Here is a 114,221-nt window from a genome sequence, read left to right as displayed (position 1 = left end):
GCGCCCCCGCCCTACGGCCCCCGCCCAGGCTACGGCCACCATAGCCGTGCCAGCCCGACCTGCTTCCGTGGCTACGCCTCCGGCCGCAACTCCCGACTCACTGCCCAACCTGGCTAATCTGGTGAAAGGCGAAGTGGTGGAATTGAAAAATCTGTACTTCGAGCAGGGGAAAGCCCGGCTTCTGCCCACCTCTCAGCCCGAGCTGAACCGCTTGGTGCGGGTACTTCGGGCCGAGGCCGCCGCCCGATTTGAAATTGCCGGTCACACCGACAACGTAGGGGATGCCCGGCTTAATCAGCAGCTTTCCGAGCAGCGCGCCCAGGTGGTGCGCCGCTACCTCGTGCAGCACGGCGTAGACTCCCTGCGGCTGACGGCCGTGGGCTACGGGGGGGCAAAACCCGTGGCCGACAACCGCGACCCGCGCCTGCGCCCCCGCAACCGCCGCGTAGAGCTGATTGCCCGCTAGGGCGTAACGAGGCCGCCGGCAAAAACCTGAGAAAGACGGGCGGGTTAAAGAAAAAATAAAGCGAAGAACGGGAGGTGGTGAAACATTCATGTAGCTACATGGGTTAAGGATGCTAGGTTTCACCAGCGAAGCAGCGCGGCTGTTTTCGCACACCTTTCTTCTCATGACTCAGACAACCAAAATCTTCTCCTCTTTTCAGCTAGGTGCCACTCAATTGCCCAACCGCATGGTGATGGCCCCCATGACGCGCAGCCGGGCGACCAATGCCGCTAACGTGCCAACTAATTCGGTAGTAACGTACTATGAGCAGCGGGCTTCGGCCGGCCTCATCATCACGGAAGGCTCCCAGGTTTCGGCCCAGGGCGTGGGCTACATCAACACGCCCGGCATCTATACCGAAGAGCAGGTAGCCGGCTGGAAGCGCGTGACGGATGCCGTGCACGCCGCCGGGGGCCGCATCTTCGTTCAGCTCTGGCACGTGGGCCGCGTTTCGCACCCAGCTTTCCACGGCGGCGAGCTGCCCGTGGCGCCTTCCGCCATTAAGCCCGAAGGCGTGAAAGCCTTTACCGGGCAGGGCTTCGAAGAAATTCCTACGCCCCGGGCTTTGGAGCTAAACGAAATTGCCGGCGTGGTTGACCAGTTCCGCCAGGCTGCCCGCAACGCCAAGCGCGCCGGGTTTGATGGGGCCGAAATTCACGGCGCCAACGGCTACCTGCTCGACCAGTTCCTGCAGGACGGCTCCAACCAGCGCACCGACGAATACGGTGGCAGCGTGGAAAACCGCGCCCGTTTCGTGCTCGAAGTAGTGCAGGCTGTGGTGGATGAGTTGGGCGCCGACCGGGTTGGTATCCGTTTTTCACCCCAGGGAAGCAGCAGCATCCAGGATAGTGACCCCGTGGCTACGTTCAGCTACGTAACCGAGCAGCTCAACCGCTTCGGGCTGGCTTATGTGCACGTTATCGAGGCGCTGCCAGGGCACCCTATGGCTACGCCGGGCGCACCCGCCGTGGCCGCGCACTTGCGTAAAATCTTCAACGGGGCCTTTATTCTGAACGGGGGCTACACCCAGCAGACGGCGGAAGAAGCCCTGGCTAACAACGAAGCCGACCTCATTGCCTTCGGTGTGCCCTTCATTGCCAACCCCGACCTGGTAGAGCGTTTCCAGCAAGGCGCCGCCCTGAATGCGCCCGATTTCAGTACTTTCTACGTACCCGGCGACAAAGGCTACATCGACTACCCCTCGTTAGAGGAAGCCGTAGCCGAGCCCGCCAACGACGTGTACCACGACTAGGCACCTGGCAACCTACGTAAGCAAAAGCCCTTTTCTGCCTGGCAGGAAAGGGCTTTTCTGTTCGTGTTTCTGCTGTTGAGCGGCTTCCCCGCAGAAATCTGCGTATGGAGGAGCTCTACCATCTTTCTGCGTATGTATGGCTGCCAAAAAAACCACTACTAAAACGCCGGCCGCTGCCGCCCCAGTTAAAACGGCCGCTACACCCGCCGCCAAAAAAGCCGCGCAGGCTGCGGCCGAAGCACCCAAGCCCGTAAAGCGCCCCACCGCCAAGGACATGAAGCAGCACGCCCAAAAGCTGCCTTACCCGGCCAAGCAAGCCGATATGAAGCTGCAACCGGGCATGAACTTCAGCACCTACCGGGCGGCCGGCAAGCTCCAGGATAAAATTGCCCTAATCACCGGGGCTGACTCCGGAATTGGGCGGGCCGTGGCCGTGGCCTTTGCCATGGAAGGAGCTCATGTAGCCGTACTCTTCAACGAAAACCAAGTGGACGCCGAAGAAACCAAGCGCCTGGTAGAAGCCCAGCAGCGCCGCTGCCTGCTGCTGCAGCTGGATGTGCGAGACCCGGAGCAGTGCCGACAGGCCGTGCGCCGCACTCGCGCCGAACTGGGCGGGTTGAACATCCTCGTCAACAACGCCGCGTTTCAGATGGCGCAGGAGAAGTTTGAAGACATTCCCGAGGAGCAGATCCGTCGCACCTTCGACACCAACATCCTGGGCTACATCTGGATGGCGCAGGCCGCCGTCCCGCACTTCACCAAAGACGACTGCATCATCAACACCGGCAGCATTGTGGGCCTCACCGGCAACCCGCTGCTCATTGATTACACGGCCACCAAGTCGGCCATTCATGCCTTCACCAAAAGCCTGGCCACGCACCTAGGCGAGCGGGGCATCCGGGTAAACTGTGTGGTGCCCGGCCCGGTCTGGACGCCCAACATTCCTGGCACCATGCCGCAGGAGGAAGTTGAAAAGTTCGGCTACGAGGTAGCCCTGGCCCGGCCGGGGCAGCCCGAGGAACTGGCCCCGGCCTACGTGCTGCTGGCTTCCCAGGATGGCTCGTTTATGACCGGCTCCCTGGTACACGTCACGGGCGGTAAGCTGAGCAGCGACCAGTAGCCCAAGCAGCGCCCTGCCGCAGAAAAGAAGTGCTTTCCCGGGTAGGGGAGGTACTTCTTTTTTACTTATCCAACAACCTTTAAACCAGGCCGGCGGTACTGCTATAAGCTCGTCCTTACCACTGCATGCTTTCCCATGTCCCAGTATCCCGCAGGCACCGTTCGCGCCCTACTTTCCACCGACCTTGTAACGCCGGCTACCCGCGCGGCGCTGGAAGCCCGGCTGGTTTCGGCCGCCGACCATGCGCCCCAGTTCTTCGACACGGCTACATATACCTTATTGGAAGCCGTGGCGGCCCGCATTTTTCCGCAGCCGGAGCGCGACGAGCCTATAGCGCTGGCGCCGGGCATTGACAAACGACTGGCCGCAGGCCTGGCTGACGGTTGGCGCTACGACGCTATGCCGCCCGACCGGGAAGCTTTCCGGCTGGGGCTGGGTGGCATCAATCAGGCCGCCCAGGCGCAGTTTCAGCAGCTGTTTGTGGCCCTGAATGACGCTGAGCAGGATGCAGTACTGGAGCAAGTGGCCGCCGGCACCGCGCCGGGCGAAAACTGGAAAGCAGTTCCGCAAAGCCGCTTTTTTGAGGATTTGCTGGCGGAGCTAACCGAAAACTACTACGCCCATCCGCTGGCCCAGGAAGAAATTGGGTACGTGGGCATGGCCGATGGGCCTGGCTGGCAGCGTATCGGTCTTAACGAACTCGAAGACCGGGAGCCGACAATGAGCGAATGAGTGATTGTGCGAATGAGTGAATCGGGCTGGCTGGACCTTTCTATCACTTCTTCCCGACAACTATAGCACTCATTTACTCATTCACCCAAATCACCCATTGAAAACATGCCCGACGAAGAAGTACTGGAAGAAGGCGTACTGAATCCCACCAAGCCGGAAATACAGGACCCGCTGCTGAAAAGCATTCTGGCCGAAAACGCCGCACCAGCCACAGCTCCAACTGAGCTGGAACAGCCGGCTCCGCTGCCCGAGCCCACAGAAATAGTCGACTGCGTGGTGATTGGCACGGGTGCGGGCGGGGCTCCGCTGCTGGCGCGCCTGGCCATGGCCGGCCTGAAGGTAGTGGCTCTGGAAGCCGGCCCGCGCCGCGACCCGGCCCGCGACTATGCCACCGACGAAAAAGCCCAGAGCTTCCTGTTCTGGAACGACGAGCGGCTGTCGGCGGGCCAGAACCCGGTGGCCTTCGGCAAAAACAACTCGGGTACCGGCGTGGGCGGCTCTACCCTGCACTACACCGCCTACACGCCCCGCGCCCACGCCGACGACCTCACCCTGCACCGCGACTTCGGCCAGGGCGTCGACTGGCCGTTTGGCATCGAGGAACTGGAGCCTTACTACGAGGAGCTGGAACACTTCCTGGGCATCAGCGGGCCCACGCCGTACCCCTGGAACCCGGGCCGCCGCAAAGGCTACCCACTGGCGCCGCTTCCCCTGAACGGCGCGGCCCAGCTCATGCAGCGGGCCTGTGCTCAACTGGGAATTCAGACTTCACCGGCGGCCAATGCGGCGCTGTCGGCGCGCTACTACCAAGAGGGCATTGGATGGCGCGAGGCCTGCACCAACCGGGGCTTTTGCCAGGCGGGCTGCAACCGTGGGGCCAAAGCCAGCATGGACGTCACCTTTCTGCCTCTGGCCGAAAGCTACGGGGCCGAAATCAGGGCCGATGCTTTCGTGACGGAAATTGAGCGAGATGCCGCCGGCCGGGTGACGGGCGTGGTCTACGAGCAACACGGCCAGACGGTGCGCCAGCTTTGCCGCCACCTGTTTTTGTGCGCCGGAGCCGTAGAAACGCCCCGCCTGCTACTGCTCAACGAGCTGGCCCTGAGCAGCGGCCACGTGGGCAAGAACTTCATGGCTCACCCGGGCATGCAGGTGTGGGGCACGTTCCCGGAAGACATCCGCCCCTACAAAGGCATTCCGGGCGGCTTGATTTCCGAAGACACCCACCGGCCCAAAAATGCCGACTTCGCGGGCGGCTACTTGCTGCAGAGCATCGGCGTAATGCCCGTCACGTTTGCTACCCAAATGGTACGTCAGCGCAAGCTCTGGGGGCAGGCCCTGCGTGACTACATGCGCAGCTACAACCACATTGCCGGTATTAACATCCTGGGGGACTGCCTCCCGCACGAAGCCAACTTCCTGGAGCTTAGCGAGGAGAAAGATGCGCGCGGCCTGCCCAAGCCACGTCTGCACTTCACGGCCCAGGAAAACGAGCAGCGCATGAACCGCCACGCCGAGCAGCTGATGCGCCAGATCTGGCAAGCCGCCGGCGCCACCGATATCTGGGCCTTTGAACGCTACGCCCACGTGATTGGCACGGCACGCATGGGCCTAAGCGGCGACGACGCGGTAGTTAACTCCTATGGCCGGGCCTTCGACGTGCCCAACCTCTACATCTGCGACAACTCCGTGTTTCCCAGCGCCCTCAGCGTCAACCCGGCCCTCACCATCATGGCCCTCAGCCTGCGCACCGCCGATAAGTTTCTGGCCAGCCTGCGGTAGCCAACAGCTCCAATATGAAATCCTTCCTCTCCCATATAAAGCAGCATTTCGGCCACGGTTCCTACGAGGGCGACGAGTACGGCGGCGCGGCCGGGCACGACGGCTCCGGCCTGCCCACCAACCTGCCCGGCAACTTCATGTTTGCCACGGGCATCGAATGCTCGTACCCTACTATTGCCAATGGTACCATCCGGCGCGACTTGCTGGCTGAAACCGACCACTACAACCGCTACCAGGAAGACCTCGCGCTGGTGCGGGAGCTGGGCCTGAAGGTGCTGCGCTACAACCTGCCGTACTACCTCATTCATAAGGCTCCCGGCCAATTCGACTGGGAGTTTGCCGATAAGGCCATGGCCGAAATCAAGCGCCTGGGTATCACGCCCATTCTGGATCTGATGCACTTTGGCGTGCCCGATTGGGTGGGTAATTTCCAGAACCCCGAGCTGCCGGTGCATTTTGCCGAGTACTGTGGGGCCGTAGCCCGGCGCTACCCCTGGGTGCGGTTCTATACGCCGGTCAACGAAATTTACGTGACGGCCCGGGCCTCCGCCAAGGATGGTATCTGGAACGAGCAGCTCAAGGACGACCGCGCCTTCATCACGGCCATGAAGCACATTGCGGCCGCCAGCATCATGGGCAACCAGCAGATTGCCAAGCACCGCCCAGACTGCGTGATTGTGCAAAGTGAGTCGGCGGAGTACATCCACGAGATGCGCGCCGTGCAAAGCCCCGAAATCCGGCTGCAAAACAAGCTGCGGTTTCTTTCCCTCGACCTGCTCTACGCCCACACTATCGACTCGGAAGTGCTGCTGTACTGCCTCGACAACGGCCTTACCCGCGACGAGCTGGAGTGGTTTATGGCCGGAGAGCCGCCCGGTTATCAGATCATGGGCAACGACTATTACGGCCGCAACGAACGGATTATCAAGCCCGACGGCAACTGGTGCGCGGCCGAGGACGTGCTGGGCTGGTACACCATGACCAAGCAGTACTACGAACGGTACCGCAAGCCCGTGATGCACACCGAAACCAACACCTTCAACGCCAAAGATGCCGAGTGCTGGCTCTGGAAGCAGTGGGTGAACGTGCAGCGCATCCGCCAGGACGGCGTGCCGGTGGTGGGCTTCACCTGGTACTCCTTGCTCGACCAGCTCGATTGGGACATCAGCCTGGCCGAGAAGCGCCTTTCCGTGAATGCCTGCGGCCTCTACGACCTCGACCGCAAAATCCGGCCGGTGGGAGAGAGCTATAAGATGATGATTCGGGAGTTTGGGCAGATAACCATGGTGCCCCACGGTGAAATGTTTGAGCTAACCGGCCGCCCTGCCACGCTCAAAGTGGAGAAGTAGACCTTAACAGGTAGGATACTACCGGTCGTTTGTAGAAGATTTTGTAGGTTGAGGACCAGTTTCCACGCATCGTTCACCCTAACCTCTCTTCTATGAAAACACGCATATCCGACCGTGGGTCGGTATGGGGCACGGCAGCCCTGCTGGCTGTGCTGGGCGCGTGCAGCCCTAAGGCTGCATCCGTTGTGAATACCCCGGCCTCAACGCCCGTGGCAACAGCTACTCCGGCAGCCCCCGCCGCTCCGGCGGCATCATCGTTCCAGATTCCGGTGGAGTACTACACTTTGCCCAACGGACTGAAGGTGGTACTCTCGCCCGACCACACCGCGCCCACAGCTACCGTGGCGGCCTACTACAACGTGGGCTTCCGCAACGAGCCCCGCGACCGGACGGGCTACGCCCACTTGTTTGAGCACCTCATGTTCCAGGGCTCCCAGAACCTGGGCAAGATGGAGTTCATTCAGCTGGTGCAGAAAAACGGCGGCACGCTCAACGGCTCCACCCGCTTCGACTTCACCAACTACTTCGAGATTGTGCCCGCCCACAAGCTCGAAACCATGCTCTGGGCTGAAGCCGACCGGATGCGCGGCCTCGCCATCAACCAGGCTAGCCTGACCAACCAGCAGGGTGTGGTGAAAAACGAGGTGCGCGTGAACGTGCTCAACCAGCCCTACGGCGGCTTCCCGTGGCTGGACATGCCCCAGTACGCCAACAAAAACTGGAACAACGCCCACAACTTCTACGGCGACCTGAAGGACCTGGACGCTGCCACGTTGCCCGACGCGCAGGCCTTCTTCAAAACCTACTACGCGCCCAACAACGCGGCCCTGGCCATTACGGGCGACTTTGAGCCCGCCGAGGCCAAAGCCTGGATTGAGAAGTACTTCGCCAACATTCCGGCCGCTACTCAGCCGCCCAAGCCCGACATTACGGAGCCGCGGCAGGAAAAGGAGCAGCGCTTCACCAAGGACGACAAGCTGGCAACCAAGCCCGCCCTGGCCTTCGCCTACCACATGCCCGACCGCAACACGCCGGAGTACTACGCCCTCATCCTGCTCGACCAGATTATGCTGCAGGGCAAAGACTCCCGCCTCTACCAGGCTATGGTGCAGAAGCGCGGCCTCACCGACAACGTGAGCGGCGGCATAAACTACCTTGGTAACGCCTTTAACTACTCCGGCCCCATGCTGTGGATGGGCGACTTGGTATATGACAACACGGTGAAATCCGACTCCGTGGTGAGTGTGCTCGACCAGGAAATCAACCGCCTGGCTAAAGATGGCATCGACCAGAATACATTGGACCTGGCGGTGGTGAAGCTGCGCTCCAACCTCTACGACCAGCTTTCCGGCTTCGGCCGGGCCGATATGCTGGCGTCGTTTGCCTTGTTCGACAACAACCCCGCTCGCATCAACGAGCTGGAGGCGGAGTTTCGCAAAGTAACGCCCGCCGTGATGCAGCGCGCCGTGCAGGAATACCTGCGGCCTACCAACCGCACCTTGCTCATCGTCAACCCGCTGGCCAAAAGCTAACCTAACCACGCCATGAAAATCCTAGTAAACGGGCTGCTCTGCGTGGCCCTGGCTTCGGCCGCCGCCCCGGCCGCCCTAGCCCAGACGAAAGTCAAGGTAAAAACCAAAACCACCGGTGCGGCGCCCGCCAAACCGGCTGTAGCCGCAACTCCCGCGGCTGCGCCTGCACCCACCACGCCCCGCGAAACCCCGCCCGCTGGCGGCACCCCGCGCGACTTCAAGCTGCCGGCCAAGGAAGAATTTACGCTTTCCAATGGCCTGAAGGCCAAGCTGGTGCCCTACGGGCAGGTGCCCAAAGTCACGATGATGGTGGCCATTCAGGCCGGCAACGTGCACGAGGAAGCCGGCCAGGTAGGCGTAGCCGATTTGCTGGGCAAGCTGTTGAGCGAAGGCACTGCCACGCTCTCGGCCCAGCAGCTGGCCGACAAGGTAGCCCGCATGGGCGGCGACCTGAGCGTGTCGGTGGGCATGGACCAGACCCAGATCTATGCTTCCTGCCTGAGCGAGTTTGCCCCCGAGCTGTCGGCGGTGCTGGCCGATGTGGTGCTGCACCCCACGCTGCCGGAAAGCGAGTTTGCCCGCGTGAAAGCCGACTTCAAGCGTCAGATGTCCTTGGCCCGCGCCCAGCCCGGCACCCAGGCCCGCCAGAAGTTCACAGCCGCCCTCTACGGCACGCACCCCTACGGCCGGCCCATTCCTTCCGACGCCGAAATTGATGCCCTCACGCTGGCCCAGGTGAAGAACTTCTACCAGACGCAGTTTGGTGCCCAGCGCACGGCTGTGTTCGTGGCCGGCAAGTTCGATAACGCCGCCGTGCGCGAGGCTATTACCAAGGCCTGGGTGAGCATGTCCAAGGGCCCGGCCCCCCACATCGAAATTGCCAAGTCCCAGACCCGCCCCGACATCACCACGCTGGACCGGCCCAATGCCCCGCAGTCGACTATCGTTATCGGTCTGCCCACCGTGGACCCCTCGCACCCCGACTTTATTCGGACGCGGGTAATGAACTCCCTGCTGGGCGGCTCCTTCGGCTCGCGCATCACGCGCAACATTCGGGAAGACAAAGGCTACACCTACTCGCCCTACAGCTACCTCGAAACCCACTACCGCACCGGCAACTGGAGCCAGAACGCCGACGTGACCACCCAGGAAACCGGCAACTCGCTCAAGGAAATTGTGTATGAGATTGAGCGCCTGCAGAAAACGCCCCCCACAGCCGAGGAGCTGAAAGGCATCCAGAACTACGAGTCGGGTATGTTTGTGCTGCGCAACTCCACGCCCGGCGGCATCATTGGCCAGCTCAACACCCTGGAGCTGCACGGCCTACCCGATTCTTACCTCACCGAGCAGGTAAAGAACATCAACGCCGTAACGCCCGAGCAAGTGAGCGAAACCGCCCGCAAGTACGTGCGCCCCGAGGCCATGACCATCGTGGTAGTCGGCGACAAGAAAATCATCGACCCGCAGATCAAGAAGTTCCAGGCCTCCCGCAAGAAGGCCCTGTAGCGCCAATTGATAGTTTGATTAGTAAAAAGCCACCCGGTATATCCTGGGTGGCTTTTTTTATGTCTTCAGCGTGGTGGCAGCAAGCAGTGGCAGCGCCAGTCATGCAACGCGCTGCTGCTCTTCATGCTCTTATAGGCAGATGCGGCTAGTGCATCGTTCCGTCCTTTCTACCAACTCAAACTTACCTGCCCGATGTACACCTTTTGGCGCACCGCCGCATTCGGCCTGCTTCTCACGCTCACTGCCAACTGCCAGAAAACCGACCTCGCCCCAGCCGTGGTGGTCGATGAAGACCCCGCCGCCCTGCGCACGCAGTGGGTGTGGGTAGCCGACGAAGGCGGACTAAGCGGCCAGGGTCAAACACCTGCCCCGGGCTACCAGCTTACCTTGCAGTTCAAAGCCGACGGTACCCTAGTGGAATACGTAAACGGCCAGGAAATCCGGCGCACCACCTACGCCCGCGCCATCGAAACTACGCTGCTGTACCACGACCAGCGCGACATCATTACCATCAACCCCAGCGCCGCGCGGCCGGATATGCGCTACATCATCGAGAAACTATCGGACGGTGAGCTGGTGCTCCGCGAAGACGTATTTGATGGATTTACGCGCACTTTTCGGGCTCAGCAAGCGGTAAATGCTCTGTAAGTGAAGTTTCAGGCGGCTTAGCAACGGACCTGCCGGTAAGGTAGGAGGCCAAGTAGAGGGCTTCTGCCGTACAAGGCAGCTATGTCGCACGCACTCTCCTTTATCGGCCTGCATTACTGGGCGGGCGCCGGTCATGCCTTTCAGCCGGTTGCTGATGCCCTTGGCTCCGAGTATGCCTTTTTTGCTCCTGACCTTGGAGGCTTTGGCACGGCCCCGGCTCCGCGCGCTGGTTACTCCGTAGATGCCTACGCCGACGAGGTAGCTCAATTTATTCAGCAGCAGCCGGTGGGGCGCTACGTGCTGGTGGGCCACAGCATGGGTGGGAAAATTGCTCTGGCTTTGGCCGCACGGCACCTGCCCGGCTTGGCAGGGGTGGTGCTGCTCAGCCCTTCGCCACCCACGCCCGAGCCCATGACCGACGAGGACAGGCAAGCCAGCCTGCGCGCCTGGGGCAAGCCGGCAGCCGCCGAAAAAACGCTGCGTAAGATTACCGCCCGCCCGTTGCCCCAGGCCTGGCAGAAGCAAATAATAGCCGACAACCTCCGCAGTAGTCAGGAGGCCTGGGAGGCGTGGCTGCTGCACGGGAGCCGCGAGAATATTGCCGACCGGCTGTGGTCTATCAACGTGCCCTGTACGATTGTGGCGGGTGATGTCGACGCAGTGATGTCGCCCTCGCTGCACGGGCTGGAAACACTGCCCTTGCTGCCAGCGGGCACTCATCTGGAGATTATCAGCGGGGCGGGGCATTTGCTGCCCTACGAGGCTCCCGAGGAAGTAGCCCGGTTGCTGCGCGCGTTTGCGCAGGGCTTGGAATAGCTACTGCCAACGTATGGAATAGCAGCTTGAAAAGCCGACCTTCGTTAGCCACGTTTTGTTTGCTATGAAGTTACGCTCGATCTGCCTCCTCCTGTTGTCTCTAGGCATGCTCACGACCTGCCGTACCGCCCGCCTCACCGATGCCTATTCGGCCTTGCCCACCTACGACGGACCCGACCTGGGGTTGACCTTCGTGCGCGGGCAGGCGAGGCTGCGGGTGTGGGCTCCTACGGCCGAGAAGCTGCAGCTCAAGCTCTACACCGAAGGCACGGGTGGCACCCCAGTAGCCGAGTACGCCATGCAGAAATCGACTGGTGGAACCTGGACATATACGCTGCCGGCCCAGCCGCCGGGGCGTTTCTATGTAGTGCAGGCCACCATTAAAGGCAAGCAGCTGGCTGAGGTGCCCGACCCATATGTGCACGCCGTGGGCGTGAACGGGGAGCGAGGTGCTTTGCTCGACCCGGCCATGGTAAGCCCCACGGAGTGGGACGACGACCGGCGCCCCCGCTTGCGGCAGGCTACCGACATTGTGATTGGCGAGCTACACGTGCGCGACCTATCCATGCAGCCGCAGTCGGGAATCCAGCAGAAAGGTAAGTTCCTGGGCTTGGCTGAGCTAGGCACGCGCGGCCCCAGTGGCGTGAAAACCGGCCTCGACCACCTCTCTGAGCTAGGCATCACCCACCTGCACCTGCTGCCCACCAACGACTTCGCCTCGGTGGATGAAAGCCGTCTGCAGGATAACCGCTACAACTGGGGCTACGACCCGCTGCATTATTCTGTGCCCGAGGGCTCTTATTCTTCCGACCCGACCGACCCGGCGGCCCGCATCCTGGAGATGAAGCAGCTAGTGCAGAAGCTGCACCGCCGCGGCCTCCGGCTGGTGCTGGACGTGGTGTACAACCACACCGCCAATGCCGCCCGCAGCTCCTTCGAGCAGCTGGTGCCCGGCTACTACTACCGCCACAACGCCGATGGTAGCCTTTCCGATGCCGCGGCCTGCGGCAACGAGGTAGCCTCCGAGCGGCCTATGGTGCGCAAGCTCATCACGGAATCGGTGGCGTACTGGGCGCGGGAGTACCACGTGGATGGGTTCCGGTTTGACTTGATGGGCATTCTGGATATCCGCACCATGCGGGCTGTGCGCGTGGCCCTCGACCAGATAGACCATTCCATTTTCGTGTATGGCGAAGGGTGGACGGCCGGTGCCAGCCCCCTGCCCGAGGCGGAGCGGGCCCTGAAAGCCAACGTGCTGAAGCTGGACCGTATTGCCGCGTTTGGCGACGAGCTGCGTGACGGGGTAAAAGGCCATTTTGCCCGGCAGGCCGAGCCCGGCTTTGCCAGCGGCCAGCCCGGTCTGGAGGAAAGCGTGAAGTTTGGTATTGTGGCGGCTACCCAGCACCCCCAGCTTGACTATGCCAAGGTGAATTACTCGAAAGCGCCCTGGGCCAACTCCCCCGCGCAGGCCATCAACTACGTGGCCTGCCACGACGACCGGGTGCTCTGGGACAAGCTAACGGTGGCCAACCCGGGCGCTTCGGAAGAAGAGCTTATCCGCATGGATTTGCTTAGTAATACCATTGTGTTCACCTCGCAGGGGGTGCCGTTCCTGCCCATCGGCGACGAGTTCTTGCGCACCAAAGGTGGCTCCCACAATTCCTACAATCTGCCCGACAACGTCAATCAGCTCGATTGGGCGCGCAAAGCGCAATACCCGCGCGTGTTTGAGTTCTACCGTCAGCTGATTGCCCTGCGCCGCGCCCACCCTGCCTTCCGACTGCCTACGCGGGAACTGGTGCAGCAGCACCTGGAGTTCTTGCCTGATCAGCCGGCTACGACCATTGGCTACCGCCTGCTCAACCACGCCGGCGGCGACGAGTGGGGAACCATTGTAGTGCTCTTCAATGGCAACCGGCAACCAGCTACCTTGACGGTGCCTGGCGGCCGCTACTCCGTGGTATTGGCCGGCGACCAGATAAACCCGCAGGGCATCAGGAAGCTGGAAGGAACCGGAGCCACGCTGAGCGTGGAAGTACCGGCCTCCTCGGCCATGCTGCTGGTGCAGCCCTAACCCACCTCGTGCCGTGCCTGGGAGCTGAACCATAGCAACCGAGCCGGGCGGAGGCCGTTTTATCAGGCAAGCGTTGTCCTGAACCTGTTGCCATGTCTTTTGCCGCTCTGCGCGCTGCTTTCCGTCGCCATTGGCCGCACTACCTGGCTGAAGCCGCGGGCCTGGCGTTTTTTGTGACATGTGCCGGCTTGCTCACCATGTTGCTGGAACATCCGGCCTCGCCGCTCACCCCGTGGCTACCGAGCGCGAAACTGGGCCGCCGTGTGCTTATGGGGCTGGGAATGGGCTTGGTCATCACGGCTATTGTGTACAGCCCCTGGGGGAAACGCTCCGGTGCCCACATCAACCCCGCCGTTACGCTGGCTTTCTGGCAACTGGGCAAGCTGCGTACCCCCGATGCCGTGTGGTACGTGCTGGCGCAGGTGCTTGGAGCTAGCACGGCGGCATTCCTGTTGCGCCTGGTGTTTGGCGACTGGTATGCGCACCCTGCCGTGAAGTTCACCGTTACGGAGCCCCGCCCAGTGCCATATGGCACTCTGGTGGCCTTCGGCGCGGAGTTCGGCATCTCGTTTCTGCTGATGCTGGTTCTGCTGCTGTTGCTGCACTCGCGTAAGCTTAAGCAGTACACGGGCTGCATACTGGGAGCATTATTAGCCTTGTACATCATCTTTGAGACGCCTCTCTCAGGCATGAGTCTGAACCCCGCCCGCTCCCTGGGCACCGCCTTAGCGGCCGGGCGCTACCACGGGCTGTGGCTTTACTGGGCAGCGCCTCCGCTGGCCATGTGGCTAGCCACGGTGCTGTTCCGGTACTTTTACCACGGCGAAGACTTGGAATGTGCGGTGCTGGCGGGCTGCGGACCTAGCCCCGCCTCCCCGCACGCCGTCGGCGAGGAGCCGCCCCTGTATCCCACGCAGTAAGGGAGTTTCTAGTTTCGGGTTGTTGATTCACTCGAATTCGACCAGAACCAGAAATTAGCAACTTAATCCAATGACCGGTCCCGGAACAGCACGTAGCCGATGTGGGCAAACACGCCAAAGCGGTGTTCCCGCTCGTCGTACGTGATGAATTGCAGGGAAGCCGGTCCCACGGGGGTTTCATAGGTGAAGCCCGTCATGGCCGTAAGGTAAGGGCGGCTGATAGATTGTTTGCGGTTGGCCAGCAGCGGGTTCGTAGCCTCTCTTTCCCAGGGGCGCACCAGTACGTGCGCGTACACTGAGGTGCGCCATTCCACGGGCCCGAACAGGGCCTGCACGTAATGCAGACCACCGGCCGCGTAGGCCGTGCCCCGGTACCGGTCGAGGAACAGGGTGCGGGAATCGGGGAGGGGCAGGAAGGCCGGGGAAGCTGTGAGAGAGGAGCGGTAGGTAGCAAATTTCCCCTGGGTAGTAGCCACCAGATCAGTGGTGAACCCCCACGATTTGGTGCGTACTCCTACGCTGTCGACCTTGTTCAGGGAGAAAAACTGCTCAATAAAGGCGCTGGCCCGTACCCATTGGTGGTTTTTCTTCCGGCCCGGAATATCCAAGGCAGTAGTACCGGGGTCGTAGTTTTCTACCGCCGACACTCCCCGGAAGCCAAACTCCACGCGACGGCCCAGGGTAGCGTACTGTCGCCGGTTCTGGGAGTTGCGTTCGAAGCGCAGCGCCGCCGTGAAGCCGCTCAGGCTGCTTTGGTCGAGGCTGGCATCGGAGCTGAGCTGGTCGGTATTGGCGAACCGGTCGCGGTTGGTAAATGCCCCGCCCGTAATAATATAGCGGCTGCGGTAGTTGGGGCTGATGCCAATCTGGATGTTGGTAACCAGGTCGCGCTGCTGAATCTGGGTGGTTTCGGTGTTGGTACCCAGCAGGCCGCCCGTGTCCTGGTAGTTGAAGTTGTTGAAAGTAATCTGAGGTTGGATGTACAGCGGGAACCGGCCCGGCACGCTGATGCGGAACGCGGCGTGGGCCCCGTTGTAGAAACGCCCCACTGTGGCGTTGGCCTGCACGGTGTAGAGGTAGCGGTTGAGGTAGCGGAAAGAGCCGCCCAAGTAAAAGTTGCTCATGGAGCGCGTGGAAAGCAACACGCCGAGGTCAGCGGTGAGGTTATTGGCTTGGCGGGCATCCACGCTCAGCACGTAGCCTTTCTTCTCCTTATCGTACATCACGCGCGGGTATACATTGGAGAAGAAGTCATTGTCTACCAGTGTGAAATACCCTTCCTCAATATCAGAAGGCGTGTAGCTGCTGCCGGTGCGCCGGAAAAAGCGCCGCACAAACTCCTGCTGCTCGGCCGGCAGGCCCTGCACGTTGATTTGCTTGAAATCGGGACGTGGGGCCTGCTCCTGAAAGGCGCGACGCCGCTGCTGCAGGGCAACGGTATCTTCCCGGCGCGGAATCCGGCGCAGCATCAGCGCCAACTTGGCCTCGGCGGCGGTTTCGCCCAAGTTCACCAGCTTCTTCGCGCGGTTAAAGTCGCCCGCGCCGTAGCCCTCCAGATCCGGCTGGATGAAAATGCCGTTGCGGCCCACCGACAGCGTATCGGCTACGTTGGAGCCCAGAAAAATGAGGGTGCCGGTCAGCAGCTGGTCGTCCTTGTCCTTGGGATACTGCTTGTAAGCCACGTCGCCCACGTTTACCCCAATCATGATATCGGGCTTGAACTCTTCATTCATCACACCCGTGGGAAAGTTGTCAACCACGGCCCCGTCGAAGAGGTAGCGCCCGTCGGTTTGCCGAATGGGGCGGAATGCCAGCGGAAAGGCCATGGAGTTGCGCACGGCATCGGCCAGGGAACCACTACGCTGCACTACCCGCTTGCGCGTGAATACCTCGGAGGCCACTGCCCGGTACGGCACCAGCAGCTGGTCGAAGTTATAGTCGGAAATGGCCCCGGCGGGCGCCAGCATGGTGGCTAGCTGGTAATTCAGCGTGGCGTCGTTGATGAGCCGGGGCGTGATACGCGTCTTGAATTTGCTGTCGATGGCCAGACCCAGGTGCAGGGCGGCCGGGTCGGCGTCGGTTTCAAAGTAGTTGTAGACCTTGCCCGTGAGCGGGCGGTTGGCCACCCAGTCCTGAAACGCCTGACTCAGCACAATCTTCTCAATTTCCTCGGGCGAGTAGCCTGCCGAGTACATAGCCCCCACAATGGCGCCCATGCTGGTGCCCACAATGTAGTCGATGGGGATGCGGTTTTTCTCCAGCACCTTCAGCACGCCCACGTGGGCCAGGCCTTTGGCGCCGCCGCCACTCAGTACCAGCCCCACTTTTTGGGCCTGGGAAGTAGAAATGCTAAGCAGCAGCAGCAAGCCGCTCAGCCAGGAGTAGAGTTTTCGTTGCATAGACAGGGAAGGAGCAGCCGGGATAAGGTGGCCCGCTTCCTACGCATACCAGAAGGCGAAGTTGTAGCCTACGGAGGAGCTTACCACTTCCGGAAAATAACATACACGGCGGCCACCAGCAACCCAAAGCCCAACACGTGATTCCAGCCCAGTTTATCGGTTTTGAAGACGTACACGGCGCACAGCGTAAACACGGTGAGGGAGATGACTTCCTGAATGACTTTGAGCTGAAATAAGCTGAAAGGGCCGCCATTCTCCTCGAAGCCGATGCGGTTAGCCGGCACCTGAAACACGTACTCGAAGAACGCCAGCCCCCAACTTACCAGCACGATGCCCACAATGCCCAGCTTGCTAAACCACGGGAGCTTCTTGAACTGCAGGTGCCCGTACCAGGCAAACGTCATAAACAGGTTGGATACCGTGAGCAGCGCTAACGTAAGCAAGCTTTTCATAAGGTGACATCGTAAGTTGAATGGTGTACTGGCGCTAACCCCGCCTGTTGGCGCAAATTGCGCATAGTGTACGTCAACTCACGATTGTGGCCGCTCAATCCGTGTGGCCGGGGGCATTAGTAACCGGGGCTTGCTGAAGCTGCTCGGTTTCGCGGGCCAGGCGCTGCTGCTCTTCGGCCGAAACAGCGCGGGGCAGGTTGCGCAGGTCGGGCTGGCCGGCATCTACCCAGGCCGTGTACCAGAAGGCCCCCACCAGCCGCACGGCCAGGCGCATCTGCCGCTCCACCTGCCCATTCAGGCGCTGGTGGTACTCCCGGCTGAACTCACGGGAGTAAGTGCGCACCGTGGCGTTGCCGCGCTGCTCGAAGGTGTACTTTTTGTCGTCGGGGAACTTGGCCGTCAGTTCTTTCTCAAACCGCAGCACTGAGTCGACGGCGTTGCTGGAGCGCGTGACGGTGGCCCAGATGGTAGCTGTTGGACGTTCGATGTACGGCGCGGGCCCGGTGAAAAAGTCGTAGCCCCCAGCCAGCAGCTCCGGCAGGCGGCTTTCCCAGAGGCCGTGTATACCGCGCTGCCCGGTAAGCTGCCCGTTGTAGTTGTGGGTGGTGTGCAGGGGCACGCAGGCGTCGGCCACGTAGTGCCCCAGGTCCGCCGATACGCTCAGAATCCGGTCGGCATTGCGGCTGCGGAACGCTTCGGTGAGGCGGTTCTTCATCACCACCACGTGCCAGGGCACAATGCCGTGGCGCTGGAGCGTATCGAGGCTGTAGCGGGCCACGGCATCGGCGTAGTTGCGCGGGAGCTTGTAGGCCGCGCTGTCTCCGTACACATCCAGGTCGATGTAGTGGCGCGGGGCTTCCTCGGGCACCACGGAGCGGCGCGAGTCGGGGCGGGTGGCGTTTTCGGTGAGGTAGTCGATGTTGCTCTTATAGAAGCTCAGCAGCTCGGGCGGCAGCGTGTATACGGCTAGCCGGTTGATGGTGCGGTGCCCGAAAAATCCCCACGCCTGCGGCCGTTGCGGCCATAGGGCTAATACAAGCGCAAGGAAAACGGCCGCTATACGAGTCATAGAGCAACTAGTCAGATACAGGTAGAAGAAAGATAACCAGGCTTTTCGGGACCACCAAATAGCCATTGTCCGGCCCGCGGACTAATGAGCCCCGCGCCGGTTCATTCAGTCAACCGCGGCCCAAAAAACAGCCCGGCCGCCTGCATCACAGGTAGCCGGGCTGGATAGCCATAGTGCGAGAAAGAAGCGCGTTACCGCCCGCTCTGGCCAGCAAACTTCATGCGGTAGTCGGCCTTCACGTCGCCTTTGCTGATGCGGGCCAGCTTGCCCTTGAGCAGCTGCTTTTTCAGGCCCGACACGTAGTCCGTAAACAGCACGCCTTCCAAGTGGTCGTACTCGTGCTGAATTACGCGGGCCGTCATGCCCGTGAAGGTCTCCTCGTGCTGCTGGCGGTTTTCGTCTTCGTAGCGCAGCACAATGGTGGGGTGGCGGTACACCATCTCGCGCACGCCCGGAATGCTCAGGCAGCCTTCCTCGAAGCCCCATTCCTCGCCGGTTTCGCTTACCATCTGTGGGTTGATGAAGGCCCGCTTAATACCCGTTTCGGCTCCGGGCTTTATCTCCCCGGTTTCTTCGTCCTCATCGTCCACCATGGGGGCCGAGTCGATAACGAACAGGCGCACGCTCCGGCCAATCTGGGGGGCAGCCAGGCCTACGCCGTGGGCGTAGTACATGGTGTCGTACATGTCGCCAATCAGCTTTTTCAGCTCTTCCGGTGAAAAGTCGGCGGGAATATCCTTGGCGCGGGCTTTGAGCACCGGGTCGCCAAAGGCTACAATGGGGTAAATCATCGGGAATTCAGAAAAGATTGCAAAATGAGCGTGGCCGACACCCGGTCGACGGTGGCTTTGTCGCGCCGGTCTTTCTTGGAGAGGCCCCCGGCCAGCATGGCGGCGTGGGCCATACGGGACGTAAACCGCTCGTCGATTTCGTGCACCGGCACTTCCGGCAGCTCGCGGCGGAGCGTGCGCACCAGGCCTACGGCGGCGCTGGTAGCATCGGTGGCCTCGTTGCTGAGGGTGCGGGGCATGCCTACCACCAGCGCCGCCAGCGGTTCGCGCTGGTGATACGCCTTCACGTAGGCTAGCAAATCCTGGCTGTGCACGGTTTCCAGGGGCGTGGCTATGATCTGCAGCGGGTCCGTCACGGCCAGACCTACCCGCTTGTGGCCGTAATCAATAGCAAGAATGCGGCCCATGGGCAACTGGCAAAGCACAGGGCAGCCAAGGCCGGCCCCGCAGGTGAGGTGCAAAGATACAACTCAGGCGTAAACTATTGGGGCGGCTACGCTACTGCGCAAGCGTGGCCGCGGGCCTGCCTGGGCCACCCGGGCTGCTGGGAATAGTGCTACTGCCGGGGCCGGATGACGCGGGCACGCATGCTGGTTGTTGACGGGCAACGCCCAGCTGCATAAGTGTATGTACAGTGATTTGCGCAGCCGGGGCGCAGGTAGAGCCCAAGCTCACTTAGCAATGGTGGAAAGAGTTGAGGAGCTGCATATTCCCGGAAAAGTTTCAGTAGTTTTGAGCAACACCGACTTCCTTTACCCCGCGTACATGGCAGGAATTCTTACCCGCTTAATTCAGACTGTGTTTCCCGCTCCGGGTGTGGCTGTGCGTCGGTGGCGCCAGCCGCTCCTGCTTGGCACGGCGCTGGTTGCCGGGGTGCTGCTGGGTGCCGGGCGGTTTCAGCCTTCCCGCCAAAACCCCGAAGGCACCCTGCGCGGCTACCTGCGCTTTCGGGAAGTGCTCAGCCGCGTCGACGAGGAGTACGTGGATTCGGTGGATGTGGAGGGGCTGTCGGACTTTGCCATTGCCCGCATGCTGGAGCGGCTGGACCCCCATTCCACGTTTATTCCGGCCCGGGAGCGGGAGCAAGCCTCGGCCTTCCTGCAGAGCGACTACGACGGCATCGGGGTCGAGTTCAACCTGTTTCGGGACACCGTCACCGTGATAGCGCCCCTGGGGGGCGGCCCTGCCGAGCAGGCCGGCCTGCAACCCGGCGACCGAATTCTGGCTGTAAATAACCAGCCGGTTTCGGGGCGTCACATCACCATGAACCAGATGTTTGCGAAGCTGCGCGGGCCGGCCGGCAGCGTAGTGCAGCTGCAACTGCTGCGCCGGCCCGGCACCAAGCCCCTGCAGCTGAGCATTCCGCGCAACCGCATTCCCAACACCTCCGTCGAGGCGGCATATCTGCTGGACGAGCGTACGGGCTACATCAAGATCAGCCGCTTTGCCAGCGGTACCTACGACGAGTTTAAGCAGGCACTCGGCGACCTTACCCGGGAGGGCATGACGCAGCTGGTGCTGGACTTGCGCGGTAACCCCGGCGGCTACCTCGACCGGGCCACCAAGCTCACGGATGAGTTTATTGCCGGCACCCGCAAGCTGGTGTACACCGATGGGAAAGGGGACCAGTTTGATACCCAAACGTATTCGCGGATAACCGGGGAGTTTGAGGAAGGAGCGTTGGTGCTGCTCATCGATGAAGGCAGCGCCTCGGCGGCCGAGGTGGTGGCCGGCGCCCTGCAGGACCACGACCGGGCGTTGCTGGTGGGGCGCCGCACATTTGGCAAGGGCCTGGTGCAGCAGCCCATTGTGCTCAATGATGGCTCCGAGCTGCGCCTGACCATAGCCCGCTACTATACGCCTTCGGGGCGTTGCATTCAGAAGTCGTACGCGGAAGGCGCCGCCGCTTATTCCCAGGAGCTGCGCAACCGGCAGCGGCAAGGAGAGTTTCAGCACGCCGACAGCATTCACGTAGACGACGCCCTTCGCTACCGCACCGACCACGGCCGCACGGTATACGGGGGGGGCGGCATCACGCCGGATGTGTTTGTAGCCCGCGACCAGGCCTCGCTTTCGCCATACTATGCGCGCCTGCAAAGTCAGAATCTGGTACGTGAATATGCCCTGCAGTTTTACCAGAACCACAAAGCCGAGCTGGAAGCCCTGCGCTTTGAACAGTTCCAGGCCTCCTTCCAGATAAGCGCGGCCCAACTGGCAGAGCTGGCCGACCGGGCCGAAGAGGCGGGCATAGCGCCCGATGCGGCCGCGCTGAGCCAGTGTGCCCCGCTGCTCAGCAACCAGCTGAAAGCCCATATTGCCCGGAGCGCCTACGGCAAACCCGCCTACTACATGGTGCTTAATACCCGGGACGCGGAATTGCAGGCCGCTCTGCAAGCCGTAGCCGATGGACGGGCCATGATTGCCCAGAACCTGTCAGACCACTAGCTGGCTGCCGGGTGCTTACCAAGGCCCTGCCCGGTTATTCCCGGCAGGGCCTTGGCTTTTCTACTAAGGCAGATTTCGGCGGCAGCACCAGCTTGCTACCGGCTTGCTATCAGCAGCAAGCCGCCGCACGTTGTATATTTAAGCCACTGATTCTGCACCCACCTACCCACCCGCTATGCCTTATTATCACCGCCTTGGCCAGATTCCCCGCAAGCGCCACACCCAGTTCCGCCAGCCCGATGGCACCCTTTACCACGAGCAGCTGGTTGGTACCCTGGGCTTTTCGGGCGTGTCGTCGCTTCTGTACCACCGGCACGCGCCCACCGAAATCCGGCGGGTGGGGGAGCCGGTAGCCTATGCGCCTAAGCTGCTGAAAGACCGCGCCCTGCAGCCCAGCCACCTGCGCACCCTGGCCCAGACCAGCACCGGCGGCGACTACCTGCAGGCCCGCCAGACCATGCTCGGCAACGCCGATGTGATGCTAAGCATTTGCAGCCCCACGGAGCGGCGCATGAACTACTACTACAAAAATGCCTTGGCCGATGAGGTTATCTTCGTCCATGAGGGTCGGGGCGAACTGTGGAGCCAGCTGGGCAAAGTAGCCTTCGAGCCCGGCGACTACGTGGTGATTCCGCGCACCATCATTCATCAGTTTCACTTTGAGGAAGGCCCGGTGCGGCTGCTCGTTATCGAGTCGTTCAGCCCCATCGAAACGTGCCGGCGCTACCGTAACCACTTCGGGCAGCTGCTGGAGCACTCCCCCTACTGTGAGCGGGACATCCGCCCACCCCACGAGCTGGTGCACGACGACGTGCGCGAATCGGGAGAATACGTGGTGAAAGTGAAGAAAGAAGGCTTTCTGCACGAGCTGGTGTATGCCCACTCGCCCTTTGACGTAGTGGGCTGGGATGGGTACTTTTTCCCCTACGCCACCAGTATCCACGATTTTGAGCCGATTACGGGCCGCATCCACCAGCCCCCACCCGTGCACCAGCATTTCGAGGCGCACAACTTCGTCATCTGCTCCTTTGTGCCCCGTTTGTTCGACTACCACCCACTAAGCATTCCGGCGCCCTACAACCATTCCAACGTCGACTCTGACGAGGTGCTTTATTACGTGGCCGGCAACTTTATGTCGCGCAAGGGCATTGATCTGGCTTCCTTCACGGTGCATCCCAGCGGGCTGCCGCACGGTCCGCACCCCGGCACGGTAGAGGCCAGCATTGGGAAAAAGGAAACCCACGAGTTGGCCGTGATGGTGGATACCTTCCGCCCGCTCTACCTCACGGAAACGGCCCTGCCTTACCTCGACGAGAAGTATCCGATGAGCTGGAACCCCGGCTTCGTGCACGAAGCCCCGCGCTCGGCCGATATGATGGATTAATATTCCCTACCTACGCTAGTCAGTGAGTTCACCTGAGTTTTCCACCTCCGCTGCGGCGGTAGCCCCCGCTGCGGCTGAGGTGGCCGAGCCGACTTTGGGGTGGCGGTACTACGCCGTAGTTCCGGTGTTGTATGCTTCCTTCATGGCCCTAGGGGCTGTCCTGGTCGCCCCTTATCAGGTGCCAGGCCTGGCGCTGAACTCAGCTAGTCTCAGCCAGTGGGACGTGGAGCATTACCTCGTCATCAAAAACCAGGGCTACGACTTACAGCGGACGGCTTTCTTCCCGGCTTTCCCCTACTTCTGGCGCTGGCTGCAGCTGTCGGCAGCGGGCATTTCCGGCGTGAACCTGGTGGTCTTCGTCGCCACGTTCATGGCCTTGGCCAAGGAATGGAAGCTGACACGGCCTCAGCAGCTGCTGGCTTTGTCGGTGCCCTCGTTCCTGTTTATGGCGGTTCCCTACAGTGAGGCGTTGTTCTTTCTGGGGGGTACCCTGGCTTTGCTGGGCTGGCGGCGCGAGCAGGAGGGGCTGGCGTGGCTGGGGATCTTGCTGTGCAGTGTCACGCGCTCGGCCGCTTTCGTGTTTGTGCCCGCGCTGCTGCTGGCCGGCTGGCTAACCCGGCGGGAGCTGACCGCGCCGTGGCGGCGGTTAGGCGGCAGCTGCCTGGCAGCATTAGGCGGGCTGGCGTTCAGCGTGTACGTGCATTACCGCGCTACCGGGGTGTGGCTGGCGTTTTCCCGGGCTCAGCAGCAATTTTGGGACAACCACCTGCAATGGCCCAAGTGGCCACTCGAGAATTGGGGCGGGCCAGCTGTTACCCGCTACGAGGCCGTAGCCATGGCCGCGGCCGTGGCTTGCCTGCTGTACCTATACAAGGCATGGCGGCAGGCGCCGCAGAAAGCACCTGCCTTCGGCGTGGCCTTCTCGGCGCTGTACCTGGTAGGCGTAACGGTTCTGACCTTGGCCACCAAAGGCGGCTGGCTGGCCAGCCTGAGCCGGTATACGTTTGCCACGCCCTTCTTTCTGGTGATGCTGGTTGAAGGCCGCAACCAGCGGCTCTCCACCAGGCAGCTACTGTGGCTGGTACTGGGTGCCGAGCTGGTGTGGCTGTTGCTTTTCCGCTCGTTTGGCCACATTCACACCTTGCTGATGTATGTTCTGCTGGGGGCGTATGGGGCCGTGTTGCTGGCCAACCTGCACATCAGTGCCAAGGTGCAGAAAGCCGCTTTGTGGCTCAGTGTGAGCGGTAATAGCGCCCTCATGATTTGGCTGCTGTTTCGATTTCTGACGGGCGAGTGGGCGGGTTAGCCGCCGTTCGGCTATCTTACTGCAGCAAGGAACTACTATCTAACGCGCAACGTATGTTGCGGATCAAAATTGACTTCTTATGAAAAAATCCCTCCTCTCTGCCGCTTTGCTGGTGTTGCTAGCCGTTGTCACGTTCAGCTGCGAGAAAATCAACGACCTGCTCACGTTTGAAATATCCGACACGCAGAACTTCACGATTCCGGCCACACCGCTGGTAGGTGGGCTGCCCGTTACCCTGACGTTGCCCGTGCCCGTGACCAATAAGGCCTCGGAAACGTTCAGTAAAAATAACACCAGCGCCGACCTGGTAAAGGACGTCTCGTTGAGCAAGCTCACGCTCACCATCACCGACCCCACCACCGAGAATTTCGACTTTCTGCAAAGCATCAAAATCTCCATCGGCACCGACCAGAACGACAAGGTGGTGATGGCGCAGCTTACTGAGGTGCCCCGGGGTGCTACCAGCATCGAACTGCAGTCCACCAACGCCAAGCTGGACAAGTACATCAAGGCCCCGAACTATACGCTCTACACCGAGGCCACCGTGCGCCAGGCTACCACCCGCGAAATCACGGTGAAAGAGGAAAGCCGCTTTAAAGTAACCGCCGACCCGCTGTAGCCTGATAGGTAATAGAAACGCAACAGCCCCGCTTCATACTTCCTGAAGCGGGGCTGTTGCGTTTAGGAGGATTACCGGTTGCGGCCGTACTGCTCGTGGGAGCTTACCCAGTCGGAGGAGCTGATGGCGGAGCCCAGGCTGAGCTCCCCGGCCAACACCACCCCGGCCACAATTTCGGCAAACTTATTCACGGTGCCCCGGCCCACGCAGCCCAGCATGCGCAGGCATTCGTTCTGGGTAGCCAGGCCCGTGCCGCCCCCGTGGGTAGCCACAATGAGGGAGGGAATAGTGATGCTCAGGTACAGGTCGCCCTCCGGCGTCACTTCGGAGTACAGCACGCCCGCGCTGGATTCCGATACGTTGGCGACGTCCTGGCCGGTAGCAATGAACATAGCGGTGATGCCGTTGGCGGAGTGGGCGCCGTTGTTGTTGGCTCCGGAGATGAACGCGCCCACGTTGCTTACCTGCCCGTGGTAAGCCAGCTGCTCGGGTGTCACGCGCATGCGCTGCTGCAGCACGTCGCGCTTCACCACGGCCTCCGCTACCACGCGCTTGCCCCGGGTACGCATCACGTTGATCTGCGAGGCCTTTTTGTCGGTGGCGAAGTTGCTCTCGAGGTAGAAGTGGCGGATGGGGGCGCCTTTGTAGTTTTCCAGAATCCAGGAGCAGGCGGCAAACGTGGCCCGGCCCACCATGTTCTGGCCGGCGGCGTCGCCGGTAGAGAAGTTGAAGCGCAGGTACGCAAACTTGTTGCTCAGGTAGGTATCGATGTACTGCAGCTTGGCTACCCGGGAGGTGCTTTCGGCCTCAGGCCGGATCCGGTCAATTTCCTTCTCAACCCACTGGCCGAAGTCGCGGGCCCCGCGAGCATCATCGAACACAAATACGGGGGCGCGCTGCATGGCGTCGCCGATAACGGTGCACTTCACGCCCCCGCACAGGTTGAGCACCTGAATGCCGCGGTTGTAGCTGGCCACCAGCGTGCCCTCGGTAGTGGCCATGGGAATGAGAAAGTCGCCTTGGGCGTGTTCGCCGTTTACGCGCAACGGGCCGGCCAGCCCCACCGGAATTTGAGCCACGCCCGTGAAATGCTCGCAGTTGCCCTGCAGGATGTGCGCGTCGAAGGAGTAGTGCTTGAGGTGCTTGAACTCCTGGCCCGAAAACTCCTCGGCGAAGCGCTGCCGGGCCTGAATGGCGGCCTCGGAATAGTCGTCCTGGTCCTGGCGCGGAATGCGGGTTTTGTTTTCGTGCTGCTGGGCAATGGCATCTTCTACCTCCACGCTCAGGTCGCCGAATGGGTCGGCCGCGAACTGCACCTGCACGGTATGGATGCCCTCCTTGAGGTGCTCCGTGGCCAGGTGAAAGGTGGCGGCCTGGCCCACCGGCAGCGTGTAGCCGGCGCTGTCGGCGTTGAAGGTGGTGGCGGGCCGCACGTCGCTCTCGCCCAGGTCCAGCGCAATCTGCTCCACCCCAATCTTCACGCCGTCAATCTGCACGTGGTCGATGCGGGTGATGCGCACCGTGTCGAGGCGGTTTTTGATGCTGAAGGCCACGCCTTCGGGCGTGTTGTGGAGGCTGCCGCGGGTGTAGAGCAGCTTGAGCAGCATGGGGCTGGGCGTGAAGATCATATGGCGGGAATAGTCAGGGAGTAGATTCGGGTGGGGTAAAATAGAAAGGATTTGGATAGCAGGCTACCGTTGTTTGCGTTTTGGCGGTTTCTTCCCGGGAAGGGCAGGGTTTTCTGGCGTTGAGTCGAAGGTGATAGGCAGCGTGAACTGTACCGGGACCGGCCGGCCGTTCTGGCTGCCTGCCGTCCACTCGCCATCCAGCAGCTGCACCAGTCGCAACGCTTCGGCATCCAGTTTCGGGTGCAGGCCTTTGGTTATTACAGGTTTGACTACGCGGCCTTGTTCGTTGATGGTAAAGGAGACGAATACCTTCCCTTTTATAGAATCTATGCCAACCGGATAATGGTTGTTTTGACGGATAATGTCTGGCAGCCGTTCCATTCCTCCTCTAAAAACAGGCATTTGCTCTATATACCCAAGGAACGTCTTCTCGGCGGGCTTATTAGCTGCCTGACTTAGCTCATCCGCCTGGATCAAGGGAGCTAACCATACCTTGTCCATCGTAGAACTCATAGCAGCATTATCCCGCAGGACCGGCTTCACCTGCGCCACCGCTTCCCGCGCCGAAAAACCCAACCCGCACACCAGCACCAGCGCCACCAGAAACCGCCGCAGCCGGGGCCGTAGCTTGGGCGTCTGTGCGGCCAGTTGCTCCGCCCGGAACCGGCCGCACAGACGCCCATCGGGTGAGGCGGTGCGGGCGGCATCTAGTGCGGCTTGGGTGGCGTTGGTGAAGTCGATAACCGTGCGCTGGCACACAGCGCAGTAGCGGCCTTGCTCCGTGGGCGTCATCTGCTGCCAGTCTTCGTGGCAGGCGCGTAGCTGTACGTTCAGGATAGGTAAGTCCAGCATAGTCGAATAAATAGAAAGCCCGGTTGCGGGAGGGTAACGCGTTCCGGCAACCGGGCAGTATATCAGTAGCAGGCAAGCCGGGGCTTACTCGAAAAACTCCTTGCCGCTGCTATCGATGTAGCCGGTGCGGCCGTCGGGGGTTTCCACGCGGGCCACGTCGCCGATGAAGGGCTCGGCCAGGCGGTATTTGGGCGCCACGAGCCAGCGGCCCTCGGCGTTGAGGTAGCCATAACGGCCCTGCTGCCGGGCAATGGGAAACCGGAAATCATTCTGCGGCGTGGCTACGATGGTGTCCAGTTGCAGCGGCAGGGTGAGCTTGCCTTTGCGGTTGAGGACGCCCCACTTATTGCCCTGCCGCACAAAGAGCAGCTGGCGGTAGTCTTCCCGGATTTCATCGTACTCGGCCGGCACCACCGCCGAGCCTACCGTGAAGCGAAACCCCACCTTGCCCTGCTGCCGCACCAGGTCGCCCAGGGAAAGGTAATCTTCCTCAGGAGCCGGCTCGGGGGGCGTCGTCAGGCGGCGGCCGGTAGCGTCGATGTCGAAGGTTTCGCCCTGTAGCTCTACGGTGGCCCGGCCTTTATAGAAAGTAGAAGCTTTGGTGAAATGCACGGGCGTAATGGGGTTGCCACCCCCATCGATGTAGCCGTAAAGGCCATTTTGCCGCACCCAGGCTACTTCTTCCACAAAGGGCCCGGCTTCCTCATACTGCAGCGGGAGCACCAGCCGCCGGCTGTGGTCGGCATAGCCCCACTTGGTGCCTTTGCGAAAAGGCACCAGCCGCCCACTCACCAGCTCCTGCGCCGCCGTGAGTAGCAGCGCCAGCAAGCTCAGTCCAACAAACTGCCACGACCATTTCATGCTAGCCATCAACATCCCGGAGGTCTTAGGTGTGCCTAAAGATACTCGTTGGGCGGAAATGGTCGGCGCTTCCGTCCCCAAGGTCGAACGAGGCGGCTTGTTGTTGAGGTGGCGTAAGAGGATGCTGACGTTTCGGGCAAGTTGTCTTTTCTTTGTTTTCCTTCCCTTTTCTTATGAAATCCGCAACGAAAATCTTCCTGTTGAGCTTGCTGCTGAGCAGCGCGCCGGCGGCGGCCCAGAAGGCTACTGCGCTTCAGGCCCGCATAACCCAGTTAGCCGACAAGGAGGAGGCGCAGGTAGTAGCGTGGCGCCGCGACCTGCACGAGCACCCGGAGCTGGGCAACCAGGAAACCCAAACGGCCGCGCTGATTGCGGCGGAGCTGCGGCGCCTGGGCCTGGAGGTACAAACCGGTGTGGCGCGTACCGGCGTAGTGGGCGTGCTGCGCGGGGGCAAGCCCGGCCGGGTAGTGGCCCTGCGCGCTGATATGGATGCCCTGCCCGTGACGGAAAGCACCAACCTGCCCTTTGCCTCGAAAGCCACCACTACCTATAACGGGCAAACGGTGGGCGTCATGCACGCCTGCGGCCACGACACCCACGTGGCCATGCTGCTGGGCGCGGCCCGCGTGCTTACGGCTATGCGCAAAGACCTGCCCGGCACCGTGAAGTTTATTTTCCAGCCGGCGGAGGAAGGCTCGTTGCCCGGGCAGGAGGGAGGAGCCCGCCTGATGGTGAAGGAAGGCGTGCTCGATAACCCGAAAGTCGACGCCATCTTCGGAGTGCACATCAACGCCCAAACGGAAGTCGGCACCATCAAGTACCGCCCGGAAGGTGAAATGGCAGCCTCCGATGTCTTCAAGATTGTGGTGAAGGGCAAATCGGCGCACGGGGCGTATCCCTGGCTGAGCGTGGACCCCGTGGTAACGGCGGCGCAGATTGTGACCGGGCTCCAAACCATCATCAGCCGCCAGACGCAGCTTACCGAAGATGCCGCGGTGCTCACGGTGGGCATGATTCACGGCGGGGTGCGCAACAACATCATTCCCGAGCAGGTAGAGCTGACAGGTACCATCCGTACCTTCAGCAAGGAAACGCAAAACAAAATCTGGGAAGCTGTCCGCCGCACGGCTACCAACATTGCCGAAAGTGCCGGCGCCTCCGCCGAGGTATCCATCGAAAACTACACGCCCGTTACTTATAACAACCCGCGCCTAACCGAGCAGATGCTGCCCAGCCTGCGGCGCGCTGCCGGCCCCGAGCAGGTACAGCTGCAGAAAGCCGTGACCGGGGCCGAGGACTTCGCTTATTACCAGGAAAAGATACCTGGCCTGTTCGTGTTCGTGGGCGGCATGCCCAAAGGGAAAAACCCGGCCGATACCGCGCCCCATCACACGGCCGGCTTTTTCATTGATGAGAGCGGGCTAGGGCTGGGAGTAAAAGCCCTGACCACCCTGGCCTTCGACTACCTGCTCCTTAAACCCTAACCACCGCTTCCAACCTCTCTGTTTTGAATATTGCCCTTGTTTCCTACGCTGGCCGCACCAGCTCCCAATATGCGGTTGCTACTGTTGAAGACGAAGACACTCTGCTGGAGCGTTATCTGCTGGGCCAGGGCCACCAGGTTACCATCGAAATCTGGTCGGATGCCGCGGTCAACTGGCAGCAGTACGAGGCCGTCGTGCTCAAGTCGCCCTGGGATTATTTCGACCGGATAGCGGAGTTCTACGCCTGGCTCGATAGTCTGGAAAAGCTGGGCGTTTCCCTGCTGAACCCCATCTCCGTGGTACGCTGGAACGCTGACAAGCGCTACTTGCTGGAAATGGCCGAGGCTGGCGTGTCGGTAGTGCCTACTCAATGGCTGGCCCGCGGCAGTTCCCTCAATACGGCGGACCTGTTTGCCGCGCTGAGAGCCCCCGAACGTATTATTATCAAGCCAGCTGTCAGCGGCGGCGCCAAAAACACGTTTGCCCTCACGGCCGCTGAGGCCGCAGCAAGGTCTTCTGAATTGGCTGCGCTCTTGGCGGAGGAGGACTTTCTGGCCCAACCCTTCCTGCCTCAGATTCAGACTCAGGGTGAGTGGTCTTTAGTGTATCTGGGCGGAGCCTTTAGTCATTCGGTACTAAAAACGCCCAAGTCCGGCGACTTCCGCGTGCAGCACTACCTGGGGGGCGGCATTGCCGCGTTGCCGGCCCCGGCTTCGGTACGCCAAGCCGCCGATGACACAGTGCGGCGCTTCGCCGCCGGGTGCCTGTATGCCCGCGTCGATGGGGTAGTGGTAGATGGGCAGTTTCTGCTTATGGAGCTGGAGCTGATTGAGCCCTTCCTGTACCTGGCCACCGAGCCCGCCTCCTGGGCGCGCTACGAGCAGGCGCTACGGACTCTAGCGCCGCTTAAGGGCACGCATTAGCGTCCGCAAAGCCTGCCGCAAGGAAGCTTCATAAGCGCCGCGTGGTCGGGCTAGAAGCCATTTACCACGAACCCACCATCAACGCTGATGCATTGGCCGGTGATGTAGCTGGCGGCGGGCAGACACAGAAAGGCCACGGCGGCGCTTACTTCCTCCGGCTCCCCTATGCGCTGCATGGGGGTGCGGGCCACCACCTGCGCCAGGTAGTCGGGGTTGCGCAAAACGGTTTCGGCCAGGGGCGTGCGAATGTACCAGGGTGCTACGGTGTTCACCCGGATGCCATCGGGGGCCCATTCCACGGCCAGGTTTCGCCCAAGCTGGGTCATGGCGGCCTTGGTCATGCCGTAGATGGCGCCCGTGCGCAGGTGGGTAAGGCCGGCTACCGAGCCCACGTTGACGATGCTGGCGCTACCGGCAGCTTTCAGCAGCGGGTGTGCCGCCTGGCACATACCAAACACCGATTCCAGGTTGGTCGCCATGAGCTGCTGGTATTCGGCCGGGGTGTAGTCTACCGTAGCCTTGCGAATGTTGGTGCCCACGTTATTGACCAGAATATGCAGCGGGGAGCCAAGCGCGGCTACGGCGGCCAGGGCCTGGGCGCGGCCATCGGGCCGGCTCACGTCGGCCTCTACGGCGTGTGCCGGAAACCCCAGCTGCTGCCACCGCTGTACCTGCTCCCGGAGGGGGGCTGGGTTACGGGCGGCCGCTACCACTACTGCGCCCAGCTGCAGGAGCTCTTCGGCCACGGCGGCCCCAATTCCTTTGGAAGCCCCAGTTACCAGGGCCACCTTGCCGCGCAAATGCCAGCGGTTTGTTTCGTTACGCATGCAAAAATCTTCCGGAGTCAAAAAAAGGTCATAGTTGCACTAAAGTACGGCTTACGTCCGTTTGTTTTAGGATTAAACAAATAAACAGCTCATTTTTAGTGTAATTGCAATCTTCGTAGTAGGTGCTTGGATAAATAAAATTTTAACAAAATTTTAACCTATTGATACAAGTTATTCCAATTATTGATAGTTTGGGTCGCCAATCTGTTAAAAGCGCCCTCTCTCGCTGCTGGCACTTGGCTGAAATTCTTTCACACCACCCCAACCAAACGCATTATGCAAAAGAATTACCCGGCAGTAGCCCTGCTGGTGCTTGGCAGCGCCATGTTCGCTCCCACACAAGCACAGAATGTTGGACGTGTAAAACAGCGCGTTGTAGCTGAAGACGGACAACTGGAAATGGTCAGCTTTGCTGAAGGCCGGTCCTACAAGGCGGCGGAAGCGCAGCAGATGTTCCGCGAGCAGCTGGGCCTGCTGAAAGACGAGTCGCTGGTGCGCAGCCAGAGCCAGCAGGATGAGCTGGGCTTTGTGAACGAGCGCTACCAGCAGTACTACAAAGGCTACAAAGTAGAGCACGGAGCTTACCTGCTGCACGCCCGTCAGGGAGCCGTCGAAGTAATCAATGGCCGCCTGCTGCGCGGCTTGGATAAGGTGAACACCACCCCGGCCATGAGCGAGAAGCAAGCCCTGAGCCGCGCTCTGAGCTTTGTGGGCGCCAAGCAGTACATGTGGGAAGAAGACAACAGCTTCCTGCCCAAAGGCGAGCTGGTGATTGTGCAGAACGATCTGGCCAAGGGCGCTGGCAAAGCCACGCTGGCCTACAAGTTCGATGTGTACGCCAAAGCGCCGGTAAGCCGTGCCTACATCTACGTAGATGCTCGCTCGGGCGAGGTAGTTTCGCGCAACAACATCATCAAGCACGCCGCCGCTACGGGTACTTTCGCTACGCGCTACAGCGGTACCAAGTCGTCGGCAACCGATAGCTACAACGGCACCTACCGCCTGCGGGAGTACACCCGGGGCAACGGTATTGAAACCTACAACTGCAAAAAAGGCAATAGCTACACCGCGGCAGTAGACTTCACCGATGCCGATAACAGCTGGACGGAGTACAACAACACCAACTTCGACAACGCGGCCCTCGACGCTCATTACGGCGCGCAGAGCACGTTCGACTATTTCAAAAATGTACACGGCCGCAACTCCTACAACAACGCCGGGGCTGCTATCAAAAGCTACGTACACTTCGACGACACCCCCGGTGACGGCAAAGGCTACGAAAACGCTTACTGGGATGGCACCCGCATGACCTACGGCGACGGCTATTCCCGCTTCGACCCGTTGACGTCGCTGGACGTTGCGGCCCACGAGATTGGTCACGCCGTGTGCTCCTATTCGGCTAACCTGACGTATTCCAACGAGTCGGGCGCCATGAACGAAGGCTTCTCCGATATCTGGGGCGCCGCCGTGGAGTACTACAAAGACCCCGCTAAGGCTACCTGGCTGATTGGCGAAGACATCGACAAAGTGCGGCCTTCGCTGCGCTCCATGAGCAACCCGAACGCCGAAAGCCAGCCCGACACTTATAAAGGCACTTATTGGTACACCGGCACCGGCGACAACGGCGGTGTGCATACCAACTCCGGCGTGCTCAACCACTGGTTCTACCGGCTGTCGGTAGGGGGCAGCGGCACCAACGATATCGGCAGCTCCTTCTCCGTAACGGGCATCGGCATCGACAAAGCCGCTAAAATTGCCTACCGCACCGAAACCGTTTACCTCACGGCTTCTTCCAACTACGCCGCGGCCCGCACGGGCTCCATTCAGGCCGCCAAAGACCTGTACGGCGCTGGCTCGGCAGAAGAGCAGGCGGTAACTAACGCCTGGTATGCCGTAGGGGTAGGCGCTGCTTACAGCGGCGGTGGCACCACGCCTCCTCCGACCACGGTTACGTACTGCGCTTCGAAAGGCACTAACGTTTCCTACGAGTGGATTGACTACGTGAAGCTGGGCACTATTGCCCGCACTTCCAGCAAAGATGCCGGCTACTACAACGGCACCGCTACCAGCACTTCCGTGGCCGCCGGTTCTTCGCAGACCATCAGCTTCAGCGCGGGCTTCGCTTCCACGGCTTACACCGAATACTGGAAGATCTACATCGACTACAACCAGAACGGCGTGTTTACGGACGCTGGCGAACTGGTAGTTTCGGGCTCGTCTTCGAGCAGCGGCACGCTGAGCAGCACGTTCACGGTACCGGCCACGGCTAAGTCGGGCGCTACTCGTTTGCGCGTTATCATGAGCGACGCTTCGGCCACCACCAGCTGCAACAGCTACAGCTACGGCGAAACCGAAGACTACACGGTTAACATCACGGGTGGTACGCTGGCAGCCGGCGTAAATGCTGGTATCGTGGGCGGCAAGACGGAACAACTGGGCAACGCGGTAGACCGTGGCCTGGAAGTATTCCCGAACCCTGCTTCGGACCGGATGCGCATTGCTCTGCCCGGCGGTGCTAAAGCCAGCAGCGTGAAAGTAGTAGACCTGCGCGGCGCGGCCGTAGCCGGGGCCCGCTACAACGGCGAAGGTGAGCTGAACATCAGCAGCCTAGCCAAAGGCATGTACATTGTAACGGTTAGCGACGGTCAAAAGACCTTCCACCAGCGCTTTGTAAAGCAATAGGGAGTAATCAACCCTGGTAATACCCGAAAGGCCCGGTGCTTAGCGCCGGGCCTTTTTGTATACAAAAGGTGCAATTATCAGGGCTGCTGTATGGGCAAAGTGCAAGCCTCGTGGTAAGTTTCAAATAAGGGCGAGGTTTTTAATGAAATCTGCAGAAAAAGCAGGCTTGAGGGAAAGAAATTTTAACAGAAAGGGTGTAACATTAAATTTACATTAAAATTTATAGCTATATTGTATGCCCGAACAATCGTTAGCTCTCTTACTGACAAAATTGGACGGGTTCATTTTTCTACATCACCCCAACCTCCTTTCAACATGCAAAAGAAGTACTCAGTAGCAGCCTTGCTCGCGCTTGGTGGATTGATTTCTGTGTCTGACGCTCAAGCCCAGGGCAACGAGCGGGTGAAGCAGCGGGTAACATCGGCTGACGGGCAGCCCGAGCTGATTTCCTTCGCACCCGGCCGGTCCTACAAGGCGGCGGAAGCGCAGCAAATGTTCCGCGAGCAGCTGGGCCTGCTGAAAGACGAGTCGCTGGTGCGCAGCCAGAGCCAGCAGGATGAGCTGGGCTTTGTGAACGAGCGCTACCAGCAGTACTACAAAGGCTACAAAGTAGAGCACGGGGCCTACCTGCTGCACGCCCGTCAGGGGGCCGTCGAAGTAATCAACGGCCGCCTGGAGCGGGGGCTGGAAAAAGTAAGCACGGCGCCCGCCCTGTCGGAAGCACAGGCCCTGGCCCGGGCTACGGCCTTCGTAGGCGCCGATAAGTTTATGTGGCAGGATGCCGAAGAAGAGGCCCATCTGCGGAAGGAAACCAGCAACCCCAAGGCCAGCTACAAGCCCAAAGGGGAGTTGGTGATTGTGCGCAACGAGCTGGGCCGAGGCGCTTCGGCCGGCAAGCCGACCCTGGCCTACAAGTTCGACGTATATGCCCAGGCGCCCGTGAGCCGCGCTCTTATCTACGTAGATGCCCGCTCGGGTGAAATCGTCCTGAAAAGCGACATCATCAAGCACGCTGGGGCTACTGCTACGTTTGCTACCGCCTACAGCGGTAGCCGCTCCCTGGCCGACGAAACGGCAACGGGTGGCTACCGCCTGCGGGAGCTGACGCGTGGCCTCGGCATCGAAACCTACAACATGAAGAAGGGCCAGCAGTACAGCCGGGCCGTAGACTTCATTGATGCCGACAACAACTGGACGGCCGCCGAATACAATAACGCCAGCTTCGACAATGTGGCCGGCGACGCGCACTTTGGGGCCCAGGCCACGTACGACTACTGGAAAAACGTGCATGGCCGCAACTCCTACGACAACGCCGGCGCCAAAATCAAGAGCTACGTGCACTACGGGCGCAGCTACGAAAATGCCTACTGGAACGGTTCGGTAATGACCTACGGCGACGGGGCCACGCGCTTCCGCCCCCTGACCTCGCTGGACGTTTGCGGCCACGAAATCGGCCACGCCGTGTGCGAAAATACCGCTAACCTGGTCTACTCCAACGAGTCGGGCGCTATGAACGAAGGCTTCTCCGACATCTGGGGGGCTGCCGTGGAGGCGTATGCCGTATCGAACCTGGGCGCTACCTCCGGTGGAGTGAAGGCTAAGAACACCTGGCTCATCGGCGAGGAAATCGACAAGCAGCAGGTAGCCCTGCGCTCCATGAGCGACCCGAACTCCTTGGGCCAGCCGGCTTACTACAAAGGACTGAAGTGGTACACGGGTACTTCCGACAACGGCGGCGTGCACACGAACTCGGGGGTACTCAACTACTGGTTCTACCTGATTGCCCAGGGCAAAACCGGCACCAACGAAAAAGGTCAGAGCTTCTCGGTAACGGGCCTGGGCATGGATGCCGCCGCTAAAATTGCCTTCCGCACAGAAAGCGTGTACCTCACTGCGTCGGCCACCTACGCCAACGCCCGCACGGCCAGCATTCAGGCCGCTACCGACCTGTACGGGGCCGGCTCTACGCAGGTAACCTCCGTGACCAACGCCTGGTACGCCGTAGGCGTAGGCTCAGCAGCTGCACTGGCCGCTTCCGGCACTACGTCGGCACCTGCCGTTAATACGGGTATCGTGGCTGCCGTTAAAGGGCTGGATGTATTCCCAGTGCCGGCTACCAATGAGCTGACGCTCTCGTTGCGTCACGCTGGTTCGCTGAGCAGCGTGCGCGTGGTTGACATGCGCGGCGCTACGGTAAGCGGTGCCCGCTACAACGGCAACGGCACGCTGGATATCAGCCGCCTGGCGCAGGGCCTGTACATCGTATCGGCCAGCGACGGAGAGCAAACCTTCCGTCAGCGTTTCGAGAAGAAATAACTAACGGCTTCTCTTAAGAAAAAAGGGCCTTCACCATTGGTGAAGGCCCTTTTTTCTGTTTAGTAGTAACTTCCTCAGCTGCTGCCTTACGGGCGTAAGGCGTATTCTGCTTTAAGTTCCAGAAGGCCATAGCCATCATTGCGGGCCGGATTGGCACGGGTGCTTACATCGTCAAGGTGGTCGGTGGTGGTGAAGAAGTAAGTACCCTCCAGGGCGACGCTTACCCGACGGGAAGCTCGCACCGACAGGCCCAGTCCCACCGGGGCAATCAGGGCGGTGGCGGGGTAGTCGTTGCGCTCGGGGGAGCCAAAGTTGGTGTTACTGGTGGGGCGCTCGGTGCCCTGGTAGGACTCCGGGCTATACAGCAGTGCTCCCACGCCAAAGCGCAGGTAGGGTTTGATTACCGCCGGTACGCCCGTGCCATCCGAAAAGTCGGCGGGGTCGCGCAGGAGACTCAGGCGGGCCTGCGCAATCAGGGAGGCATTCCGGCCCCGGAAAGCCAGTCCGCGGGAAGGTAACTGGTCTTTGGCGCCTAGCTGAAAATAAGTAAACTCGCCCCCCACCTGCAGGCCCGGATAAAGCTTGTAGAGCACCCCGGCGCTGATAGCGGGGCCGATAAAGTTTTCGGCAAGGGAGCCGGTCAGGTCGCCATTGTAATAGGTGATGCCGCCACCAAATGTGAACCGAACCGGGCCGCGGTAATAAGGTCGGGACTGGTGGTTATAGTGGCGTTTGCCGTGGTTTGGACTTTGCGCAACGGCCGCAGGAGCGGCAAAAGCAGCCAGCGTAGCAACAAGAAGAAAACGAAAATTCACGGGCAGGAAATGCTTGGTAATGGCCCGGCATACGCCAGCCGGGCCCCGGTCGTTGCCCAACGCATGGAACGCCGGTTTTATTTGAACGTGCCCTGGGGGTCGGGGAGCTTGCTCATCAGCTCACTTACCAGGTTGAAATCCACGAGGGCCATATTGGCTTTCTGGGTAGCGTGCACGGCCTGCCAGGCTTCGGCATACTTCTCCTGGCTGTAGTAGGCATGTGCCAGCTGGTTCCAGGCGGCTCCGTTGGTGGGTTGCAGCTGGGTGGCATGCTCCAGCGTGGCTACGGCCTCGGTGAGGTCGCGCTTCTTTTTGCTGATGCTATACTGCAACAACTGCAGCGTGCCCAGGTCGCCCAGCAGGGCCGCGTTGTTGGGCGCCAGCACGAGTCCTTGCTGCACCAGGGGCATGATTTCGGTAGGCGGGACGTTGCGCTGGCTCAGCACCACAGCCTGCCCGCGCAAGGCATCGGGGTTGCGCGGGTCGAGGGCCCAGGCCAGGTTAAAGCGGTACATGGCCGTATCGGGTTGGTTTTCGGCCAGGTATTCGAAGCCTTTCTCAGAGAAGAACCGGCTGGCCTCGGTGCGTGAGGCGAAGCTGCGCGTAGCATCGGCCATAATAGCAGGGCCGGCCAGACGCTCCGCTTCGGTGGCGGAAACGCCCCCGAAAAGTGCCAGTGTGCGGCGGGCAGCATCGGAGAGCGTGCTGGCCCCGGCTTTCTGCTTTATCTTAACTTTCTGGGCTGAGGCCGGCGTCAGGTTCAGCAAGCAGGCGAGCAGCAGAGTGCTGCTCAACAGGAGTTTTTTCATGAGGATATGGGTCAGGAAACCCGCCGGGAGGTTGCAAGCTCCCAACGCGTTCCGACAAATATACTACCCGGAGAAAAAGCAAATCGACTTGCCGGAGCCAACTAAAACAAGGTGGTCTGCCGGGGCGGCTGCTCGAAATCCAGCAGCCATTTTTTGCGCATCAGGCCCCCGGCGTAGCCCGTCAGGCGGCCATTGGCCCCAATCACGCGGTGGCAGGGCACCACAATGGCCAGGGGGTTCTGCCCATTGGCCGCGCCCACGGCCCGTACCGCCAGTGGGTTGCCCAGGCGGTGGGCCACGGTGAGGTAGGAAATGGTTTGCCCGTAGGGAATATACGTGAGCTGCTGCCACACCTGCCGCTGGAACTCCGTGCCCAGGGCCGGATCGTACGTAAGGTCAAAGTCGCGCAGCTCGCGCCCGAAGTAGGCCCGCAGCTGCTCGTAAGCCGGCTTGAGACAGGTGGCTACCTCGCGGGGTGGAGTGGAGGTAGCGGGCTCGGTGGGCAACCGCACAAACTCAACTGCCTGCAGACCAGCCTCGGAGCCCCGCAGCTCCAGCAAGCCTACCGGCGAAACCAACGAAGCACAGGCCAAAGATGCCATAGAAGAATGCGCAACGGACAAAGAATGGCCCGAAGGTCGCGCTTTTACGACTATTCTGCTTGGTCTTTGCCTACAGGCGGCGGCATGGGGGGAAGCTCAGCCCAGAGACGCTCAAACTCTTGCTGGTAGCTGCGAATAGCTTCCGGGTCGTCGGTGATGAGCAGGTTTTCGTGGTTGTAGAGCGAGGCGGAACGCGTCCAGTTATAGCTCCCGGTCAGTACGGAGCGGCCATCGGCTACGGCAAACTTGTGGTGCATGTGGTTGGCCGTGGCATCGAGGTGAATCGGAATGCCCGCCGCGTGCAGCTGCCGGATGTCGGAGCCTTTATCGTAGAGCTTCTCGTTGTCGGTAAGCAGCTGCACCCGCACCCCGCGGCGGTGCGCCGCCAGCAGGGCATCGGTAATCCGGTCGTCGGAAATGGTGAAAACGCACACCTGCAGGGAGTGCGCGGCCCGCTGAATAAAGCGCCGGATGGCATCGGCACAGTCATCCAGCGGGCTGAAGTACACTTCGGTATGCGTGGACGGCGCGGCGGCCAGTGGCATGAGCAGGGCGCCGGCCGCCTCCAGCCAGTCAATAGCCGCTTTGTCGGGGAGGGTGTTGAACCGCTCCCGCACGACGGCAAACAACTGGTGCCGCAATTCGTCCAGGGCATTGCCCTGCTGCCCATGCGCTGCCAGCTGGGCCCGCAGCTGGCGGGCTTCTTCGGCTGAGAGGGTATTGTCGGCAAAGGACTGCCGAAACAGCGCAAGCAGCTCGTGCGAGGAAGCAGACATAGCAGGCAACTAAAAAATCAGAGAGCGGAGAGGGTAGCAAGTTCGGTGGCAGCCGGGGCGGTGGTCAGCCAGGGCTCCACCAGCGCCTGGGCTTCCCGCAGGGCCTCGGCGTAGGGCTCGTGCAGTACCCGCACCGGCGGACCATCAGGGCGCAGTACGGCATCCCAGAGGCCAGAGCGGTGCCAGTCCCGGTCGAGGTGGTCCCAGTCGGGCCGGTCGAGGATGGGGTACAGGCACACGCCCCAGAGCGGAATACCCTGGCGAAGTACCTGCACGCACTCCTCGCCCACCATCTGCATCCAGGAGGGGCGGTCCATACCCGGATGGCTGGTTTCGCTGAGCACAATGGGCTTACGGTAACGCTTATAGGCCATGCGCAGCAGGGCACTCATGGGCTTCCAGCGCGGGTCATAGGGCTCATTTACCCAGTTGAGGCGGTGGTGGGTATGCAGCTCCCACTGGTTGTTGTAGTAGTAGTTGAAGCCCAGAATATCCAGGTACTCGGGCTTGCCGCCCAGCTCGGGGCACATGCGGCCGCAGAGCATGTCCACGGCCTGAAACTGGTGCTCGGTAAACTCCTTGGCCCGCTGCTTGTCGGCGCGGCTGGCGTTCAGGGGCGGCACAATATGAATCAGCGGCTCGGTGGTCATGATGCGCACGGTAGGGTCGGCCTCCCGCAGGGCCGCTACGCCTTCAATGTAGGCGCGCATGAGGCCATACTTTACTTCCCAGCCCTGGCCTACGCAGTAGGGCACGGTGCCGCGGGCATCGCCGCCCAGCCAGCTCATAAAGCTCACCTCGTTGATGGGCGTCACAATCAGTTCATCGGCAGGCCGCACGCTGCGGTAGAAAGCCACGAAGGCCCGGCATAAGGCTGCAAACCGCCGCGCAAACATCGGGTGCAGGGGCGTCAGGTCGTCGGGGTAGCCGAAGTGGCACAGGTCCCACACCTGCTGAATACCGTTGCGCTGCCCGGCCGCCAGCATCTCGGCTACGGTACTCCAGTCATACTGATACGGCGCTTTCTCCACCTGGCTCCAGCGGATGCCTTCGCGCACGGTGCCCAGATTAAACGACTGCAGGTCCTGGTAATCCTGCTCAATCAGCTGCAAGTGGCCCGTGAGCGGGAGGAAGTCTACCCGGTGGCCAAAGCAGTTTTGCTGGTCGGTACACTCGTAACCAGCCATCCAAAAAGACTGAAAAGGGTTGTGCGTGGGCGTAGGAACAGACATAGGCACGGCATAAAGGGAAAAGACAACCAGCCCCTGACTGGAGCCGAGTTAGCTGACGTTTACCGGGAAAGGGACCGGAAGGTTAGGGGCAACGGCTAAGACTACCCCTGTCGCTGGCGGGCCGACACGGCCTTGGCCTCTACGAAAATGCGCTGCACGTACGGGTATTTGGCCCGGATGGCATCCTGCAGCTGGTCGATGGCCTGCTCTACTTCTACGGCCGTCAGGTTGTCGCGGAACTCCACGTCGAGGGCCATCATCACGTCCTGGGGGCCGAGGTACATGGTGAGCGGGGGGCGGATGTGCTCCACGGCGGGCTGGCTGCGGGCAATTTCCTGCAAGCCCAGCAGCGTTTCCTCGTCCACGCCCTCACCCACCAGCAGGCCCTTGGTGCGGCTCACCAGAAACACGGCCACCAGCATCAGCAGCACGCCAATGGCAATGGAAGCGGCCCCATCGAGGAAGGGGTTGTTGAGCGCATGGCCGAAATACACGCCCAGCAGCGCAATGACCAGACCAAGCAGGGCCGCCAGGTTTTCGAGCACGGAAGCAAATACGGCCGGGTCCTTACTGCGGCGCAGGATCGACCAGAACCCCGCGTTGGCGTCGGTGTTTTGTTGCCTCAGAGCCTTGGCGGCCAGCCAAAAAGCCCAGCCCTCGAAGCCGATGGCAATGCCTAGTACTAAGTAGTTCCAGAGCGGGTCGGTGAGGGGCTCGGGGTGCTCAATGTGCTTGATGCCTTCGTAGAACGACATGCCGCCGCCGATGGCAAAAATCAGCACGGCCACAATCAGTCCCCAGAAATACAGCTCCTTGGAGCGCCCAAACGGGTGGCGGGCGTCGGCCGGCTTCTGGCTCTGGCTTACGCCGTAAAGCAGCAGAATCGCGTTGCCGCTGTCGACCAGGGAGTGAATACCCTCCGACAGCATAGCCGAGCTGCGCGTGAAGTACGCCGCCACAAACTTGCTGAGCGCAATGCCAATGTTGGCCACGAGGCCGCCGTAGAGCGCGGATTTTGAGGAGTTGGGGTTTGCCATAAAGGAACAAAAAACGAATGCCTGCTGATACGTACGGTTAGCCGAAAAGTAGCTGCGGGCCTGAAGGTAAAAGCGGCCGCAGGATGCTGTGCCGCCTGCGCCCCGGTCCGGTATCGGCAGTTTTAGCTGCCGCAATGGCTACATTGGCTCCTGGATGCCCGACTACCACTCAGTCGGCCAGAAAAGTACTGCCATAGCCAGTTGGTTGCCGGCCCCGGTGGTACGGGCCTTCCCGGCCGGGGTTTGTGCCCTGGCCCGAACATTCTGCTTTTGTCCGGCTTTTACTGCCCTATGACCAAAACTGCTACTCCGGCCTCAGCGCCCCTCCACCGCCGCCTCGGTTTGCTGCAAGCCACCGCCCTCAACATGATTGACATGGTGGGCATCGGACCGTTTGTAACGCTGCCGCTGGTGATGGGCTTTATGGGGCCGAATTTCCTGCTGGCCTGGCTGGTGGGCGCGGGCCTGAGTTTGGTAGACGGGCTGATCTGGAGCGAGCTGGGCGCGGCTTATCCCGAGGCCGGCGGGTCCTACCGCTTCCTCAAGCTGGCCTACGGCGAGCATACCTGGGGCCGGCTGCTGTCGTTCCTCTACGTGTGGCAGACGCTCATTCAGGCCCCGCTGGTGGTGGCTTCGGGCGCTATCGGCTTCGCGCAGTACTTCGGCTACCTCGTGCCACTCACCGAGTGGTGGCAGCCCAAGCTGGTGTCGGGGGTGGTGGTGCTGCTGCTCATTGCCCTGCTCTACCGCCGCATCGAGGCCATTGGCAAGCTGGGCGTGATGCTCTGGGTGGGCGTGCTGGGGCTCATGGGCTGGCTAATCTTCGGAGGTGTCACGCACGCCGAGCATGCGGTGGCCTGGCTGCCCGAAGGCGGGTTTTCAGCCTTGCCGGGTGTGCTGCTTTCGGCCGCCATGGGGCAGGCCGCCGTCAAGACCATCTACAGCTACCTGGGCTACTACAACGTGTGCCACCTGGGCGGCGAGGTGAAGGAGCCGCACAAGCTCATTCCGCGCAGCATCTTCCTGAGTATTCTCGGCATTATGGCCCTGTACCTGCTGCTCAACTGGAGCGTGGGCTCCGTCATTCCCTGGCAGGAAGCGCAGCACTCCGAGTTCATTGTGAGTACGTTCGTGGAGAAGCTCTACGGCACCGCCGCCGCCCAGGCGGCCACGGCCCTGGTGCTGTGGGTGGCGTTTGCCTCTTTGTTTGCCGTGCTGCTGGGCTACTCGCGCATTCCCTACGCCGCCGCCGCCGACGGGGAGTTTCTGCCGATTTTCGCCCGCACCCACCCCACCAAGCAGTTCCCGCACGTGTCGTTGCTGCTGCTGGGCGGGCTGGGGTTCGTGTTCAGCTTGCTCTTCAAGCTGGGCGAAGTCATCAGCGCCATTCTGGCCATGCGCATCCTGGTGCAGTTCGTGGGGCAGGCCGTGGGGCTGGTGCTGCTGCGCCGCCGCCGGGGCACCGCGGGCCTGCCGTTCCGGATGCCGCTCTACCCACTGCCGGTCATCGTAGCGGTGGCGGTGTGGCTCTGGATGTTCTACAGTATCCAGGATGGTATTCCGCTCGGCTGGGCCGGGCTGCCGGGCCGGGTGCTGCCCTTCCAGCTGGGCGCCGTGCTCATGATGGGCCTGGGCACCGTGGTGTTTCTACTCTGGAGCCGGAGGCTGGGAAGGTGGCCGTTTTTGCCCAAAATCCCCGGTTCCAGTTACCAAAATCCCCGGGTGTAGCGTCAGTCGTTCCGGCCCATGTTCCAGTCGTTCCGGCCTTTGTTCCAACCGTTCCGGGTGTAGCGCCGGTCGTTCCGTCCTTTGTTCCAGTCGTTCCGTGTGTAGCGCCAATCGTTCCGGCCTTAGATTCAGGTGTTCCGGGTTCGGTACCAACCGTTCCGTCCCTGGTTCCAACGGTTTCGGGTGTAACGCCGGTGGCTCCGGGTGCTGCTACCGGTTTCCCGACTGTAACATTAAAAGCAAACGCCCGACATCTGGTTTGATGTCGGGCGTTTTTCACTGGAATAATGCGGTGGCGACTATCCCCGGCGCAGCACGGCCGCAGCTTCCTTGGCGAAGTAGGTCAGGATGGCGTCGGCGCCGGCGCGCTTGATGCTGGTCAGCACTTCCATCATGGTCCGCTCTCCGTCGAGCCAGCCGTTCTGGGCAGCGGCCTTCACCATGGCGTACTCGCCCGACACGTTGTAGGCTGTCACAGGCAGGTTGGTGTGCGTTTTCACGTCCAGAATCACGTCGAGGTAGCTCAGAGCGGGCTTTACCATCACCATGTCGGCGCCTTCGGCTTCGTCGAGGGCCAGCTCGCGCAGGGCCTCGCGGCGGTTGGCCGGGTTCATCTGGTAGCTTTTCTTGTCACCCTTCTTGGGGGCCGAGTCCAGGGCGTCGCGGAAGGGGCCGTAGAAAGCTGAGGCGTACTTGGCCGTGTAGCTCATGATGCTCACGTGCGAGAAGGCGTTCTGATCGAGCACTTCCCGGATCCAGGCCACGCGGCCATCCATCATGTCGGAGGGCCCGATGATGTCGGCGCCGGCGCGGGCCTGGGCCAGGGCCATCTGCCCCAGCACTTCCAGGGTAGCGTCGTTCAGGATTTCGCCCGACTCCGCATCCACCACGCCATCGTGCCCGTCGGAGGAGTAGGGGTCCATGGCCACGTCGGTCATCAGAACCACGTCGGGGAACTGGCGCTTGATATCGGCCACGGTTTTCAGGTACAGCCCCTCGGGGTTGGCCGATTCGCGGGCCAGCCGGTCCTTTAGCGCGTCGTTGATGCTGGGAAACGGGGCAAAGGCCTTCACGCCCAGCTCCACGCACCGCCCGATTTCGTCGATGAGTAGGTCGGCGGAGAAGCGGCTGATGCCCGGCATGGAGGCCACGGGCACGTTCTGGTTCTGGCCTTCAATCAGGAAAACGGGGTAGATGAAATCGTGGGTGGTGAGGCGGGTTTCCTGCACCATATCCCGGATAACCTCGGACTTGCGGTTGCGGCGGGGCCGGTGCGTTGGCAGATTCGGCATGGACGTTACAATTGGTAAGACGGGAGAGAACAACCAGGGCAAAGGTAAGGTTGCGGGCGGGAGCGTCGCCGATATGTAGGGCGTAAGGAGCTTACGCGCTATAGAGGCATCATCAACGTGCTACATATTAAAGAACTCCTGGAAGACTTCCCGCCAGGCATGGCTGCCCCCGATGCCCATCACCAGGAAGTAGTAGCCCAGCACCACAATCAGCGCGCCTACGCCCAGGCCCAGCCAGCCACCCAGCAGCAAGCCCGCGAGAATCCCGCCAACAATGAGCAAGCCACCCAGCACCAGGTGCAGCGTATCGTGTTCCCGGTCTTGAGGCTTGGCGCTCCGGCGCAGCGCTTTTTGGGGCTGTTGCCGGGAAGAAACCGGGGCAGCGCTTCGGGTTTCGGCCTGATTGATGGCCGTTGTAGCCGAGTGGCTGGTAGAAACGCCCAAACGTGTGCGGACAGGCGCAGCGGGAGCCGGCTCAGTGGATGCCTGCAGCGGCGGTGGGCCGGGCACCGTGTCCGTTGCAGTGGGCAGCAGGGTGGCCGCTACGGGCGCTGGCCGAAAGGAGAAAGTCGCCTCCTGGCTATGGCAGCCGGTGAGTAGCAGCCCTACCAAGGCAAACAGGCCGGCGCAGCGCCAGGCCCAACGGGGACCAATACCAGGCATACACGAAAAGGGAATAGTTGCGGCCAAGGTACGTAAGCCCCTGCCACCCCGTTGGCCCCAAAAGCAACCGCGCCGCGCCGAACCAGGAATAGTTCAACGCGGCGAGTAGATCAGAAGAGCGGGAAATGCCTAGTTGTTTTTCCGGGGCGGCGTAGGCTCGGCGTCGGCCGAGAGCAGGACGGACGTAGGCTCGGGTCCCTGCGAGTCGTGCATGAGCACCACGGCCTGCTCATTGGTTCTGGGCTGGGTAGAGCGGTGCTGCAGAGCAGTTTTACTGCTCTGGCAGCTGGCCAGCGACACTGCCGAAACACACAAAAGGAGAAGGTAGCGAGTAGAGTTGGCCATGGGGGAGCAGTAAAACGATACAAAGCTACGGTGCTTTGCGGCTCCCCAACTACGCTATTCGCCCAAACTGTTCCTTTACCCGTTGAATTAGTGGTTATTCTTCTACAAGTTCAATTGCACGCTGAAAAACTGCCAAGGGTTTTGTCGGAGGGTGGAGTGAGCCGAGCGGCTGTGCGTGTTACCTGGGTTATCCGGGCCCTATTCTCTATCCTCTATCTTTACCTGCCCAATTTCTTTCCGTTATTCATGCAAAATGGCCGCCTTAAGTTCCTGCTTACCCCACGGGTCCAACTTATTCTGTATGCGCTGCTGACGGTGGTAGTCAGCTTCCAGCACTATTTCAAAGGCTCCTATAACAACTACCTGATCTTCGTCAAGCCTTTCTTTAACCTGCTGGAAGGCAAAAACCTTTACCTGGAGTACCCCGCGTACTACTACGATACCTACAAGTACAGCCCTACGTTTGCCCTGTTCATGGGTGCGTTTGCCTACCTGCCCACGTGGCTGGGGCTGCTCAGTTGGAACACGCTCAATAGCGTAGTGCTCTACACGGCCGGCCGGCGCCTGTTTGCCGACCAGCGGCGCCAGTCCTGGTTTCTGCTGCTGGTGCTGGTAGACATGATGACGGCCCTGCACAACAGCCAGGCCAACTGCCTGCTGGTGGGGCTCATGCTCTGGACCTACATTCACCTGGAGAAGAAGCACTATGCCTGGGCCGGGCTGTGCGTGGCCCTGGCCGCCCTCATCAAGATATACGGTGTTGGCATCGGCTTGCTGTTCCTGCTGTACCCGCAGCCTTTCCGCAATGGGTTATGGGCCGTTTTCTGGATTCTGGTGCTGGCCTTTGCCCCCCTGCTGGTGGTGTCCTGGGCTGATTTCCAGATGATTTACCAGGGCTGGTACAGCATCGTGCGCGCCTCGGCTACGGGCATCCAGCTGTCGTTGATGGGCATCCTGGAAACGTGGTTTGGAGTACCAGCTCAGGCCAAAGGGGTAGTCCAGGCCCTGGGGTTGCTGCTGCTGCTGCTGCCGCTGGCCTACTGGCGCAGCTGGCAAGAGGACAGCTACCGGCGCCTCTACGTGGCGTCTATTTTGATTTTTGTGGTGATTTTCAACCAGATGGCCGAGTCGCCCACCTTCGTTATTGCGGTGGCCGGCTTCATGCTCTGGTTTCTGAGCTACCGGCGCACCCTAGCCTGGGGCTGGGGGTTGTTTGCCTTCGTGGTAGTTTTCACCTGCTTGTCGGCTACCGATCTGGTGCCGCCCTTCATCCGCCGCAACTACTTCGATGTGTACAAGCTCAAGGCCGTGCCCATGGTGCTGGCTTGGCTGGTCATCCAGACGCAGCTGCTCCTGTACCCTCGCTGGCGTACCCGGCTGGAAGCGGCGGAGGCCAGCGCTGCCCAGTCCGAAGGGCTCTAAACGCTACCGCGCCTGCACGGACCGTACGGCAAGGATAGCCTTGCTGTGGCGGTCCGGGCAGGCGCGGCGGCTTGCAAGAAAGGAGCACGCACAGAAGAAGGCAGCTGCCTTCTTCTGTGCGTGCTCCTTATCTTTTGTTTAGAAAGCCAGAATCACATGTTCGATCAGGTCGCAGGCTTCGTGCATCTGCTCTTCGGTAATTACCAGCGGCGGCGCAAACCGGATGATGTCGCCGTGGGTGGGCTTGGCTAGCAGGCCGTGCTCCATCAGCGACACGCATACGTCCCAGGCCGTGCGTCCATCGGCGCTGGGCTTAATGACCACGGCATTCAGCAAGCCTTTGCCGCGCACCAGTTCTACTACCTCGGGGCGCTGGGCCTGCACGCGGCGCATTCTTTCGCGGAATACCTCGCCCAGGGCGCGGGCATTCTGAGTCAGCTTCTCATCCAGTAGCACATCCAGGGCCGCGCGCAGCACCACCGAGGCCAGCGGGTTGCCGCCGAACGTAGAGCCGTGTTGCCCGGGCTGAATGGTGAGCATCACCTCGTTGCGGGCCAGCACCGCCGATACTGGCAACACGCCCCCGCTAAGGGCTTTGCCCAGAATCAGAATATCGGCGTGCACGCCTTCGTGGCACACGGCCAGCAGTTCGCCGGTGCGGCCCAGGCCCGTCTGAATTTCATCGGCAATGAACAGTACGTGGTGGGCCTTACAGATAGCGGCGGCTTTAGACAGGTAGCCTTCGGACGGCACCATCACCCCGGCCTCGCCCTGAATGGGCTCCACCAGGAAGCCACACACATGCGGATCCTTCACGGCTTCTTCCAGGGCCGCCAGATCATCGTAGGGCACTACTTGGTAGCCAGGTGTATAGGGGCCGAAGCCGCCCGTGGAGTCGGGGTCGGTGCTGAAGGAGATGATGCCGGTGGTGCGGCCGTGGAAGTTGTGCTCGGCCACGATGATGCGGGCCTGGTTGGGGGCAATGCCTTTCTCCTGGTAGCCCCACTTGCGGGCCAGCTTCAGGGCAGTTTCAACGGCTTCAGCCCCGGAGTTCATCAGCAGGGCCTTGTCGTAGTTGAACAGCTCGCACAGCTGCTTTTCGGCCGCGCCCAGCTGGTCGTTGAAGAAGGCACGCGAAGTGAGCGTGAGCTTCTGGGCCTGCTCCGTGAGGGCCCCAATGATGCGCGGGTGGCAATGGCCCTGGTTGACGGCCGAGTAAGCCGAGAGGAAATCGTAGTAGTGCTTGCCGTCCACATCCCACAGGTGCACGCCTTCGCCCCGGCTAAGCACCACGGGCAGCGGATGATAGTTGTGGGCGCCGTAACGGTCTTCGAGGGCCATCAGCTCCTGGCTGCGGGCAGTGGTCGTGGAGGTAGCTTCCATGTGGGTAGGGGGGTTAAGGGCAGGATGCAATGGGCTCAAAACTACGCAAAAAGGCCCGTTCGGCGGAGGGTTCTATCTTTGCGAAAAGTGTTTCTGCTGCCTTGCCTTCTCCCGCACCCCAACCCCTGCAACCCGGCGACTACTACTTCACCCCCGAGGGGCTGATGGTTTTTACCGAACAATACCACCGCCGCCGCGGCTCCTGCTGCGGCAGCGGCTGCCGGCATTGCCCTTGGCGAAAGAAAACGAAGAATGAGGAGTGAAGAATGCGGAATTAGAGAAAGATTCATCGTATCAATTTCTCATTCTTCACTCCTCATTCTTTATTCTTTGCTTCTCCTAGAGAGCTAACCTGCTATTTTTCAGCCTGCCGGTTTGATAGTGTCAGACTTTTACCGATATTTGCGTCCCTTTTCCAGTATTGACACCTTCAAGTTCCTAGATATCATGGCCCGAGTTTGTGATCTGACCGGCAAGCGTACCCGCGTAGGCAACAACGTTTCGCACGCCAACAACAAAACCAAGCGCAAGTTCTACCCGAACCTGCAGAAGAAGCGTTTCTACATCCCCGAGCAGGACGCCTGGGTTACGCTGAAGGTTGCTACCAGCACCATCCGCACCATCAACAAGAACGGCATCATGTCGGTGCTGAAGAAGGCCAAAGAGCAGGGCTTCATCGTTTACTAGCTTTTTCCGCCTGCGGCGGCCAGAGCAAACGTAAAGAATAGTTGTGCGCAGCACCCGCGGCAAAATTTCCTGATACAGGGAGTTTTGCCGCGGGTGCTGCGCATTGTTGTTGTTGGCAGGAAGCGGGCTAAATATTGCTTTCTTGCGCCTGGCTTCTGCGCAACGCCGAAGTGGCTTGGTAGTCTTTGCTTTCAATGGCTCACTTTTTACGAAATACCCCGGCCCGGCTGCTGCTGGCCGCCGGCTTGCTCCTGGCCGTAGCGCCGGTAGGCTCCGCCCAACGCGCTGCCGGCCCCGACCGCCCCGCCGATTTTCTGGACCCCGCTTTTCATAAGCAGCGGCGCGAGCTGCTCCGGCAGGCCATGCCCGCGGGTTCCGTGGCGGTGCTGTTTGCCGCGCCCGTGCGCAACCGCGCCAACGACGTCGACTTCCGGTACCACCAAAGCCCCGACCTGTTTTACCTCACGGGCTACGATGAGCCCGAAGCCGTGCTGGTGCTGTTCAAGGAAGCCCAAACCGTAGGCGGGCAGGCTGGCGTTACCGAGGCCTTATTTGTGCAGCCCCGCGACCCGCAGCGCGAGCAGTGGACGGGCCGCCGCCTGGGCGCCGCTGGCGCCCGGGAGCAGCTAAAGCTGCAGTACACGGCCGATAATAAGGAATTTGCGGGGGCTGGTATCAACTGGACTGGCTTCAACACGGTGCTGTTCACGGACCTGCCCGCCGATGTGCGCGACGACTCCACCGACCCCGCCGACCTGTTCAGCTTAGTGGCCACCTTCCGGCAGCAGGCCGGTGTTCCCGCCGACTTCAACCCGAAGCAGGCGGAGCTGTACCGCACTATGCAGCGCTACGGCCTGATTAACGCGCCTAATATTAGAGGCTACCTCGAAAACCTGACCAAGCAAATTCCGGCCTTGGCTCAGGACACTTATGTACAGGCATACCTGAAGGCCACCACCGACGCCGAGCGGCAGAAGGCCCTGGCCGCCCGGCCCGCTAGCCGCTTCGATAATGCGGCCCTGAACGATGCGCTGGATGTGCTGCGCCAGGCCAAAACCCCGGAGGAGCTTCAGCACCTGCGCAAAGCTATTCGCATCAGCACCGTGGGCCAGCAGGAAGTGATGAAAGCTGTGCGCCCCGATATGGGCGAAATGGAGATTCAGGGCCTGCACGAGTACGTGTATAGAAAATACGGCGCCGAGTTCGAAGGCTACCCCAGCATTGTAGGGGCCGGGGCCAACGGCTGCGTGCTCCACTACATTGCCAACGACAAGCCCCAGGTGAAAAACGACCTGCTGCTGATGGACTGCGGGGCCGAGTACCACGGCTACACGGCCGACGTAACCCGCACGGTGCCGCCCTCGGGCAAGTTCAGCCCGGCCCAGCGCCAGATCTACGAGCTGGTGCTGGCGGCGCAGGAGGCGGGCTTTGCCGCCTGTAAGCCCGGCGCCGAGTTCCGCGACCCGCACAAAGCCGCCGAGAAAGTTATTGCCGACGGCCTGCTCAAACTTGGCCTGATTCAGAAGCCCGAAGAAGTACGCCGCTACTTTCCGCACGGTACCTCGCACTACCTGGGCCTGGATGTGCACGACCGGGGTACCTACGGGCCGCTGGCCGCCGGGCAGGTAATAACCGTGGAGCCTGGTATCTACATCCCCGAGGGCAGCCCCTGTGACCCAAAGTGGTGGAACATCGGGGTGCGCATCGAAGACGACATCCTGATTACGGACAAAGGGTGGGAAAACCTGTCGGCGGAGGCCCCCCGCACCGTGGCGGACATTGAAAAGCTGATGGCCAAAAAAAGCGTCCTCGAGAATTTCAGGCTGCCGGCGCTGAAGTAGCTGTTCCGTAGGGCTGCTGCCCGAATTATGTAGTGGAGTCCGGCGGGAATGTTGGATTTCGGGGAGAGTAAGGGCTACGGCTCACATCATTGTGTGGCGGCAGATAGAGGAGAGGCTATCTACTTTTGCTCTGCTGTCGGGCAGCGGGGAAACGCCCCGGCCCGGGAGTGTTTTTAGCCCCCTCACTTTCCCTTACTTCTATGAAAACGCCCCCTCTTTTCCCGAAAACCCGGTTGCGTCTGTCCCTGATGCTGGTGGTTGGTAGCCTGGCCTTTGGCGCCTGCACCGAGGACCAGGTAGATCCGCAGCCTACGACCAGCTACGGCGCTACCACGGCCATTGGCAACGGGCAGGCCCGCAGCTACATCACAATGGACGCCAGCGGCAAGCCTACCGAAATCGGAATGCGCGTGACGGAGGCCGGTTTTGCGGGCCTGCCCGCCACGCCCGGCATGAGCACCCTGGCCTTGCCCGCCGGTGACTTCAAACTGCCTTTCGACCACTTGTCCTTCGACTGGAACCCCAACGGTCACGAGCCCGAGCACGTGTACGACCTGCCCCACTTCGACGTTCACTTCTACATGGTATCCATGGCCGAGCGGATGAAGATTGAGTTGGATGACGCCAAAGGCGACGTGCTGCCTGCGGCCAATCTGCTTCCGACGGGCTACGCAACGGCCCCCAACGTGGCCCCGGGCCGTACAATTCCCATGATGGGCCGCCACTGGATAGACCCCACCAGCCACGAGTACCACGGCATGGACTTCACCCAAACCTTCATTTATGGCTCCTATAATGGTGCCGTTATCTTCGAAGAACCCATGATTACCAAGGCGTACTTTGAAGCGAAAAAAACCGAAACCTTCGCACTGCCCCAGCCCGCCGCCGTAGCCAGAACCGGCGTGTATTATCCTACCAAGTACACTATTGGCTACGATGCCGCCACCAAGGAATACTTGGTGAAACTGCACGACATGGTGTTGCGCTAAAAGCTGACTGCCTGACGAGTTACCAGTACGAAGGCTGAGAATTCTGCTTTTAAAGCGGGGTTTTCAGCCTTCTGGCATTGGCAGCGCGGCTGCGTGTATCGATGACTGTTGGCACGAAGCCGCCAGGCAAAGAATATTCGCTTGCGGATTATTCAGTTGAGTGTTTGACAATTCCAAAAAGCCGTGTACCTTTGCAGTCCTTAATCCAAAAACAAAGTCGAGATGGCTAAAAAAGGAAACCGGGTGCAGGTAATCCTCGAGTGCACCGAGCACAAGAACTCGGGTCAGCCGGGCACCTCGCGCTACATCACCACCAAGAACCGTAAGAACACGCCTGAGCGCATTGAGTTGAAGAAGTTCAACAACGTGCTCAAGAAGATGACCGTTCACAAGGAAATTAAGTAACCTGAGCAATGGCTAAGAAAGTAGTAGCAACCCTGAAAACGGCTACCGGCAAAGACTGGGCGAAGGTGATTCGTGCCGTGAAATCGGAGAAAACCGGTGCTTATACCTTCCGCGAGGAGATGGTGCCCGTTGATAAAGTTCAGGATTACCTCGCCACTGGCGTTAAGTAACCTGGTGCCCTCGTGGCCTGCCAACTGAAGTGAAGAAGTCCCGCCATCGTGGGACTTTTTTGCATGTTAGGGCTTAGTGATTAGGGCCTTGGTCTTAGTCGCGGGCTCCCTCAGCTTCTTCGTTGGCTTGGTGTCGCCGCGCTAATTCCTAAGACCTACCCCCTAAGACCTACGATATGGGCCTCTTCGATTTTTTTAAGAAGGATAAGGAAAGCAAAGAGCAGCAGCAGGCCCTCGACGAAGGCCTGCAGAAAACCAAATCCAGCTTCTTTGACCAGCTTAGCAAAGCGGTAGTAGGCAAGGCTACGGTGGATGAGGCCGTGCTCGACGACCTCGAAACCCTGCTCGTGCACGCCGACGTGGGCATCGATACCACCGTGAAGGTGATTGACCGCATCGAGAAGCGTGTGGCCCGCGACAAGTACGTGAGTACCTCGGAGCTGGACCGCATCCTGCGCGAAGAAATTGCCGACCTGCTGGACCGCAACAGCGGCGCTACCGGCTCCCGCGCCATTCTTGACCGCCCCGACAACACCGGCCAGCCTTTCGTGATTATGGTGGTGGGCGTGAACGGGGTGGGCAAAACCACGACCATTGGCAAGCTGGCCCACCGCTTCCACTCTGCCGGTAAAAAAGTAGTGCTGGGCGCCGCCGACACCTTCCGGGCCGCCGCCGTCGACCAGCTCATCATCTGGGGGCAGCGCGTGGGCGTACCGGTTATTTCGCACGGCATGAACACCGACCCGGCCTCCGTAGCTTATGATGCGGTGCAGAAAGGCGTAGAGATGGGGGCAGATGTCGTTATCATCGACACGGCCGGCCGCCTGCACAACAAGGTGAACCTGATGAACGAGCTAAGCAAGATCAAGCGCGTGATGCAGAAGGTGATTCCCGACGCGCCTCATGAGGTACTGCTGGTGCTCGATGGCAGCACCGGCCAGAATGCTTTCCTGCAGGCCAAGGAATTCACCAAGGCCACCGAGGTATCGGCCCTGGCCATCACCAAGCTCGACGGCACGGCCAAAGGTGGCGTCGTTATCGGCATCAGCGACCAGCTCCAGGTGCCGGTGCGCTACATTGGGGTAGGAGAGAAGATGACCGACCTGCAGCTATTTGACCGGCACACGTTCGTGAACTCGCTGTTCAAGAAATAGCACTTAGAATACGACATGGGGTTCAGGACTTCTACCTGACTGGTCGCTGCTTGCGACTAACGTTAGCTGCATAGGGTCAGTGCGCTGGGATACGGCGGCCAGGGGCTTACGTCTGCCTGGAAATAACTGCCCAAGGGGCTGATAATGCGATGAGAATAGTCTGGCTGACACTGCTGCTAGTAGGCCTTAGCAGCTTAAGCGTATCGGCTTGGGCCCAAGCCAAAGGGGATTGGTCACTCATTGCGTCGCCGGGTATTTCGTACCAGAAGCAGATTTTCGGGGAAATCAATGCCATGTACGCCAACGTGCAGTTCGGCCCCGGTGCGGTACTGGTACACGGCCCCCGCATTGGGTTGGAGGCTGGATACCGCGACCATTTGGTCTATGCGCCCAAAATCGGGTATGAGTTCGACTTCATACTAGTGGCGCTGCGGGCCAATTTGGTGGGTTACGTGGATCAGGGGCAAGTGGACTTGCGGCTGCTGCCTGAAGCAGGGCTAAGTTTCTTTGGCTTCGCCAACTTCACTTACGGCTACAACGCCCCTCTCGGAACCTACCGTACTCCGGCCACCAGCCTGCACCGCCTCACTCTCACGGCAAACTTGCTGCGCGATTAGCGCGGCCGACAGTCACCCGTCTTGCGGCAAAGTATTACGCTAGCAAGCACTGCCCTGCTGAACCGGCTGTGAACGGGATTAAGCCACGGGCGGCCTATACTGCTGCGCTACGCCTCACAAACTCAATTGCCGCATTGCTGGCGGGGCACTGCGCAGACATCTGCAATAATTCTCTGCGGGGGCAGCCAACCGTTGTGCTGCTTTCGGCGTCTGGCGGGGTATGAATGCCATTTCTCGTGCGCCAGTTCCGCCACCTACGCGGCCTGCCCGTCTGGACCCTTTTCTAAGCCAAAAGCTGCGGTTTTGGTCGTTGGTGGCCATGGTGCTGCTGGTGTACGTGCACGGCTACAACCTGCACTCCCGCTACCTGCAGCCCTGGACGCCCGTGGATGAGGCGCTTTCGCCGGGTACTTTCGTGCAGTACTTCCTGGCGAATGGACTGCTGCGCTTCCGCATTCCCATTCTGTTTGCCATTTCCGGCTACCTGTTTGCCCACCACGACGCCAGCGCCCCGCATGGGGTGCGCGTGAAGCGGCGCCTGCGTACCCTGCTACTACCGTATTTGCTGTGGAGCGCCATCGGGCTGGGCTTCACCTGGGCGCTGGAGCAGTATCCACCTACCCGGCAGCTGGTGGTGGAGGCGGCCCTGAGCATCTTTGGTCCACAGAACCCGTTGGTGAGCGGCTACAGCCCTGGTGAGCTGCTGCTGCGGTGGCTGCTGCTGCCAGTGCCCTTTCAACTGTGGTTTCTGCGAAGTCTGCTAGTGTACAACCTGGCCTACCCGTGGATTCGCAAGGCGGTGGAGCGCGGGCCGTGGGTGTATTTCTCTATTGCCGGCCTGCTGTGGTTTACGGAGTTCGGCATTCCGCCCCTCTTCGAAGGCACGGGGCTCGTGTTCTTTGCCCTGGGCGTATGGCTCCGCAACACGGAGTTCAACGTGCTGACGCCGCCTCGCTGGTTTCGGCTAGGGGTGTTTGCGGCGGTGTGGGTGCTGCTGCTGGCCGTGAAAACCTGGCTGGCCTTTTACTTCGAGCACCCGCCCTTCCTGCTGATGCTCTTTCTGCACAAAACAGCGGAGGCCCTGGGCGTGCTGGTCATGTGGTTCGGGGCTGATGGCTTGGTGCGGGCGGCCATGCGCCGGTCCTGGTTTGGTTGGCTCACGGGCTTTTCCTTCATGATTTATGTCCTGCACGTGCCGCTGGTGAATTACGCCACCGAGGCGGCCCTGCGAGCCTGGCCCGGCCAGAACCTGCTGGTGTTCCTGCTGCTGCCTTTGGCCATTGTGGCGCTGGCTGTGCTGCTGGGTGCCCTGCTGCGGCGGGTGGTGCCGGGTGTTTATGGCCTGCTCACGGGCGGGCGGGGACTATAAACTAGGTGGCATTGCGGGGGCTGCACGTAGCGAAAGGAACGTTCGGAGTAGGAAAAGGCGTTGCCGGGTTCGTACCTTTGCGGTCCTCAATTCGCCGCGGGCCGTAGCGGGCAAGTTTCTCACTTCTAAGAAATTGCCCGGCCGCCCGTCCATCATACGCCCATGAAAGTAAGAAGCCAGCAGGCCAATAAAGTCAACGTCATTACCCTAGGCTGCTCCAAAAACCTCGTCGACTCGGAGGTGATGATGGGCCAGCTCCGCGCCAACCAGTTCGACGTAACCCACGAAGCCGACAAGAGCGACGCCAACATCGTCATTATCAACACCTGCGGCTTCATTGATAACGCCAAGCAGGAAAGCATCGACACCATCCTGCGCTACGCCGACGAAAAGGAAGCGGGCAAGCTGGAGAAACTCTACGTAACGGGCTGCCTTTCCCAGCGCTATAAAGACGACCTGGAACAGGAAATCCCCCAGGTTGATGCCTACTTCGGCACTCTGGAGCTGCCCCAACTGCTCAAAACCCTGGAAGCCGACTACAAGCACGAGCTGGTAGGGGAGCGGCTGCTGACCACGCCCGCGCACTATGCCTACTTTAAGATTGCGGAGGGCTGCAACCGCCCTTGCTCGTTCTGCGCCATCCCGCTCATGCGCGGCAAGCACGTAGACCGCCCCATCGAAGACCTGGTGAAGGAAGCCAAGCGCCTAGCTAGCATGGGCACCAAGGAGCTGATTCTCATTGCCCAGGACCTGACCTACTACGGCCTGCAGCACTACGGGGAACGGAAGCTGGCCGACCTGATGCGCCACCTCTCCGACGTGGACGGCATCGACTGGATTCGCTTACAGTACGCCTACCCTTCGCAGTTCCCGCTGGATGCCCTGGACGTGATGAATGAGCGCGAGAACATCTGCAAGTACCTGGATATGCCCCTGCAGCATATTTCCGACAACATGCTGAAAACCATGCGCCGGGGCATCAGCAAGCGCCGCACCATTGAGCTGGTGGACACCATCCGCCAGCGCGTGCCCGACATTGCCCTGCGCACTACGCTTATTGCCGGCCACCCCGGCGAAACCCAGCAGGATTTTGAGGATCTGTACAACTTCGTGGAGGAAACCCGCTTCGACCGTTTGGGCATCTTCACCTACTCCCACGAGGATAATACCCACTCCTTCACCCTCCCCGACGACGTGCCCGCTGACGTGAAGCAGGACCGCGCCGACCAGATCATGGAGCTGCAGCAGGGCATTTCCATGGAGTTGAACGAGGAAAAGGTAGGCCAGACCTATAAAGTGCTGTTCGACCGCAAGGAGAGCGGCTACTTCGTGGGCCGCACCCAGTACGACTCGCCCGAGGTAGACAACGAAGTGCTGGTGCCCGTTACCAAAGACACTTATGTGCGCCTCGGCGACTTTGCCCAGGTGCAGATAACTGAAGCCTCCGACTTCGACCTTTACGGCAAGCTGATCTAGCTGGCCCGCGTCGGCGCATTCCATACAAAAGCCCGGTTCCAGTTGGTTAGAGCCGGGCTTTTGCACGTCTGCCCCATCTATAATAGGCCCAATGCCGCTCTAGGCTGTACCTTTCGGCTGCAAGCAGTGTCGACTATGAAAGCCCGGATTCAGCAGCAGCAGGTAGAGTACAACGTGGAAGGAGAAAGCCAGCCCGCCGAGGACCGCGTGCTCCTGGCCAGTGACGTCGACCTGACGGCCGGGCAGCCGTGGAGTGCAGCTGGTTATACGGTGGCACCTTTCCTCACGCCCGCCGAAACCGCCGCACTCCGGGCTGGGCTAGCCGAAAAAGTGCGCGAGGCCCTGCGCAAAGTAGGCCACCACGTACCCGTTGGCTGGCCCGTGGAGCAGTACCACACCCTCATCGGCGACAACCAGGAGCAGCACTTGGCGGTAGTCAACTTCACCAAGGAGTACAGCTTGGAGGAGTTGCCGGTGCCCGTGGCGCGGGTAGAGCAGCGCGTAAGTGCGCTCTGTGGTCGGGCCGTGCGCGCGCTCAACCCACACAACGGGCAGCGGGCTTTTCACCTCCGACTGGCGCGCCCCGGCCGCACCGATAATAACCCCTTGCACCGCGACGCGTGGCTGGACCGCCTGCGCGACGGCCTCAACCTGTACTTTCCGGTGGCTGGCAGCACCGAACATTCTTCCCTCACGCTGGTGCCCGGCAGCCACCGTTGGCCGGAAAGCCGCACCGAGCGCACGGCCGGCGGGGCCGTCTACAACGGGGCCCGCTACAGTGTCCCGGCCCTGAAGGCCTCGGCCGAGCCCCTGGAGCTGGTGCGCCCCAACCCCGCTGCCGAGGAAGTACTGCTCTTTTCACCTTACCTGCTGCACGGCGGCGCGCTGAATTTGAATGCTGATGCTACCCGCATTTCTCTGGAAATGCGCTTCTGGGCCGAATAGCCCACTTTCAGGAACTGCTGGCGGCTGCCCGGCCCGCGTAGTCGAAAAATAGCCAGTTACTTTGTGGCCGCTGGCCGGTTATTGCCGAATATCTTTTCTCCTGTATGTCTGTCACGACTCTGCGCTACGCCGATACCGGCGCGTTTTCCCCGCTGCTCATCGATTATCTGGCCCGCCACGAAGCCCTTGCGCCTTTCTATCACCGCTTTCCAGCCCTCGAAGAGTTTGCCGCGCAGCTGGAAGAAAAGCGCAGCTCCTACGCCGCCGAAGCCCGCCAGCGCCTGGTAACCGACCTGCGCCGGCAGTACGCTGCTCTCAACGAAGTACACCCGGCCGTGCAGGCCAACCTAGACCTGCTCGAAAAAGAAACGACGTTTACCATCACCACCGGGCACCAGCTCAACCTGTTCACGGGGCCGCTTTACTTTATCTATAAGATTGTGACGGCCGTGAAGCTGGCCCGCCAGCTCAAGGAAAAGTACCCGAAGTACGATTTTGTGCCGCTGTACTGGATGGCCACTGAAGACCACGACTTCGCCGAAATCAATCATTTCAGCTTGTTTGGGAAGAAGTACGAGTGGAATGCTGCCGACACGGGCGGCCCGGTGGGCCGCCTGCCGTTAGCCGGGCTCCAGGAGGAAGTGCTGGACCAGCTACCCGCCGACGTGCCGGCCGCGTTCCGGGAAGCGTATCAAGAATCCAAAACCCTGAGTGAAGCGACTCTGCGCCTGACCCACGCTCTATTTGGGGACCTGGGCTTGGTAAGCCTCGATGCGGATAGCCCCGCGCTCAAGCAGGCCCTGGTGCCGGTGCTGACGAAGGAAATCGGGGAGCAGGCCTCCAACCGGGCGGTGCAAGCCGCTAATGCCCAGCTGGAAGCCGCGGGCTACAAGCCCCAGGTATATTCGCGCCCCCTCAACCTGTTTTTCCTGACGGATACCGGCAAGCGGGAGCGGCTGGAGTATGATGCCGCCCAGGATTGCGTGCAGATTACCGTGCGCAACACCGGCCGCTGCCATACTCAGCAGGAGCTCCTAACGCTGGCCCAGGAGCACCCCGAGTTTTTCAGCCCCAACGTAGTGCTCCGGCCTTTGTACCAGGAGCTGCTGCTGCCCAACCTATGTTACATCGGCGGTGGGGCCGAGGTGGCGTATTGGTTTCAACTGAAAGGCGTGTTTGCCGAAAACGGTGTCCCGTTTCCCATTCTGCTGCCCCGCAACTCGGCCCAGTTCATTGGCAAAGCCAGCGTGGGCAAGCTGCGCAAGCTCGGGCTGACGGCCACTGACATCTTCCGGCCCCTGCCGGAGCTGAAAAAGCAGGTAGGCGCTACGCTGGGCCAGGAGGAAGTGAGCCTGGCTGCGCAGCAAACCGAGCTGGCCGCCGCCTTCCAGGCCATAGCCGACCTGGCCCAGCGCCTCGACCCCACGCTGGTGCGCACCGTGGCTGCTGAGCAGCAGAAAGTAACGGGCATTGTGGCCGGGCTGGAAAAGCGGCTAAGCAAGGCCGCCGAAGCCAAGCACGAAACCGCGTACTCTCAGCTCACGGCCCTCAAAGATAAACTCATGCCCGGCGGCCATTTGCAGGAGCGCACCGACAACGTGCTGAACATCCTCGTCAACAACCCGCAGTTCATTCAGCAGCTGCTGGCCGCCTTCGACCCCCTGGCCCTGGAGTTTACGGTGCTGGAAGAGGAGTAGAGCCGAGGAAAGGACCGTCGCCCCTGGGTCTACAGATTTTTCCCGAAAGTCAGGCAACGTCTCGGCGCGCCGCGGACTCTGAGGGAAAGTCGCTTCACCGTACGCAGTAGCCTTATGCCTTTCCCTATTCTCTCTATGAATTTCGAGCGTGGCTCACGCCGACTTGCCACCCTTGTGCTTTGTCTTATAGCAGCTGTAACGGCTCAGGCACAAGTAGTATCAGGTACTGTCACGGAAGCAGCCAGCCAGCAGGGGGTGCCGTTTGCCAATATTGGCATTCTGGGCAAGGGAATCGGTACGGTAGCCGACGATACAGGGGCTTTCCAGCTGAAGTACTCGGAGGCCAACCTCAACGATACGGTGCGCGTGTCGAGCATCGGGTACCGGGCCCAGCGGCTCCTGCTGCGCGACCTGCTGGCCCGCCCCACCGTGCGGCTAGCGGAAGAAGCCGTGACGCTGCGCGAAGTGAAAGTAAAAGCCAAAGGTCTGTACAAACGTACCCGGACGCTGGGCAACACGGGCAACGCCAGCGGCACAATAAACCTGTCGGCCAGTGACTTGGGGGCGGAGATAGGCACCGTTATCCGGCTGAAACATACGCCCACGAAGGTGCTCACCGCCAACTTCAACGTGGCCTACAACCGGGCCGGCTCCCTTACTTACCGCGTAAACCTGTACCGTCTGCTGCCAAACGGCCAGCCTTCCAACGTGAAGCTGGTGCAGCGCGACATTATCGTAACCAGCGGCGTGACCGAAGGCCCAATTACCGTAGACCTGACCGCCGACCACTTGGTGTTGGAAGAAGATTTCTTTCTGGCCCTGGAATGGATTGGTGGGGCGGACGTCAAGAAAGTCAGCAACCAACTGGCCTTTACCGCCAGCGTGGGCTATACCAACAACGACCTATACATCCGCAAAACCAGCCAAGGCGTGTGGGAGCGGCAATCGGTAGGGGCGTATCTGGCTGGTATGCAGCCCCGCGCCAGCTTCTACGTTATGGTGCAGGACTGACGCAACCATCACATGACCAAAGCCGCCCTGCGGCGCGCCGCTCTAGCTGCCCGCCGCGCTTTGCCCGAAGCCGAGGTAATCCGCCGCAGCCACTTGCTTACGGAACAGTTCTTTCGCCATCTGCTAGTGGCGGAGTGGCAATGGCTACATATGTTTCTGCCCATCCCCCACCAGCACGAACCCGACATGTGGCCGCTGATCCGGGCGTTGTGGGCGCAGCACCCGTACCTGCAGCTGGCCGTGCCCGTGGTACAGCCTGATGGCCAGACGCTCCGCCACTTTCATTTGACGCCCGATACGGAGCTGGTGATGAACCGCTGGGGCATTCCCGAGCCTGTGGATGCTACCGAAGTCTTCCCGCCACAGCTGGATGCCGTACTCGTTCCGCTGCTGGCTTTCGACGAGAGCGGCCACCGCGTGGGCTACGGCAAAGGCTTCTACGACCGGTTCCTCATGGAATGCCACCCCGAGGCGGTGCGGATTGGGGTAAGCCTAGAGCCTCCGGTGCCGCGCATTGCCGATGCCTGGCCCGGCGACGTGCGGCTGCACGCCTGCCTCACGCCGGAAAAGGTATGGTGGTTTTAGCAGGAGCCCAGGGCCGCCAGCCTATATAGCTGCCAGGCAATAAGGGGCGAAGCCAGGGCGTTGGTAGGAAACACCCTTAACCAACTCACTGTCATGGCTGAAATCCAAGCTGCTCCCGCCGCCCGTAGTGGCAAGCCCCGCGTTAAAAAGCTCAATTTCCGCCTCGACATGACACCCATGGTGGACCTGGCTTTTCTGCTACTCACTTTCTTTATGCTCACTGCCACCTTCAACAAGGCCACGGTGATGCAGCTTTCGATGCCCGCCAAGGGTCCGGCTACCACCATTGACGACTCGCAGGCGCTAACCCTGATTCTGGATAAGCACCGGGTGCATTACTACTTCGGCCTGAATCCGCTGGCCAACGATGCGCCGGCTGGAGCCAGTGTACAAACCACTACGTTGGCTGCCAACGGACTGCGGCAGGTTTTGCTACGCTTTCAGCAGAACGCGGGGCATGGCATGGTCCTCATTAAGACGAGCAAAGACGCTACGTACCAGGATATGGTAGATGCGCTGGATGAAATGAACATCACCGGCCAGCAGAAATACGCCCTCACCGACCTGGACCAGCATGATCAACAATGGCTGGCAATGCGCTAATGACAGCTCTCTGTAGAGCAAGGCAACCTCTTACTTGAGCCGCTGAGCTAAGCGTCGCACTAACCAAGCCAATAGCACGAGGGGCAGGGCCATAGCCAGCACCAGCCAGTAAGGCGAAATAATGAACTAGGTATTGTGCATCTGGATGTCTAGCCTTGGCTGTAGTAGGGCCTTGAACCCAACCAGGTAGTCCGCCAGCAGCACGGCTCCGCCTAAAACCAGCAGGATCTGCAGCCACCAATAAAGCCATGGATGCTTGTTCATCGGGTAGTGGCAGAAACTGGGAGGGGTACCACCCGCGTAATCCGGGCTTGTCCCCAGGGGGCAATGCGCACCTGCACTTTCAGGTGACGGCGCTTTTCCAAGGCCTTGCCAGTGCCTTCGGGCACGTAGTAGCGTTCCAGGCCGTAGCGCAAACGCACGCTTCGCCGCCAGGTATCCTGCACCGAGCCCCGCAACACCGCCTGGTTTTCGGTGGCAGAGGGCTTTTCGGGGTAGATGCCAACGGCCGCGTAAGTGCTGTCGGGGCGGGCTTGCAGCAGCACGTAGGCGGCCTGCTGGGAGCGGGGCGGCTGCGGCCCTCGCCACAGGCGGCCGGGCAGCTGACTGATGGTATAGTTGAGCGTGACGTAGTCGCCGTAGAGCAGGTCGCGCGGATCTACGGGGGCGGTTTGCAGCCAGATGGTGCGGCCCCAGTAGCTGGTTGCATAGCCGCTGGCCGCCACGCCCACCACAAACAGTGCCTGGGCCGCTACCAGCCAGCGCAGCCAACGACGGCGCTGCGGCTCAGTCATCACCGAGGTAGTAGCTAGGGTCGGTACATTGGTGGCAGATGGGAGCGAGGCGTTCATACTTGCTGGGATGAAGAGGCCGCGGCCGTGCGGCTGGCCCGGCGGCGCAGATACCACCACAAAGCCAGCAGGAGTAGCCCACCCACCAGGAAAAACAACGACTTATCCATAAAGCCCCAGGTGAGCTTGAAGTAAGCTACGGCCGTGGTAAGAATAAAAAGCCCAGTGCCCAGCGTGATGCGGTCCTGGTTTTGCTCCTGGTGGGCGCGCACCAGCACCGCTCCCGAGTAGGCATACAGCACCACCAGCGTAGCCACGGCCAACGCCAGCCCGCCTTGGAAGTAGAACCCCGGCAAGAGCAGCAGCCAGTCGGTAGCGCTGCTCAGACGCCCACGCCGCTGCTTACCCCAGAGCGACAAAGCCAGCACCGCGCCCAGGGTGGCCAGATAAGCCAGAAGAGGAGGGCGGAGGGTATCGGTATACGAATCGGCTTCCCCGAACAAGGCCAGCCCCAGTGTAAACAGAAAGGCCGCTACCAGAGGGGGGCCTTGCACGGCCCGGGCAGCTGGCCGGTAGGGCTGCCAGTCGCCTAGGGTATAGATGAGCATGGCCGGCACGAAAAACCAGGTGAGCTTGATGTGCAGGTAGCTAACAAGCAGCGCCGACTGCCAGAGCAGCCCGGTAGCCAGCACGGCGCCCGTGAGAGCATCGGGGCGGCGCCACCAGTAGTAGCCCAAGCCCAGCGCCGTGAAGGCCGCCGTGAGGTAGCTGAAAGCGCCCAACTGCCCGGTGTTATAGCCCTGCACCACCCCACTGATAATAGCCGTGAGCAGAAACAGCAGCCGACTGCGGTACAGCCAGGTGAGGGCCATGCCGGCCACAGCCCAGGCCAGCAGCCCCGTCAGATCGTAGCCAATGAGCTGATAAAGCTGGCTGGTGAGAATAATGCTGGCCCCAAACAAAATCAGCCCCAGCGCAACCAGCCCTAGGCCTACCTGGTCGTTGCCGCGCCGGTAGAAATAATCTCCCGCCGTGTAGGCTGCCGCCAGCGCTCCTAGCAGCAGCCCCAGGCGCAGCAGTTCCGGCAGGCCTTGCCAGTTAGCGGCTACCAAACTTAGCGCGCTCAGGCCCACCAGCAGGGAGCCTAGCAACGGCAGCAACCCGATGGCGTGGGTATCGAGCGGGTAGAGGGCTAGCAGCCGGGCGTGCTGCTCCGGTGTGATGATGCCTTTCTCCACCCATTCCTGACCGTCTGTTTCCAGCAGTTTTCGACTCATAGAAGCTCTAACCTACGGAGAAACCCTTGAAACGGACGGCTAGCTTGCTCCCGTTAAATCGAGCAGGTGCCCGTAGGGTCCAACAATTAGCTGGCTTAGCGCCCCGCTACCCCCGTTTCCAGGCCCGCGTCATTTCGCGCTTGCCGGGCGGGCCAGGAATCTTCTCTACCTGCCAGCCTGCCGCCAGCAGGCTGCGCTTGAAGGAGCCCTTGGCGCAGTAGCTCACCAGGCAGCCGCCTGGGGCGGTAGCCTCATAGAGCTGCGTGAATACGGCATCCGTCCACATATCGGGCTGCTTTTCGGGGGCGAAGGCGTCGAAGTAGATGACGTGGTACTGATTTTCCGGCAACGTGGTTTGCTGCAGCTCCTGGTCGATTTTGCGGAGCCGGAAGTGCGGGGCCAGCAGCACATCCTCATTCCAGGGGGCCGTGTGCAGCTGCCGGTGCAGGTCCTGCAACTCGGGGTTCAGGATGTAGCGCTCCACGCCCAGCTGCTCGATGACAGAAAGCGGCAGCGGGTATTTTTCCAGGGTGTCATAGGTAATGAGCATGGGGGACACTAAACTGCGTTGCAGGGTGAGCAGAGCATTGAGGCCGGTGCCAAAGCCAATTTCCAGCACCCGCACCGGCGCACTTGCGGCCGCCAGCAGCGGTTCCAGGCCGGCCCTTAGGTACACGTGCTGGGCCTCCTGCACGGCCCCGTGGGTGCTATGGTAGTGCTCATTCAGCGCGGGCACGTATAAGGTGCTCGACCCATCGGCGGTAGTACGCACTTCTACATCCATAGTGGTTTCTGGTTACGAGTTCCTGGTTTTGGGGTAGCGGGGGTGAATACTAACGGCAATTTCGGCGAACTTCGGCGGCTGGTTCCGAGTAACTCGAAACGAGCAACCAGTAACTAGAAACGCCTTCTATGCCCCGCGTAAAAGTAGCGCTGCCCGACACATTCCTGCTGACCGTAGAAATTCCGTTGCGCATCACCGACCTCAACTACGGCGCCCACCTCGGCAACGATGCCCTGCTGGGGATTCTGCACGAGGCCCGGGTGCAGTTTCTGCGCTTTCTGGGGCAGGTAGAGCTGGACCCCACCACGCATATTGGCCACATCATGGCCGACGTAGCCATAGAGTACAAGGGCGAAGGGTTTTACGGGGATACGCTGCAGGTGCAGATGGCCGCCGCCGACGTGACCAAATACGGCTTTGATGTGGTGTATTGGGTGAAAAACCAGGAGGACCGGGAAATAGCCCGCGCCAAAACCGGCATGCTCTGCTTTGACTATGGTATCCGCAAACTGCGGCCCCTCGACGAGGCATATGCCCGCCGGCTGCGGGGTGAGGGGTAACCAGAGAGGCGGGTAGCACCAGCCACTTATCCCGTTCAGCCTGCGTACAAGGCACCTCATCATCCGCTCATCTGTATGCGCCTTTCCCTGCTCGGTGTGCTGCTGACCGCTGCCGCCTGTTCTTCTCCTTCCCCCTCCGAAACTTCTTCCACGCCTACTCCGCCGCTCCCGGCTGCGCAGAGAGGGGCTGCGGCGCCCGCGGTTCCTGTCGCGCCGCAGCCCCAACCCGGCGTGCTGAGTGATGTGCGCATAACCCACCTGTTTTCCAATGCCCGGCAGCCCGACGAGTTCCGCCTGGTGCTGCGCGGCGACTCCGTCCTGACGGCCTCGGCCCAGTTTTCCATCGTGTCGGCAGCCGGTGACACCCTCTGGACCGAGCGTTTTCCGGCCACTGCCCTCCTCAACTACGGCATCAACAAGTACGGCGAAAACCCTACCGATGCCCAGCGGGCCCATTACATCCGCAAGCGGGCCGCCGAATTCTTCACGGACGAAGCCTTTTCCGTGCGAGCCGAAGTGCCACCGAGTGCCTCCCCCAAGCAGCTAAACCAGGCCGCCTGGGCCGAAGTGAAGGCAACCGGCTTGCCGCGGTTTGCCTACCAGCTGGGCGAAGAAAACGGGCAGATGATTGGCTACTCGCCCAAGCGGGGCAAAGCCGTAGTCTACTACACCTGCTGCTAGCAGCCCGGCCGGTAGTATCTTGCCCGAATGAGACGTGCTAAGCTCCTGATGTTGCTGCTGCTGCCCGCTGGCGGGGCCTTTGGAGAGGCATTTAAAGGCGGCGGCAGGCTGGAAGACTTTCTGTGGGGCGTGCTCCTGCTGCTGGTAGGCGCACCAGTGGCAATTGGGGTGGCTACGTACGGCCTCATGCGCCTGAGCAACGCCCACTACACGGCCAGCCCCAGGCTCACGGTAGGCTGTGGCTGCCTGACGTGGTGGCTGAGTTTGCTGATCGGGTTCAACATGCCCCCGAATCCGGGTGCCTTCTGGTTGCTGACCATAGGTGCGGGGGCTGGTGGCGCGGCGGCCGGCTACTACCTCAACCGGGTAGAAAAGCCCGGCGCCTAGCCTGCCGCCCGTGCCCGGGAAAAGCTCACTAAGCAGCAGAACGGTTGGCAGCGTGTAAGTTGAGTCAGCAAATCCGTGGAACTCAAGCGCCTTCTGTATTGTATCTTTGCGGCTATGATGATTGACCTGCCCGTACTGACCAAGCGCGACATTCGCAAACTCACCCCCGACGAGCTCAAAGCCTTTATGGTAGAGCACGGCGAAAAGCCTTTCCGCGCCAAGCAGGTGCTGGAGTGGCTGTGGAAAAACACGGCGGGCTCGTTTGAGGAAATGAACAACATTTCCCTGGCTACTCGGGAGCTGCTGGCCCGGCACTTCGTCATCAACGGCGTGGCGGTGCAAAACCAGCAGCTTTCCAACGACGGTACCATCAAATCGGCATTTCGGCTGCATGACGGCAACATTGTAGAGGGCGTGCTCATTCCGCACGATACGCGCATGACGGCCTGCATTTCTTCACAAGTGGGCTGCTCGCTCACGTGTAAGTTTTGCGCCACTGGCTACATGGAGCGTAAGCGCAACCTCGATGCCGCCGAAATCTACGACCAGGTGGTGCGCATCCGGGAGCAGTGCGAGGCGCAGTATGGCACCCCGCTCACCAACATCGTGTACATGGGCATGGGCGAGCCGCTGCTCAACTACGCCAACGTGGTAAAAAGCATTGAGCGTATCACCGCCCCAGACGGTCTGAACATGGCTCCGCGCCGTATCACCGTCAGCACCGCCGGCATTGCCAAGATGATCAAGAAGCTGGCCGACGACGGGGTGAAAGCCAACCTGGCCCTGAGCCTGCACGCACCCAACGATGCGAAGCGCAACGAAATCATGCCCATCAACGAGGCTAACTCCCTGGCTTCGCTCAAGGATGCCTTGCAGCACTACCACCAAGTAACCGGCCGCAAGGTTACTTACGAGTACATCGTGTTCGAGAGCTTCAACGACACGCTGCAGGACGCGGAGGAGCTGTTCCAGATTTCGAAGTGGATTCCCTGCAAGGTGAACCTGATTGAGTACAACCCCATCGAAAACGCCAGCTACGTGAATACCGCCGACGACAAGCTGGTGGCCTTCCACAAGTACCTGGCCGACCGGGGCGTGCAAACCAACGTGCGCCGCAGCCGCGGCAAGGACATCGACGCCGCCTGCGGGCAGTTGGCCGTGAAGCAGAAGCCCGAGGTAGCCGCGTAAGCGCTTCCGGCAAAAACGAAAAAGCCCCACTTGCCAAATTTCCGGCGAGTGGGGCTTTTTCGTTTTTGCGCGTAGGCAGCACCATGGCCGGCGGCTTTACTTACCTGGCTTGCCGAAGCGGAACGTGAAGTCATAGAAAATAGGCACGGCGTAGGTGCTGCTCAGGCCATCGGAGTAGGAGAGGACATAGCCACCTGCCAGCCCCAGCGACGTACGCCGCCAGTTTAGTTTGATGCCGTAGAGGCCGGCAATACCTGCTTCTGAATCCGTGATAAGGTAGTTCTCCGTCAGCAATGACACGCGCCGCGAAATGCGGCGCTGTCCGCCCAGCTGCACTACCGGGGTGCGGGCCACCTCGCCGCTGGCAAAAGCATACCCCAGCCCAGCCGTAAAATTGTTGTCGGCCGAGCCGAAGGTAGCATTGCCGTAGAAAATGCCGGCACTCTCACCCGCTACCCGAATGTAGAGGATACCGCCTCCCACGTGGGTAGTCTCCGACACCTTGGCGGAAAGCTTGGGCGTGAAGGCCAGCAGCTGGTCGTTTAGCGGCACAAAAGGTACCACAGAGGTAAGGATGCCAATGGAAAAGTTATCGGTAACGCCATAGTTGGCGCCCAGCAGCAGCAGGTTGATGCTTTGCAGGCTGCCTTCGCCCTTGCGCAGGTTGCGGGCCGTGGGCTGAAAAAACAGCCGGTTTCCGTTGCCGATGTCAAACCAGTCTTCGGCCAGCGGGCGAATGGCACCGGGCGTCAGGTCCTCCAGGCGTTTGATATTGGCGCGCTCCACCTGCACAATGCCCAGGTCCGACGTGCGGAACTCCAGCTGCGCGGGGCGGAGGGCCACCAGCTCCCCCACAAAGGCAGTGCCCGTGCGCAGGTCTACCCGGTAGCGGTGGCCGATGGAATCGGCAGCGGCGGGTGTGGCGGGCTGGTTGACGGCGACGCCCGCCTGCTTCAGCTCCTGCACGCGTTGCTCAATGGCTTGGCTGGTTTGCTCGAACTGCGCCCGGGTAAACGGGCGCAGCACCGTGCGGCCGTCGCGCAGCTGGGCGTAAAGGGTAATAGCGCTGTCGGGGGCCTGCTCGAAGCGCGCCTGCTGAAAGTCGTTGGCTGAGTAATACGGGAACAAGCCGTACGTTGCCTTCTCCTGGGCATCAATAACTTCGCCCACGTGCGGACTCACAATCAGAATGCGGCCGGGTTGCTGGGCCTGAGCACCGAAGGCAACGGCAAGCGCAAGTAGTAAGGGAATAAAGAAGCGCATAGCGGAGCAAGGGAAAAGGTTTCCCAAACGTAGCGTTCTGCCGCGCAATCCGCATCACACAATCATGTAACCCCAGACTTTACAACAAAGCATATAAGCGGAGCTGCTGGGAATAAAAACCATCCTTAATAGCCATATTGGCAAGCTGAGGGGGCAATACTATGCCGCTGCCCTGGACTTTTCAGCTTTTCCAGCGCCCGGTAGAGCGGGGGCGGCCAGTGGTAATTTCTTCTTTGGTTTCGCCTTCGGGTACCTCCCGGGTTTCGATGCGCACGGCGTGGGCCTTGGGCTGCACTTTCTGCCCGAAGGCATCGGCAAACTCCTGGGTGAACTCGGCCCCGAAAAAGATGATGAGGGCAGAGTAGTTTACCCAGAGCAGCAGCACAATGGCCGAGCCCGCTGCTCCGAAAGCCGAGCCGGGGTTGGCCTTGGCGATGTAGAAGGCAATGAGAAACTTGCCCAGCACAAACAGTGTGGCCGTGATGACTGCGCCAATGCCCACGTCGCGCCAGCGGATGACGGCGTCGGGTAAAAACCGGTAGATCAGGGCAAACAGCAAGGACGTGACACCCAGGGAGAGGAAAAAGTCGACCAGCTTGATAACAACCACCCCGATTTCGGGAAACCACTGCTGCAGCTTGCCGGTGAAGGCACTCAGGATGGCGCTGACGACAAAGGAAATGAGCAGCAAGAGCGCCACGCTCAAAATCAGGCCGAAGCTCAGCAGCCGGTCACGCACAAACTGCCAGATACCGTTGCGTGGCTTCACCTTCAGGTTCCAGATGTCGTTGATGCTTTCCTGCAGGGTGACAAAGAAGGTAGTAGCCGCAAAGATGAGCGTACCGATGCCGATAACCGTAGCCAGGCCGCCTTTCTGCTGCTTGGTGAACTCGGCAATAGAATCCTGCAGGAACTTAGCCGAATCGGCGCCGAGAAATCCGCGTAGCTGCCCGTACACCTGTCCCGTCACGGCCTCGGCCCCATAGATGGAGCTGGCAATGGTGATGACAATGAGCAGCAGCGGGGGCAGCGAGAAAATGGTGTAGTACGACAGCGCCGCCGCGTGGCGAAACGAGTTGTTGACCATGAACTCGCTGGCAGTGGTTTTAAGGATATTGAAAATATCCGAAACGCGGTAATGTGTGGCCATAAGGTAGAAACGTCAGAGCACAGGGTTGCCGGTAGTACGGGCAGATTGCGCCGGGCGTTGGGGCCATCGGGTTGGTTTATGCATCTTTGCGCGGGATGCCCCTACCGGCACGAAGCCGGCCCGGGTTGTACACTGTTCAGCTTTCTATGCGCGCTATGTTCTTTGCTTTTCTGCTGTTGGCTGGCCTGGGTGCCTGCCAGTCGGGCCCCACGGAGCAACCAGCCACTACTACCGCCGCCGCTGCTGATACGGCCGCTTACCCAGCCGCGGCCGGGTTCGACCAAGCTGGCTCCGACCCCCGCGCCCTGCGCTTGGCCGATAAGGCAATGCGGGCTATGGGCGGCTACCCGGCCTGGCAGCAGGCCCGTCTTTTTGGCTGGGACTTTCTGGATGGCTCCTACCAGCTCTGGGACAAGCAAACCGGCGACTTCCGCTGGCAGAAGGACAGCCTCGTCGCGCTCTACAACCTGGGCACCAAGCAGGGCAAGGTGTACCGTGCCGGCCAAGACGTTTCGGCCACCCCCGACGGGCAGAAGCTGCTGGCCAAAATGTACCCCATCTGGGTGAATAACTCCTGGTGGCTGCTGATGCCATTCAAGCTCAAGGATTCCGGCGTGACACTTACCTACCACGGCGCCGGCAAGCTCATGGACGGCACGCCCGCCGAGGTGCTGCACATGACCTTCAAGAACGTGGGCGTGACGCCCGATAACAAGTACGAAGTGCTCATCAACCCCAAAACCAACCTGGTAGAGGAGTGGGCTTTTTTCCCAAAAGCCACCGATGCCCAACCCGCGTTTCGCCGCCGCTGGGCCGGCTACCAGCGCTACGGTGCCCTGCTGCTGGCTACCGACCGCACTGATGGGAAAGACGGCCGCGCCCTGGGTCACCTTTCGCTCACCCAGCAAGTTCCCGCCGGCCTGATGCAGAACCCGAAGCCGGTGGCAAAGCTGTAGCCTACCATTAAGCTGTCATCCTGAGCAGAGCGAAGGACCTTATCACACTCGCACGACTTGCTGCAGTGTGATAAGGTCCTTCGCTCTGCTCAGGATGACAGCCGGTTTGTGAAAAGTAGTTTAGTTACCGGCGCAGCTCCCAGCGTAGTGTTTCGATGGGGCCGGTGCGCAGGGCAGCGGCCAGCTCGGCATCGTTAGCGAACTGCAGCTGGCCTAGCACGGTGGCCTCCACGCTCACGGTAAATTGCGGCTCACGGAAGGGCCAGGGCTGTACCGTTACGGGGCCATCGGCCTCGGCGCGCACTACCTCGTGGCGGTGACCATCGGGGCCGGTATAGACTTCCAGGGCCCGGCCCATTTCCGGCAGTTCGTGGCGGCACAGAATCAGGCTGAGCCGGTCGCACCAGTGCAGCAGGGCGTAGGCGCGTTCCGCCTCGGCTTTGCGGATTTTTAGCTCGCGCCGCCACGTCTTCTGACCAGCCAGCTGCTCATCCAGAAAGGCATCGGTTGCCTTATTCTGACCGCGCAGGCTTTCGTAGAGCGTGCTCAGGTGCATGCTGGTAAGCAGGCTCCGCCAGCGGCCCTGGAAGCGGGCCGCGCGCATTACGCCGGTGGCTTGCTCCAGCGAAAACTCCTTCATGGTGAAGTTGGCCGGAGCCCCGGCGGGCGTGAGGCCGTAGTGTCCATTCCACTGGTGCTGCTCGTCGTCGTGCTGGGCGGCGGCAGCCAGGAGGCCCACCCACTGGTCGCAGGGAAGAAACGCGGGCCACTGGTGCAGCAGCTGGGCCGCCAGCAGGGCGTGGGCCTGCTGGTAGATGATTTGCCAGCCGGCGGGCGTATGATTTACAATCATAAATAGGGACTTGGGAACTTGGGGTCTTGGTTTTGTACGGGCGGGGCGTTGGATGCGCAGTTGCAGAAACGGGTGGGCATGCCAGAGGTTTTCGGGTGGAACATTAATACAAACGCCCCACCGGAAAGGTGAGGCGTTTAAAAATCTCAGTAGTTAAATGATCAGAAAGTAGCTGGGGGGGCAGCAGCGGCCATGCGTTGCAGGAGTTGCGCGGTCCAGTACGCGTCCAGCCCAACCTCAACCCTGCCAACCTGAAATAAGCCGGGAGTATATTCTGTTTCGCTCAGGGACGTTGCCTGGAATGGCTCCGGCTGCTGCAGTAGCTCGATATGATTGAGGGGAATTCTGACCAGGGAAGAAAATCCCAGGTTGTTACGAATGACTACATCCTGCACATCAAAGCCAATCTGTAGCACGTCGTTGTACCATATTCCTCCAATGCGGGCTGAGAACTGGACCATGCGTAGCACGCCATGTGAACTTTCATATTGGTCCAGCAACTGTGCCCAGCCGGGCCCGAAAGGGTTAGCTGACTGCACGTTGCCATAGTAGCGCCGGATGATGGTACGAAAAAACCAATATATCAGGTAAACAGCGCCGGCATTTAGGGTCAGCCCAACCAAGAATCCAATAACGCCCATACTACTTCAGCACCACAGCTTCCTTCAGGTGAAGCAGCATGTCGTCCGTCATCTTATCTAGATTGTACTGGGGCTGCCAGTTCCAGTCCTGGCGGGCCTGGGTGTCGTCGATGCTGGCGGGCCAGGAGTCGGCAATCTGTTGGCGCTGGTCGGGCTTGTAGGTGACTTGGAAGTCGGGATAGTGGCGCTGGATGCTGGCCGTAATTTCCCGGGGGCTGAAGCTCATGGCGCCCAGGTTGTAGGAGCTACGCACCTTGATGCTGTCGGCGGGAGCGTGCATCAGGTCCAGCGTGGCCTTCAGCGCGTCGGGCATATACATCATGGGCAGGTAAGTGTCCTCGGAAAGGAAGCACTCGTAGTTTTCGCCGGCCACCGCCTTGTGGTAGATGTCCACGGCGTAGTCGGTGGTGCCGCCGCCGGGCAGGCTCTTGTAGCCGATGAGGCCCGGGTAGCGCAGGCTGCGCACATCGAGGCCGTGCTTGCGGAAGTACCACTCGCACCACTGCTCCCCAGCTAGCTTGCTGATGCCGTACACCGTGTTGGGGTTCATGATGGTGAGCTGAGGCGTGTTCTGGCGAGGTGTATCGGGCCCGAACACGGCAATGGAACTGGGCCAGTACACCTGCTCCACGCCCAGGTCCACGGCCGCGTCGAGCACGTGAAACAGGCCATCCATGTTCAGCTGCCAGCCAAACTTGGGGTTCTTCTCGGCCGTGGCCGACAGCAGCGCCGCGAGGTGGTAGACCTGCTTGGGCTTGTACTGCTGGATAACTTCCGTCAGCCGGTTTTTGTCGAGCACGTCCAGCAGCTCAAACGGGCCGGCCTGCTGAATTTCGAGGTCTTTGGGGGTGCGTACGTCGGCGGCTACTACGTGGGAAGCGCCGTAGCGCTGGCGCAGCTCGTGGGTGAGCTCCAGGCCGAGCTGCCCGCCCGCGCCGATAACGAGAATGGTGTCGCCGGGGGTGGGGGCGGAGGAAGAAGTAGGCATGCGGAAAACAGGGGAATGGGTGGAGGGCAAAGATACGGATGCAGCGGAGTTGCGTCATTCTACGGCCCATACAACCATCCGGGTAAGGACCGGCTCCTTCCCATAGCTTATCGACCTGCCTATGCGCTACCTCTCTTTATTTCTGGTGTTGCTGTTTGCGCTCCAACCCACCGTTTCCGCGTCGGCACAAAGCCCGGAGCCGGCTGCTCGCCCGGTGTACCGCAACCTGGTGATGGAGGGCGGCGGTATTCGGGGCATTGCCTACGGGGGCGCGCTGCAGGAGCTGGAAAGCCGGGGCGTGCTGGCCGGTATTCGGCGGGTGGGCGGCACCTCGGCCGGGGCCATTCAGGCGGCCCTGCTGGCGGTGGGCTACTCGCCCCAGGAAATCATTGACGTGGTAAATCAAACGCCCGTGCAGCGCCTCAACGACGGCCGGGGGCTGTTTTTCGGGGGCAGCACGCGCCTGATCCGCCAATACGGCTGGTACCGCGGCGACCAGCTCACGCGCTACCTCACCGAGCTGGTGGCCCGCAAAACCCAGCGCCCCAACCTCACGCTGGCCGAGCTGCACGCACTGGCCCAGCAGGAGCCGGCCCGCTTCCGCGACCTGTACACTACTGGTACCAACCTCACCCGCCAGTGTCGGCAGACGTTCAGCTACGAAACTCACCCCGCTATGCGCGTAGCCGACGCCGTACGCATCAGCATGAGCATCCCGCTCTACTTCCGGGCCGTGCTGCTGGATACCGCCGGCCACGTGGTGCCGCACCCGGCCAAAGGACAGCTGGTGGAAGTGGTGGTAGATGGGGGCCTGCTGGCCAACTACCCGCTGGATTTATTTGACCACCCGCGCTACCTTCCCGGAGCCGCCGGGCCTTTTATCAACCCCGAAACGCTGGGTTTGCGCCTCGACCGCGCCGAGCAGGTGGCCTACGACACGCGCCCCGGGGGCCGGCAGCAGCTGGCACCTTACGCGGTGCAGGACTTTGGTTCCTACATCGGGGCACTGTACACGGTAGCCCTGGAAAACCTGAACGCCCCCCGCCCCGAAGACTGGCCCCGCACCATCAGCATCGACACGCGCGGGTTCAACCCCAAAATCAAGCGGCTATCGGCCCCCCAGAAGCAGGAGCTGATGGACAGCGGCCGGCAGGGCGTGCAGGCGTTTTTCAATCGGGCTGAGGCGGCAAGCCGGTAGGGACCCGGTTACCGCGGAAAGTGGTTGCGCTTGGGCACGTTGAAAAAGTAGGAGGTGAGCACCGGAATCAGGAAGATGACTACCGTCAGCACCGTCAGGCCCACGTCGGCGGCGTGGCTGCCCAGAAAGCGGCTGAAAGCCGATTCGGGCTGGTAGTGCTCCACCAGGGAGAGCAGCAGCTTCAGCCCCAGAATACCGATAACCAGGAAGGCGGCGGTTTCGAGAAACGGGTACTTGGCCATGAGTAGCACGAAGGCCTGGGCCACCAGCCGCATGGCCAGTATCCCGATAAACACGCCCAGGCAAATCAGAATCAGGTTGTCGGTAAAGGCCACCACGGCAAACACGTTGTCGATGGAAAAGGCCAGGTCCATCAGCTCGATAAGGGCCACCGTGGCCCAGAACTGCCCAAACAAACCCAGCGTGTGCCGGTACACCCAGCTTTTCTCTTTGTCGGGGCCCTGGTCGTCGTCGGAGCTGCCGTGGTTTCTGGGCTTGAACTGGGCGTAGGCCAGGTACAGCAGGTAGAGGCCGCCGAGGGGCTTGAGAAACCAGAACTCAATCAGAAACGAGGCAAACACAATGCACAGCCCCCGGAACACGTAGGCCCCAATGATGCCATAGCGCAGGGCTTTCTGGCGCTGTTCCTTGGGCAAGTCGCCCACCATGGTCGCCAGCACAGCGGCGTTATCCACGCTCAGCAGGCTTTCAATGATGATGAGGTTGCCTACAATAGCCAGCGCCGCCAGCGGGTTGTCCAGAATTTGTTGGATATGTACGTTCATGCAGGATGCGGTAGAGCCGGACGAGTGATACGGACGAGCCGGGGGAAAGGCTGACGGGCCAGCCAACTGCAAACCTACACCACGCCGGCGCAATGCCGTACCAAAAGCCTACGTACTTTCGCATAACCGCCCACTCATTCACCCATTCGCTTGTTCACCTTATGTACACCACCCTCCAACCCGACCTCCAGCAGCAGCTCCAGGAAATCAAAGACGCGGGCCTCTACAAGAAGGAACGCGTGATAACCTCGCCTCAGGGCGCGGAAATTGAAACCCAGGAAGCCGGCGAAGTGCTGAACTTCTGCGCCAACAACTACCTGGGCTTGTCCTCCCACCCCGAGGTAATCAAAGCGGCCAAAGAAGCCATTGACACCCACGGCTACGGCCTGTCGTCGGTGCGCTTTATCTGCGGCACCCAGGATATTCACAAAGAGCTGGAAAAAAAGCTGGCCGAGTTCCTGGGCACCGAGGACACCATCCTTTACGCCGCCGCCTTCGACGCCAACGGCGGGGTGTTCGAGCCTCTGTTCAACGAGCAGGACGCCATCATCTCCGACGCGCTGAACCACGCCTCCATCATCGACGGGGTGCGCCTGTGCAAGGCCCAGCGCTACCGCTACAACCACAACGACATGCAGGACCTGGAGCTGCAGCTGCAGGACGCCGTAGCCAAAGGCACGCGCCACCGCATCATCGTGACGGATGGCTCCTTCTCCATGGACGGCACCATTGCCCAGCTCGACAAAATCTGTGACTTGGCCGACAAGTACCAGGCCCTGGTGATGATAGATGAGTGCCACTCCATGGGCTTCCTGGGCAAAACCGGCCGCGGCACCCACGAGTACCGCAACGCCATGGGCCGCGTCGACATCATCACGGGTACGCTGGGCAAGGCCCTGGGCGGGGCTATGGGCGGCTTCACCTCGGGCCGCAAGGAAATCATCGACATGCTGCGCCAGCGTAGCCGCCCGTACCTATTCAGCAACACCCTCGCGCCGGCTATTGTGGGCGCCTCCCTGCGGGTGCTGGAACTGCTCACCGAAAGCACGGCCCTGCGCGACCAGCTGGAGCAAAACACCAAGTACTTCCGGGAGAAAATGACGGAAGCCGGCTTCGACATCAAGCCCGGCGAGCATCCCATCGTGCCCGTTATGCTCTACGATGCCAAGTTGGCCCAGGAGTTTGCCGCCAAAATGCTCGAAAAAGGCATTTACGTCGTGGGCTTCTACTTCCCCGTAGTGCCGAAGGGGCAGGCCCGCATCCGGGTGCAGCTGTCGGCGGCGCATACCCGCGCCCATTTGGAAAAGGCTATTGCGGCCTTTATTGCGGTAGGCCGGGAACTGGGCACCCTGAAAGACCGCAGCGCCCAGCAGCCCGAAGCAGGCCAGGTAGTAACCAACACGCCCTAAGCCATCTTGCTATCTAGGCTCTATACAAAAGGCCCCGGTTTGCCCAACAAGTGCGCAAACCGGGGCCTTTTGTATAGCAGTAGGTTATTGGCCCAAAGCTTTTGGGTCTGGTTGTTAGACTATCCAATTCCTTGTGCCCTACGGCGGAAATGGGGCATCGTGAGCTTGCAGCATTGCCTTGCTGCGAAGCTTTTCCGGCCCCACCATGCTGAGAGGTTGGTTATGGCCGCCTTGATGATGTCGGCCGTGTTGCCTTGGCTCGGGATGATGAGGATAGTGCCCCCGTCGACCACAGCGCCCAGCCCATGAGCACCGGCTGCAGAAATAAGCGCCCCAGCCGCTTTTCATCCGTATCGAGGCCAAAGGCGGAGAGATGATGCGTATACTGGTGGATGTTGCCGGGGAAGACGGCCGCGTAGAAAGCTGCCAAGCCCATGCCCATCAATTGCCGGTTGCGGCCTTTGGCCAGCAGCAACGCCAGCCCCAGCCCGATTTCCACCACCCCCGAAGCCAGTACCGTGGTATCCTTGCTCAGCGGCACAAAGTCGGGTACCTGGGCCTGAAACTCCCGGCGCTGAAACGTGAGGTGGCCAGTACCGGCGGCCACCATAAAGGTGCCCATCAGAGCGCGGGCTACGTTTTGCAGGGTAGTGGTGCGGGGGTGAGAAGCCATGCGGGCATGTTATAGGGTGAGCGGTACGGATGGGCTATACGGGCTGCAGGGCGCGAAGATGCCTTGGGGTTTTGCCTGCCTACTCCGGCCGGCCCACTAGGCCAGTCGCCTGCCAACGTCGTCGCGCGGGCTGTGCTACCCGCGCGACGACGTTGGCAGGCGACTGGCCTAGTGGGCCTGTAGCCAGTTGCGGCCGGTGCCTACTTCTACCTCCAGGGGCACGCCGTGGGGGAGCAGCAAGGCGTTGGACATCAGTTCTTTGATCTTGGGGGTAATGAATTCTACTTCCTCCTGCACCGCGTCGAACACCAGTTCATCGTGGACCTGCAGGATCATCTTGGTGCCGAGCTTTTCCTGAATCAGCCACTCGTGGATGTTGATCATGGCCATCTTAATGATGTCGGCGGCCGTACCTTGGATGGGGGCGTTGATGGCGTTGCGCTCGGTGTAGCCGCGCAGGGTGGCGTTGCGCGAGTTGATGTCACGCAGGTAGCGGCGGCGGCCCAGCAGGGTAGTGGCATATTCCAGCTCCCGCGCCTTGTTGATGCTGTCGTCCATGAACTGCTTTACCGACGAAAACTCCTGGAAGTAGGTGTCGATAATCTCGGTGGCTTCCTTGCGCGAAATACCGATGCGCTGGGCCAAGCCGAAAGCCGAAATGCCGTAGATGATGCCAAAGTTGACGGTTTTGGCCTTGCGGCGCATCTCCCCGTCCACTTCCGTCAGGGGCACGTGGAACACCTTGCTGGCCGTGCTGGTATGAATGTCGAGGCCCTGGCGGAAGGCTTCAATCATGGTTTTGTCGCCCGAGAAGTCGGCCATGATGCGTAGCTCCACCTGCGAGTAGTCGGCGGCCAGCAGCACGTGGTTCTCGTCGCGGGGCACGAAGGCTTTCCGGATTTCGCGGCCTTTTTCGGTACGAATGGGAATGTTTTGCAGGTTGGGGTTGGTGCTGCTGAGGCGGCCCGTGGCCGTTACGGCCTGGTTGAAGGACGTGTGCACGCGGCCATCTACTTCGCACACCAGCTGGGGTAGGGCCTCCACGTAGGTGCTGCGCAGCTTGGTGAGCTGGCGGTGTTCCAGAATCAGTCCGGCAATGGGCGCATCGGCCGCCAATTGGCTCAGGATTTCTTCGCCGGTGGCATACTGCCCGGTTTTCGTTTTCTTGATTTTGCCGCCACCCAGGCCCATCTTATCAAACAGTACTTCGCCCAGCTGCTTGGGGGAGCCGATGTTGAACTCCTGCCCGGCCTCCGAGAAAATCTGCTTCTCAATGTCCACTATGTAGCCCTGCAGCTCGGCTGAGTACTCGCCCATGGCCGAGGAGTCAATCTTCACACCCTCGTACTCAATATCGGCCAGCACCGGCACCAGCGGGTTTTCCACCTGGTTGAGCAAGTCCAACAGCCCCACTTCCTTGAGCATGGGCTCAAACACGTGCTTGAGCTGCAGGGTCACGTCGGCGTCCTCGCAGGCGTAGTCCGACACCAGAGCTGGGGGCAGGTCGGCCATGGTTTTCTGGTTTTTGCCTTTGGGGCCAATAAGCTCCAGAATGCTCACGGGCGTGTAGTGCAGGTAGGTTTCGGCCAGCACGTCCATGTTGTGGCGCATGTCGGGCTCCAGCAGGTAGTGAGCCAGCATGGTATCAAACAGCGGACCGCTCACCTGCACCTTGTAGTGCTTGAGAATGGTGAGGTCGTACTTGATGTTCTGCCCCACTTTGGTGATGTGCGCGGCCTCGAAGAACGGGCAGAACTCATCCACCAGCGCCTGGGCGGCGACGTGGTCGTCGGGCGGCACGGGCACGTAGTAGGCCTCGCCGGGTAGCCAGCAAAACGACAGTCCCACTAGCCGGGCCGTCATGGTGTCGAGGCCGGTGGTTTCGGTATCGAAGCTGACCTCTGTTTGCTGCAACAGGAATTCAAGTAGGGACTTGCGCAGCTCCGGCGTGTCTATCAGGTGGTACTGGTGCGGCACATCCTGCAACGTCAGGCGCGGCCCGGCGGGAGCCCCGAAGGAGCCGGTTTCGCCTTCCTCGGCGGCTATGCCTACCGCTGCGTCGGCGGAAGAGCCAAACAAGCTACCTTGGCCCTCGGCTACTTTGGGCCGCCGGGCCCCGCGCGGGGTAGGAGCGGTGCTGGGGCTGCCCGGGCTGCCCCCGCCCAGCACACGGGCGGCCAGCTGCCGGAATTCCAGCTCCTCAAACAGCTGGCGCAGCTCATTTTCGTCGGGATTGTCCAGCACTAGCTTTTCGGCCTCAAACTCAATGGGTACGTCTAGGTGAATGGTGGCCAGCTCCTTGCTCATCAAACCCTGCTCGGCGAAGTTGCGCACGTTTTCCTGCTGCTTGCCTTTGAGCTCGTGCACGTTGGCAATCAGGTTTTCCACCGAGCCGTACTTCTGAATCAGGGTTTTGGCCGTCTTCTCGCCGATGCCGGGAATGCCGGGAATGTTGTCGGAGGCGTCGCCCTGCAAGCCCAGAATGTCAATTACCTGCTCGGGCCGCTCAATCTCGAAGCGCTGCAGCACGTGCTGCACGTCCAGCACTTCGGCGGCATTGCCCATGAAAGCCGGCCGGTAAATCTTGATGCAGTCGGTAACGAGCTGACAGTAGTCTTTGTCCGGCGTCATCATGAACACCTCCCCGAACCCCTGGGCCTCGGCGCGGCGGGCCAGGGTGCCAATCACGTCATCTGCCTCGAAGCCTTCCACCATCAAGATGGGAATGTGAAAGGCCTTGATAATGCGCTTGATGTAGGGAATGGCCAGCCCAATGTCTTCGGGCATGGCCTGGCGCTGGGCCTTGTATTCGGCAAACTGCTCGTGGCGGAAGGTTTTCTTGGCCGCATCAAAGGCCACCCCAATGTGGGTGGGCTTTTCCTTCTGCAGCACCTCCACCAGCGTATTGGTAAAGCCCAGGATGGCCCCGGTGTTCAGGCCCTTGGAGTTCACGCGCGGGTTTTTGCTGAAGGCAAAGTGGGCGCGGTAGATCAGAGCAAAGGCGTCGAGCAGGAAAAGCTTGTGGGGCTGGGCAGCGGGGGCGTCGGGAGTCATAGGGGCGAAGGTACGGAAGGCAAGGAGGCAGGCCAGCACAACCAGCGGCCTGCCCCCGGGATTACGCAAATTTTAGGCTGACTGATGGAAGAACTCCGGAATTTTGCGCCTGCCCGCAGAGGGTTTATTGTTTCTTTGCGGGTATGCGCGCATTCTTTCTCTGCCTGGTAAGCTTCCTCTGGCTCACGGTTGCGGCCGCACTGGCCCAGACTGCCGACGTTTTACCGCTCACGCCGGCCGAACACGCCCGGCAGGTGGCCGCCTTCCAGCAGGAACTCAACGCCGAGTTCCGCGACTCTACCCGCACGCCGCTGCCGCGCGCTGCCCGGAAGGCTTTTACCGGGCTGTCGTTTTACCGGGTCAACTATGCCGCCTGCGTGCGGGCGCGCTTCGTACCCGATTCGCTGGCGGCCCCGTTTCCCATGCAGACCAGCACCACCCGGCGGCCCTTGTACCGCAAGTATGGGGTGCTGGAATTCATGCTCGGCGGTAAGCCCCGGCAGCTTACCGTATATCAGAGCCTGGATCTGCAACAGAACCCCGAGTATCGTGACTATCTGTTCGTGCCCTTCACCGACCGTACCAACGGCCGCGGCAGCTACGGCGGCGGCCGCTACCTGGACTTGCGCCGGGGCCAGCTCCGCAGCGGACAGGTGCTGCTCGACTTCAACCGGGCTTATAACCCATACTGTGCTTATCAGACCGGCTACTCCTGCCCCGTGCCCCCGCCCGAGAACCGGCTGGGCACGGAAGTAGAGGCCGGCGTGATGAGTGAACATTGACCTTATGCTGGCTAGCTTCTGCCCCCCGATGCGCTACGTCTCCCTCGACCTCGAAACTTCCGGCAGCAACCCCCAGCGCCATCAGATTCTGGAGCTGGCGGCGGTGGTAGAAGACACGAGGCGCCTGCGGCCACTGGAGGAACTGCCCGCTTTCCGGCGGGTGGTGCGCCACCCCGAGTACGTGGGCACTGCCGGAGCCCTGGCCCTGAATGCCCGGCTTATTCAGGAGCTGGCCCGCAAAGAGCCTAACCCCGAGCTGTGCACCCCGGCTGAGCTGCTGCCCCAGCTACGGGAGTTTCTGCTTGCTCAAGGCTTCAAAACCGACAAGCAGGACTGCGTGACGGTGACCATGGCGGGCAAAAACATTGCGGTCTTTGACCTGGGCTTTCTGCGGGAACTGCCGGGCTGGGGCACGTTGGTGCGCGCGGAGCCCGCCATGCTCGACCCGGCTGCTTTTTATCTGAACTGGCACAAAGACACGCGCCTGCCCACCATGACCATCTGCAAGGCCCGCGCAAACTTCGAGAGCCAAGAAGTGGCCCACGAAGCCCTGGCCGATGCCCTGGATGTGGTGCAGCTCCTGCGTCCCTTCTACCAACTGCCGGTTTACAAGCTCACCCAATAAGCATGGTACTCTGCCGCAAACAGTAAGCGCCTGCCGTCGTGCTGACGGCAGGCGCTTACTGTTTTAAGTGTTACAGGACCTTGAGTAGCAGGCAGCTTACCAGTCGCCGGAGGCACCGCCGCCGCCGAAGGAGCCGCCGCCGAAGCCACCAAAGCCGCCCCCGCCACCACCTCCGCCGCCGAAGCCGCCCCCGCCGAAACCACCGCCACCTAGAATGATGGGCGGGATAAAGCCGCCCCCAAAGCCGCGTCGGCGGCTGCCAAAACCACCTCCGCCACCACCTCCGCCGCGCATGCGGAAGATCAGGAAGAGAATAAGCACCGCCAGCACTATCCAGAACGTCCAGCCCGAGCCGCTGCTGTCTTCAAAGTCGCCGGTGGCACGCGGCTCTGCTTTGTACTCACCGCTGGCCAGGGCAATCAGCCGGGTAGTGGCTTCATCCAGGCCTTTGTAGTACTGCCCGGCCCGGAAGTTGGGCACCAGCACGTTGCTGATGACGCGCTTAGCCAGGGCATCCGGAATGGCTCCTTCCAGACCGTACCCGGTCTGAATGGTGACTTTGTGCTCAGCGTTGCTGACGAGAATCAGCAGGCCGTTGTTTTTACCCTTGCGGCCTACTCCCCAGCTTTCCCCGAGGCGCTGGGCATAGTCGGCCACCTCATAGCCATCCAAAGAGGGCACCGTGACTACCGCAATCTGCGAGGAAGTAGAGTCATCGTAGGCAATGAGCTTTTGCTCCAACTGCGCTTCTTCGTCGGGGCTGAGCAGGCCAGCCAAGTCGTTTACGAGGCGGGGTGGGGAGGGCCGCGGCGGCAGGTTCTGCGCCAGGGCCGCGGAGGCCAGCAGCCACAGGGCCACGAGCGGCAGCCACCGCGCCACGCGGGTTAATCGAAAAAACCTAAAGGAGGAAGAGGTCATACACGCGGCGCTGAATCGCCAAACGAAATGGAGTCGTCGAGTTCGTTCTGGTCGGTAGTGGCGTCGTAGGGGAAGTACCGCTGAAGCTGCTCACCCACCAGCTGAATGCCCTTCTCCAGGCCCGTCACAAACTTGTTGGCGCGGAAGTGGTCCAGCACAATTTCCTTGGTGCTTTCCCAGAAGTCGTCGGGCACGGCGGCGTTGATGCCGGCGTCGCCAATAACGGCAAACAGGCGGGAGTCCCAGGCCACATAGAACAGCACCCCATTGCGCTGGGCTGTGTGCTGCATATTGAGCTGAGCAAATACTTGTGCTGCGCGGTCCAGTGGTTCGGGGGTGGGACACTGGTTTTCCAGATGCACGCGAATTTCCCCGGAGGTACGCACCTCCGCCTGCCGGATAGCGGCTATCAGCGAAGCCTCCTGCTGGGGAGTGAGTGGGTTGGTCATGGGTTAGGGTCTTGGGGGCTTGGGGTCTTAGGATCTTGGTTTAACGAGCAACGAACTGTTGTTTTTTACCACGTCAACCCAAGACCCTAAGACCCCAAGACCCTAACAACTAATTAAAACTGTACCGTGGGCGCCTTCTGGGCGCTGGCGTCGGCTTCGAAGTAGGGTTTCTCGGCGAAGCCAAACATGCCGGCGAAGATGTTGTTCGGGAACGACTTGATGTAGCCGTTATAGTCGTTGGTGACGGTGTTGAACTTCTGGCGCTCTACGTTGATGCGATTCTCAGTGCCCTCAATCTGGGCCTGCAGCTCCTGGAAGTTGGCGTTGGCTTTCAGATCAGGGTAGTTTTCCGAAACGGCCAGCAGGCGGCCCAGTCCGGCTGATACCTGGCTCTGGGCTTCCTGGAACTTCTTGATGTTCTCGGGGGTGAGCTGGTCGGAGTTTACTTGTACGCTGGTGGCCTTGGCGCGGGCTTCAATCACCTCCGTCAGGGTAGATTTCTCAAAGTTGGCGGCTCCTTTCACCGTGTTTACCAGATTCGGAATCAGGTCGGAGCGGCGCTGGTAGCTGTTTTGCACGTTGGCCCACTGGGCTTTCACGGCCTGGTCTTTCTGGACCATGGAGTTGTAGCCGCACGACGACTGGCTGAGCATAATTACCAGGCCCGCGAAGTAAAGAAGGAAGCGTTTCATAAAAGTTAAAAAATGGAAGTGAGGGAGAGAAAACAAGGGAAGCTAGCCGGCCGGCGGCGCTGCCAGGGCGGCAGGTACGGTGGGGCTTTGGGGCCCTAACCTATGCAGGAAAAACTATATACACGTGCTGCCAGTACGAATTCGGGCGTCGGCGGTTGTATTAGTAGGGAGCTAAACCAATCGAATCTGTATTTTGCGAATCTATCCCTCCACCGCTTGTTCATGAAAGCAGTCATTCCCGTCGCGGGCATTGGCACCCGCCTGCGCCCGCACACGCACACCCAGCCCAAGTCGTTGGTGCCCATTGCAGGCACTACCATCCTGGGTCACATCATCGACCGGCTCCTGAGCGCGGGTATTGACGACTTCGTCTTCATCATTGGCTACCTGGGCGAAAAGGTGGAGCGCTACGTGCGCCGCCAGTATCCTGAGCTGCAAGCCACCTTCGTGGTGCAGGAGCCGCGCGAGGGTATCGGGCAGGCTCTGTGGCTGGCCCGCGACACGTTTCGCCACGAGGAAGGCGTGCTGATTCTGCTCGGCGACACCATTGTGGACATCGACTTGCCCCAACTGCTGCGCACGCCCGGCACGGTGCTGGCCGTGAAGGAAGTGAAAACACCGACCATGTTTGGGCTGGTGGAAACCGGGGCCGGCGGCCGCGTTACCAAAGTGGTGGAGAAGCCCCGCATTCCGAAGTCGAACTATGCCATGGTGGGCCTCTACAAGATTGCCAACCCTGCCTTACTGGCCGAGGCCCTGGAGCAGATTGTGAACGAGGATCAGCGCACTCACGGCGAGTTTCAGCTCACCGATGCCCTCATGCGCATGATTCAGCAGGGCGAAACCATTACCACTACGCCCGTGGACAACTGGTTTGACTGCGGCCGCAAGGAAACCCTGCTCGAAGCCAACGCCCGCCTGCTCAACCGCCCCGAGTTTCTGGGCCGCCGCGAGTACCCCGAGTTTCCGGATACCATCATCATTCCGCCCGTCAGCATCGGGCGCGACTGTCAGATTTCGCACGCCATCATCGGCCCCAACGTGGCTATCGGCGACCGGACCATCGTCAAGAACACCATTCTCAGCGACGCCATCATCGGCTCCTACTCCGAGCTGCGCTCGGCAGTGCTCCACGACTGCATCGTGGGCTCCGACGCCTCGTTCCGCGGCATGAACCACAGCCTCAACATCGGCGACAACACGGAAATCGACTACAGCTAAAGCTTTTTTATTTGTCATCCTGAGCGAAGCGAAGGACCTTGCCACGCTGGAACGAGTCGTTGTTTCGATAGTCGTTCTACTGTGATAAGGTCCTTCGCTTCGCTCAGGATGACAGTAAAGGGCGGCGAAGATAAAATTTTCTGCTGCGCCTTGCGTTTCGGCACAACCTGCGGGGCGGCTTGTCAGTACGCGGGGTTGCGGCTTCGGCCGCCAACCTGTACTTTGGCCCGATGCGAAAACCCACTTTGCTTACCCTGCTGCCGGCCGTGGCAGCCACCTTGCTGCTCGCGGGCTGCTACTCCCGGGAGGACATGAAATCGGAAGGCGGCGCGGCCTCTACGCCCGCCGAAGTGCCGCCCACGGAGGTGTCCGGGGCCGTAGCGCCTAAAAATACCGCCGTGCCCAGCGAAGCTAGCAATGCGCCACTCGCGCAGGTGAACGTGTTTCTGGAAGTGTCGGGGTCGATGGAAGGGTTTATGCCCAAGCCCGGCGGTGGAGCCGAAAACACGCGGTTTCAGCAGCACGTGGCCCAGTTTCTGTCGGATGTAAACCGCAGTACGGCCGTCCAGCAGAAGCAGTTCTTCCGCATCAAAGAAAAGCCTTACCGCGACTCGTACCAGCAGCTCTCGGGCACGGTGCGCGGGGGCATTCAGGAGCCGGCCAAGAGCACGGATATTCCCTCGGTGCTCGATACGCTGGTGAGCCGCTACTACCAGCCCGGCACCGTGAGCGTGCTGATTTCGGACTTTATCTACTCCCCGAAAAACGCCGGCGCCATTCCCTACATCAAAACCGATATTACCGACGCCCTCAACCGCGCCGGCCGCTCCGACCTGGCCGTGTCGGTCTACGGCTTCACTTCTGACTTCAAAGGGGCCTTCTATCCAGCCCTGAAAACCGCCGGGGCCAAGCGCGCCAACTGCTGCGACACCGATATTCCGTACTACTTCTGGGTGCTGGGCCCCGCCGATGCCGTGCGCCGCTTCGATGCCGCTTTGCTCAGCAAACAAGCCGCCGAACAGGCCCACTTCGGCGTCACGTATCCGGTGCCGGCCTCGTCCTTGCTGAGCAAATTTCAGAACCAGGGCAGCTGGTACTACGGGGATGAGGGCGCCAGCAAGCGGGCCGCCGGGGCTACTTATCATACTCTTTCGGTAAGCGAGGTTTCGGCCGCGCAGCCGGTGGAGTTTGTGCTCGGGCTGGACCTCAAAAGCCTGCCGGCGCTGTATCAGGATGTGGCCTACCTCAAGCAAAATCTCCAGCTCATCGGCCAGGATACCGACGCCAAAATCGCCCAGGTGTTTGCGGCCACCGACCAGACCCGCGCCAGCAGCGGCCCCGAATCCGGCTACACCCATTTCGTGAAGGTGCGCCTCACGCGCCTGGGCAAAGCAGCCCGGCCCCTGCAAGTAGTACTAAATGACCGGCGCCCGGCTTGGATAACGGAGTGGACCACCAAGAACGACAGCAACCCCAATCAGAGTGGGGTCAAGACATTTGCCCTCAGCTCGTTGGTAGATGGGGTGCAGGCCGTAACGACCAGTGAGCAGGATGCCCGGCCCATCTTCCACATCGACCTGACCTTGCAGCCGGCCCGGTAATTGCCCCGTCGCAACCGCGCCGCGTACACTATCCGCGGCCGTTTGCCGTTTCATCTCCCCGCGTTCCTCTCTCCTAACTCATTCCCGCGTTTCCCTCAGCTTCTATGAAAGCCCTGTTCCAGACCATCTACGAACTCATCGGCCAGCCCCAGCCGCCCGCCGATACGCCCGTATACCGCGACGTTATCTTCCCCAACCTGGGGCTGCTCAACTGGGGTTTGTCCCTGGCTTTGGTGCTGCTTTTTTACCTGGGCATCAACCGCGCTATGGGCGTGGCCACCTTCAACAAAGGACGCCATTGGGGCATCTTTCTGGCGCTAAATGCAGTGCTGGCTTTTGTTATCACCCTCTGGCAGACTAGCGCCCAGCAGGCCACCCAGCACAGCTACATCTACTGGCTGGCTACCTGGAACGCGGTGCTGAGCATGCTCTGGTTTTTCCTGTTCTCCCTGCTGCTCAAGCGTACCTCCACCAACGCGAGTACCACCCCATTTTAATTTAGAAGTCAGAAATGAGAGCTTAGAACTGAGACTCGTTTTAATACTTAGAACGGCACTTTGGTAAATCTCAGATCTAATCTCTTCTATCTAAGTTCTTCCCTGCACTCATGGCTAAACTGTTTTTATTCGGCATCGGCGGCACGGGTTCCCGCGTGATTCGCTCGCTCACCATGCTGCTGGCTTCGGGCGTAGAGCTGCCCAACTGCGACCGGGTGGTGCCCATCATCATCGACCCCGACGCCCACAACGGCGACATGAACCGCACAGTGGCCTTGCTGCAAAGCTACCAGCAGGTGCACCGCCGCCTAGGCCAGCAGGAGGAAGGCTTCTTCAAAACCGACATCAGCACGCTGAGCAACATCTCGGCCGATGCCAACGGCGGCGTGAAGGATACCTTCATCTTCGACTTCGGCGGCATCAACCAGAGCTTCCGCCAGTACCTGCACTACGACCAGCTTTCCGTGGACTCGAAAGCCATGGTGGAGCTGCTATTCACCCAGGACAACCTGGAAAGCCCGCTCACCATCGGCTTCCGCGGCTCGCCGAACGTGGGCTCCGTGGTGCTGAACAAGGTAGTGGAAAGCCCGGAAATGCGGTTTTTCGCCGACAACTTCCAGGAAGGCGACCGGGTGTTCTTTGTGTCCAGCATCTTCGGTGGTACGGGCGCGGCCGGCTTTCCGCTGCTGCTCAAGAACCTGAAAGACTCGAATACCCGCCTCAGCAACGCCCGCTACCTGCGCGAGGCGCTGACCGGCGCCGTGACGGTGATGCCCTATTTCGCGCTGCAGAGTGAGGAAAACCAGGTTATTGACTCCAATAACTTCCTGACCAAGACTAAGGCGGCGCTCAGCTATTACGAACACAACCTGCCGGGCCTGGACGCGCTGTACTATCTCGCCGACACGCCCGATACGCCCTACGACAACCAGCCCGGCGGCACCCAGCAGAAAAACAAAGCCCATCTGATTGAGCTGCTGGCGGCCCTCAGCATCGTGGACTTCATGCAGTACTCTGATGCCGAGCTGCGCAGCGGCGCGCCTCACTTCCACGAGTACGGCTTAGGCGGTGACTCAATGGAGGTGCAGTTCGGCCACCTCCCCGATGAAACCCGCGAGCTGGTAGCCAAGCACCTCACCCAGATGCTGTACTTCTCGCGCTACCACAAGCAGCACCTGCCCACCGACAAGGCCCCCTACCACGACAATCTGAAGCTGGATTACGCCCTGCGCAACGAGCCCATCTTCCGGGAGCTGAACAACCTGCTGCACAGCCCCGATTTCGGCATAGACCAGTGGCTGCAGGAACTCGCCCAGAACCGCCGCGCTTTCCGCCCCTTCGACCTGAACACCGATGATTTCAACGCCATGATTGCCGGCAAGCCGGTGGAGAAAAAGTGGAACGACTTCTTCAATAAAGGCCTCAGCCACAACTGGCTGCTCGATAACCTCAACAAAGCCGACAAGTCCATCAACGAGCCCGACAACTTCAAGAAGCTGCTGGCCCTGTTTTACGATGTGACTGACAAGGCCTTCGAGGAAAAGGTGAAAGTGGTGTAAGCGTTAGCCGCTAGGCCGTCATGCTGAGCGGAGTCGAAGCATCTCTACCGCTTCGTTTAAATGACTTTTACTCTTGAAAATGAATGTAGATGGGTATAAGCGGCTTAAGGAACAAAGCAACGGTCTTGCTTTCTCTACACTTACTACTACTCTCAAACTCTTAGAAAAAGATGGTAAGCCTGAATTAGCCCAGCGCATTGCCGATATCCTCGCAGACGAAGAAATCGACAAGCCAAGTCAGCATGATAATCAGAACAAGCACGCTAGTTTCTGCTATGTCAGTCTTCCTGATGAGGATATTGAAAGCATCATTTCAATGCTCTGCGGCTTAGAGGTAAATGCACTTGACAACGAATATCAAACAACTGCTTCTGCCTCGTTCTACGCGTCATTACTAGATAACTGGAACGACTTACTTCTTCAACAAAGCGGTAGAGATGCTTCGACAAGCTCAGCATGACGCGCTCTTGATTTCTGACTGTCTTCTCCCGCCGCCCCACCGCTTTTCTACTGCGGTTCCATTAACCAAGCAAACTAAGAATGGCTAAAGTCCTTCGCCTGCACAATAACGGGTCCCAGCAAGTACAAGGCTGGCAGAAAACCGCCCCCGTCACCAGTACCGAAATCAATACCGTAACGGACCCCACGGGCGGTAAGGCCCGCAATCTGGCCATCAGCATCCCAACGCCGTTTGCGCGGATGCACCTGTTTGAAACGGCGTTTGACTTTCTTGCCCGCGAAGGGCAGCGCAACCCCGGTTCGGTGTACCACGAGCTGGTGACGCACTACTGGGACTTGCTGGAGCTGCTCTACAACTTCCACCTCTACTCCCAGGCCGGCCGCAAAATCACGCTGCGTCGTTGGAACACGGAGGCCGAAATCCGGAAGATGCGCAGCGAGGAAGGCACCCGGCTGCTGGGCGAAACCTTGCAACTGTTCTTCCAGGACCAGCGCTTCCAGGGCTTCTCCGACATGTACCTCATTTTCTATGAGTCGCCGGAGCTGGCGGGCGGTCCGCGCCTGCTGGGGGGCACCTCGCCACTCACCCTGTTATTTACCGGCCCGGCCGTGAAGCCGCTGGACTTGGAGCGCCCGCAGGCCCGGGGGCATTACTTTGATGGGCAGACCGTCTTGCTGGAGCAGCGCGACCCGCAGTTTCAGGAGTTTGTGTACGAGCTGTTCCTGGCTTATCCGCAGCTGCGCGGCCGCGAGTTTGCCGGCAGCGTGTACGCCGCCCTCGACCGCACCCGCATCAACCAGATGCAGATGCAGGGCGACCGGACAGCCCAGCAGTACCAGAGCCGCTTCCCGGCGTTGCCCGATGCTCAGGGCAACCTGGTAACCGTAAAAGGCGTGCCGCTGCCCGGCCGCGCCGACCAGTCGGCCGTGACCAGTTCCGACCTGTTTATTCAGCCCACGCGTGAAGCCGGCACCGGCCGTCCGCGCCCGTTGGTACTGCGGCCCAACCTGACGATGGCCGGGGCTAACTACCTCAATGGCCAGCCTTGGGACGACCGCACGCCCGTGCCCTACCACGATGAGCTGGCGCTGGAAAGCCGCGTGCTGCCCGGCAAAGGCTTCAAGTATCCGTATCTGACCGTTGGCGACTTCCTGGAAGACTCTCTGGTGGAGTTGCCCTACGAGCTGAACACCCAGCGCTACCACACCGGTAAAGTAACGTTCCAGTACGGGGCCGATGGGCAGGGACGGGCCCGTTTTCCCTACCTGCTGCCGCTGCGCCAGGCCTTCTTCGAGTACTTCACGGAGCATGAGCTGGCTGAGCTGCTCACCTTCACCATTGACCTGAACCACGTGCGTGTGCAGCTGCGGGTGCCGGTGCAGGGTGGCCGCTTTATCACGTTCGAGCGCAGCTACTACACCAACCCGCAGAACCCGAAGGACGCGCAGGGCCGCGAGATTCTAGAAAAAGGCCGCATCGTGCGGGCCAACGTGGGCGTAGGTATTTTCCCGTTCTACGTGTTCCGTCAGCAGCCCGAGTACAACGACTTGTACAAGGTAATGCTAGTGGATGCCGATAACTCGCCCACCATGCTGCAGCGCCGCTACGAGCTGGCCTTCTTTGCCGGTGGGGAGCGGATAACCGACCAGGGAGCCGCCCGCCGCGCTACCCGTCAGGAGCGCACCACCAAGAGCGTGGCTAGCGCCGGTAGCACCTACTACGAAATCACCGGCACCCACTTCGATATTGCCGAGTTGACCTGCCCACCGGCTATACTGGGCGCTGCCCCGGCCCGGGGCTTGGTAGTGCCGCGCTGGCGCGAGCTGGAGCGCGGCACCCGCCGCTTCACGTTTGCCGTCGACTTTGGTACCACCAACACCCACATTGCCTACGCCGACAGCCCCCGGGCGCATCCACGTCCTTTCACCATTGGCGAGGCTGATGTGCAGGTGGAATGGCTGCACGCGCCGTTGCCCGATGCGGGGCAGTCGGCTACGCAGCGCTACCGCTCGGGCGCCGGGCAGCTGCAGAGTGATGTGGCCACGCTCCAAACCCGCGAGTTTGTGCCCAGCTTTATCGGGGAAGGCGGCTCGGCGTATGAGTTTCCGATTCGGACGGCCGTGTGCGAAACTACCAGCTTCGCCAACGAGCCGGCCAAGGTGCTCAGCAACATCAACGTGGGCTTCAGCATCAACACCGAAACCCTCCCGGAACTGCCCCAGAACCGCTTTGTGACGAACCTGAAGTGGTCGGCGGAGCTGGACCCACAGGGCGTGTCGCGCATTGAGGCTTTTTTCAAGGAAATGCTGCTGCTCATGCGCCACAAGGCGGCTTTGCACGGGGGCATTCTGGAAGACACCCGCGTGGTGTGGTTTGCCCCGCTGAGCTTTGACGGCTTTCTGCGCAATCAGTTCCAGCAGGTCTGGGACGAGAAGTTTCAGGAGGTATTCAAAGTGCGCCGCTCTACCATCTGCCTTACCGAATCGGTGGCGCCGTACTACTACCTCACGGCCACCAACCAAGTAGTGCCCAACCGCGACGAAAACGTCATCAACATCGATATCGGCGGCGGTACTACCGACTTGCTGGTGTTTGCCGACCAGCACCCGGCCTTCAGCACCTCCTTCCGCTTCGCCGGCGACGACCTGTGGGGCGACGGGTACGCCCGCGTGCAGGGGGCGCCCAAGCAAAACGGCCTGCTGCGCCTGGGCGTAGCTCACGCCGAAAGCCTGCCCGACTCGGAGCAGAACCAGGAGTACAAAGGCTACCTCAACGCGGCCCTGCGCAACGCCGACTTCGGTTCGGCTGACGTGACCTCGCTGCTGTTCAAGTACGATGATGCGCTCCGCTTCTCGCAGGCCCTGGGCCTGGGCAAAGGGCGGCAGCTGCGGGTACTGTTCTACCTGCACTACACCAGCATTATCTACCACACCGCCCAGCTGGTGCAGCACCTCGGCCTGAAAACGCCGCGCTACCTCTGCTTCTCCGGCAAAGGCAGCCTGTACCTGCGCCTTCTGGCCGGGGGCAGCAACCTGGGGGCCATTGAGAAGATTACGAAAGCCATTTTCCAGGCTGTAACCGGCGCCGAGCCACCCCACAACTTCCGCGTGATTCTGGCCGACAACCCCAAGGAAGCCACCACCAACGGCGGTGTGCTCTACGAAGACGGCGCCTCCACCGCCGACTACGACCGGATCAAGCCCGTGAAGTTCACCGGCGCCCCGGACTCGGGCGAAATCGGGCAGCGCCGCCTCAAGCTGGCCCAGGTAGATGCCGACCTGAAAGCCCAAGTGCTCGACAACGTGCGTAACTACTTCACCTTGGTACTGGAAGGCGACGAAATAGCGCCCTACATGCGCGAAGTTGGCGTAGATGTGGATCGGCAGCGCGTGAAGGACATCTTGCTCCGTGAAATCGAAGACAGCCTGAGTCTGGGCCTGCACCAGTTCCAGCGTCTCTTGTCAGCCGATGAAACCCTGCCGGAAACGCTGTTCTTCCTCCCGCTGAAACAGGCACTGTACAATCTGAGCCGGGAGCTGCAAGCCGGATGATTCTCAAGCCAGCCCGTCATTCCGAGCGAAGCCGAGGAATCTCGCTAGTGTGGTAAATCCTGACGTAACGGTTGAGATGCTTCGATAAGCTCAGCATAGCAATACCGTTATAACGTCAGCCTATGAGATGTATCGGCTGCGCTCAACATAATTGACACGTATTGCTGCTTTCTTACGTCGCGCCCTCTTTTTGCCTCTGAAACCTATGAATCTTTACCGCCGCGCTGTTTCTCTTCTTTTCGGTCTGTTACTCCTGGCCGCCAGCAGCCACGCCCAAACGGCCCTCGGGCAGCCTACGCTCGACGAGCAGAAGGTGCAGATCTGGTGCGCTACCATCAAGTTCGTGTATGACGACACTGGGCGGCCCAACCTCAAGAATAGCCTGCAGTGTGGGGGCTCGTTGAAGGCGCTGGAAAACAGCATCAAAGCCGACAGCCAGCGGGTGTACAGCGCCTTGTATCAGCCGCTGGAAGGCCGGGGCGTGATGTACAAGGGGCTGGGTTCGGATAAGTCGCGGGTGCAGAAGCTGGCCACCGAAATCATCAACCGGCTGAAGTCCTCGCCGGCCCGTCGCAGCAATCCGGCGCGTATGCAAGCTGTGGAGGCCCTAGCCGCGCAGCTGACTGGCTACGTGCAGAACGGCACTCCGCCCACCGAGGTAGCCGCTACGGCGGCCGAAGCCGCCCCCGATACCACCATGACGGAGGAAACGGCCGCGCCCGTAAGTGAGGAGCTAACGGCCGACAATACCGTAGCCGCCGCGCCGGCCCGCAGTGGAAGTGGAGAGAGCCTGATGAGCAAGTTCTTCGCCCCGCTGGCCCTTATTGTATCATTGCTGAGCTTGTTTCTGTACGTGCTCATGCGCCGCAGCCTGGATGGTTTCCAAAAGGAGCTAAGCAGCCGCATTGATAAGCGCCGGGAGGAAATTCAGGCTCTACAAACCAGTCCCGGTGTGGGTGGTAGCTCGGCCTCGGCCCGCCTCACACCCGAACTGCGCCAGCAGATTGAGTTGCTGGTGCAGCAGCGTGTGGCCGAAGAACTAAGCAAGCGCCCAGCAACGCCTGTAGCCACAGCCGCCCCGCCTCGCCAGAACTCCAACCAAAACCAGCGGCCGAATACCGGGCAGAATCAGCCGCAAGGCCGCCCCGTGGAAAAGCCCCGGCCAGCTCCCGCCCCTGTACCACAATCGGCACCAGCACCTGCTCCAGTAGCAGAAGCTCCGGCACCAGTGGTTACGCCGTTTGCGAACATCAGCGAAGCGCCTTCCGCCTATGAAGCCCCCACTGCGCAAACAAATACGCCGGTAACGAACGACAGTGATGAGTTCAACAGTCTCGTGCCACCCGTGCAGCTGCCCGCACCGGAGCGTCCTGTAGCGCCGGTGCCGGCTCTGCGATACGTGAAGGTGCCCGTGAACGGCGGCTTCAGTGAGTATGATCTGTCCGATCAGCCCCAGCACGACAGCATCTACCAGATCAGCCTCAACCCGCAGAACCCCGACATGGCTACGTTCCGCGTGAACCCGAATCCCGCTGTACACGCCTATGCCATCCAGAGTGCCCAGTATTCTTTGCGCGAGGCCTGTCGCTACCAACAACCAAGCGGGGCGGTGTCGCGCATCGTTACGGAGGAGGACGGTACGCTCCGCCGCGTCGGCAGCGCCTGGCAGATCGAGCAGAAGGCCGGTATCCGGTTTGAGTAACTCCCTTTTGGCATCCTGAGCCTAAGCGAAGGACCTTATCACGGCTGCACGAATCGCGTAATAACGGCTCGTACTAAACGTGGTAAGGTCCTTCGCTGTGTTGAGGATGACACGTTAAGAATGCCGTTATTTACTGTTCTATGCTGGAAATCATCCTCGAACTGGTTGTTGTTTTCGTTGTACTGGGGTTGCAGGTGCGTGAGTTTCTGCAAACGCGGGCCCGAGCCCGGCGGCTGGAGCAGCTCTATCCCGAGCGCAGCGCCCTGCGCGTAGAGCGCCGCCTCGTAACGCCCGATGGCCGTGACCTGCCCGACTACGCCGCCGACGCCCCCGCCGACTCGTTTCTGGCTGATATGCTGAAGGCCGAGCCGGCCTCCACCGACTTTCACGACATCCTGCTCGATACCAACGAATACCTGCGCCACAACAAAGGGGCCGCTTCGGACTTCGATATTCTCAAGGACATTTCGGAGCGCCGCAGCGAGGTACTAGACAATGAAGTACAATCTGGAGTGGCTACGCCGCTGTACCTGGGCTTGCTGGGTACCTTCTTGGGCGTAATACTTGGGTTAGTGGGCATTGCCCGCAACGGCGTTTCCGACGAAAATGCCCTCACGCCCTTTCTCACCGGCGTGCTCATTGCCATGACGGGCTCCTTCGTGGGGCTGCTGCTGACGCTGCTGGGCCAGGGCCTCGTGCGCCGGGCCCGGCGCAGTGTGGATGAGCGTCAAAATCAGTACTACACCTTCCTGCAGGTAAAGCTGCTGCCCATTCTGCACTCGGATATGGCCGGCTCGCTCACCAACCTCAAGTCGGTGCTTGATGCGTTCAACCAGCAGTTTGTGGGACAGATTGAGCTGTTCAACCCGCTGATGCAAAAGGTGACGGAGAACATCCGGGTGCAAAGCGAGTTTCTGGAGCGCCTCGATACCATCGGCTACGACAAGATGGCGGCGGCCAATATTGCCGTGTTCGAGAAAGTACGGGAGTCGGCCGAAATGTTCAGCCAGTTCACCGGCTACCAGCAAAAGCTTAACCTGATGCTGGCCGAGGGCACTAGCACCGCCCACAGCGTGGCTGGCATCCTGGACCGCCTGCGCGGGTTCGAGCGGGGCATCAACGACCTGGGCCAGTACATCGGGCAGAACGACAACCTCATCCAGCACCAGCTCGACTTCTTCCAGCGCCATCAAAAGGAAATGGATGCCCTGCGCGGCCGCACCGAGCAGTACTTCGACCAAGCCAGTCTTTCTCTCACCGACCTGATGCAGAAGCGCCTGCAGTACCACGAGCGCGACGCCCAGCAGGCCTATGAAAAGTGGGGCGAGTACTTCCAGCGCATCAACCAGGACAATGTATTTGAGCGTATCATGCGCCAGCTCGACCCACTTAAGAGCGTGGATGCCAACCAGCAGGCCCTGAGCCGCGACGTAACGGCTACCCAGCGCGAGCTGCTCCGCAAGGTGGAGCTGGACTCCCAGATTCAGGCCAAGCTGCTCTCGGAGCTTTCCAACCTGAATACTGTGCTGGTAAAGGCAACCTCCAAAAACCGTTTCCAGCGGTTTATGGACAAGCTCTTCGGCGGCGTGCGGCCCCAATAGTCAATACAGGAAGGAGAACGTCATGCTGAGCGCAGCCGAAGCATCTCTATTGCTTCGTTGAACAAACTAAACGTATGCGGTAGAGGTGCTTTAGCTGCGCTCAGCATGCCCCCGTATTAATCATCTACCATGAACAACTCCTCCAAAAGCCGTGAATCCAACGACTTCTTCTGGCCCAGCTACGTGGACTTGATGACGTCCTTGTTCGTGGTGATGCTGGTGCTGTTCGTGTATAGTTTCAAGCTGTTCAAAGACCGCGAAAAGGAGCTGAAGGAGGCCAACGGCGAGCTACGCGCCAAGGCCGTGGAGCTGGAGCAGATTCAGCGCATCCGCGAGTCGCTGCGGCGGCTGGAGGGCCGCTACTTCCGCTACGACGCCACCAATGAGCGCTACGAGCTGAAGCTGGATGTGCAGTTTAAAGCCGGCCGCGACGAAATTCAGGAACGCGATAAAGCGGCGCTACTGGCTGCCGGGCGCCTGCTGCAAAAGCAGCTGCGCAGCCTCAGCGCCAGCTCCCGCGCCCAGAACGTGCGCTACCTCGTAATAGTGGAAGGCATGGCCGCGCGCTACCTCTACGACGACGCCCGCACCCGCCGCGACGAGCAGTTTGCTTACCAGCTCAGCTACCGCCGGGCCCTCAACCTGCTCAACCTGTGGCGGCAGAACGGCCTGAACTTCAGCCAGGATAAAAGCATCGAGCTCATCATTGGGGGCAGCGGTTTTTACGGCACCGGGCGCTATCCTTCCGTAAAAGGACAGGAGGAGCGGAACAAACGCTTCCTGATTCAGGTAATTCCCAAAGTAGGGCGGATGCAGCGGCTCTAGTGGAGGCATTGGCGGCGGATAATGCCGAGCTGTTGCCTTGCCGTAGCTGCTCTCCGTCCGTCTGTCCCGCCCTTCTTCCCACCCGCTATGCGTACTTTCCGCTTACCCGCCGTTCTCCTGCTTTCCTCCGCGGCGGCCCTGTCGGCTTGCACTGCTACCGTGCCGGGCTCCGCTTCAACTGCTTCTTCCGTGACCAACGCTTCCCTTGCCGCCCGCCACCAGGTAACGGGCTACCCCGCCGCCCGCAAGTCCAATCATACCGACGACTACCACGGCACGCCCGTCACCGACCCCTACCACTGGCTGGAAGACCCCGACTCGCCCGAAACCAAAGCCTGGGTCACGGCTGAAAACAAGGTCACGTTTGATTATCTGGAGAAGATTCCGTTCCGGGACCAGATTCGGGCGCGGCTCACGCAGATGTGGAACTACGAACGGTACGGCGTGCCTCAGCGTGAAGGCGACTACCTCTACTACCAGAAAAACGACGGCCTCCAGAACCAGGCCGTGCTGTACGTGCAGAAAGTGGGGGAGGAAAAGGAAGAGGTTCTGCTCGACCCCAACAAGTTCTCGGCTGATGGTACCACGGCCCTGTCCGGCACCTACTTCTCGCCCGACCACCGCTACTTGGCCTATGCTACGTCTGGCGGGGGCTCCGACTGGCAGAAGCTGCATGTGCTGGACCTGAAAACGCGGCAGCCGCTGAAGGATGAGCTGGAATGGGTGAAGGTTTCGGGCGCGGCCTGGGCTGGCAACGGCTTCTACTACAGCCGCTACGATGCGCCCAAAGCCGGGGAGCATCAGTTGGCCGGCAAAAATGAGTTTCACAAGGTGTACTTTCACCAGCTGGGTACGCCGCAAAGCGCCGATAAACTGGTGTACGAAGATGCCAAAATGCCCCTGGGCTTCCGCTACGCCGGCACCACCGACGACGAGCGTTTCCTTGTCATCTACCTCACCGACGGCAAAGCCGATGGCAACCGCCTGCTCGTGCGCGACCTGCGCAACTCCCGCTCCGCCAGCTTCCAGGCCATTGGACAAAATTACGAGCACAATCACTCCGTAATTGGCAACGTGGGCGGCAAGCTGCTGGTGCTCACTAACTACCAGGCCCCGCGCTACCGGGTCGTCCTCGTTGACCCAGTTAAGCCCCAGGAAACTAACTGGCGGGACGTGCTTCCCCAGGCAGAGGATAAGTTGGAGGAAGTAGCCCAAGTGGGCGGCAAGCTCATTGCCACGTACCTGAAGGATGCCAGCAGCGCCGTGAAGGTGTACTCCGCGAAAGGAGAGTTTGAGCGGGATGTGGTGCTGCCGGCCCTCGGTACCGCCAGTGGCTTCGGCGGCCGGCCCAACTCGCGCGAGGTGTACTACGCTTTCACCTCCTTTGCTTACCCCACTACCATCTACCGCTACGATTTAGCCAGTGGCCAAAGCACGGTTTTTCGCAAGCCCACGGTGGACGTAAATCCCGACGACTACGTGGTACAGCAAATGTTCTACGCCAGCAAGGACCACACGAAGATTCCGATGTTCATCGTGCATCGGAAGGGCATGAAGCTGGACGGGCAGAACCCCACCTACCTCTACGGTTACGGCGGTTTCAACGTGTCGCTCACGCCCAGCTTTAGCATTGCCCGCATGTTGTGGTTGGAAAACGGTGGGGTGCTGGCCATACCCAACCTGCGGGGTGGGGGCGAGTATGGGGAAGCCTGGCACCAGGCCGGTATGACACCCCGCAAGCAAAACGTATTCGATGACTTTATTGCCGCCGCCGAGTACCTCACCATCCAGAGCTATACCACGCCCGAGCGGCTGGCCATTGCCGGCGGCTCTAACGGCGGCCTGTTGGTAGGTGCTACCATGACGCAGCGCCCCGACGTGGCCCGCGTGGCGTTTCCGGCGGTGGGCGTGATGGACATGCTGCGCTACCAGAAGTTCACTATTGGCTGGAACTGGGTGCCGGAGTACGGCACTGCCGATAACTACGAGCAGTTTCAGAACCTCTACAAGTTCTCACCTTTGCACAACCTGCGGGCCGGCGTGGAGTACCCCGCCACGCTCATCACCACCGCCGACCACGACGACCGGGTAGTACCGGCGCATTCGTTTAAGTTTGCGGCTACCCTGCAGGCTATGTATTCAGGGACCGAGCCCCAGCTTATTCGCATTGACGTAAACGCCGGTCACGGCGCCGGTAAAAGCACCAAGCTGCTAATTGAGGAGTGGGCGGATATCTGGTCGTTTGCGTATTACAACATGGGGCTGAACCCCTACGGCAAGGGGCAGCCCCTTGCCAAATGATATAACCCGACCCGCTTGCGTTGCTGCACGTATAGGGGTTTCCGACCCGCGTGTGTATCTTGCGGCCCCAAACCTGAACGGCTTTGCCTTTTTTAGCTTATCCATGAAAAAAATAGTCTTGCTCGGTCTGTTGGCCAGCGCTTCCCTGACGCTCACGGTGACGTCGTGCAGCAACCCCGACTACAAAAAGGACGAAGAAATAGCGGTGCAGCCGCTGCCCCCGCTACCCGCTGAGGCTACCGGTCAGGACTCGGCCGCCGCCGCTGCTGCCGCTGCCAAGCAGGAAATCAACGCCGTCAATGCCACCGAGGCCATCAAAAAGATGCAGCCGCAGATGTAAACAGACTAGGCGCGTCCAGCAGCTTTGTGCCGGCTTTGCGCTTAGCTAAGGTAATTTGAAGCATAACTCAAACGAGGCGAGCGTATCATACGCTCGCCTCGTTTGCTAACCGGCTTGTCCGTCGGGTTCGTAAGCCAATGGCTCATCCTATCCCACTTTACGGCTGCCCAAATTTTCCGCTTAGCTAGTTGATTACTCAATGGCTTAAGAAATAGCAGAAAAAATTTCTCCCTGAGAATGAGTCAAAAAGCTCCTTTATGGGGAAGAAATTGCGTTTTTTTTCAGGCAGGGGCTTGACAGAAAGAAAAGCCGTTGTACCTTTGTCACACCAAAACGCCACTACGGTGGCTAGATCAAAAGCGAGAGTAGCTCAGTTGGTAGAGCGCGACCTTGCCAAGGTCGAGGTCGCGAGTTCGAACCTCGTCTCCCGCTCAAAAAAGGACGTTGCCCACGCAGCGTCCTTTTTTATTTTTGTGCAGCGGTACTGCTCAAGCCAGAGTGGTGTAATGGTAGCCACGAGGGACTTAAAATCCCTTGTCTTCGGACGTACGGGTTCGAGTCCCGTCTCTGGTACGAAAAAGCCCCCTTGTTACAAGCAAGGGGGCTTTTTTATTGGCTGTTCTTGTTGCCTATTGCTAAGTGCCGGAGCTGGGTAATACCAGTAAAGAAGCGGGGCCAGCCCCATAACCGGTAGCGGGGAAACGGTGAAGTCGATAAGGTTGCGGCCGAGCTGGTACATTCCCAGCGCATTGTGGGTGAGCTTACCCAACACCAGTAGGAGCAGGCACAAAACAAAGCTCCCGGCATAGGCATACAAGGCAAAGCGGAAGCGCTGCCAGGTGCCCAGCAGCAAGGCCAGCAGCAACAAGCACAAGCCTATGTACAGCAGCGTATACAGCACCACCACGGGCACTAGCCGTTTCGTAATGGCCGGGTCGGTAGGGGCGCTGAGGGCGGCGGGTAAGCTGCCGCTATAGTGCTGCCAGCCCTGCGTAAGCTTGCTGAACACCCACGAATCGTTGCTGCCCAGCAGTAAAAGCAGCACCAGCAGCACAGCACAGCCAGCAAAGCGAAGCCAGCGCGTAAGAAAAAGGGAGCGGACGGACATCAGTTAGGCAACAGCAGCTTCGGTCTGAGGTTGCGCAAATCGCCGCACCCATGCCAGCCACAGCAGCAGAATAAAGCTATAGACGACAAAAGTAAACGTGTAATGATGGTTAAAATCCACCGTGCCGTGGGCGTACACGTGGTTGATGGCCAAGGCCGCTACCCGCAGAATATTGACGACGTAGATGATAACCAGGCCCAGCGGAATAAACCACGCCTTTTGCCGGATGGGCCCAGGAAAAGCCAGAATAAACCCGGTGAACAAAGCGTAAAGCACCAGCCCGTTGCACGGATGCCCCACGCTCACCACGGCCCGTTGGTCGATGGTAACCAGATTGGCCTGGGCAGTACCGGCGTCGAAGCCCAGCACCCGCAATACGACGGCGCTGTTGGCGGCAATGTTATTCGACAGCACCGTGTCCAGGCGGCCATCTTGGGCCAGCCAGTGCTCATATACGCCAAACCAGAGTAAGTACATGGCTGCGCTAAGCAAGCCAAAACGAAGTAAGTGTCGTTTTCGCGAATCCACAGGAACTAAGTCAAATGTAAGCAAGGCAGATACAGGCAAGATAGCCATATCCGGCGAGGTGAGGCCGTATAACCGGCAAAGCAAAGTCCCTGACCAAGTGGGCAGGGACTTTGCTTGTTACTGCTGGGCTTTGCGGCGGCGGAGCTGACCGGCGCCTAAGGCGGCGCCGGCTGCCAGTAGCAGCGAGGCACCGCCGTCAATAGGCACATCGGTAGGGGCGTCCGGCTCGGGCCCACCTTCCGGTGGCTCCCCCTGGGCGTACGCAGCCGTGCTGCCAGCCACCAAGAGCCCACCCACAAGCAGTAGATTCAAGAGAAAGTTTTTCATAGGAAACAAAAAGTGAGAAATAACTAAAAGAACATACTCATTGAGTTCTACTCTACTACCACCCGCTTGGTGAGGCGGGATGCCCCAATCTCCAGCTGCAGGGAGTAGACCCCGCGGGCCAGTTGCTGCACGTCGAAAGAAGCCGCGGCACCATTGGCGGTCATCGGTATCAGCTTCGTTTGCACGCGCTGGCCCAGGCTGTTGTAGAGCGAGGCTTTCACCGTCTTACCTCCGGCTACTACCGGAATATGAAGCTCAAATGAGGTGCGGGCGGGGTTGGGGTATAGGGCCACCTGCGCCGACTTCACGGCATCGTGGTTGCCCGTCACGCTGTTGGCCCCGAAGCGTAGGTTGAAGCGCTGCCCGGAAAACGCCTTATCCAGGGTAAAGGTGTAAGCTGGCTGCTGCCGCAGGTCGATGGTGCTGCCCGTCGCGTTGTCAATAAGTTCTACCGACTGTCCGCTGGCAAAATTGAGGAGCTGCCCGGCCTGAATGGTGTAGGTGCCCGCCGCGGCGCTCAGTCCCACCGGTATGCTAATGGCGCTGCCCGCCAGTGGGGCCTGCCCGTTCACGGCTAGCTCCTGGGTGCCCACCAAAGTAAAGAGGGAGGCTTCGCCCAGGTTGCGCAGCTTAGGCGCATCGTAGCGGTTTTCTACTGTAGCCGTGGCATTTGGCTGAAAGTACACATAGGCGGCATCCTGGGTCCCTCCCGCCGACTTCAGCTCCAGCTGGACATAGGGTACGGTGGGAGCCGCTTTTTTCTTGACCACGGATTTGTAGCCGAATGGTTGACCAGCTCGCAGCTCCGTGGGACCCAGGCCCGCGCTAAATGAGCGCAGCGCATCAGTGAAGGTCAGCTCCCGGGAGTCGTTCTGGTTGAGCAAACGCGTGAAGAAGCCCTGGCCCGGTGCAATGGAAGGGTCGCCAAACTCGGTGCCGTCGCCGTTGTTGAAATACGTCCGGTACGTGCCGCCATAGCGGCTGGTAGGCGTGAAGATGTAAGCAGAAGCATCCATGCCGGGTGGAATCACCTCGTTGGGAACCGCCAGGCTCCAGTCGATGGTCGAAGGGTAGGGGTTGCCCAGCAGGTTCCAGCCCCCATCTTCCTGGTCGCCGCTGATAAGCTCAATGGGCCCGACGTCGCCCCCGTTCAGCTCCCCGGAAAATTTAAGCGTCTGGCCTCTGCTGATGTTGACGGAGTAGCCCCGGCCATCCTCCATGTTGCCGCCCGTAGGCGAAAACCAGCCCCGCGAAAAGCCTTGGCCGTACGATTCGTTGGGGGTAGAGCGGCGGCTGTCGTCGTACCCGAACACATTGGGAAAAGGCGTTACGGCCGCAGGCTTGGCCGCCGAGTTATACGTTGCATTGAAAATACCCTTGAAGTTGCCGCCGGTGTTCAGGCTGGAGAAGGGCGCCTGCCGCACGGGCGAAGACAAGTGATGGTACCCAATAGCAGCTGGCGCGCTAAGGTACTTCTGCATAACGGCCGTACTCCCGATGACCTCACCCGTAAAGCCTTCGAAAAGGTCAAGAAGGGCCACTTCCGCCGTTTGGTTTTCTGTAGAAAGCAGTGTGAGGGTATGCTCATTCAAGTAAAGATCGGCGGAGAAAAGCCCCAGCGCGCTGCGCACTTTCACGTCCTTGCTCAGGAGCAGCGCGAAGAAGGAGTCGTTGGGCTTTTGCTGGCGCGCTGATGAGCTTAGGTCCGGTCCGATGACCAAGAATTCCACTTGATCGGGGAGGCCGCTGCCCGTCACGGGCGGGCTGTCTACCACGAAGACTGGCGGCACCGCGTATACGTAGCTGGCCAGGTCGCTGAAGGAGCGAGTGGCCGTTTGGATAACTCCCGAGTTCTGACCTTCGGCCGCAATGCCCTCGGTTCCATAAATGGCCAGCTGGGCACCATCAGCCAGCACAAAGCTACCCGGCCCGTACACGAGGCCCTGGCACTCCAGCGAACTGCCCGCCTCAACCGTCATTTTGCCCGAAACGGCTACCGTTACGCCCCACTCCACAGTGAGCCTGGCCCCGTTAGTGACCGTTACGTTGTGAAAGGCGTAAGCGCCATCCGGTGCGCCAGCATACGACAAGGTCATGTCGGAGTCAACCAGCAAATCCGTTTCGGCCAGGGTCCGGCTGGCGGCTGCGCTACCAGGCGTGGAGGCCGCACCAGCTGCCGGAGCCAGCCCCAGAGTAGTAACCAGGCTAAGCCCGAGCAATGAGCGCCACGCGTAATGGGAAAGCCCCGTTCTGCCGTTTGTAGGTAAGGTTTTTTTCATAGGATGACTTGAAAGTAGAGCGGAATGGAATACAAAAAATGCGAGGTAATTTATATAGGATATTCAATAGATGCAATCTGAACGGTTAGGGTGGGGGAAAGCGCCAACCGACTACCCCCGCCGGAAAAACCACCCGGTGGCGGAATGTGGCGCATGCCGTATCTTGGGCAGGCAACCAACTAGCCGGAGAGCAGCCCCGTCATTGGTTTGCGTGGCCGGGCGGTACCTTCGCTTCTCACTTGACAGTATTCTGTGGAAAATTACCGCGACAAAATCCGGCAGGTCTTTGCCGAAGTAGGGAAAGTGGTAGTAGGTCAGCACTACATGGTCAACCGGCTGCTCATTGGCCTGTTCACGGGCGGGCACATTCTGCTGGAAGGCGTGCCCGGGCTGGCCAAAACGCTTACCATCAGCACCCTGTCGAAGGTGATGCACCTGCCGTTTCAGCGCGTGCAGTTCACCCCTGACCTCTTGCCCTCCGACCTGATTGGGACCATGGTGTACAACCAGAACCAAGCAGTGTTTGAAGTGAAGAAGGGCCCCATCTTCGCCAACCTAGTGCTGGCCGATGAAATCAACCGCTCCCCGGCCAAAGTGCAGAGCGCTCTGCTCGAAGCCATGCAGGAGCGGCAGGTAACCATCGGCGAGACGACTTATCCGCTGGACTTGCCGTTTCTGGTGCTGGCTACCCAGAACCCGGTTGAGCAGGAAGGAACCTACCCGCTGCCCGAGGCCCAGGTAGACCGCTTCATGATGAAGGTGTACATCGACTACCTCAAAAAAGCCGATGAGCTGGAAGTGATGCGCCGTATGGCCAACCTCAGCTACGTGGGCGAGGTTAGCCCGGTGCTTACCAAGGAAGATATCTTCGGAATTCGCGGCCTTATCAACCAAGTGCAGATTTCCGAAACGCTGGAGAAGTACATCATCGAGCTGGTGTTTGCCACGCGCAAGCCCGCCGAATACGACCTGGTAGATTTTCAGCAGTACGTGCAGTTTGGCGTGAGTCCCCGGGCCAGCATAGCCCTGCACCGGGCCGCCAAAGCCGTGGCCTTTCTGGATGAGCGCGACTATGTGCTGCCCGAAGACATCAAGGAAGTAGCCGCTGATGTGCTCAACCACCGCATCCTGCTCAACTACGAGGCCGAAGCCGACGGCATTCGTACCCAGGACCTGATTGAGGCCATCCTGCGCAAAGTACCGATCAGCTAACCCCTGTTTCCGTGTTCCGATTTACGAAGGCCCTGCGGGCGCTTGGCAGCATAGCGCGCAACCCGTGGCTGCTCAACCACGTGCTGGCCACCGATGAAAGTGCCTGGCAGCGCCAAGCCCTAATGCACAGCTCCCGCTGGGGCGTGCTGGTTGGCGGGTTGCCAGTGCTGCCCCTCACGATCCTGCTTTCCAGCGCCGGGGAAACCGTACGACCCTTTGCTTTCCGGGACGGCGGCTCGTTGCCTACGGATCTGGCCTTGCTGCGGGCCCTGGCGCGGCGAAGCCCCCGGTGCCGCTACTTCGAAATAGGAACCTGGCGCGGCGAAAGTGCCGCCAACGTAGCCGAAGTCGCTGCCGCAGTGTACACACTAAATTTATCGGCGGCGGAGCTGCGCGCCCGGCAGCTGCCGGAGCGTTACATCGAGTTGCACGGCTTTTTCTCGCGGCCCCTGGCCAACGTACAGCACCTGTATGGCAACTCCGCCACCTACGATTTTGCGGCGCTAGGACACTTTGATGTGGTGTTCATTGATGGCGACCATCAGTATGAGGCCGTGCGCACGGATACGCGGCGGGTATTTGAGTACTTGGTAGGCCCGCAAACTGTGGTGGTATGGCACGATGCCAGCCGGCAGCCCGGGCAGCCGCGCTGGGAAGTACTGGCCGGCATCCTGGATGGCTTGCCCACGGCTGCTTCCGGCCAGCTCGTGCAGGTAAGCAACACCCTATGCGCCGTGTATCTACCCGCTGCCTTATCGACTTCTCCACCTGACGCGCTGGCGGAGCCCGTACCCTATTTCGAGGTGACGATTAAAGCAACTTCTTAGCGAAGGCGCTGACGCAGCAGGTTCCAGCCCGCACTTAGGTCGGCCACACGTGGTAGAAACGCACCGGGCCCGGCGTCCGTAGCTTGCCGGAAGCGCCATAGCAGCAGGCCCGTGGAAGCCAGGTAGGAAAAGGTGCTGGCTAAAGCTGCACCCCGGATGCCGAAGCGAGGAATCAGCAGCGTGCAGCCCAGCAGCGTGACAATCAGCCCAAGCAGGGCCGCAAAATTATTGACTGCGTAGCGGGCCAGCCCGGCAAAGTAGCTGCTGATGAGCATTTGCACGGCGGCAGCCAACACGCCCGGCGCTAGAAGCAGAATGACGCCCCGCGCCGGTCCAAACTCCGGCCCGAACACCTCCGTGATAAAGGCGGTGGGTAAGCTCGCCAGAACAAGCAGGGCGCCCACAGTAGCCAGCAACGTGAGGCGGGCCGCCCGTTGCGCCGCCGGTGGAAAGTGAGAACCATCGGGGGCATTAACCAGGTCTACATACTGCAGCAGGGCCGTGCTGCGCGGAATCAGCCAAATAGCCTCCGCTAGTGCCACACCTACTGATAGAATGCCCAGCGCCCGGGCATCGGCGAAATGCGCCACGAAGTAGTAGCTAAGGCGGTAGTTGGCAAAGCCCAGAATATTGGAAAGGTGGGCCCCCCGGCTATGGCGGGCCAGCTCCCGGGTAACGGCCCGAAGCCGCCGGCTTTGCTCGCGGCGGTCTGGGAGGCGCAGCAGCCACCAGAAGCTCAGGCCCCAGGGTAGACCGTAGGAGAGGTAAGAAACGGCGTAATACGTATCAATGGAAATCCACGCCGCCCGGGCGGAGAAAGCGCCCCACAGCAAGCCGGCCAGCAAAAGCACCTGCAGTACCGAAAGGAGGTTGTAGGCCTTTTCGCGCCGCCGCCCCAGCAGCAGCAGGGTATTGATGGAGAAGAAAGCCTGCAGCAGGCTGATGCCGGCCAAATGTCCCAGATATGCCAGAGGCGGCTGCCGGAGCCCGGCGACGACTGTCACGCCAAATGTACACACCAGCATCGCCCAGACGTAGGCAGGCAGCAGCAGGTGCCATACGTTGCGGCGCGGGGCCAGGTATATAAGGGAAGAGCCGCCCAGCAAGCCCGTAAATAAAAGCAGGGCCGCCGTATCCGTCACAAACAAGCTCACGGCTCCCCGTCCGGCGGCTCCCAGGTAGCGGGCCGTCAGCCACACCACCCCAAAGCTGAGAATGGCCGTACTGAGCCGAGTAAAGAAGTTGTGGAGAAAGCGGCGAATCATCAAACCCGGAAAAAGCCTGTTAAGATGCAGCCGCGGCGGCAGATATAGCTGCTTGAGGAACTGCGCCAGCGTAAAAGGCTAGGAACTGCCTGCCTACGGCCTCGTAGCTGAAGTGCCGGACAGCATAGGCATGCAAGGCAGCAGGGTCGTAGAGTTCGGGCGCGTCTAGCACGGTCTGTAGGGCACCGGTCAGGGCCACCTCGTCGCGGGCTTCTACCAGCAGGCCCCGACTAGCATCGGGCACCAGCTCGGGCACGCCGCCAACCCGGGTAGCCACGACCGGTAACCCACTGGATTGGGCCTCAATGAGCACGCACGGCAGGTTCTCATAGTTGCTGAAGAGTACAAAACAGGCGGCCTGGCGCATTTCGGCCGCCACCTCGGCCGGAGCCAGCTTGCCCAAAAAGGTTACCGTTCCATCTTGCAGCAAGCCCAGGTCGGCGGCCAGCTGCTGCAGCTGCAACTGAGCCGGGCCGTAGCCAGCCACCCGCAATCGGAGGCCCGGCCGCTCCCGGCGCAGTTTAGCTACCACCCGCAGTACTCCACTCAGGTTTTTGGCTTCTTCATTGAACGCCGCTACGTGCAGAAGACTGGCTGGCCGACGCTCTGTGGCCGGGCCTGGGTGGAATAGCTCGGTATTGACTACGTTTGGAATAGCCACCGAGTGCTTGTGCCGAATGCCAAGCTTAACCAGCGCCTCGCGCAGGTTTTCAGAAACCGTGTGTAGCCCAGCTGACCGATGCACAACGGCGCGGGTAAGCAGGCGGCGCAGCCAGCTGATGCGGTGCGCGTTCTGGGGCTGATACAGCGTCCAGTGCTCGGTAATGAGAAAGGGGAGGCCAGTGCTTACCCGCAGCCACCACGCCCATAAGCCGGTGCGTAGCAGCACGTGCACGTGGGCGAGGGTAGGAGGCGCCCCCCAGTGCCGCACCAAGCGGTGGTAGCCCAGCTGCATACACCAGAAGTACAAGGCCAGCTTCAGAACCTTATCGATGAACGCAAAGCCGGTAATCCGGGCACGATAGTAATAACGCAGCGTAGGTACAGAATTCGCAAGCGCAGACTCGCATTCCAGCAACGATTTCAGCGGGCCCCGGGCCACCGTGGCGAAAAGAACGGCTGCCTCCGCGTGGGGGTCAATAGCGGCTATATGGCGCGCCACGAAGTCCCCATCCTGGTCGTCGTAGCGGTTAGGATACCACTTGGGAAGCATCAGCACGCGGGGTTTGGGCATGGGCGCAAGCTACGCAAACTCCAGAGGGCGGCAGGCACCAGAGAACAGAAAAAGCCTGCTCCGCAGCGGAACAGGCTTTTTCGACTAAGAACTCAAGACGCTTATTTGGTCACGATAAACCGCACGGCCTGGGTGGTTTCCTCGGTGGTAATGGAGGCCACGTACACCCCGGCTTTCAGGGCAGGCAAGGCCAGCGTGTGGGCACCAGCGGCCAGTTTGGCGGTTGGGGCCAGGGCTGCTACTTCGCGGCCCGTCACATCAAGCACCCGTACCTGCGCCGTAGCGCCGCGGCGCAGCACAAACGCAAGGGAAGCCTGGCCGGCAGCCGGGTTGGGGAATACATTGAGGCCATCCACCTGATCGGACTTAGCGCGGCTGGCCGTTGTGATGCCCGAAGAGTAGTCGGTATTCTGCGGGTCGAAGTTGGTCCAGCCGGCAGTCCAGTCCTCGGTCCCAAAGGCCCCGCGGAAAGCAACCTTATCGAAGAACTCCCCGCTGATTTTCGTGTCTGTGAAGTCGGCGCCGGCCTGCAGGATGGAAGCCGCCTGCGGCAGGAACTTGGGCGCCGTCAGGCTGAAGTTGTTGGCGTCGAGACCCAGGGCGTCGGTGGTGGTCAGCTGGTTGCCGCGGGTAGCCGCGTTAAAGAAGCCGGCCACGTCGTAGGTGCTGCCGGATGCGGCGGCAAAGTTACTTTTGCTGCTAGCCAGCACGTTGTTTTTCAGCTGCAGCTCCCCGCTGGTGGCGTTGGCCTCAGTGGGCGTGCCATCCAGCAGCAGGCCCGTCGGCCAACCCGTAAAGACGGAGTTGAAAACCGACAAAGCCGAGTTGCGCCGGATGTGCATGGCCCGCTTGTAGTCGGAGTTGAGGTTGGTGGAGGCCGGCAGGAAGCTGCTCACGTTCGAGAAAACAGCGCTAGTTTTGGGCGAGTTGGCCGAGCCGTTCTTGTCGTTGTCCGACTCAAAGCTGTTGGAGCCCGAAATGTCGGCCACTTCCGGGTCGCGCAGGCTCACGGCGTACTGCACCTTGCCCGAGAAGCCGTTATCGGAGTCGAAGTCATCGTCCAGACCCCGGAAGGAAATCAGGTGCTTGGCATTCACGCTGCCGCCAAACCACTCGTAAGAGTCGTCGCCGGAGTAAGAAACCTGCACGTGGTCGATGATGGTGCCCGAGCCCACGCCGCCCAGCGTCAGGCCATTGATTTCGTTGTCGGGCTGGAAGGCCACGCCGGGGAATTCAATGCGCACGTAGCGCAGCACGCCGGAGTTGTCGTTGGCCACGGTGCCACCAAATACCCCGTTCACGCCGCCCTCAATCACGGCCGTGGTGCCGCTGATGTTCTGGGGGGCACGGCCCAGCAGAATCACGCCACCCCAGTCGCCGCGGGCGCGGCTGCCCTTGGGTGAGTTCGAAGTAAACACAATGGGCTGGTTGGGTTTGCCATCGGCCATCAGTTTGCCGCCCTGCTCGATGATGAGGGTGCCCTGAGTATCTTTTTTTCCTTTAATAACGGTGCCGGGCTCAATGGTGAGGGTAGCGCCATCGGCCACCCGCACAAAGCCGTCCAGCAAGTAGACGTTGTTGCTGGTCCAGGTCGTATTTGTCGTAATCTTGTCCTTGACGGTTACCACGGGGGCCTGCGCCAGTGCCGAGAAGGCAGGTGAGCCCAGCAGCGCGGCCAGTACCAGAACAGGAAGTACAAACTTTTTCATAGTCAGAAAGACGTTGGTGAAATGACGGTGCGAAGTACCCATGAAAAAACGCCTCCCGGGCTACGGAAGGCGTTATGCTTTCTTTAGGCGAATGTTACCTTATTGTTAGAAGCGGTAGACCAGGCCCAGGGTGGTGTACTGGCCCCGGCGGTAGCGGGCAAAGTCGCGGTCGGCGCTGGTAATCTTAGCATCAAAGTCCACGTCCTGCACCTGGCGCACGGCTTGGTTAAACACGTCCTGAATACCGCCTTTAATTTCCAGCCGCTCGCCCAGGCTCTTGGTCACGGCAATGTCGAGCACGTTGCGCGGCATTTCGTAAATAGTGAAGATGTCGCGGTTGCCCACCAGAAAGATGCGCTTGCCTACCACGTTGTACTGCACGTTTAGCTGCAAGCCCCGGTCCGTATCCTGGTAGAACACGCCGGCATTCACCACGTAAGGCGACTGGCCCTGGAGCGGCCGCCGGGCAATCTGCGAAGAGTCACTGCTCAGGTCTACCCGGCTGCGGATGATGGAAGCATTGAGCAGAACCGAGAAGCGGTTCCAGATATCGGCCTTGCCCAGGCCCGCCAGCGACTTGCGCACTTCTATTTCGGCGCCGTAGTCGTATGCGGCATCGGCATTGGCGGGTTTGATGTTGGGCAACGAGCCGCTGGCCGGCTGCTGTGTCTGCTCAATGGCGTCGTTGAAGTGCTTGTAGAAAATACCGCCCGACAGCATTTCCGTGGGGCTGGGGTAAAACTCGTAGCGCAGATCAGCATTGTAGATGGTAGCCGTCTTCAGCTGCGGGTTGCCGATAATCAGCGCGGTGTTGTTGAAGTCGTAGTAGGGGTAGAGGGCCTGCTCCCGGAACTCGGGGCGGTTGGCCGTCACGCTGGCAGCGGCGCGTAGCAGGCTGCGCAGGCTGAAGTTGTAAGTGGAGTTGAACGAAGGCATGACAATGGTGCGCTTCTCGCGGGTATTCACTGGCTCGTCGCCCAACGTAGCTGTGTTCACCTGCCGGTCGTTGTATTCGATGCGCACCCCACCCGACAAGTTTACTTTATCACTAATGGGAGCTGTGGTGCCCACGTAGCCCGCTATCAGGGTATTGTCGGCGGTGTAGTTGCGGCTGGGGTTGCGCACCTCATCTACCTGCAGTTTCTCTGGTCCGAAGTTCTCCGGCGCAAACACCTGCTCAATAGGGCGCGTCAGAATGCTGTTATCGAAGCCATTCTCGGTTCCGCGCACAAAGCCAATCAGGCGAGCATTAAAGTCGCGGCTCTTCCGCTCGGTATAGAAGCCGGCGCGCAGCTTGTAGGCGCTAGTGCTGGTGGTGTCGCGGCCCCGGAGGCGGCGCTCCAGCTGCCCGCTCAGCATGTAGGTGTTTTCCTGAAGGTCGGAGTAGAAGCGGCTGGTTTCTACTAGCTCCCGCCCAATGCTCACGCGGAATGGGTCCTCGGTGCCCAGCTCACGCTGGGTGCGGGCCCGGCGGAAGTCCGGCTCGTTGCGGTTCACATAGTTGTAGCCCCCGGTCCAAGTTACGGTAGTGGCTTCGCGGGCGCCTAGCGTGTGGGTTCCCTGCAACTGGCCCGAGTAGATGCTGCGGCTAGTGTAGTGGAAGGCATAGTCGCGCCGGTCGTAGCCGTCAGCTTCGTTTACGCCGGTTCGCAGCACTACCTGGTCGGCCCCAATCTGGTTGAACAGGTTGCGGAACTCCACCTTGTGGCGGGCATTCAGGCGCACGGCCCAGTTGTGCACGATGCCCAGCCGCACGCCGGCCGTGCTTTGCTGGTCCTGGTAGCTGAACTGCCGCTGAATAGTCCCCCCCGAAGGCTGGTTGTAGCGGGCCCGGCTCACGGTATACTGTTCCAGCGTGTTGGAGTAAGACACCGAGGTGATGTTGGTCAGGTCGGCAGTGCCCAGGGTGAGGCGACGCGTGAGGCCCAGGGAGGCACGCAGGTCAGGTCGGGCCGTCACGGAGCGCATGCCCCAGTCGTTGCGCAGAGTCCGGCCTACCGCCGTGAGCTGTTCAGGCGTAGTATTGTCGGAAGAAATAACGCCGGGCGTACCAGTAGGCAATGCCCGCTGCGAGTTGTCGAAGCCCAGCCAGTCGGTGGGCGCATTGTTGCCCCGCATAAAGGAGTTGAACGTGGTGCCCGCGCGGCCCGCGCCCGACAAGGAAAACGTGGTGCTGTTGTCGATGGCGGAGTTCTTGGTGTATACCTTCACAATGCCGCCACCCATTTCGCCGGGCAGCTCCGGAGCCCCCGATTTGTACACCAGAATTCGGTCGATAACCGAGCTGGGCAGCACGTCGAAGGAGAAAGAGCGGGTATCAGTTTCAGCCGAAGGCGTAAGTGCATCGTTCAACAAAACCGTGTTGTAACGCTCAGAAAGGCCCCGAATAACTACGAAAGCATTGTTCTGGATGGTCACGCCGGGTATGCGCTTCACTACTTCCGAAGCGTCCCGGTCTAAGGATTTTACAATTTGGTCGTTCGACATCCCGCTCACCACCACCTCGCTTTTCTTCAGATCCTGGATCAGGGCCACTTCCGTGCCGGTTTGCTTCTGTCCGGTTACAGTTACTTCCTGCAGCGTAGTGGTATTTTCCTCCAGCGTGGCATTGAGAGTCGTCGTAGCGCCAGGTGCCACCGCGATGCTGGGGAAGATTTGCGTCTTGTACCCAATGTTGGTAATGGTGATGCTGTAGGTGCCCGGCGCCAACTCAAGGGCGTACGTACCATCTACGCCTACGGGGGTGGCCTGAATGGTTCCGGTGACGAGCACCGTAGCCCCAATTACGGCCTCGCCGGTCTTTTTGTCTTTCACATTACCTCGGATAGTACCTTGCTGGGCCGTGGCCCAGGTACTGATCAGAAGCATAATCAACAGAAGAAAAGAGCGTTGCATAGAGGGGGCTGTTGTCTGGTGCCGCAAAAGTACCCGGGCCCTATTATGCCAGCATGACGCGAAGATTATGCTTATGTTACGCCGCTTTAGCGCCTTGCAAAAGCGTAGTTTTGCCTTAAAAACCAGTGTCTCTTTATGTTGTATTCAATGACCGGCTTCGGAAGCGCCCAGCGCGACACGGAACGGTACTCAGCTTCCGTTGAAATAAAGTCCCTCAATTCGAAAACCCTGGACCTGAGCTTACGCTTGCCGCGCTTTCTGCAGGAAAGGGAGCTGGAAATCCGTAATCTGATTGCCAAGCAGTTAGTCCGGGGGAAGGTAAACCTCAACTTTGATTTCACCCGGCCCCGCGCCACGGGCGCCCAGGGCTCTATTGTAAACAAGGAAGCATTGCGCACTGCCTGGCAGGAGCTCACGGAAGTAAACCAGCAGCTCGGGCTTTCTACAGAGCAGCTAATTGCCCTGGCACATGCCTTGCCCGGAGCCCTCCGCATCCCAACTGATGCCAGTGCTGCCACCGAAGAGGAAGAAGAGGTGCCGTGGGAAGAGTTGCTGCCGCTGTTGCAGGAGGCCCTCGACCGGGCCAATCAGTTCCGCCGCGACGAAGGTCAGACGCTTACCACGGAAATTTTAGGCTACGTCGACAAAATCCGGATTCTGCTCGCCGACGTAGAGAAACAGGACCCCACGCGCATTGAGCAAGTGCGGTTACGCCTGCAAAATCATTTGGCTGATATAACCAGTAGTGAACACTTCAACCCCACGCGTTTTGAGCAGGAAATTCTGTATTATATAGAGAAGCTTGATATCGCCGAGGAAAAGGTGCGGTTGGTCAGTCATTTGCACTATTTCAACGAAACCGTATTTCTACCTGAACCTGTTGGCAAGAAATTAGCCTTCATTGCACAGGAAATGGGGCGTGAAATCAATACTATTGGATCTAAAGCCAATAATCCTACAATTCAGCACTTAGTGGTTGGTATGAAGGAAGAACTAGAGAAAATTAAGGAGCAAATCAACAATATTCTCTAGCAGCCGGCCTACTGTGCGCAACAAAAAGTCGATGGGTTAGTAGGATTTAAAAGAGTAAAAATACGAATGCGCTTATTTAAATATTTTTTGAACTTTTTAGTGTTGATTAACTGAAG

General features: G+C 60.5%; 102 protein-coding genes and 2 tRNA genes (1 of these 104 only partly in view). 62 read left to right on the top strand and 42 right to left on the bottom strand.

Features of this window, described 5'->3' with window-relative positions:
* From FY528_RS03745 to FY528_RS03690, 12 genes are all read left to right on the top strand, one after another.
* On the top strand, positions 1–466 hold the final stretch of the coding sequence (locus tag FY528_RS03745) for a PA14 domain-containing protein (RefSeq protein WP_149069649.1). 650 nt of this gene lie to the left of the window's left edge; the window shows 466 of its 1,116 coding nt (coding positions 651–1,116); its start codon lies beyond the left edge, outside the window; its stop codon occupies positions 464–466.
* A gap of 163 nt (positions 467–629) precedes the next feature.
* The gene (locus FY528_RS03740) at positions 630–1,757 is read left to right on the top strand and encodes an alkene reductase (protein WP_149069648.1); all 1,128 of its coding nucleotides are present in this window, start codon (positions 630–632) and stop codon (positions 1,755–1,757) included.
* A 136-nt stretch (positions 1,758–1,893) separates the two neighbouring features.
* Positions 1,894–2,877, top strand: coding sequence for an SDR family oxidoreductase (locus tag FY528_RS03735; protein ID WP_149069647.1), 984 nt, complete (start codon positions 1,894–1,896; stop codon positions 2,875–2,877).
* Positions 2,878–3,012: 135 nt separating this feature from the next.
* On the top strand, positions 3,013–3,609 hold the full coding sequence (locus tag FY528_RS03730) for a gluconate 2-dehydrogenase subunit 3 family protein (RefSeq protein WP_149069646.1): 597 nt from the start codon (positions 3,013–3,015) through the stop codon (positions 3,607–3,609).
* 105 nt (positions 3,610–3,714) lie between these two features.
* On the top strand, positions 3,715–5,391 hold the full coding sequence (locus FY528_RS03725; protein WP_149069645.1) for a GMC family oxidoreductase: 1,677 nt from the start codon (positions 3,715–3,717) through the stop codon (positions 5,389–5,391).
* A gap of 14 nt (positions 5,392–5,405) precedes the next feature.
* Entirely contained in the window at positions 5,406–6,740 is a 1,335-nt protein-coding gene (locus FY528_RS03720) for a family 1 glycosylhydrolase (protein ID WP_149069644.1), read from the top strand.
* 92 nt (positions 6,741–6,832) lie between these two features.
* The gene (locus tag FY528_RS03715) at positions 6,833–8,272 is read left to right on the top strand and encodes a M16 family metallopeptidase (protein ID WP_149069643.1); all 1,440 of its coding nucleotides are present in this window, start codon (positions 6,833–6,835) and stop codon (positions 8,270–8,272) included.
* Between the two features lie 12 nt (positions 8,273–8,284).
* Complete coding sequence (locus tag FY528_RS03710) at positions 8,285–9,778, top strand: M16 family metallopeptidase (protein WP_149069642.1); 1,494 nt, start codon at positions 8,285–8,287, stop codon at positions 9,776–9,778.
* Between the two features lie 192 nt (positions 9,779–9,970).
* Complete coding sequence (locus tag FY528_RS03705) at positions 9,971–10,426, top strand: hypothetical protein (RefSeq protein WP_149069641.1); 456 nt, start codon at positions 9,971–9,973, stop codon at positions 10,424–10,426.
* An 81-nt stretch (positions 10,427–10,507) separates the two neighbouring features.
* Positions 10,508–11,242, top strand: coding sequence for an alpha/beta fold hydrolase (locus FY528_RS03700; protein WP_149069640.1), 735 nt, complete (start codon positions 10,508–10,510; stop codon positions 11,240–11,242).
* Positions 11,243–11,348: 106 nt separating this feature from the next.
* A complete protein-coding gene (pulA, locus tag FY528_RS03695) occupies positions 11,349–13,316 on the top strand; it encodes a type I pullulanase (protein WP_149069639.1) in 1,968 nt (655 codons plus the stop codon).
* 92 nt (positions 13,317–13,408) lie between these two features.
* Positions 13,409–14,236, top strand: coding sequence for an MIP/aquaporin family protein (locus tag FY528_RS03690; RefSeq protein WP_149069638.1), 828 nt, complete (start codon positions 13,409–13,411; stop codon positions 14,234–14,236).
* Between the two features lie 62 nt (positions 14,237–14,298).
* Here FY528_RS03690 and FY528_RS03685 read toward each other — a convergent pair whose 3' ends face one another.
* The 5 genes from FY528_RS03685 to ruvX form a co-directional block, all read right to left on the bottom strand.
* Positions 14,299–16,635: a patatin-like phospholipase family protein gene (locus tag FY528_RS03685; RefSeq protein ID WP_149069637.1), complete on the bottom strand. Its 2,337-nt coding sequence runs from the start codon at positions 16,633–16,635 to the stop codon at positions 14,299–14,301.
* 80 nt (positions 16,636–16,715) lie between these two features.
* Positions 16,716–17,087, bottom strand: a complete 372-nt coding sequence (locus FY528_RS03680) for a DMT family protein (RefSeq protein ID WP_149069636.1) — start codon at positions 17,085–17,087, stop codon at positions 16,716–16,718.
* 94 nt (positions 17,088–17,181) lie between these two features.
* Positions 17,182–18,156 (bottom strand): zinc dependent phospholipase C family protein, encoded by a 975-nt coding sequence (locus FY528_RS03675; RefSeq protein ID WP_149069635.1) that lies wholly within the window; start codon positions 18,154–18,156, stop codon positions 17,182–17,184.
* A gap of 191 nt (positions 18,157–18,347) precedes the next feature.
* Positions 18,348–18,947: a peptide deformylase gene (gene def / locus FY528_RS03670; RefSeq protein ID WP_149069634.1), complete on the bottom strand. Its 600-nt coding sequence runs from the start codon at positions 18,945–18,947 to the stop codon at positions 18,348–18,350.
* Positions 18,944–19,354, bottom strand: coding sequence for a Holliday junction resolvase RuvX (ruvX, locus tag FY528_RS03665; protein WP_149069633.1), 411 nt, complete (start codon positions 19,352–19,354; stop codon positions 18,944–18,946). Before ruvX ends, def begins: the two co-directional genes overlap by 4 nt.
* A gap of 358 nt (positions 19,355–19,712) precedes the next feature.
* Between ruvX and FY528_RS03660 the strand changes: the two genes are divergently transcribed.
* From FY528_RS03660 to FY528_RS03645, 4 genes are all read left to right on the top strand, one after another.
* Positions 19,713–21,392: a S41 family peptidase gene (locus tag FY528_RS03660; RefSeq protein WP_149069632.1), complete on the top strand. Its 1,680-nt coding sequence runs from the start codon at positions 19,713–19,715 to the stop codon at positions 21,390–21,392.
* 175 nt (positions 21,393–21,567) lie between these two features.
* The gene (locus FY528_RS03655; protein WP_149069631.1) at positions 21,568–22,776 is read left to right on the top strand and encodes a homogentisate 1,2-dioxygenase; all 1,209 of its coding nucleotides are present in this window, start codon (positions 21,568–21,570) and stop codon (positions 22,774–22,776) included.
* A gap of 22 nt (positions 22,777–22,798) precedes the next feature.
* Entirely contained in the window at positions 22,799–24,082 is a 1,284-nt protein-coding gene (locus FY528_RS03650) for a hypothetical protein (RefSeq protein WP_149069630.1), read from the top strand.
* Positions 24,083–24,161: 79 nt separating this feature from the next.
* A complete protein-coding gene (locus FY528_RS03645; protein WP_149069629.1) occupies positions 24,162–24,701 on the top strand; it encodes a hypothetical protein in 540 nt (179 codons plus the stop codon).
* Between the two features lie 71 nt (positions 24,702–24,772).
* Here the strand turns inward: FY528_RS03645 and FY528_RS03640 are convergent, their stop codons facing one another.
* The 3 genes from FY528_RS03640 to FY528_RS03630 all read right to left on the bottom strand — a co-directional run bounded on the left by FY528_RS03640 (position 24,773) and on the right by FY528_RS03630 (position 28,051).
* Positions 24,773–26,329: a hydroxymethylglutaryl-CoA reductase gene (locus FY528_RS03640; protein ID WP_187631990.1), complete on the bottom strand. Its 1,557-nt coding sequence runs from the start codon at positions 26,327–26,329 to the stop codon at positions 24,773–24,775.
* A gap of 63 nt (positions 26,330–26,392) precedes the next feature.
* The gene (locus FY528_RS03635) at positions 26,393–27,181 is read right to left on the bottom strand and encodes an energy transducer TonB (RefSeq protein ID WP_149069628.1); all 789 of its coding nucleotides are present in this window, start codon (positions 27,179–27,181) and stop codon (positions 26,393–26,395) included.
* An 84-nt stretch (positions 27,182–27,265) separates the two neighbouring features.
* Positions 27,266–28,051 carry a WG repeat-containing protein gene (locus tag FY528_RS03630; RefSeq protein ID WP_168681630.1) on the bottom strand — a complete coding sequence of 262 codons (786 nt, stop codon included), beginning with the start codon at positions 28,049–28,051 and terminating at the stop codon, positions 27,266–27,268.
* A 164-nt stretch (positions 28,052–28,215) separates the two neighbouring features.
* Between FY528_RS03630 and FY528_RS03625 the strand changes: the two genes are divergently transcribed.
* On the top strand, positions 28,216–29,526 hold the full coding sequence (locus FY528_RS03625; protein ID WP_149069626.1) for an amidohydrolase: 1,311 nt from the start codon (positions 28,216–28,218) through the stop codon (positions 29,524–29,526).
* A gap of 23 nt (positions 29,527–29,549) precedes the next feature.
* Positions 29,550–30,449: an ATP-grasp domain-containing protein gene (locus FY528_RS03620; RefSeq protein ID WP_149069625.1), complete on the top strand. Its 900-nt coding sequence runs from the start codon at positions 29,550–29,552 to the stop codon at positions 30,447–30,449.
* Between the two features lie 50 nt (positions 30,450–30,499).
* Here FY528_RS03620 and FY528_RS03615 read toward each other — a convergent pair whose 3' ends face one another.
* Positions 30,500–31,276: an SDR family oxidoreductase gene (locus tag FY528_RS03615; RefSeq protein ID WP_149069624.1), complete on the bottom strand. Its 777-nt coding sequence runs from the start codon at positions 31,274–31,276 to the stop codon at positions 30,500–30,502.
* 276 nt (positions 31,277–31,552) lie between these two features.
* Here FY528_RS03615 and FY528_RS03610 point away from each other — a divergent pair, with 276 nt between their 5' ends.
* Entirely contained in the window at positions 31,553–33,958 is a 2,406-nt protein-coding gene (locus FY528_RS03610) for a M4 family metallopeptidase (RefSeq protein WP_149069623.1), read from the top strand.
* A gap of 369 nt (positions 33,959–34,327) precedes the next feature.
* Positions 34,328–36,274, top strand: a complete 1,947-nt coding sequence (locus tag FY528_RS03605) for a M4 family metallopeptidase (protein WP_187631989.1) — start codon at positions 34,328–34,330, stop codon at positions 36,272–36,274.
* An 86-nt stretch (positions 36,275–36,360) separates the two neighbouring features.
* Here the strand turns inward: FY528_RS03605 and FY528_RS03600 are convergent, their stop codons facing one another.
* From FY528_RS03600 to FY528_RS03575, 6 genes are all read right to left on the bottom strand, one after another.
* Positions 36,361–37,089 carry a hypothetical protein gene (locus FY528_RS03600; RefSeq protein ID WP_149069621.1) on the bottom strand — a complete coding sequence of 243 codons (729 nt, stop codon included), beginning with the start codon at positions 37,087–37,089 and terminating at the stop codon, positions 36,361–36,363.
* A gap of 77 nt (positions 37,090–37,166) precedes the next feature.
* Positions 37,167–37,898, bottom strand: a complete 732-nt coding sequence (locus tag FY528_RS03595) for a tetratricopeptide repeat protein (RefSeq protein ID WP_149069620.1) — start codon at positions 37,896–37,898, stop codon at positions 37,167–37,169.
* A 101-nt stretch (positions 37,899–37,999) separates the two neighbouring features.
* The gene (locus tag FY528_RS03590; RefSeq protein ID WP_149069619.1) at positions 38,000–38,500 is read right to left on the bottom strand and encodes a methylated-DNA--[protein]-cysteine S-methyltransferase; all 501 of its coding nucleotides are present in this window, start codon (positions 38,498–38,500) and stop codon (positions 38,000–38,002) included.
* A 50-nt stretch (positions 38,501–38,550) separates the two neighbouring features.
* A complete protein-coding gene (locus FY528_RS03585; RefSeq protein ID WP_149069618.1) occupies positions 38,551–39,276 on the bottom strand; it encodes a phospholipase D-like domain-containing protein in 726 nt (241 codons plus the stop codon).
* Positions 39,277–39,293: 17 nt separating this feature from the next.
* A complete protein-coding gene (locus FY528_RS03580) occupies positions 39,294–40,508 on the bottom strand; it encodes a glycoside hydrolase family 1 protein (RefSeq protein ID WP_149069617.1) in 1,215 nt (404 codons plus the stop codon).
* A gap of 101 nt (positions 40,509–40,609) precedes the next feature.
* The gene (locus FY528_RS03575; RefSeq protein ID WP_149069616.1) at positions 40,610–41,545 is read right to left on the bottom strand and encodes a cation diffusion facilitator family transporter; all 936 of its coding nucleotides are present in this window, start codon (positions 41,543–41,545) and stop codon (positions 40,610–40,612) included.
* A 291-nt stretch (positions 41,546–41,836) separates the two neighbouring features.
* On the opposite strand from FY528_RS03575, the gene FY528_RS03570 reads away from it, so the two are divergent.
* The gene (locus FY528_RS03570) at positions 41,837–43,273 is read left to right on the top strand and encodes an APC family permease (RefSeq protein ID WP_149069615.1); all 1,437 of its coding nucleotides are present in this window, start codon (positions 41,837–41,839) and stop codon (positions 43,271–43,273) included.
* A gap of 299 nt (positions 43,274–43,572) precedes the next feature.
* Here FY528_RS03570 and hemB read toward each other — a convergent pair whose 3' ends face one another.
* The 3 genes from hemB to FY528_RS03555 form a co-directional block, all read right to left on the bottom strand.
* A complete protein-coding gene (gene hemB / locus FY528_RS03565; protein ID WP_149069614.1) occupies positions 43,573–44,565 on the bottom strand; it encodes a porphobilinogen synthase in 993 nt (330 codons plus the stop codon).
* A 120-nt stretch (positions 44,566–44,685) separates the two neighbouring features.
* Entirely contained in the window at positions 44,686–45,228 is a 543-nt protein-coding gene (locus FY528_RS03560) for a hypothetical protein (protein WP_149069613.1), read from the bottom strand.
* A 129-nt stretch (positions 45,229–45,357) separates the two neighbouring features.
* Complete coding sequence (locus tag FY528_RS03555) at positions 45,358–45,573, bottom strand: hypothetical protein (RefSeq protein WP_149069612.1); 216 nt, start codon at positions 45,571–45,573, stop codon at positions 45,358–45,360.
* Between the two features lie 246 nt (positions 45,574–45,819).
* On the opposite strand from FY528_RS03555, the gene FY528_RS03550 reads away from it, so the two are divergent.
* The gene (locus tag FY528_RS03550) at positions 45,820–46,995 is read left to right on the top strand and encodes a glycosyltransferase family 87 protein (protein WP_149069611.1); all 1,176 of its coding nucleotides are present in this window, start codon (positions 45,820–45,822) and stop codon (positions 46,993–46,995) included.
* 138 nt (positions 46,996–47,133) lie between these two features.
* Here FY528_RS03550 and rocD read toward each other — a convergent pair whose 3' ends face one another.
* Positions 47,134–48,378, bottom strand: coding sequence for an ornithine--oxo-acid transaminase (gene rocD, locus FY528_RS03545; protein WP_149069610.1), 1,245 nt, complete (start codon positions 48,376–48,378; stop codon positions 47,134–47,136).
* Positions 48,379–48,407: 29 nt separating this feature from the next.
* On the opposite strand from rocD, the gene FY528_RS21160 reads away from it, so the two are divergent.
* From FY528_RS21160 to FY528_RS03475, 15 genes are all read left to right on the top strand, one after another.
* Complete coding sequence (locus tag FY528_RS21160) at positions 48,408–48,641, top strand: C1orf53 family protein (RefSeq protein WP_168681617.1); 234 nt, start codon at positions 48,408–48,410, stop codon at positions 48,639–48,641.
* Positions 48,642–48,825: 184 nt separating this feature from the next.
* Complete coding sequence (gene rpmB, locus FY528_RS03540) at positions 48,826–49,065, top strand: 50S ribosomal protein L28 (RefSeq protein WP_044003635.1); 240 nt, start codon at positions 48,826–48,828, stop codon at positions 49,063–49,065.
* 194 nt (positions 49,066–49,259) lie between these two features.
* Entirely contained in the window at positions 49,260–50,906 is a 1,647-nt protein-coding gene (locus FY528_RS03535; protein WP_149069609.1) for an aminopeptidase P family protein, read from the top strand.
* A 200-nt stretch (positions 50,907–51,106) separates the two neighbouring features.
* On the top strand, positions 51,107–51,895 hold the full coding sequence (locus FY528_RS03530) for a DUF5602 domain-containing protein (protein WP_149069608.1): 789 nt from the start codon (positions 51,107–51,109) through the stop codon (positions 51,893–51,895).
* Positions 51,896–52,117: 222 nt separating this feature from the next.
* A complete protein-coding gene (gene rpmG, locus FY528_RS03525; RefSeq protein WP_022825071.1) occupies positions 52,118–52,300 on the top strand; it encodes a 50S ribosomal protein L33 in 183 nt (60 codons plus the stop codon).
* An 8-nt stretch (positions 52,301–52,308) separates the two neighbouring features.
* Positions 52,309–52,470, top strand: coding sequence for a DUF4295 domain-containing protein (locus FY528_RS03520; protein ID WP_149069607.1), 162 nt, complete (start codon positions 52,309–52,311; stop codon positions 52,468–52,470).
* A gap of 176 nt (positions 52,471–52,646) precedes the next feature.
* Positions 52,647–53,624: a signal recognition particle-docking protein FtsY gene (gene ftsY, locus FY528_RS03515; RefSeq protein ID WP_149069606.1), complete on the top strand. Its 978-nt coding sequence runs from the start codon at positions 52,647–52,649 to the stop codon at positions 53,622–53,624.
* Positions 53,625–53,773: 149 nt separating this feature from the next.
* Positions 53,774–54,241: a hypothetical protein gene (locus FY528_RS03510; RefSeq protein WP_149069605.1), complete on the top strand. Its 468-nt coding sequence runs from the start codon at positions 53,774–53,776 to the stop codon at positions 54,239–54,241.
* A 220-nt stretch (positions 54,242–54,461) separates the two neighbouring features.
* Entirely contained in the window at positions 54,462–55,610 is a 1,149-nt protein-coding gene (locus tag FY528_RS03505; protein WP_149069604.1) for an acyltransferase family protein, read from the top strand.
* A gap of 162 nt (positions 55,611–55,772) precedes the next feature.
* On the top strand, positions 55,773–57,086 hold the full coding sequence (gene rimO, locus FY528_RS03500) for a 30S ribosomal protein S12 methylthiotransferase RimO (protein WP_149069603.1): 1,314 nt from the start codon (positions 55,773–55,775) through the stop codon (positions 57,084–57,086).
* Between the two features lie 135 nt (positions 57,087–57,221).
* Positions 57,222–58,031 (top strand): phytanoyl-CoA dioxygenase family protein, encoded by an 810-nt coding sequence (locus FY528_RS03495; protein ID WP_149069602.1) that lies wholly within the window; start codon positions 57,222–57,224, stop codon positions 58,029–58,031.
* Positions 58,032–58,135: 104 nt separating this feature from the next.
* The gene (gene bshC, locus FY528_RS03490) at positions 58,136–59,728 is read left to right on the top strand and encodes a bacillithiol biosynthesis cysteine-adding enzyme BshC (protein ID WP_149069601.1); all 1,593 of its coding nucleotides are present in this window, start codon (positions 58,136–58,138) and stop codon (positions 59,726–59,728) included.
* A 174-nt stretch (positions 59,729–59,902) separates the two neighbouring features.
* Positions 59,903–60,739 carry a carboxypeptidase-like regulatory domain-containing protein gene (locus tag FY528_RS03485; protein WP_187631988.1) on the top strand — a complete coding sequence of 279 codons (837 nt, stop codon included), beginning with the start codon at positions 59,903–59,905 and terminating at the stop codon, positions 60,737–60,739.
* Positions 60,740–60,751: 12 nt separating this feature from the next.
* Entirely contained in the window at positions 60,752–61,324 is a 573-nt protein-coding gene (locus FY528_RS03480) for a 5-formyltetrahydrofolate cyclo-ligase (protein WP_149069599.1), read from the top strand.
* Positions 61,325–61,417: 93 nt separating this feature from the next.
* Positions 61,418–61,927: an ExbD/TolR family protein gene (locus FY528_RS03475; RefSeq protein WP_149069598.1), complete on the top strand. Its 510-nt coding sequence runs from the start codon at positions 61,418–61,420 to the stop codon at positions 61,925–61,927.
* 126 nt (positions 61,928–62,053) lie between these two features.
* On the opposite strand, the gene FY528_RS21155 is transcribed toward FY528_RS03475, so the two are convergent.
* From FY528_RS21155 to mnmC2, 4 genes are all read right to left on the bottom strand, one after another.
* Entirely contained in the window at positions 62,054–62,191 is a 138-nt protein-coding gene (locus FY528_RS21155) for a hypothetical protein (RefSeq protein WP_187631987.1), read from the bottom strand.
* Positions 62,188–62,778 (bottom strand): GDYXXLXY domain-containing protein, encoded by a 591-nt coding sequence (locus tag FY528_RS03470; protein WP_149069597.1) that lies wholly within the window; start codon positions 62,776–62,778, stop codon positions 62,188–62,190. The genes FY528_RS21155 and FY528_RS03470 overlap by 4 nt, the downstream gene beginning before the upstream one ends.
* Positions 62,775–63,995 (bottom strand): DUF2157 domain-containing protein, encoded by a 1,221-nt coding sequence (locus FY528_RS03465; RefSeq protein ID WP_149069596.1) that lies wholly within the window; start codon positions 63,993–63,995, stop codon positions 62,775–62,777. Before FY528_RS03465 ends, FY528_RS03470 begins: the two co-directional genes overlap by 4 nt.
* Before the next feature lie 106 nt (positions 63,996–64,101).
* Positions 64,102–64,779 (bottom strand): tRNA (5-methylaminomethyl-2-thiouridine)(34)-methyltransferase MnmC2, encoded by a 678-nt coding sequence (gene mnmC2 / locus FY528_RS03460; protein WP_149069595.1) that lies wholly within the window; start codon positions 64,777–64,779, stop codon positions 64,102–64,104.
* A gap of 128 nt (positions 64,780–64,907) precedes the next feature.
* Between mnmC2 and FY528_RS03455 the strand changes: the two genes are divergently transcribed.
* From FY528_RS03455 to rlmN, 4 genes are all read left to right on the top strand, one after another.
* Positions 64,908–65,339 carry a thioesterase family protein gene (locus tag FY528_RS03455; RefSeq protein ID WP_149069594.1) on the top strand — a complete coding sequence of 144 codons (432 nt, stop codon included), beginning with the start codon at positions 64,908–64,910 and terminating at the stop codon, positions 65,337–65,339.
* Positions 65,340–65,414: 75 nt separating this feature from the next.
* Positions 65,415–66,020: a hypothetical protein gene (locus tag FY528_RS03450; RefSeq protein ID WP_149069593.1), complete on the top strand. Its 606-nt coding sequence runs from the start codon at positions 65,415–65,417 to the stop codon at positions 66,018–66,020.
* 27 nt (positions 66,021–66,047) lie between these two features.
* Positions 66,048–66,407, top strand: a complete 360-nt coding sequence (locus tag FY528_RS03445) for a hypothetical protein (protein WP_149069592.1) — start codon at positions 66,048–66,050, stop codon at positions 66,405–66,407.
* Between the two features lie 117 nt (positions 66,408–66,524).
* Positions 66,525–67,595 carry a dual-specificity RNA methyltransferase RlmN gene (rlmN, locus tag FY528_RS03440; RefSeq protein WP_373281600.1) on the top strand — a complete coding sequence of 357 codons (1,071 nt, stop codon included), beginning with the start codon at positions 66,525–66,527 and terminating at the stop codon, positions 67,593–67,595.
* 96 nt (positions 67,596–67,691) lie between these two features.
* On the opposite strand, the gene FY528_RS03435 is transcribed toward rlmN, so the two are convergent.
* Both FY528_RS03435 and FY528_RS03430 read right to left on the bottom strand, forming a co-directional pair.
* Positions 67,692–68,858 (bottom strand): hypothetical protein, encoded by a 1,167-nt coding sequence (locus tag FY528_RS03435; RefSeq protein ID WP_149069590.1) that lies wholly within the window; start codon positions 68,856–68,858, stop codon positions 67,692–67,694.
* A gap of 181 nt (positions 68,859–69,039) precedes the next feature.
* The gene (locus tag FY528_RS03430) at positions 69,040–70,008 is read right to left on the bottom strand and encodes a YihY/virulence factor BrkB family protein (protein WP_149069589.1); all 969 of its coding nucleotides are present in this window, start codon (positions 70,006–70,008) and stop codon (positions 69,040–69,042) included.
* 155 nt (positions 70,009–70,163) lie between these two features.
* Here FY528_RS03430 and FY528_RS03425 point away from each other — a divergent pair, with 155 nt between their 5' ends.
* A complete protein-coding gene (locus FY528_RS03425) occupies positions 70,164–70,964 on the top strand; it encodes a hypothetical protein (RefSeq protein WP_149069588.1) in 801 nt (266 codons plus the stop codon).
* A gap of 124 nt (positions 70,965–71,088) precedes the next feature.
* Here FY528_RS03425 and FY528_RS03420 read toward each other — a convergent pair whose 3' ends face one another.
* The 3 genes from FY528_RS03420 to FY528_RS03410 form a co-directional block, all read right to left on the bottom strand.
* Entirely contained in the window at positions 71,089–71,817 is a 729-nt protein-coding gene (locus FY528_RS03420) for a DUF3891 family protein (protein WP_149069587.1), read from the bottom strand.
* Between the two features lie 161 nt (positions 71,818–71,978).
* A complete protein-coding gene (locus FY528_RS03415) occupies positions 71,979–72,278 on the bottom strand; it encodes a hypothetical protein (RefSeq protein WP_149069586.1) in 300 nt (99 codons plus the stop codon).
* A 181-nt stretch (positions 72,279–72,459) separates the two neighbouring features.
* Positions 72,460–73,446, bottom strand: a complete 987-nt coding sequence (locus tag FY528_RS03410) for an NAD-dependent epimerase/dehydratase family protein (protein ID WP_149069585.1) — start codon at positions 73,444–73,446, stop codon at positions 72,460–72,462.
* 121 nt (positions 73,447–73,567) lie between these two features.
* Here FY528_RS03410 and FY528_RS03405 point away from each other — a divergent pair, with 121 nt between their 5' ends.
* Entirely contained in the window at positions 73,568–74,644 is a 1,077-nt protein-coding gene (locus FY528_RS03405; protein WP_149069584.1) for a patatin-like phospholipase family protein, read from the top strand.
* 8 nt (positions 74,645–74,652) lie between these two features.
* Here FY528_RS03405 and FY528_RS03400 read toward each other — a convergent pair whose 3' ends face one another.
* The gene (locus FY528_RS03400) at positions 74,653–75,429 is read right to left on the bottom strand and encodes a DUF475 domain-containing protein (RefSeq protein ID WP_149069583.1); all 777 of its coding nucleotides are present in this window, start codon (positions 75,427–75,429) and stop codon (positions 74,653–74,655) included.
* A 161-nt stretch (positions 75,430–75,590) separates the two neighbouring features.
* Here FY528_RS03400 and kbl point away from each other — a divergent pair, with 161 nt between their 5' ends.
* Positions 75,591–76,838, top strand: a complete 1,248-nt coding sequence (kbl, locus tag FY528_RS03395; protein ID WP_149069582.1) for a glycine C-acetyltransferase — start codon at positions 75,591–75,593, stop codon at positions 76,836–76,838.
* A 220-nt stretch (positions 76,839–77,058) separates the two neighbouring features.
* On the opposite strand, the gene FY528_RS03390 is transcribed toward kbl, so the two are convergent.
* Positions 77,059–77,511: a DoxX family protein gene (locus FY528_RS03390; protein ID WP_149069581.1), complete on the bottom strand. Its 453-nt coding sequence runs from the start codon at positions 77,509–77,511 to the stop codon at positions 77,059–77,061.
* 168 nt (positions 77,512–77,679) lie between these two features.
* The gene (gene polA, locus FY528_RS03385; RefSeq protein ID WP_149069580.1) at positions 77,680–80,565 is read right to left on the bottom strand and encodes a DNA polymerase I; all 2,886 of its coding nucleotides are present in this window, start codon (positions 80,563–80,565) and stop codon (positions 77,680–77,682) included.
* A 143-nt stretch (positions 80,566–80,708) separates the two neighbouring features.
* Between polA and FY528_RS03380 the strand changes: the two genes are divergently transcribed.
* Both FY528_RS03380 and FY528_RS03375 read left to right on the top strand, forming a co-directional pair.
* The gene (locus FY528_RS03380; RefSeq protein ID WP_149069579.1) at positions 80,709–81,347 is read left to right on the top strand and encodes a DUF1684 domain-containing protein; all 639 of its coding nucleotides are present in this window, start codon (positions 80,709–80,711) and stop codon (positions 81,345–81,347) included.
* A 28-nt stretch (positions 81,348–81,375) separates the two neighbouring features.
* Positions 81,376–81,972 carry a 3'-5' exonuclease family protein gene (locus FY528_RS03375; protein ID WP_187631986.1) on the top strand — a complete coding sequence of 199 codons (597 nt, stop codon included), beginning with the start codon at positions 81,376–81,378 and terminating at the stop codon, positions 81,970–81,972.
* A 96-nt stretch (positions 81,973–82,068) separates the two neighbouring features.
* Here FY528_RS03375 and FY528_RS03370 read toward each other — a convergent pair whose 3' ends face one another.
* From FY528_RS03370 to FY528_RS03360, 3 genes are all read right to left on the bottom strand, one after another.
* Complete coding sequence (locus FY528_RS03370) at positions 82,069–82,890, bottom strand: TPM domain-containing protein (protein ID WP_149069577.1); 822 nt, start codon at positions 82,888–82,890, stop codon at positions 82,069–82,071.
* On the bottom strand, positions 82,887–83,339 hold the full coding sequence (locus FY528_RS03365) for a TPM domain-containing protein (RefSeq protein ID WP_149069576.1): 453 nt from the start codon (positions 83,337–83,339) through the stop codon (positions 82,887–82,889). Before FY528_RS03365 ends, FY528_RS03370 begins: the two co-directional genes overlap by 4 nt.
* Positions 83,340–83,452: 113 nt before the next feature.
* Positions 83,453–84,031, bottom strand: coding sequence for a LemA family protein (locus FY528_RS03360; RefSeq protein ID WP_149069575.1), 579 nt, complete (start codon positions 84,029–84,031; stop codon positions 83,453–83,455).
* Positions 84,032–84,253: 222 nt separating this feature from the next.
* On the opposite strand from FY528_RS03360, the gene FY528_RS03355 reads away from it, so the two are divergent.
* The 13 genes from FY528_RS03355 to FY528_RS03295 all read left to right on the top strand — a co-directional run bounded on the left by FY528_RS03355 (position 84,254) and on the right by FY528_RS03295 (position 100,262).
* The gene (locus FY528_RS03355; protein WP_149069574.1) at positions 84,254–85,252 is read left to right on the top strand and encodes a sugar phosphate nucleotidyltransferase; all 999 of its coding nucleotides are present in this window, start codon (positions 84,254–84,256) and stop codon (positions 85,250–85,252) included.
* A gap of 230 nt (positions 85,253–85,482) precedes the next feature.
* Positions 85,483–86,853 (top strand): hypothetical protein, encoded by a 1,371-nt coding sequence (locus FY528_RS03350; RefSeq protein WP_149069573.1) that lies wholly within the window; start codon positions 85,483–85,485, stop codon positions 86,851–86,853.
* A gap of 104 nt (positions 86,854–86,957) precedes the next feature.
* Positions 86,958–87,350, top strand: a complete 393-nt coding sequence (locus FY528_RS03345) for a hypothetical protein (protein ID WP_149069572.1) — start codon at positions 86,958–86,960, stop codon at positions 87,348–87,350.
* Positions 87,351–87,460: 110 nt separating this feature from the next.
* Positions 87,461–88,909 (top strand): hypothetical protein, encoded by a 1,449-nt coding sequence (locus FY528_RS03340; protein ID WP_149069571.1) that lies wholly within the window; start codon positions 87,461–87,463, stop codon positions 88,907–88,909.
* Between the two features lie 73 nt (positions 88,910–88,982).
* On the top strand, positions 88,983–89,369 hold the full coding sequence (locus FY528_RS03335) for a hypothetical protein (RefSeq protein ID WP_149069570.1): 387 nt from the start codon (positions 88,983–88,985) through the stop codon (positions 89,367–89,369).
* A gap of 80 nt (positions 89,370–89,449) precedes the next feature.
* On the top strand, positions 89,450–92,920 hold the full coding sequence (locus FY528_RS03330; RefSeq protein ID WP_149069569.1) for a hypothetical protein: 3,471 nt from the start codon (positions 89,450–89,452) through the stop codon (positions 92,918–92,920).
* A gap of 205 nt (positions 92,921–93,125) precedes the next feature.
* Positions 93,126–94,622 carry a hypothetical protein gene (locus tag FY528_RS03325; RefSeq protein ID WP_149069568.1) on the top strand — a complete coding sequence of 499 codons (1,497 nt, stop codon included), beginning with the start codon at positions 93,126–93,128 and terminating at the stop codon, positions 94,620–94,622.
* A 140-nt stretch (positions 94,623–94,762) separates the two neighbouring features.
* Positions 94,763–96,223, top strand: a complete 1,461-nt coding sequence (locus FY528_RS03320) for a hypothetical protein (protein ID WP_149069567.1) — start codon at positions 94,763–94,765, stop codon at positions 96,221–96,223.
* Positions 96,224–96,352: 129 nt separating this feature from the next.
* A complete protein-coding gene (locus FY528_RS03315) occupies positions 96,353–97,048 on the top strand; it encodes a hypothetical protein (protein ID WP_149069566.1) in 696 nt (231 codons plus the stop codon).
* 87 nt (positions 97,049–97,135) lie between these two features.
* The gene (locus FY528_RS03310) at positions 97,136–99,349 is read left to right on the top strand and encodes a prolyl oligopeptidase family serine peptidase (protein ID WP_149069565.1); all 2,214 of its coding nucleotides are present in this window, start codon (positions 97,136–97,138) and stop codon (positions 99,347–99,349) included.
* 103 nt (positions 99,350–99,452) lie between these two features.
* Entirely contained in the window at positions 99,453–99,689 is a 237-nt protein-coding gene (locus FY528_RS03305; RefSeq protein WP_149069564.1) for a hypothetical protein, read from the top strand.
* Between the two features lie 359 nt (positions 99,690–100,048).
* Positions 100,049–100,121, top strand: a tRNA-Gly gene (locus FY528_RS03300).
* A 60-nt stretch (positions 100,122–100,181) separates the two neighbouring features.
* Positions 100,182–100,262: transfer RNA gene (locus tag FY528_RS03295), tRNA-Leu, on the top strand.
* A gap of 16 nt (positions 100,263–100,278) precedes the next feature.
* Here FY528_RS03295 and FY528_RS03290 read toward each other — a convergent pair.
* The 4 genes from FY528_RS03290 to FY528_RS03275 form a co-directional block, all read right to left on the bottom strand.
* On the bottom strand, positions 100,279–100,797 hold the full coding sequence (locus FY528_RS03290; RefSeq protein ID WP_149069563.1) for an XrtX-associated membrane protein: 519 nt from the start codon (positions 100,795–100,797) through the stop codon (positions 100,279–100,281).
* A gap of 3 nt (positions 100,798–100,800) precedes the next feature.
* Positions 100,801–101,325, bottom strand: a complete 525-nt coding sequence (gene xrtX, locus FY528_RS03285; protein ID WP_262383895.1) for an exosortase X — start codon at positions 101,323–101,325, stop codon at positions 100,801–100,803.
* 117 nt (positions 101,326–101,442) lie between these two features.
* The gene (locus tag FY528_RS03280) at positions 101,443–101,652 is read right to left on the bottom strand and encodes an Fjoh_0651 family PID-CTERM protein (protein ID WP_149069561.1); all 210 of its coding nucleotides are present in this window, start codon (positions 101,650–101,652) and stop codon (positions 101,443–101,445) included.
* A 47-nt stretch (positions 101,653–101,699) separates the two neighbouring features.
* Complete coding sequence (locus tag FY528_RS03275) at positions 101,700–103,931, bottom strand: T9SS type A sorting domain-containing protein (RefSeq protein ID WP_149069560.1); 2,232 nt, start codon at positions 103,929–103,931, stop codon at positions 101,700–101,702.
* A 252-nt stretch (positions 103,932–104,183) separates the two neighbouring features.
* Between FY528_RS03275 and FY528_RS03270 the strand changes: the two genes are divergently transcribed.
* Both FY528_RS03270 and FY528_RS03265 read left to right on the top strand, forming a co-directional pair.
* Complete coding sequence (locus tag FY528_RS03270; protein ID WP_149069559.1) at positions 104,184–105,143, top strand: AAA family ATPase; 960 nt, start codon at positions 104,184–104,186, stop codon at positions 105,141–105,143.
* 11 nt (positions 105,144–105,154) lie between these two features.
* Positions 105,155–105,970: a class I SAM-dependent methyltransferase gene (locus FY528_RS03265; protein ID WP_149069558.1), complete on the top strand. Its 816-nt coding sequence runs from the start codon at positions 105,155–105,157 to the stop codon at positions 105,968–105,970.
* On the opposite strand, the gene FY528_RS03260 is transcribed toward FY528_RS03265, so the two are convergent.
* From FY528_RS03260 to FY528_RS03245, 4 genes are all read right to left on the bottom strand, one after another.
* Positions 105,967–107,235, bottom strand: coding sequence for a lipopolysaccharide biosynthesis protein (locus tag FY528_RS03260; protein ID WP_149069557.1), 1,269 nt, complete (start codon positions 107,233–107,235; stop codon positions 105,967–105,969). The two genes, FY528_RS03265 and FY528_RS03260, sit on opposite strands and share 4 nt — an antisense overlap.
* Positions 107,236–107,254: 19 nt before the next feature.
* Positions 107,255–108,469: a glycosyltransferase gene (locus FY528_RS03255; RefSeq protein ID WP_149069556.1), complete on the bottom strand. Its 1,215-nt coding sequence runs from the start codon at positions 108,467–108,469 to the stop codon at positions 107,255–107,257.
* 101 nt (positions 108,470–108,570) lie between these two features.
* Entirely contained in the window at positions 108,571–110,178 is a 1,608-nt protein-coding gene (locus tag FY528_RS03250) for a beta-helix domain-containing protein (RefSeq protein WP_149069555.1), read from the bottom strand.
* 105 nt (positions 110,179–110,283) lie between these two features.
* Positions 110,284–113,046 carry a TonB-dependent receptor gene (locus tag FY528_RS03245; protein WP_187631985.1) on the bottom strand — a complete coding sequence of 921 codons (2,763 nt, stop codon included), beginning with the start codon at positions 113,044–113,046 and terminating at the stop codon, positions 110,284–110,286.
* Positions 113,047–113,220: 174 nt separating this feature from the next.
* On the opposite strand from FY528_RS03245, the gene FY528_RS03240 reads away from it, so the two are divergent.
* Entirely contained in the window at positions 113,221–114,105 is an 885-nt protein-coding gene (locus tag FY528_RS03240) for a YicC/YloC family endoribonuclease (protein ID WP_262383894.1), read from the top strand.
* Positions 114,106–114,221 lie beyond the last annotated feature (116 nt).

The organism is Hymenobacter lutimineralis (genome assembly GCF_008271285.1).
Taxonomy (GTDB): Bacteria; Bacteroidota; Bacteroidia; order Cytophagales; family Hymenobacteraceae; genus Hymenobacter; species Hymenobacter lutimineralis.
Note: the sequence above shows the minus strand (reverse complement) of the source record. Positions and strands in the feature narration are given on the sequence as shown.

Excerpts from the sequence above, each read along its gene's own strand:
- FY528_RS03740 (WP_149069648.1), top strand. The coding sequence starts at position 630 with ATGACTCAGACAACCAAAATCTTCTCCTCTTTTCAGCTAGGTGCCACT.
- FY528_RS03735 (WP_149069647.1), top strand. The coding sequence starts at position 1,894 with ATGGCTGCCAAAAAAACCACTACTAAAACGCCGGCCGCTGCCGCCCCA.
- FY528_RS03730 (WP_149069646.1), top strand. The coding sequence starts at position 3,013 with ATGTCCCAGTATCCCGCAGGCACCGTTCGCGCCCTACTTTCCACCGAC.
- FY528_RS03725 (WP_149069645.1), top strand. The coding sequence starts at position 3,715 with ATGCCCGACGAAGAAGTACTGGAAGAAGGCGTACTGAATCCCACCAAG.
- FY528_RS03720 (WP_149069644.1), top strand. The coding sequence starts at position 5,406 with ATGAAATCCTTCCTCTCCCATATAAAGCAGCATTTCGGCCACGGTTCC.
- FY528_RS03715 (WP_149069643.1), top strand. The coding sequence starts at position 6,833 with ATGAAAACACGCATATCCGACCGTGGGTCGGTATGGGGCACGGCAGCC.
- FY528_RS03710 (WP_149069642.1), top strand. The coding sequence starts at position 8,285 with ATGAAAATCCTAGTAAACGGGCTGCTCTGCGTGGCCCTGGCTTCGGCC.
- FY528_RS03705 (WP_149069641.1), top strand. The coding sequence starts at position 9,971 with ATGTACACCTTTTGGCGCACCGCCGCATTCGGCCTGCTTCTCACGCTC.
- FY528_RS03700 (WP_149069640.1), top strand. The coding sequence starts at position 10,508 with ATGTCGCACGCACTCTCCTTTATCGGCCTGCATTACTGGGCGGGCGCC.
- pulA (WP_149069639.1), top strand. The coding sequence starts at position 11,349 with ATGCTCACGACCTGCCGTACCGCCCGCCTCACCGATGCCTATTCGGCC.
- FY528_RS03690 (WP_149069638.1), top strand. The coding sequence starts at position 13,409 with ATGTCTTTTGCCGCTCTGCGCGCTGCTTTCCGTCGCCATTGGCCGCAC.
- FY528_RS03685 (WP_149069637.1), bottom strand. The coding sequence starts at position 16,635 with ATGCAACGAAAACTCTACTCCTGGCTGAGCGGCTTGCTGCTGCTGCTT.
- FY528_RS03680 (WP_149069636.1), bottom strand. The coding sequence starts at position 17,087 with ATGAAAAGCTTGCTTACGTTAGCGCTGCTCACGGTATCCAACCTGTTT.
- FY528_RS03675 (WP_149069635.1), bottom strand. The coding sequence starts at position 18,156 with ATGACTCGTATAGCGGCCGTTTTCCTTGCGCTTGTATTAGCCCTATGG.
- def (WP_149069634.1), bottom strand. The coding sequence starts at position 18,947 with ATGATTTACCCCATTGTAGCCTTTGGCGACCCGGTGCTCAAAGCCCGC.
- ruvX (WP_149069633.1), bottom strand. The coding sequence starts at position 19,354 with ATGGGCCGCATTCTTGCTATTGATTACGGCCACAAGCGGGTAGGTCTG.
- FY528_RS03660 (WP_149069632.1), top strand. The coding sequence starts at position 19,713 with ATGGCAGGAATTCTTACCCGCTTAATTCAGACTGTGTTTCCCGCTCCG.
- FY528_RS03655 (WP_149069631.1), top strand. The coding sequence starts at position 21,568 with ATGCCTTATTATCACCGCCTTGGCCAGATTCCCCGCAAGCGCCACACC.
- FY528_RS03645 (WP_149069629.1), top strand. The coding sequence starts at position 24,162 with ATGAAAAAATCCCTCCTCTCTGCCGCTTTGCTGGTGTTGCTAGCCGTT.
- FY528_RS03640 (WP_187631990.1), bottom strand. The coding sequence starts at position 26,329 with ATGATCTTCACGCCCAGCCCCATGCTGCTCAAGCTGCTCTACACCCGC.
- FY528_RS03635 (WP_149069628.1), bottom strand. The coding sequence starts at position 27,181 with ATGCTGGACTTACCTATCCTGAACGTACAGCTACGCGCCTGCCACGAA.
- FY528_RS03630 (WP_168681630.1), bottom strand. The coding sequence starts at position 28,051 with ATGGCTAGCATGAAATGGTCGTGGCAGTTTGTTGGACTGAGCTTGCTG.
- FY528_RS03625 (WP_149069626.1), top strand. The coding sequence starts at position 28,216 with ATGAAATCCGCAACGAAAATCTTCCTGTTGAGCTTGCTGCTGAGCAGC.
- FY528_RS03615 (WP_149069624.1), bottom strand. The coding sequence starts at position 31,276 with ATGCGTAACGAAACAAACCGCTGGCATTTGCGCGGCAAGGTGGCCCTG.
- FY528_RS03610 (WP_149069623.1), top strand. The coding sequence starts at position 31,553 with ATGCAAAAGAATTACCCGGCAGTAGCCCTGCTGGTGCTTGGCAGCGCC.
- FY528_RS03595 (WP_149069620.1), bottom strand. The coding sequence starts at position 37,898 with ATGAAAAAACTCCTGTTGAGCAGCACTCTGCTGCTCGCCTGCTTGCTG.
- FY528_RS03590 (WP_149069619.1), bottom strand. The coding sequence starts at position 38,500 with ATGGCATCTTTGGCCTGTGCTTCGTTGGTTTCGCCGGTAGGCTTGCTG.
- FY528_RS03585 (WP_149069618.1), bottom strand. The coding sequence starts at position 39,276 with ATGTCTGCTTCCTCGCACGAGCTGCTTGCGCTGTTTCGGCAGTCCTTT.
- FY528_RS03580 (WP_149069617.1), bottom strand. The coding sequence starts at position 40,508 with ATGTCTGTTCCTACGCCCACGCACAACCCTTTTCAGTCTTTTTGGATG.
- FY528_RS03575 (WP_149069616.1), bottom strand. The coding sequence starts at position 41,545 with ATGGCAAACCCCAACTCCTCAAAATCCGCGCTCTACGGCGGCCTCGTG.
- FY528_RS03570 (WP_149069615.1), top strand. The coding sequence starts at position 41,837 with ATGACCAAAACTGCTACTCCGGCCTCAGCGCCCCTCCACCGCCGCCTC.
- hemB (WP_149069614.1), bottom strand. The coding sequence starts at position 44,565 with ATGCCGAATCTGCCAACGCACCGGCCCCGCCGCAACCGCAAGTCCGAG.
- FY528_RS03560 (WP_149069613.1), bottom strand. The coding sequence starts at position 45,228 with ATGCCTGGTATTGGTCCCCGTTGGGCCTGGCGCTGCGCCGGCCTGTTT.
- FY528_RS03555 (WP_149069612.1), bottom strand. The coding sequence starts at position 45,573 with ATGGCCAACTCTACTCGCTACCTTCTCCTTTTGTGTGTTTCGGCAGTG.
- FY528_RS03550 (WP_149069611.1), top strand. The coding sequence starts at position 45,820 with ATGCAAAATGGCCGCCTTAAGTTCCTGCTTACCCCACGGGTCCAACTT.
- rocD (WP_149069610.1), bottom strand. The coding sequence starts at position 48,378 with ATGGAAGCTACCTCCACGACCACTGCCCGCAGCCAGGAGCTGATGGCC.
- FY528_RS21160 (WP_168681617.1), top strand. The coding sequence starts at position 48,408 with ATGGGCTCAAAACTACGCAAAAAGGCCCGTTCGGCGGAGGGTTCTATC.
- rpmB (WP_044003635.1), top strand. The coding sequence starts at position 48,826 with ATGGCCCGAGTTTGTGATCTGACCGGCAAGCGTACCCGCGTAGGCAAC.
- FY528_RS03535 (WP_149069609.1), top strand. The coding sequence starts at position 49,260 with ATGGCTCACTTTTTACGAAATACCCCGGCCCGGCTGCTGCTGGCCGCC.
- FY528_RS03530 (WP_149069608.1), top strand. The coding sequence starts at position 51,107 with ATGAAAACGCCCCCTCTTTTCCCGAAAACCCGGTTGCGTCTGTCCCTG.
- rpmG (WP_022825071.1), top strand. The coding sequence starts at position 52,118 with ATGGCTAAAAAAGGAAACCGGGTGCAGGTAATCCTCGAGTGCACCGAG.
- FY528_RS03520 (WP_149069607.1), top strand. The coding sequence starts at position 52,309 with ATGGCTAAGAAAGTAGTAGCAACCCTGAAAACGGCTACCGGCAAAGAC.
- ftsY (WP_149069606.1), top strand. The coding sequence starts at position 52,647 with ATGGGCCTCTTCGATTTTTTTAAGAAGGATAAGGAAAGCAAAGAGCAG.
- FY528_RS03510 (WP_149069605.1), top strand. The coding sequence starts at position 53,774 with ATGAGAATAGTCTGGCTGACACTGCTGCTAGTAGGCCTTAGCAGCTTA.
- FY528_RS03505 (WP_149069604.1), top strand. The coding sequence starts at position 54,462 with ATGAATGCCATTTCTCGTGCGCCAGTTCCGCCACCTACGCGGCCTGCC.
- rimO (WP_149069603.1), top strand. The coding sequence starts at position 55,773 with ATGAAAGTAAGAAGCCAGCAGGCCAATAAAGTCAACGTCATTACCCTA.
- FY528_RS03495 (WP_149069602.1), top strand. The coding sequence starts at position 57,222 with ATGAAAGCCCGGATTCAGCAGCAGCAGGTAGAGTACAACGTGGAAGGA.
- bshC (WP_149069601.1), top strand. The coding sequence starts at position 58,136 with ATGTCTGTCACGACTCTGCGCTACGCCGATACCGGCGCGTTTTCCCCG.
- FY528_RS03480 (WP_149069599.1), top strand. The coding sequence starts at position 60,752 with ATGACCAAAGCCGCCCTGCGGCGCGCCGCTCTAGCTGCCCGCCGCGCT.
- FY528_RS03475 (WP_149069598.1), top strand. The coding sequence starts at position 61,418 with ATGGCTGAAATCCAAGCTGCTCCCGCCGCCCGTAGTGGCAAGCCCCGC.
- FY528_RS21155 (WP_187631987.1), bottom strand. The coding sequence starts at position 62,191 with ATGAACAAGCATCCATGGCTTTATTGGTGGCTGCAGATCCTGCTGGTT.
- FY528_RS03470 (WP_149069597.1), bottom strand. The coding sequence starts at position 62,778 with ATGAACGCCTCGCTCCCATCTGCCACCAATGTACCGACCCTAGCTACT.
- FY528_RS03465 (WP_149069596.1), bottom strand. The coding sequence starts at position 63,995 with ATGAGTCGAAAACTGCTGGAAACAGACGGTCAGGAATGGGTGGAGAAA.
- mnmC2 (WP_149069595.1), bottom strand. The coding sequence starts at position 64,779 with ATGGATGTAGAAGTGCGTACTACCGCCGATGGGTCGAGCACCTTATAC.
- FY528_RS03455 (WP_149069594.1), top strand. The coding sequence starts at position 64,908 with ATGCCCCGCGTAAAAGTAGCGCTGCCCGACACATTCCTGCTGACCGTA.
- FY528_RS03450 (WP_149069593.1), top strand. The coding sequence starts at position 65,415 with ATGCGCCTTTCCCTGCTCGGTGTGCTGCTGACCGCTGCCGCCTGTTCT.
- FY528_RS03445 (WP_149069592.1), top strand. The coding sequence starts at position 66,048 with ATGAGACGTGCTAAGCTCCTGATGTTGCTGCTGCTGCCCGCTGGCGGG.
- rlmN (WP_373281600.1), top strand. The coding sequence starts at position 66,525 with ATGATTGACCTGCCCGTACTGACCAAGCGCGACATTCGCAAACTCACC.
- FY528_RS03435 (WP_149069590.1), bottom strand. The coding sequence starts at position 68,858 with ATGCGCTTCTTTATTCCCTTACTACTTGCGCTTGCCGTTGCCTTCGGT.
- FY528_RS03430 (WP_149069589.1), bottom strand. The coding sequence starts at position 70,008 with ATGGCCACACATTACCGCGTTTCGGATATTTTCAATATCCTTAAAACC.
- FY528_RS03425 (WP_149069588.1), top strand. The coding sequence starts at position 70,164 with ATGTTCTTTGCTTTTCTGCTGTTGGCTGGCCTGGGTGCCTGCCAGTCG.
- FY528_RS03420 (WP_149069587.1), bottom strand. The coding sequence starts at position 71,817 with ATGATTGTAAATCATACGCCCGCCGGCTGGCAAATCATCTACCAGCAG.
- FY528_RS03415 (WP_149069586.1), bottom strand. The coding sequence starts at position 72,278 with ATGGTCCAGTTCTCAGCCCGCATTGGAGGAATATGGTACAACGACGTG.
- FY528_RS03410 (WP_149069585.1), bottom strand. The coding sequence starts at position 73,446 with ATGCCTACTTCTTCCTCCGCCCCCACCCCCGGCGACACCATTCTCGTT.
- FY528_RS03405 (WP_149069584.1), top strand. The coding sequence starts at position 73,568 with ATGCGCTACCTCTCTTTATTTCTGGTGTTGCTGTTTGCGCTCCAACCC.
- FY528_RS03400 (WP_149069583.1), bottom strand. The coding sequence starts at position 75,429 with ATGAACGTACATATCCAACAAATTCTGGACAACCCGCTGGCGGCGCTG.
- kbl (WP_149069582.1), top strand. The coding sequence starts at position 75,591 with ATGTACACCACCCTCCAACCCGACCTCCAGCAGCAGCTCCAGGAAATC.
- FY528_RS03390 (WP_149069581.1), bottom strand. The coding sequence starts at position 77,511 with ATGGCTTCTCACCCCCGCACCACTACCCTGCAAAACGTAGCCCGCGCT.
- polA (WP_149069580.1), bottom strand. The coding sequence starts at position 80,565 with ATGACTCCCGACGCCCCCGCTGCCCAGCCCCACAAGCTTTTCCTGCTC.
- FY528_RS03380 (WP_149069579.1), top strand. The coding sequence starts at position 80,709 with ATGCGCGCATTCTTTCTCTGCCTGGTAAGCTTCCTCTGGCTCACGGTT.
- FY528_RS03375 (WP_187631986.1), top strand. The coding sequence starts at position 81,376 with ATGCGCTACGTCTCCCTCGACCTCGAAACTTCCGGCAGCAACCCCCAG.
- FY528_RS03370 (WP_149069577.1), bottom strand. The coding sequence starts at position 82,890 with ATGACCTCTTCCTCCTTTAGGTTTTTTCGATTAACCCGCGTGGCGCGG.
- FY528_RS03365 (WP_149069576.1), bottom strand. The coding sequence starts at position 83,339 with ATGACCAACCCACTCACTCCCCAGCAGGAGGCTTCGCTGATAGCCGCT.
- FY528_RS03360 (WP_149069575.1), bottom strand. The coding sequence starts at position 84,031 with ATGAAACGCTTCCTTCTTTACTTCGCGGGCCTGGTAATTATGCTCAGC.
- FY528_RS03355 (WP_149069574.1), top strand. The coding sequence starts at position 84,254 with ATGAAAGCAGTCATTCCCGTCGCGGGCATTGGCACCCGCCTGCGCCCG.
- FY528_RS03350 (WP_149069573.1), top strand. The coding sequence starts at position 85,483 with ATGCGAAAACCCACTTTGCTTACCCTGCTGCCGGCCGTGGCAGCCACC.
- FY528_RS03345 (WP_149069572.1), top strand. The coding sequence starts at position 86,958 with ATGAAAGCCCTGTTCCAGACCATCTACGAACTCATCGGCCAGCCCCAG.
- FY528_RS03340 (WP_149069571.1), top strand. The coding sequence starts at position 87,461 with ATGGCTAAACTGTTTTTATTCGGCATCGGCGGCACGGGTTCCCGCGTG.
- FY528_RS03330 (WP_149069569.1), top strand. The coding sequence starts at position 89,450 with ATGGCTAAAGTCCTTCGCCTGCACAATAACGGGTCCCAGCAAGTACAA.
- FY528_RS03325 (WP_149069568.1), top strand. The coding sequence starts at position 93,126 with ATGAATCTTTACCGCCGCGCTGTTTCTCTTCTTTTCGGTCTGTTACTC.
- FY528_RS03320 (WP_149069567.1), top strand. The coding sequence starts at position 94,763 with ATGCTGGAAATCATCCTCGAACTGGTTGTTGTTTTCGTTGTACTGGGG.
- FY528_RS03315 (WP_149069566.1), top strand. The coding sequence starts at position 96,353 with ATGAACAACTCCTCCAAAAGCCGTGAATCCAACGACTTCTTCTGGCCC.
- FY528_RS03310 (WP_149069565.1), top strand. The coding sequence starts at position 97,136 with ATGCGTACTTTCCGCTTACCCGCCGTTCTCCTGCTTTCCTCCGCGGCG.
- FY528_RS03305 (WP_149069564.1), top strand. The coding sequence starts at position 99,453 with ATGAAAAAAATAGTCTTGCTCGGTCTGTTGGCCAGCGCTTCCCTGACG.
- FY528_RS03290 (WP_149069563.1), bottom strand. The coding sequence starts at position 100,797 with ATGTCCGTCCGCTCCCTTTTTCTTACGCGCTGGCTTCGCTTTGCTGGC.
- FY528_RS03280 (WP_149069561.1), bottom strand. The coding sequence starts at position 101,652 with ATGAAAAACTTTCTCTTGAATCTACTGCTTGTGGGTGGGCTCTTGGTG.
- FY528_RS03275 (WP_149069560.1), bottom strand. The coding sequence starts at position 103,931 with ATGAAAAAAACCTTACCTACAAACGGCAGAACGGGGCTTTCCCATTAC.
- FY528_RS03260 (WP_149069557.1), bottom strand. The coding sequence starts at position 107,235 with ATGATTCGCCGCTTTCTCCACAACTTCTTTACTCGGCTCAGTACGGCC.
- FY528_RS03255 (WP_149069556.1), bottom strand. The coding sequence starts at position 108,469 with ATGCCCAAACCCCGCGTGCTGATGCTTCCCAAGTGGTATCCTAACCGC.
- FY528_RS03250 (WP_149069555.1), bottom strand. The coding sequence starts at position 110,178 with ATGAAAAAGTTTGTACTTCCTGTTCTGGTACTGGCCGCGCTGCTGGGC.
- FY528_RS03245 (WP_187631985.1), bottom strand. The coding sequence starts at position 113,046 with ATGCTTCTGATCAGTACCTGGGCCACGGCCCAGCAAGGTACTATCCGA.
- FY528_RS03240 (WP_262383894.1), top strand. The coding sequence starts at position 113,221 with ATGACCGGCTTCGGAAGCGCCCAGCGCGACACGGAACGGTACTCAGCT.